Source organism: Streptomyces sp. CA-288835, from assembly GCF_050936385.1.
GTDB lineage: Bacteria > Actinomycetota > Actinomycetes > Streptomycetales > Streptomycetaceae > Streptomyces.
This window is the reverse complement of sequence record NZ_JBNJMW010000001.1, coordinates 679,460-794,802: the sequence shown is the minus strand read 5'-3', so window position 1 is coordinate 794,802 and position 115,343 is coordinate 679,460. Positions and strand designations below refer to the sequence as shown.

Here is a 115,343-nt window from a genome sequence, read left to right as displayed (position 1 = left end):
CCGGCTGCATGGCTCAAGTCATCGGAAACAAAGAACCTCGCTGAACTCGGTGAGATCTCCCACGAGGTCAGCGTCCTGCTGCACCATCAGCCAGACGAACGCGACGGCCTCAACGCCGACGGTTCGCAACGCCATTGGGTGCGCGCCGGAACAACCTGACCTCATGCCTGAGGCGCCGGCCCAGTCGGCGCCTCAGGCATACATGCCTCGGCCCGAAGGAGTATGCGATGGGATCTCGGATCCACATAAACGACAACTGCCTTGGCATCGGCGCATGCGAGGCGGTCGCACCACACCTCTTTGCTGTCCGCGACGGAACCGCGGAGCTACTCATCAATGATCCGGCTGCGATCGATATCGAACTGGCCCGGGATGCCATCGACGCGTGTCCCATGCTTGCCATCGAGGCCATCGAGGCCATCGAGGCCATCGAGGCCATCGAGGCCATCGAGACCGACGAGTGAGCTTCTTCGAGGTTCCTCACCAGTGTGAGGCAACTCCGAAGAAGCTCCCTGGTATGGGAGGGAATGTCCCCACGGGGTGCGGGTAGCGGGACATCGTTGTGTGCTGCACCAACGGCCAAGAGGAGCACCCCCACGGATGCGGGGAGCAGAGCAGCATTGGCGGCGACCATCAGGCGCACCGACCTGACACAGGCCTCACGGCGGACGACGAGTGGCCACAGTTCGGAGACTGCCTCGGCAGCGGCCGGATTGGCGGGCGACCTTCAGCGAGCCCGACGCTGGACTCACCGAAGTGCAGCATCGCCGGGTGGTCGGTATCGGCTCCGTCGGTGACACCCAGGATGTGGGGTGGCAGGCGCAGTTGGTCACAGACGCGACGTCGGTAAGGCTGCGTTTCCCGAGTTCGAGGGCGGAGACGTACGTCTTGTCGTAGCCGAGGAACTCGCCAAGTTCGGTCCGGTTGAGGCCGTGCACGCGACGATAGAAGCACGGGCAAGGGCAGTCTCGTCGACGTCAGCGAGCAACCGTCAGGCCGTCGGTGTCAAGGCGATCGGACCGAACACCCCTGCCTGGCCCCCTGGCACGCCCAGGTCCGCGATGGCCTCACCGCCGTCGGCGAGCATCACCGCCAGGTCGGTGGCGATCCGGCCGGCCCGACGAAACTCGCGTGCCGCGGCGGCTCGTGGTCGGCCGGGACGTCCCGGTATCCGACGCGGTTGGCTCCGGGCGGCAGGAAAAAGATCTCCGGCTGCGCGGGAAACGACCTCGGCGCAAGCCCGGAGCGCCGCAGGTCGACGAGTCCGTCGGCGCCTCCTGCCCCGGGCGGGCCGCCGAGTCGTGGACCGTTCCGGACGCGGCCCGGCGCGGCCTCTCGGTGATGCCGTACGCGACGTTCGTCATGTCGTTCCCGCAATATTTCCTGGGTGCCTCGGGGCCGGCCCCGAGGCCCGTGTGACCGGCCCCTGACGTCGGTTTTCTCAGCTCTCCGGGCGGATCAGCCGCTCGTCCGGGATCACCGCGACGCCGAGGATCTCGATCATCGCCTCCGGCTGCCAGAGGGCGGTCGTGCCGATGCCTGCCATCGCCGGGTAGACCGGGCCCGCGAGTTCGCGCCAGACCTTCCCGATCTCCTTGCCGTGGACCTGGTAGTCGGGGACGTCGGTGAGGAAGAGCGTGATGCTCACCAGGTCCTCGGGGATCCCGCCGGCGGCGCGCAGCGTGGTGAGGACGTTGTCGAAAGCCTGCCGGAACTGCTCGACGATGCCGCCGGGGACGATCCGCATGTCCTTGTCGAGCGCGGTCTGTCCGCCCAGATGGAGCGTGTTGCCGCTCAGCGTGCCGTGCGAGTAGCCACTCGGCACGGGGAGCGAGGGCGGGTTCACCGGGATCGGAGTCATGTGCGCGTACCTCCTGGGACGGATGGGTGCGGTCAGCGTAACTCATCTATTGACTGTTTTCGACGATCGTGAAAATCTCGCTATAAAGCTGCTCCGAAGCCCCAGGGAGAACTCCGATGAAGCTCGCCACCGTGGCCCACGGCGGCCGTCGTACAGCCGCCGTCCTCGACGGCGACCGCTGGCGGGCCCTGCCGGCCGACGACCTCTCCGCGCTGCTGGCCACCACGGCGCCCGACCGCGTCGCGGGCCTCGCCGGGGCCGGGCTGCCCGGCGCCGTACCGGTGCTGCCACTGCCGTCCCCGCGCAAGGTGGTGTGCTGTGGCCTCAACTACGCCGACCACATCACCGAGATGGGCCGTGAGCTGCCGGCCCACCCCACGCTCTTCGCCAAGTACGCCGACACGCTGACCGGCCCCGAGGACGACCTGGTCCTCCCCAAGGGCCTCGACGTGGACTGGGAGGCGGAGCTCGCGGTCGTCGTCGGCGCCGAACTCACCGGCGCGGACCGGGACCTGGCCGCACGCTCCATCGCGGGCTACACCGTCGCCAACGACGTCAGCGTGCGGGACTGGCAGCGGCGCACCCTGCAGTGGTTCCAGGGCAAGGCATGGGACCGGACCACCCCGCTCGGCCCGCTGGTCGTCACCCCCGACGAACTCGACCCGGTCGCGGGCGTCGAGGTGATCTGCCGCGTCAACGGAGCCGAACGCCAGCACGGCAACACCCGCACCCTCGTGTTCGACGCGGCCGATCTGCTCGCCTACGTCTCCGCCTTCACCACCCTGCGCCCCGGCGACGTCGTACTGACCGGCACCCCCGGCGGCGTGGGGATGGGCATGACTCCGCCGGTCTTTCTCGCCGACGGCGACCTTCTGGAGACCGAGATCCCCGGCATCGGCACCCTCCGCAACCGCCTCCGCCTCACCGACCCCAGGAGCTGACCATGGAACCCGATCTCTCCAAGTACGTACTGGAGGGTGACAACTCGATGTACGCCGGCCCGTCCGGCCTGGTCGTCCCGGTCGTGACCCGCGGCGGCCTCGAAGCCGGCGCCACCGGCCAGTCCGCCGGCGCGACCCGCGTCTCCGGTGTCTCCGTCCAGCACACACCGGCCACCAGGCTGTGGTTCGGAAAGGTGCGCAACGAGCCCGGCTACCGCTCGGTGACCCACCACCACGGCGAGGCGGAGACCGGCGGTTACGTCCTGTCGGGCCGGGCGCGCATCTACTTCGGCGAGAAGTTCGAGGACTACGTCGACATGGCGGAGGGCGACTGGGTCTTCGTACCGCCGTTCATGCCGCACATCGAGTGCAACCTCTCGCGTTCCAAGCCCCTGACCTGGATGACCACCCGGACACCGGAGAACATCGTCGTCAACCTGCCCGACGTCGCGGACGCCGACCTGCGCGACTGGCTGAACCGATGACGGCCGGGACGGAGCCGACGTCCGCGTTCTTCGCCGCGGCGGTCACGCTGAAGCCCGCCGAACCCGAGCGCTACGACCTGGCCTTCACCGCGACCACCCAGCCCTGCCCCTGGCCCAAGGCGTACGGCGGCGACATGGTCGCCCAGGCCGCGGCCGCCGCCATGAGGTCGGTCGAGGGCAAGACGCTGCACTCCACACACTCCTACTTCCTGCGGCCGGTCGACATCGGCGCCGAGGTCCGCTACGAGGTGGAGCTGCTGCGCGACGGCCGCGGCTACGCCACCCGGCAGGTCCGCGGCTTCCAGAACGGCAAGCCGGTCTACGTCTGCCTGGCCAACTTCGCGGCGGGCGAGCCGGGTGCGGCGACGTACAGTGCCGAACCGCCCGCGGGTGTCCCGGCGCCAGAGGAGCTGCCCAGCTCGGCGTCGTACCTCTCCGGCACAGCTCCCGATGCGCCTCGGGGCACGATGACGGACGCGTCGCGCGCGTACTGGAGCGGCGGCCGCAGCTTCGACATGCGGCACGTCCCCGGGCCCGTCTACCTCAGCGTTGAGGGCGAGCGAGCGCCCCAACAGGCCGTGTGGCTACGGCCGTTCGAGAAGCTGGGGTCCGTAGAGGGGCTGACCGACGCCCAGCGCGACCTCGCCGCGCTCGCCTACGTCTGCGACTACACGATCCTCGAACCCGTCCTGCGGGTGCTCGGCCTGGCTTGGGCCCGGCCGGGACTCGTCACCGCCAGCCTCGACCACGCGATGTGGTTCCACCGGCCCGGCCCGATGGACGGCTGGCTTCTGTACGCCCAGGAGGCCGTCGCCGCCGAGTCCGGCCGCGGTCTCGCCACCGGTCGGTTCTTCACCGCCGCCGGAGTCCACCTGGCCACCGTCGTCCAGGAAGGCCTGATCCGCACCACCTCCTGAAGTCCTTCCCTCTGCACGGCCCGCACCCGGTGCACAGGAACCAGGCAGACACCTCCTGAACCCCTTCCCTCTGCACGGCCCGCACCCGGTGCACAGGAACCAGGCAGACACCTCCTGAACCCCTTCCCTCTGCACGATCCGCACCCTGTGCACGGGACCCCGGCAGATAGGAACCCCGATGGACCTCGCGCCCTCCGCCTACCCGGACACATTCGCCCGGGACCACCTCCCGCCACGCCACCTGTGGCCGGTGCTGGAGTTCACCACGGACGAACTCCAGTACCCCGAGCGCCTCAACGCCGCCACCGAGATCATCGACATACCCACCGACACCTTCGGCCCCGACCGCGCCGCCCTGCGCACGCCGGAGGGCGAGGTGTGGACCTACGGCGAACTGAGCCGCCGCGCCAACCAGATCGCCCATGTGCTCACCGACGACCTCGGCCTGACACCCGGCAACCGGGTGCTGCTGCGCTCCCCGAACAACCCGTGGACCGTCGCGGCCTGGCTCGGCGTGCTCAAGGCCGGCGGCATCGTCGTGACGACCATGGCGGCACTGCGCGCCCGCGAACTCACCCCGATCGCGGAGAAGATCCGCCCGGCCGTCGCGCTGGTCGACCACCGGTTTACGCAGGACGTCGAGACCGTACGCGACACCGCTGTGCCGGACCTCACGATCGTGGCGTACGGGGGTGACGCACCCGACGACCTCACGCGCCGGGCGGCGGTGAAGCCGGCGGAGTTCGCCGCGGTCGACACGGCGGCCGACGACGTGGCCCTCTTCGGGCCCACCTCGGGCAGCACCGGCGTACCGAAGATCACCACCCACTTCCACCGCGACATCCTGTCCATCGACAACACCTTCGGCCGGCACACGCTCCGGCTGCGGCCCGACGACCTCGTGTCGTGCACCGCCCCGTTCGCGTTCACCTTCGGCCTCGGCATCCTCGTCGTCTGCGCCCTGCGCGCCGGTGCATGCGCACTGCTGACCGAGGCCGTCGCACCGGAGCCGCTCGCCGACCTCGTCGCCGGGACGGGGGTCACCGTCCTCGCCACCGCGCCGACCGCGTACAAGCAGATCCTCAAGGCGGGCAAGGCCGACCGGCTGCGCGGCCTGCGCGCCGCGGTCAGCGCCGGGGAGCACATACCGGACGAGGTGTGGAAGCAGTTGCACGCCGAGACCGGGATCAAGGTCGTCGACGGCATCGGCGCCACCGAGATGATCCACATCTTCATCTCCGCCGCCGGTGACGAGATCCGTCCCGGAGCGACAGGAAGACCGGTCCCCGGCTACCGAGCCGCCGTCCTCGGCCTCGACGGCGAGGAACTCGGTCCCGGTGTCGAAGGGCGGCTGGCCGTGATCGGCCCGGTCGGCTGCCGCTACCTCGACGACCGGCGCCAGGAGAACTACGTCGTGGGCGGCTGGAACGTCACGGGCGACACCTACGTCCGCGACGAGGACGGCTACTTCTACTACCGCACCCGCACGGACAACATGATCGTCTCCTCCGGCTACAACATCGGAGGCCCCGAGGTCGAAGCCGCGATCGACACCCACCCGGACGTCGTCGAGTGCGCGGTGGTCGCCAAGCCCGACCCCGAGCGCGGCTCGGTCGTGTGCGCCTTCGTCGTGCTGCGCGAGGGAGTCACCGGCGACGACGCCAAGGCCAGGGACATCCAGGACTACGTCAAGACCCAACTGGCGCCGTACAAGTACCCGCGGGCGGTCCGCTTCACCGACGCCCTGCCCCGCAACACCAGCGGGAAGCTGCAGCACTATCTGCTGCGCCAGTTGATCGAGAAGGCGAACGAGGAGAACAACGCATGAGGATCGCGATCGTCGGCGGCGGCCCGGGCGGGCTCTACTTCGCCGCCCTGATGAAGCAGCTGAACCCCGCCCACGAGATCAGCGTCTGGGAGCGCAACGCCCCCGACGACACCTTCGGCTTCGGTGTCGTCTTCTCCGACGAGACCCTCGGGGGCATCGAGAACGCCGACACCGTCGTCCACGACGCGATGGAGAACCGTTTCGCCCGATGGACCGACATCGACATCGAGTTCAACGGGCACCCATTCACCGTCGGAGGCCAGGGCTTCGCGGCCATGTCCCGCAAGGACCTGTTGCGCATCCTCCAGGAGCGGGCCGCAGAACTCGGCGTCACGGTGCACTACCGGACCACCGCACCGGACGTCGACGAGCTGCGCGAGTCCCACGACCTCGTGGTCGCGGCGGACGGGCTCAACTCGGCCGTGCGGACCAAGTACGCCGACGCGTTCGCCCCCGACCTGGACCGGCGGGCCAACAAGTACATGTGGCTGGGCACCGACCGGGTCTTCGAGGCCTTCCAGTTCTTCGTCAGGCAGACGGAGTTCGGGACCATGCAGATCCACGGCTACCCGTACTCCGACTCCGGCTCGACCTTCATCGTCGAGATGGCGGAGGACGTGTGGCGTCGCGTCGGCTTCGACGCGACCGAGGGCACGGAGTTCCCGCCCGGGGCCTCCGACGAGCAGGCCGTCGCGCGGATCCGGGAGATCTTCGCCGAGGAACTGGCCGGTCACGCCCTGCTGACCAACAACTCGAAGTGGCTCAGCTTCACCACGGTCCGCAACGAGCGCTGGCACCACCGCAACGTGGTCCTCCTCGGCGACGCCGCCCACACCGCGCACTTCTCGATCGGCTCCGGCACCAAACTGGCCATGGAGGACGCCCTGGCGCTCGCCGCGTGCCTGCACGAACACCCCACCGTGGCCGAGGCGTTGACGGCCTACGAGACCGAGCGCCGGCCCGTGGTGGAATCGACGCAGCGCGCCGCCCAGGCCTCGCTGGAGTGGTTCGAGAACATCGGCAGGTACGCCGGCCAGGACCCCGCACAGTTCTGCTTCAACCTGCTCACCCGCTCCCGCCGGATCACCTTCGACAACCTCAAGGACCGCGACCCCGGTTTCGCCGAGCGGATCGAGCGCGGCTTCGCCGAGGCACAGGGGCTGCCGGAGGCGACACCAGCCATGTTCCAGCCCTTCTCGATCGGCCCTCTGGAGCTCAAGAACCGGATCGTCCTCTCCCCGATGGACATGTACTCGGCGGTGGACGGCATACCGGACGACTTCCACCTGGTCCACCTGGGTTCCAAGGCGCTCGGCGGCGCGGGCCTGGTCATGACCGAGATGGTCTGCGTCTCACCCGAGGCACGGATCACCCCGGGCTGCACGGGCCTGTGGAACGACGCCCAGCGCGACGCGTGGGCCGAGGTCACCGCCTTCGTGCACGAGCGCAGCACGGCGAAGATCGGGCTCCAGCTGGGGCACGCCGGCCGTAAGGGCTCGACCAAGGTGATGTGGGAAGGCATCGACCAGCCGCTCGACGAGGGCAACTGGGAGGTCGTCGGCCCGTCCCCGCTGCCCTACGGCGCAGGCTGCCACGTGCCGCGCGAGATGACCCGTCAGGACATGGACGTGGTCGTGGCCGACTTCGCGGCGGCTGCGCGCAGGGCCGCGGAGGCCGGCTTCGACCTGCTCGAAGTGCACGCCGCCCACGGCTACCTGCTGTCCTCCTTCATCTCCCCCGTCGCGAACCACCGCACGGACGAGTACGGCGGCACATTGCCGAACCGTCTGCGCTTCCCCCTGGAGGTCTTCGACGCGGTCCGCTCCGCCTTCCCTGCCGACCGCCCGGTGACGGTCCGTATCTCGGCGACCGACTGGTCTCCGGACGGCAACACCGAGCACGACGCGGTCGAGATCGCCCGGGCGTTCGTCGCGCACGGGGCGGCGGCGATCGACGTCTCCTCCGGCCAGGTCACCAAGGACGAGAAGCCCGCCTTCGGCCGCTCCTACCAGACCCCGTTCGCCGACCGGATCCGGCACGAGGTCGCCGCCCCGGCCGACGTCGCCGTGATCGCGGTGGGCGCGATCTCGTCGTACGACGACGTCAACTCGATCCTGCTGGCCGGCCGCGCCGACCTGTGCGCGCTCGGCCGTACCCACCTCTACAACCCGCAGTGGATCCTGCAGGCGGCCGCCGAACAGGAGTACCGCGGCCCGGGCGCCGAGTGGCCGGCTCAGCTCGCGGCCGGCCGCCGCAAGCCGCCGACGTCACGCACGGACGCGGTCCGCCCGCGCCTGGCACTGCTGCGCGACACCCCCCGGGACGCCGTCCACCTGCGGTGGACGCCCAGCCGGACGACCGGATGAGCGACCCGGTCCCGCCGTCCGGTGTCCACCGCGCCCGCGTGGAGTGGGTGGACACCGACGCCGCGGGGATCTACCACAACACCACCGTCGTGCGGTACGCCGAGGCGGCGGAGGCCGCGCTGATGCGCGAGCACGGCATCCCCGGCTACTTCCCGGTGGCGCCCAGAGTGCGCTACGAGGTGGAGTTCGAGGCGTCTCTCCGGTTCGGCGAGGAGGTGGAGACCCGGATCGAGCTCGTCCGCCTCGGACGATCCTCGATGACCTTCGCCTTCGAGGTGTGGCGGGAGGCCTCCGACAGCGGGCCGCGCCGACGTGTCGCCCGGGGCAGCTACGTCACCGTGCACGTCCCCGACAAGGAGGCGGGCGGCAGCGCACCATGGCCGGCCGCCTGGCGTACGGCGCTGACAGCAGGGGCGTACGCGGAGGCAGCCGGGCGAACGCAGTAAAATCCTGCATTCGTGACTATGAGCGACCTCCTCGACGACGACCCGGCCCAGGCGGCACCACCGCGATCCCTGATCGTGACGGTCTACGGCCTCTACGCGCGTGAGGTCGGCGGCTGGATCGGTGTGAGCACCCTGATACGGCTGCTCGCCGAACTCGGCGTCGACGCCCAGGCGGTCCGCTCGTCGATCCACCGGCTCAAGCGCCGCGAGATCCTGGTGTCGGAGCGGCGGGACGGCAGGGCGGGCTATGCGCTCTCGCCGTATGCCCGCTCCGTCCTGGAAACCGGCGACCGCCGCATCTTCGAGCGCCACACCGCCCCCGACGACGGCTGGGTCATCGCCGTCTTCTCGGTGCCGGAGAGCGAGCGGCAGCACCGCCACCAGCTGCGATCACGGCTGGCATGGCTGGGCTTCGGCACGGTCTCGTCGGGGGTATGGATCGCTCCCGCCCACGCGCTCGACGACACCCGCGACCACCTGCTCCGACACGGCCTGGACCAGTACGTCAACCTCTTCCGCGGCGACTACGTGGCCTTCGGAAACCCCGCCGAACAGGTCAGCCGCTGGTGGGACCTGGAAGCGCTCCAGGGGCTCTACGACGAGTTCGTCGCCAAGTTCACGCCGATGGCCACACGCCTGGCCGAGGCCGAGAAGAACACGACGTCAGCCCGGGACGCGTTCGTCGACTACGTCCACGTTCTGACGGCCTGGCGACGCTTCCCCTACCTCGACCCGGGGCTGCCCGCCGCCCTCCTCCCCGCCACGTGGTCCGGCACGACGGCGGCGGACCTCTTCTTCGAGCTCCGGCGCGCTCTGGAGGAGCCGGCGCACGAGTTCGCGCGGGGTCTGCTGGCCGACTCCTAGCTCTTGGCACATGCCGCTCGGCCGACCACCGCGGACACCGCCTGCGGTAAGGCTCGCGGTACTGGTCTACAGACTCCGTGGGCCGGGTGGGCCTCCGAGGCGTCGGAATTCCGGCGCGCGTGGAGCCTGCGCCCTGTGCCAGGCGATGGGTGAGCCGAACCTGCTCCGCGGGCAGTCGTTCACTCCCCGGCAAGGTCCCGGCCGGGTGTGGTCCCGAACATGCGGCGATAGTCGGCCGCGAAACGCCCCAAATTGGTGAAGCCCCATCGGCCGGCGACCGCGCTCACCGTGGTCCCCCCGGGGTTCGCTGTACGCAACTCGGTGCGGGCGCGCCGTAGACGCGCTTCCTTGAGCTGCCGCATCGGGGAGCCGAGGCCGTGTCGTTGATAGGCGGCCTGCAGACCGCGCACGCTCAGTCGAGCCGCCTCGGCGACCTCGGCCAGTCCGATGTCCCGGTCGGCGTTCAGCTCGATGAAGGCGCCGAGCCTGAATTCTGGAGACCTCGATCCGCCGTCCCACCGCCATCCGATCACTCCCGTTCACCCAGGAGTCAAGGCTGATGTCCCGCTGGGGTTACGCTGTCGGGAACTTTCCAGAGCACGGACCATGGTCGTCGGCAGTGTGTGGCCGATCACAGAGATCAGGACATCGAACCGCCGATAGTGGTGATCATGCGCCAAAGCCTGGACGACACCGACCGGCGGATCGTCGCCGCCCTGGTGGCCTCGCCGCGTGCCTCCTGGCGCGCCATCGCCTCGGCACTGGGCCTGTCCGAACGCACGGTCGTGCGCCGGGCCGGGCCGCTGCTGCACGACGGCACGGTACGGGTCACCGCGGTGCGCAACCCTCGATGCTTCCCCCACCTGATACCGATGGCGCTGCGCATCCGCTGCCGCCCACCGCGCATCCGCGCGGTCGCCGCTGCACTCGCCCGCCGCCCCGACACCATCTGGGTCGACGTCCTGGGTGGCGGGGACGAGATCAGCACCGTGCTCTTCCTGGACGGCCCCGAGGCGTGCAACAACCTGCTGTTGCGCGACCTTCCCGCCACCGAAGCCATCGACTCCTGGACCTCCCACACCCTCCTGTGGGTCTTCCCCGTCGCCTTCGGCTGGACCGGCGGTCTGCTCACCCCGGCCGAGACCGACTCCCTGGGCTGCCGGGCACTGACGCAGCCGCCTGGCGTACCCTCCCTGGACGACACCGATCACGCCCTGATCCACGCGCTGGCCGTCGATGGTCGCGCGACGTACACCGACCTCGCCCGTCACGCCAACACCACCGCGCTCACTGCGCGCCGACGCGTCGAACGACTCACCGGCCACGCCGTCCGCCTGGCCACCGAAGTGGACCTCCCACTCCTCGGCATCCATACCGAAGCCCTGTTGTGGATCAGCGTCGCCCCCGGCGCCCTCGAGCGCACCGCACTCGCGCTCAGCAGCCACCCCCAGATCCGCTTCACCGCAGCCACCACCGGATCCGCCAACCTCCTGGCCGCCGTGGCCGCAACCAACCTAGACGCCCTCTACCACCTGCTCACCGTCTCCCTCGACGGCCTCCAGGACATCGCCGCCGTCGAGACCACTCCGATCCTCATGACCCTCAAACGCACCGGACTCCTCCGCCCCGGATGAAGCGGCCCGCCCTGCCTCGCCGCGAACGCGGCCTGCCGACAGGGTCAGGGAAGCATCCGGGAGGCCGGCGTCGATCGGAGCGAGTCTGCAACGATCGCTCACCGTGGTGAGCAACCGACCCTCGCAGCAGCGCGCCGGCTGGAGACTTCCCGAAGGCCACCGGGAAGCAGTGAGGGGGCATGCCGACACCTCGTCGGAGAGCGGTCGACAGCACCGGCGCACGCTGGGACCTGTCTGACGCCGAAGCGGTACCGAAGCTGCGTGCCCTGCCCAGCAGGCGACTTCGCCGCCTGCTGGGCAGGGCACCAGAAGCAGGAGTACGCACACGAGCATCGCACCCCTACCAGGACGAGCCGCACCGCCACAGCCTGATCAAGCAGCACCTGCGAAGGGAGCGCCCTTCGCGGACCGGCGGCAGGACAGCCACGCACTCACCGACGAGCGTGACCTGCCGTCAGACACCACGTCTCACGACGTCTCGGAGGCCGCAGAGGTCTCATCGGCATGCCGGCTGCTCCCGGAGTCGACCGTGGACGGTGTGGCCGGTGCCCCGTCCAGCTGGCGACCGGGCAGGATGAGCGCCAGGGCGGCTGAGATGATCATGGGCAGCCCGACGGCGGCGATGAAACTGCGGGGCGAAATCCCGCCTGCGAGCACGGCACCGCCGAGCAGCGGGCCCAGGATGGAGCCGATGCGCCCGACGGCGGCCGCCCAGCCGACGCCGGTGGTGCGCAGCTTCATGGGATAAGTGCCGAGCGCGAGCCCGGTCTGACCCGTCACCCCGGCGATGAGGCCGACTCCGGCCAGGCCGGCCAGCCCCAGCAGAAGTCCGCCGGCGAGGGGAAGGAGTCCGGCGACGCCGAGGGCGATCACTGCCACCACCGAGGTTACGAACAGCACGGGTGGGGCACCGAAGCGCGGCGCCAGCAGCACGACGGCCAGGCCGCCGACGATCCCGCCTAGCCCGATGAGTGCGCTGCCTGCGGGTGCCTCGGTCGGCGAGAAGCCCAGCTCGACCAGCACGGTGGGGAACCAGGCCGTCAGAGCGTAGGTGGACAGGAAGGTGAGGAACGCGAATCCCCACACCAAGATCGTGCCGGCACGTACCGGAGCGGCGAACAGGGCCCGCAGGGATGCTTCTTCGCGCTCGCCGGCCGGGTCAGTGCTCGCGGCCGGCGTGTTCTTCGCGCGATGGTCCGCTGGAAGAACCGCGAGCAGGACGGGGGTCAGCGCCAGGGCGACGAGACCGGGAATCCAGAACAGACCGTGCCATCCGAGGTTCTTCAACAGAGCTCCGCCTGTGGCGCCGGCGAGCGATGAACCCACACCCACAGCGAGGGCCAGTGCGACACCGGCGGAGCTGCGTCGCCGCTCAGAGACACATCCAGCGGCAATCGAGACGGCCGCAGGCAGGACCATTCCGAAGCCCAGCCCGGTGACGAAGCGCAGCGCGGTGAGACCGGGGGTGGAATCGGCGGCCACGGTCGCGATGGAGCCGACGGAGAACAGAGCCACGGACCCGGCCACCACCAGGCGCGAGCCCCACCGGCGCACCAGGCGTGCGGCGGCGACGTAGCCGATGACCGCTCCGGCGTTGGCCGCGGTCAGGGCCAGGGCGAGATCGGTCGGGGCGACGGACCATTCCTTGGCGATGGTCGGTACGACCAGGCTCAGTGCGACGGAGTCATAGCCGTCGGCGACCAACGCGAGGAACAGAACGAGGAGCACCAGGGCTCGGCGTCGAGGCGGAGGGGGAGCGGGGAACACGCTAGCGGACACAGTTGCCCTGCCTTTCGGGGAAGCGAGCGGTGTACGGGGAAGGGGAGTCGACGTGCAGATGTCGGCTCTGGGACAGCACGCCGAGTGGGCCTGGCTGCGATGCGTCCTCTGGGACGGGCCTTCTTGGCCCAAGGGCGGCTGACCACCTGGTTGCGCAGAACATGTGGCGCGCCGACTGCAGTCAGGTTCTCCACGGCATGGGTGGCGCCGTGGTCGTCAGGTGCTGTTTCCGGTTCGATGGTCCGCCGTTGATGGTGCGGATCCCGTCGAAAGCAGTTGGGGAGCGTGCGGACCGACAGGGGCGGAATGGCCCGGGTGTCCTCGGGCCACGGAACCGAGGCTCGTGGACCGCGTCGGAGACTGGACCACTCCCGCGGCGTTCGACCAGCACGGCAGCAAGGGCGACGTACATTCTCGCCGTTCGCCGTTCGCCGTTCGCCGTTCGCGGTCGGTCAGGCGGTGCGGTGGACGATCCGGCCGCCGACCGCGGTCAGGGTGGGGACGAGGGTGAGCAGCTGGTCCGCGGGGCAGGTGAGGGGGTCTGCCGGGTAGGCCACGAGGTCGGCCGGTGCCCCGGGCAGGAGGGCGCCGTTGAGCGGACTGCCCAGCAGCTGGGCGCCGGCGGTGGTGTACAGGCGGAGCGCTTCGGCGCGGGTGACGGCGTGCTCGGGGCCGAGTACTCCCGCAGGGGTAGAGCGGGTGGTCATGTCGTGCAGGCCCCGGAGGGGGTTGAGCGGTCCGATGGGGTGGTCGGTGCCCGCGCTGATCCAGGCCCCGGCGTTGACCAGTTCCCGCAGGGGGAACAGCTCGGCGGTCCGCTGTGGGCCCCAGGCGGCGATCAGGGGGTGGGCGAGTGAGCTGAGCAGGGCCTGCTGGACGGTGATGTGGACGCCCAGCGCGGTGGCATCGGCGATCCGGTCTGGAGTGATCAGGCCGCCGTGTTCCACGACCAGCATGCCCGGTGGTACGGGCCCTACCCGGTCCATCACCTCGCGGACTGCGTCCAGGAGCACGCCGACGGCGCGGTCGCCGAAGGCGTGGGTGCCCACGGGCCAGCCGCGTTGCACGCAGACGGTCAGGGCTTCGGCCAGTTCGGCTCGTTCCCAGAGCAGTTCGCCGTGGAAGCCGGGCCGGTCGGCGTACGGCTCGGACAGCGCGGCGGCTTCGGTACCACCGTCGAGGATGAACTTCAGCCCCCACAGCCGCAGCTGTCCCTGTCCGGCCCCTGGCTTGATGCCCTGGGCCTCGAGGGCATCGAGGTGGGCGGTGATCGATCCGGCGGCGGCGATGACGGACCGGGTCGAGATGATCATGGCGTGGCTACGCACGGACAGCTGCCCGGCCGCCTCGGCCTGGAGGTAGGTGTGCCACTCCTGCGGTGTGACGGCGGGGTCGCGCACGGTTGCGACCCCGTGGGCCGCGAAGGCGGAGGACGCCTGGGCCAGGCCATGGGTGAGGATCTCGGCAGGTATCGGCGGCAGGACCTTCAGGGCCATGTCCAGGGCGGCGTCCTGCAGCCAGCCGGTCGGGTGGCCTGTCGCGTCGCGGGAGATGAAGCCGCCCGGAATATTCGGCGTGTCGGGACTGATGCCGGCCAGGCGCAGCCCGGCGGAGTTGAGTACCCCGTTGTGCCCGCCGCGCAGGGCCAGGACCGGGTGATCGGTGGTCGCCCGGTCCAGTTCACGGGCGGTCGGCATCCGGCGCTCGGCCAGCTGCAGTTCGTGCCAGTCGGCGCCGGTGACGATCCACTGCCCGGCGGGAGTGTGTGCGGCTCGCTCACGGACCAGGTCCACGAAGCCGTGAATGTCCCTCGCCCGGGACACGGGCGCACCCAGCACGTTACGCCCTGCCAGCATCAGATGATTGTGGGTGTCGACGAAGGCCGGCGACACCACGAGCCCGGGGTCATCGACCACCACGGTGTCACGCCCCGTCCACTCCCGCAGCAGTCCCTTCTCCTGCCCGGGACCGGCCACGGCCACGATCTGTCCGTCGCGCGCTGCCAGTGCCGTCGTGGGGGCTGCCGCCGCGTCGAGGGTGTGCACGCTGCCCGCGCGCACCACCAGATCCGCTGTCCCACCGTTCATCAGATCACTCCCGTCCATCCAGGCATCACGGGCCGACATCCCGGCCGTGCACAGCGTTGGTAATCTTGCGAAGAGCAGACTGCGGGCGCCTGCAAGATGCGGCCACTCGCAGGGAATGCGACAGCGGAACCACCGATAATGGCGATCAGGCGCCACGGTCTCGATGACACCGATGGACAGACCGCCCTCGCTCCAGGGCCCGTCCGAGGGGTCATGGGACGGGTCCTCCACCGGGCCGTGGGGCTTGGTCCCGGATCTTCGAGGCCCTTCATCACCAAGCCTCTTCCAGGAGGCGACGCAGGCTTGCGGTGCTGTCGGTACCAAGTCGGGCGATTGCTTCGGGGTAGAGCTGCTGGACACGGAGAGCGATCGCGGGAACCTCGTTTCGGTCGATGCCGATCTCCCGCATCCTGGTCGGCAGGCCGACGCTCGTGACGAGGGAGGACAGCCGGACCGCGGCCTCGGCGGGTTCGTCGGTTGCCATCGCCGGCAGATCGAGTGGACCGCCGGTGTCGAGTGCGCGTGCCACCAGCTTCAGACGCAGGGGGGACGTTTGAGTCATCGCCCGGACGACTGCCGGCAGCGTGATCCCCGACGTCAGTGAGTGCGGGACCCCGTAGGTGCCGCCCAGCACGTGGCCGATGCGGTGGCTCAGCCCCAACGTGAGGCTGGCCGGGGCGAAGTAGCAGTACCAGGCTGCGAGCTGGCACGCCTGTCGTATTGTCGGCTCGCCCGGATCCATGGACTGTCGCAGGACTCCGGCGAGCTCTCGGATTCCCAACTGGGCCAGGTCGTCCAGCACCGGCCGGGGAGGGTTGCAGATCAGTCCTTCGACCGCGTGGTCCAGTGCCTTGGCGCCCGATCCTGCCCACAGGGGGCCCGGCGTGGCCGCGGTGAGCGCGCCGTCGAGGACGACCGCCACGGGCGTGACGTCCTCACGGGTATGCGTACGCTTCGTCGCCGCCCCGTCGTGGAATTCGGTAACGCCATAGTGATCGGCGAATTCCGCACCGGACAGCGTGGTCGGCACCGCGAAGTGCGGCAGTTGCCGGCCGTCGTCGTCCGCCAGGCGGGCGGCGACGGCCTTGGTGGCGTCGATGACCGAGCCGCCGCCGAAGCTGACGAGCGCGTCGGCGCCCAGCTCACGCGCGGTGGCCGCAGCGCGTTCGACCGCGTCGCTGGGAACGTGTGCCGGCAGGTGTTCCACCCGGCCTGCGCAGCGGCCGCCGCAGTTGTCCTCTACTGTTCGGAGCAGGGAGCCTTGCTCCGACAGCGATCTCGTGGTCATGAGAAGGACCCGGGAGACGGAGTACGAGTCCAGTAGATCGCCCAGACGGCCGATCGAACCGAGACCCCATTCAACGCGGCGGGTCGGCAGGAAGTCCAAGGCGCCCGCCGTCGGTGTGCGGAGAGATGAGGCGCTGTCCACAGGATGCTCCGGTCGAGAAGCAGGGCCACACCTGGCACGGTGGCGCAGACGCGGGCCTGGAACGTATGAGGGTAGGGCGACTGGCTGAGCCGTCCGCCCGGTCACCGGGCGGTGGCCCGGCATGGCGAGACCGGGATGAACTACTGCGCAGCACTCCGGCACGCTGAGGCACTCTCCAACGGCTATCGGCGGGAAGTGCTTCGGCTGCCACCGCTGGGCGGTTGCCACCGCCGGACGATCTCGTGACCGCGAGTAATAGGCCGACCCCGATCTGGGACTGTTCGCCGGTCCGGCCTGGAGCGTTCCCCGCGCCTGGGTCAGGTATGGATCTCGGCCGGTCTCGGCAGAAGCGCCACCGCGTTGTTCTGCTCCACGTCGACGAGATCGGAGCCGTCGAAGAAGACGCCGATCCCCGCGATCGTCTCAGCAGTCGTCGACTCCGGCATGAACGGGTGGTCGGTGCCGAACAGGATGCGGTGCGTGCCTCGTACAGGGAGGGCGGCAGCCCGAAGACCGGCTGGCCGGTGAGGACGGGCGCGGCCAGGTAACGTCGATGAGCGCGTCGTGCTATCCCACGCCGGGGCGGTGATGGACACCACCGCGGTCCGAATGCCGTGGCGATCCATCAGGTCGAGATCGGCCTCCACGTCCCAGCGCGGGTAATGCCACGCCGGGAATGGGATCACCTACGCCCGGCCCGGGCCATGGCGCTGAGGTAGGCGTCGGGATGACATGGTGGTGGATGTCGATGCGGTGGGGCGTCATGCCATGGCTCCCTGTCAGGGATCCGATCAGCCCCCGGCGGGCGGATCGCTGCGGGGGTCAGTCGAGCGGCTGGGTGCGCGCGAGTTCGGCAAGCAACTCGTCCTGCTTCTCCTCGAGCCAGCTCGGCAGCTGCAGGCAGCTGCCCAGACTGTCCAGGGTTTCGTCCTTGAGGAAACCCTGCGGGTGGCTGCGGGTGGCCTCGAACATGGCTCCTGCGGGGGTGCGGAAGTACACCGAGTAGAAGTAGTTGCGATCCCGCGGCTCAGTCACGTCGATGAAGCCCATGGTCTCAAGACGATCCTTGAACTGGAGCTGGGCGTCGGCCTCACGCACATCGAAGGCGACGTGATCGATGGTGTTCCGCATGTAGCCCCAGGTGCCCTGAGGAATGTCCGGCTGGTGGTCGACTTCCACCACCTGCCCGGCGCTCCCGCGAGCCATCGTGTAAGCCTTGACGGCACCATCCGCGTCACGTGAGCGCAGCCCCATGCCCTCGTGCAGGAACATGTCGAGCTCATCCACCTCGCGGGTGCAGACAGTCACACTGTGCACTCCGCGGATCGCGGCTGCGGCCGGTACATCCGCGCCGGTCCAAGGCAGCCGGTCGTCGACGTCCACCTCCACCAGTTGGTGCTCGATCCCGTCCGGGTGGGCGAACCGGATCCGCTGGTCTCCCAACAGCTCGAACCTGGTTGCCGGCAGACCGTGCGAGTTGAGACGGTCCAACCAGAAATTCAGGCTCCCGCGGGGAACCGAGAGGGAGATGGAACTCACCTGGCCCGACCCCCGCCGACCTTCGGGCCGGTCCGGGCCGAAGGCGAACGAGGTCAGTAGCGTGCCGGGTTCGCCGTACTCATTGCCGTAGTACAGGTGGTAGAAGGGGCGGTCACCGTCCAGCAGCACGGTGCGCTTCACGTTCCGCAGACCGAGCACGCCCGCGTGGAATCGCATGTCCTCGCGTGCACTCGTGACGATGGAAGTGATGTGGTGATAGCCGTGGAATGTCACTGTGAACCCTCCGAAACGAGAGCCTGACGGTCCTGCCGATGCCTCCGCCAGACCGGACTTCCGTATTCATATACTAGACGGTCTAGTATAGCAAGGGGTCTTGGCGCTCTTCACCGTTTCGCGGGGGCGCCCTCCCCCCGGGGCACGCCCCGCGCAGCGTTCACGATGCCCCAGCCTGCACCGATACGCAGGGCCGGTTCGGGTTGCGGGTACTGGATACCTGCTGGGAGGCCCTGCAGGAGCGGGCGCGGCAGCCGCCGACAGGGTTTCGCCGCCCCCTGCTTCATCCCGATTTATCCGATGTTGCGCCACCCGAGCCAGGGCCACCCATGAGCGGCGTCCGGTTCGGCACCCACTTTGCTATACTGGCAAGTATAATTTTTGTCCCCGTCACTGGTTCGATCACCCTCGATCCTCCGCAGTCCGGTCCCGACTCGCGGATGCCATAGTGAGCGCGCCAGTAGTCCGATGCGGCCTATGCAGGCCCACCACTATCAGCGAGGAATCTGATGTCCAGCCCGGTCGACAATGCCGTGAACAGGCCCCTTCGACCCAAAGCACAGGCACTGAGGCTGCGGATCGTGGACGCGGCCCGGGCCGCGTTCCTCGCCGAGGGGTTCGACGTCAGCATGGACGTCGTCGCAGCAGCCGCAGGCACCACCAAGGCCACCGTTTACAAGTACTTCGGGAACAAGCAAACGCTGTTCATTGCCGTGATCACTGAAGAACTCGACCGTGCTCACGAGGAACCGCTCCGCCTGGTCGCCTCCCGGCTTGCCCATTCCACTCATGTCCGGGAGGACCTCGTCGACGCCTGCAAGGCGTGGGGGATGGGACTTGCCGCACCGGACACGATCGCCTTGAGGAACCTGGTCGCCGGTGAACTCAGGAGGTTCCCCGAACTCGGCGAGGCATGGAAGCAACACGGTCCCGAGCGGTTCCATCCGGTGATCGCCAAGACGCTGCGGCACCTGGTGGAGCTGGGTCGGCTTAGCATCAAGGACATCGACCTGGCCGTGCTCCAACTCGCCGGAATGACGGTGTCTCCAGTTCTGGTGTACAGCGCCTTCGGAAAGCCCCTCGACAGAGAACTGACGGAACGGCTGATCGAATCGGGTGTGGACATGTTCCTCAACCAGTACCAGTACCGGATCAACGCCTAGGCGTATGGCCAGGCGTTTTGTCCATTGAAAGCGAAAAAACTGAGCAGCGTGGCTACGGATAGCGAACTTGCCTACATGTCAGCCGTCGGCCTGGCCGCGCGTTTCGGCCGGGGCGAGCTTTCGCCCGTCGAGGTCCTGCGCGCCCTGTCCGAACGAGCCGACGAGCATCAGGGTCTCAACGCCCTTGTGGCTGCCGACGCCAGGCGGAACCACCTTGAGGCGCAGGAGGCGGTGCGACGCTACCGCGAGGGCCGGGCGAGGCCGCTCGAAGGCATCCCCGTGATCGTCAAGGACCTCATCGACACCGAAGGACTGCGCACCTCCTACGGCTCAAGGATGTTCTCCGGGCACGTTCCGCCGCGCGACGCGGCTGTGGTGGAGCGTGTCCGCGCGGCCGGTGGCATCGTTGTGGCCAAGAGCGCGACGCACGAGTTCGCATGGGGTATCACCACCGACGGCAGCGCGGTGGGGCCCACCCGCAATCCGTGGGATCCGACGGTGGTACCAGGAGGCTCGAGCGGGGGTTCCGCCGCGGCACTCGCCGCCGGCCTGGCACCTTTGGCCATCGGCACGGACACCGCGGGGTCCATACGGATTCCGGCCGCCTTCTGCGGCGTCATGGGCCTCAAGCCCACGTTCGGTCTCATCGACACAGCGGGCGTCTTCCCCTTGGCTCCCTCGCTGGACCACGTCGGGCCGATGGCACGAACTGTCGAGGACCTGCGGCTGTTGCTCTCGGTCCTCGCACCGGACGGCGCGCAGGCTCCGGACCCGGCAGCCGACGCAGAGGTCGTCGTCGGGATCTGGTCCGAGCTCGAACAAGCCGAGTCGGCCCCCGACATCGCCCGTGTGTTCCACGAAACGGTCCGTGCGCTGGAGGATGCCGGAGTGCGGGTCGTACGCCTGTCAGCACCCGGACTGCCTCCTCTGTACCCGGCTCTGGGCACGACGGTCGCTGTCGAGGGGGCCGCCGGGCACCGCGGTGCGGGACTGTGGCCCGCACGGCGGTCCGAGTACGGCGGCCAGGTCCGCGCCAGGCTGGAGAAGGCATCCCGGGTCACCGTGGATCAGTACGCCCGGACGCAGCGGGACCGAGCGCTGATCACGGCGATGACCGCTCGGGTACTGCACGATGTGGACATCGTGCTCTCCCCTGTGTCCGGGGTCTCACCCGCGCGCATCGGCCATGACGAGGTCCCCGGCGCGCCACAGGCACTGAGCTTCCGGGAACGGGTGATGGCCTTCACCGCGCTGCAGAGTCTGACAGGGGTGCCGACCTGCGTGGTACGCGCCGGATTCGACTCCGAGGGTCTTCCCGTGGGAGTGCAACTCACCGCGTCATGGGGCCGGGAACACACCCTGCTCGCGACCGCTCAACGCCTGGTCGAGGCGACTTCCGAGCTGCAGCATTCCTGGCCCACTGCCTGACGTCCGCTCCCGCCTCGTCGCCCGTTCTCCGTTTCCGGCCCATGCCCACCGACAACCTCGCCGGGGGCGCCGCCCTCGGCGCACCCCCGGCTCGTCGCATGCTCATCGGCTGCTTCCGGGGCTCGTAGTCGTGATGGCCGCCTGGGGCGCACATACCCGCAGGCCAGGCCACCGCCCAGCACACCGCGGACGCATGGTTGGGTCCTCTGCTCAGAGTGCGGCCTCGTAGGCGTAGATCCAGCCGTTGGCCGTCAGGGGGTCGGAGTCGGCCAGCGAGATGTCGCGGGCCTGCTGTTCGGGGCCGTCCGGCAGGTGGTTGACATGAGCGCGACCATGACTGACCGTCTGCAGCCGGGTGGCGCGTTCGATCCGCGCCTCCTCGTAGCGTTGGAGGGCGCCTGCGATGTCGTCCGCACCGTCGGCGAGGGCCGCGGCGAGGACGGCGCCGTCCTCCATGGCCTGAGCGGCTCCCTGGCCGAAGAAGGGGAACATCGGGTGGGCCGCATCACCGAGGAGAGTGGTCCTCGGCGTACTCCACCGCCGCAGTGGCGCCCGGTCCAGCAGCGCCCACTTGCCGGGGGTTCCCCCTGACCTGATCAGGTCGGTCACACGCGGGTCCCAGCCCGTGAACTCGGCCAGGAACTCCTCCACCGAGGCGGTCGTGCTCCAGGACTCCTCCGTGAAGTCCCCTGCCGGGGCGAAGGCCACGACGTTGACGGCCCTCCCCCCGTTGACGGGGTAGTGCACCAGGTGCCGGCCGGGGCCGAGCCACAGCGTGTGCGCCCGGCGGAGGGCGAAGGCAGGCGCCCGCTCGGCGGGCACGAGGGTGCGGAAGGCGCAGATGCCGGAGTACTCCGGCGTGGACGGCTCGGCGACCGTCGCGCGCACCACCGAATGCACCCCGTCGGCACCGATCACGACATCGGCCTCGGCCTTGCTGCCGTCGGCGAAGTGCAGCAGCACACCATCCGCCTGTTCCTCCACCGCCGTACAGCGCGCGCCGAGACGTACCCATTCCTTGGGCACCGCGGCCTTCACCGTGTCAAGGAGATCCGCGCGATGGACGGTGTAGGTGCGCTCACCGTAGAGCCGCTCGCAGACTCCGTCGAGGCGCTCCACCGAGAGCACCCTCCCGTTCTCCCAGCGGCGGAACTCCCACGCCAGCTCCACCGGTACGGCGTCACGCAGGAACCGGTCCATCACACCCAGCTGCCGCAGCAACCGGACGGCATTGGGTGACACCAGGATTCCCGCGCCGATCTCCTTGAGCGCGGGGGCCTGCTCGTAGACCGTCGCCATGACCCCGGCACGACGCAGGAAAGCGGCGGCGGCGAGCCCACCGATACCACCACCGACGACGGCGATCCGGGGCCGATCAGGGGAATGAAGCGGTGCCTTCGCGTGCATCTGCAGACTCCGTTCTTCTGAGCAACGCGTACACGGACGCGTCATGAGGTTTGTGACGGCTTCAATGCTCGCCGTGTCCCTGCGGCAGCTGAAACGGCTATGTTCATTGGGCGAACATCAACGTGAGCGCCGTCGGCTGGAGCCGCCGCGGGTGACACCGCCTCGTCGTAGGTGGGGGCGGGGACCGAGGAGGACTGCATGGCCCGGACGAGCCAACCCGGTCGCACCGTGAGTTCACGCCTGCTCGAAGTGCTCTTCGCCTTCCGCTCCGGCCGGTCCCGGCTCTCCCTCGCCGACCTCACCCGTGCGACCGGGCTCCCTCACGCCACTGCCCGCAGGCTGGCCCTGGAACTCGTCGAGGCCGGAGCGCTCGACCGGGCGCCGGACGGCAGCTTCAGCATCGGCATCCGGATGTGGCAGTTGGGCACGCTGGCCCCGCTCAGCGTGCCCTTGCGCACCGTCGTCCTTCCCTTCATGGACGACCTGCACACCGCCCTGCGCCAGCACGTGCAACTCGCCGTGCTCGAAGGCACGGAGGCCGTCCTCGTGGAACGCATCTCAGCTCCGGGGGCGGTCGATGTGATCTCCCGCGTCGGTGGTCGGCTGCCGCTCCACAGTTCCGGTGTCGGCCAGGTACTGCTCGCGCATGCCGGCCCAGGCATCGAGGACCAAGTGATCGCGCAGGGCCTGACGGCACACACCCCGCGCACCATCACCGATCCGGCCCGGCTGCGGCATGCTCTCGACGAGTGCCGTCGCACCGGTGTGGTGATGGCACGTGAGGAAATGACGCCCGGCACGGACTCCGTGGCCACCCGCGTCATCGACGCCGACGGTCACGTGGTCGCGGCCCTGTCCGTGATCGTCAGCACGGGCTCCGTCGGCCTGCACACGGTGCGGCCCGCCGTCATCGCCGCCGGACTCGCGGGGTCCCGAAGACTCGGCTGGACCCCCGCAGTCGGCATCCAGCACACCAACGGTGCCCATGCATGAGGCCCGCGGCACATGATGCCGCGGGACATGCCGCTGGGCAGCGGCACGCGGGCGTCGTCTCCCGCTCCACCCGGCTTTGGCTGGGGGCATCACCCGCCGAGGGCCCGGGGCGGCCGGGTCGGCTGGTCTCGCCGAGGCCTACCGCGACCCTGGTCTGCTGCCCGCGCTGGAGTCGCTGATCGAGCCGCACACCCGAGGCGACCCCGTCTCCCCGTTGCGGTGGACCACGCTGTCGTTACGGGCCCTGGCCTCGACCCTCACCACACGGGGCCACCCGGTCAGCGCTTCAAACGGTCGGACACCTGCTGCACACCCTGGGCTACAGCTTGCAGGGAACCGCGAAGACGACGGAGGGCATCAGCCATCCGGACCGCGATGCCCAGTTCACCCACCTCAATGCCACCGCCGCCGCGTTCCTCAACGATGCCCAGCCGGTGATCAGCGTCGACACCAAGGCCAAGGAATGGCTCGGCAACCGTGACCGGCCCGGTCGCACCTGGCGGCTGGGCAAGAACGCGATCAAAGTGGACTGCCACACGTTCACCACCAACGACCAGCCCATGGCCATCCCCTACGGGATCTACGACATCGCCAACAACAGCGGGTGGATCAACGTCGGAATCGACCACGACACCGCCCAGTTCGCGGTGGAGTCCATCCGACGCTGGTGGCAGCACCGCGGACGGGCGGACCACCCGCATGCCGGCAGGCTCCTGATCACCGCCGACTCCGGCGGCTCCAACGACCCCCGCCGCTGGACCTGGAAAAGCAACCTTGCCGCCTTCGCACGAGAGAGCGGCCTGGAGATCACGGTCTGTCACCTACCGCCGGGCCGTCGCAGCAGCCTGGTGAAGCTGAGAAGCCGTCTCTCAACCAAACGTGATCCCTTGATTTCTGCTGGTCAGGCATGGTCTCGCTCGGGGTGAGGGAGGCATACGGCGTCTTGTGTCCGCTTCATGACCGAGGGGTGCGCGGCGGCGTCGGTGCTGGGAATGCTGGAGGAGCGGGAGGCGGCTGCCCGCCAGCGGGTGGAGGGTCTGCGGGAGGAAGCCGCGCGGTTGGCTGAGGCGTTGGAGGCCGCGGAGATCGAGCTGGACCGGCGGGTGATCGCGCGGGAGGAACTGGTCGAGGCGTTGGCCGCCTCCGCGGCCGTGACGACTGCCGTGACCGAGCCCTTGGCCGAGGCGGAGCAGGCAACAGCGCCCTTGCCCGCACCGGTGCTGGGCTCGACGGTGCCGCCGTGGCGGGACGGGCTGCCGGTGACGGTGCTGGCGCCGGACTACCAGCGGATTGTGGGTGTGGTGGAGGAGCGGGCCCCGGCGGGCCAAGGGCCGCTCAAGGCCAGGGAAATCGCGGTGGGGCTGGGTCTGGAGACGACGCCGGCGAAGGTCGAGGGGGTGCGCTCGAAGGCCAGGCGCCTGGCGGAGCGCGGGTGGCTTCTGCAGGAGACGTCGGGGGCATTCAGCGCCGCCCGGCGGCCTGGGGCCGCGCCAGACGCCGGCCCATCCGCGTGACCATCGACCACCGGATCATCGCCTCACTGGTAGCGGGCAGTGTTTCGTAATCCCTCGCCAGACGGCGGGAGTTCATCAGCCACGCGAACGTGCGCTCGGCCACCCAACGCCTGGGCAGCACCACGAATCCCTCCATGTCGTCGGTGCGTTTGACGATCTGCAGGGTCAGCGCGAGTTTCTGACGGCACCAGTCCACGAGGGAGCCGGTGTAGCCGCCGTCGGCCCAGACGAGGGTGATGTCGCGGTGCAAGCGCCGCAGCCGTATCAGCAGGCCCGCCGCGGCGTCCCGGTCGCCGATATTCGCGGCGGTGACCGCGACCACCAGGAGCAGGCCCAGGCAGTCGGTCACGATGTGCCGCTTTCGCCCGGGCACCTTCTTCCCGCCGTCGTAGCCGCGTGAGGCGGCCGGCACTGTCGCGGCGGCCCGCACCGACTGCGCGTCGATGATCCCCGCCGTGGGCTCGGCATCACGGCCCTCGCGCTCACGCACCCGTCCGCGCAGCCGGTCATGGAACTCGGCGATCAGCCCGTGCTCGCTCCAGCGGCGGAAGAAGGCGTAAACCCGGCCCCAGGCGGGAAAGTCCGCGGGTATCGCCCGCCACGAGATCCCGCCCGCAACCAGGTAGCGGATCGCGTCCAGCATCTGGCGGTGGCAATAGCCTTCCGGCTGCCCGCCTCTGCCCTGGAGCCAGGCCGGCACCGGCAGCAATTGCCGGACCTCCGCCCACTCCCTATCCGTCATGTCCGACGGATACCGGCGCACTCGATCAGGATGATCGGCCGCGTTGCCGTACACGTGCGCGAGGCAATCGCACGACACAGCGGGCGAGTTGAAGTCAACGGGCTCAGGCGCGTACAACAACGGCAACAGGGCCTCCGGGAACCGCTCGGAATGGGGTCGCACCCCCGAGCTACCAGGAGGCCCTGCCTTCATGCGCGCACGGCCGGAAGATCACCCGACCAGGAACCCTGTTCGACCCGCACGTTCCATGATCCGTTGAGCGGCTTCTCAGTAAAGGCGAGGACCAGGACCCCTCGTCGCAGGATCGATCAGTCCCCTCCAGCGGTACGTCAGTCCTGGATGAGGGCCAGTTGCTTCTGGATTTCGCGGGGGTTGGTGTCGCCTGCGACCTTCTGCAGAAGCGGGGTGTGGTCGAGGATGAAGTCCCGGACCGGCCGCAGTAGTGCCGGCGCGTGGTGGAAGACCTTGCCGAGAATCCATGCTTGCTGGACCTGCCGGGCGGTGTGGGGCTTGCGCGGGTCCTCGTAGCCTTGCAACGCACGCTGTACGGCGGTGAGGTCGGTGAGGTCGACGCCGCGCAGGGCCCTGCCGAGGAAGTAGCCGTCCTCGATGGACATGCCCGCGCCGTAGGCGGCGTAGGGCGAGGTCGGGTGTGCGGCGTCGCCCACGAGGGTGGCCCGTCCCTTGGACCACTGCTTCAGGCGGGGCCGGTCGCGCAGCACCCAGCGTTGCACGTTGTCCGGCTCTGTCTGGGCGATCAGCCCGGGCAGGGGCGCCGGGAACTCCGCGGCCAACGCGGTGGCCGAGGCCTTGAGATCGGACGGTGCCGGGGCGTCGGGGTCGGTGGCGCTGAGTACCCACCACTGGAAGCCGTCGCGGCCCTTGTGTCGGATCGATGTCCAGCTTCCCTGCACTGCCCTGCTGTGCGTCAGGACGGACATGTTCGGTTCGGTGCCGTCGACGTTGGTGAAGGTGAATCCGCCGAAGATGTGCAGTCGGTGCTCGCGCTTGGGCGTATCCCCCCACAGCGTGCGCCGTACCAGCGAGTCGATGCCGTCGGCGCCGACCAGTACGTCGTGCTCCGCCGTGGTGCCGTCGGCGAAGTGCAGAGTGACCGCCTGTTCGTTCTGCTCGATCCGGGTCACCTGCTGGTTGAACCGGAGGGTGCCCGGCGGGATGGCGGCGAGCATCCGCTCGTACAGTTCGGGCCGTAGCAGTCCGATGAACCCGCCGCCGTATGCGCGCCTGGTCTCCGGGTCCTGCTTGACGTGCACGCGCACGTGGCCACGGAGGTTGCGGAACTCGGAATCCGTGGGGGAGCCGAGGTCTTCGGTGTCCACTCCGAGTGCGCGGAGCGCCTTCAGGGGCGGCGGCCACAGGTTGAGGATGTTGCCAGCCGGCCGCGCCTCGCGGTAACGCTCGTAGACGGTGACCTCGTGACCGGCCTGGGCTATGGACAGGGCCGCGGCCATACCGGCCGGACCGGCGCCGAGGACGGCGACGCGGCCGCCGGGGTTGTTCGGAACAGGCATGGGGACACCTCGCGTCATCGGGAGGAAAACAGTAGCGAGCGCTACTGTTAGCCGCAGACTGTAGTGTGAACTACGGTTCAGTCAAGACCTGTGCATGCACCTGGGGAATGGGAGGCTGAGGTCATGGGCGAGGCCCAAGCGGCGCAGACGGCCGACCTGGAGATCCGGCCGCCCAAGCAGCGCCGCAGTCGCGAGGCGTGGAACCGGGTGCTCGATGCCGGGGTGTCCATCCTGGAGGACGGCGGGTACGAGGCGTTCACCATCGCCGCCGTATGCGAGCGGGCCGAAGTCGCGCCGCCGGCCATCTACGCCCGCACCACCAGCAAGGACGCTCTCTTCCTCGCCGTCTACGAGCACGGCATCCAGCGCCTGCGCGCGGAGCAGCAGGTCTTCTCCGACAACAGCCGATGGGCAGACCTGCCTCCGGCCGAACTCGTCCGCGCAGCAGTGGCCGAAACGGTCGGCATGTCCCTGCGCCACGAACGGTTCCTACGGGCCGTCGTCCTGACCTCCGCGTCGCATCCGGAAGTCCGGCGCCGAGGTTCCCACTACGGCCAGGAGCTCGGCAACGGATTCGCCAAGGTGGTCCTTCGGGCGGCGGACGCCATCACGCTCCCCGACGCCGAGACCGCGGTCCACTCCTGCTTCAGCACAGTCTTCGCCGCGTCGGTCATCCGCGTCGCCTACGGTCCGGGATTCGCCAGGCCGGCACCTGTCGAGGACGACACCTTCATCGCCGATCTAGCAGAGACGGCGGTGCGCTACCTGCTGTCCGCCTGACAGCTTTCGGCCCGAACCTCTGCCATCTACGGCACCGCTGTCCCCCAGCTTCACCACACAGTGGGGGGATCGCGCGCTCACACACCCGACCGAAGCACCCGGTTCAGAAACAGGCACTCATCTTGTTCTTTAACCTGAGCGCAGTCGGGCGCGCAGGACTGCCGCACCGTCCCCCTCAAGGTCCTCGCAGGCCGCTGCGCGGCCTGCCATCCCCATCACCAGCGAGAGGGTCGGCCCCCGGAGCAGATCCCCCGAGCCGGTACTGAACGGTCCGTCAGTGGCCTCGACCCGCAAGCCCGCGATTGCAGTGTTGCTCGCGACAGTGAAATCGCGGCTGGCGAAGAACCGGGCCACGGCGGTCGTCGTGGCCACCGGGGGTGTCCGCACAAGACCCAATGGCCGACGGATGTCCTCGCTGTGGACGACTATTTCGCCCAGCCAGGCCGCAGTATGTCCTGTCGGTCCGGCAGGCCCGGTGACAACATCGCGAAATCGCCGCAAGGTCTCTTCAGGCGTAGCACCACGGTGCTTTGCGAGTCGTCGGTCGTTGTGCAGATCGGAGTCGAACCGAGCGGCCAGCATGCTCAGCAGCCAGCGCCACATCCTCGTGCTGGCACCTGCCGTCAGATGGGCTACGACCTCCTCCACGGTCCAGCGTTCACACAGTGATGCTTTCGCCCACTGGGCCGCGCTGAGCCCGGTGAGGTCTTGAGCGAGCGCGGACCGCTCGACGTGAATCGCCCTTTCCAGAGCTTCCCGGGTTTCCAGAACGTGTGGTTCAGCCATAGGACAGCCTCCAGAGATCGGGTGTCCTCCATCAGACTCCTATCGCCGCCCAAACTCATCGACTGCACCCGCGTAGCGAGCCGAATTCGACCTTCCAGTGTCGAAATGAGCCTCGAACTAGGCCGCTCACCTGGGCGTTCGCCGGACACTGGAGCGGCCTTCGTCTGATCATGTGCTCCGACCAAGGTGCACCGATCGAGACGAAGGCCGTGAAGTGAGTCTGCTGCCTGACGCAGGTCCCGGGGAAGCGTTCGCGCAAGCGTCACGCTTCCGGGAGGACTTATTCGACTGCCTGACCGCACACGGGGACGAACTGTTCGAGCTCGTCGACGCGTTGCTGTGCGCGGACGGCCCGGTGACCTCGCCGGTGGACCTCACACTGGTAGCCGAGCACCGGCGCGGGCACGGCGCGATGTACGAGGCGTTGAACAGCGGGAACGTGGACGTGCCCCGGTTGCGGCAAGTGCTCGCCGGTCTGCCGATGCCGCGGGCCGCTGACGGGCGCCTGGTCCTGGCGGTCGACGTCAGCAACTGGCTCCGCCCCGACGCGCCGACCAGCGCGGACCGCCTGTTCTGCCACGTCTACGGCCGCAGCGGACGGTCCTCGGACCAGTTCATCCCCGGCTGGCCGTACTCCTTCGTCGCCGCCCTCGAATCGGGCCGGACGTCCTGGTGCCAGCTGCTGGACGCCGTCCGTCTCGGACCCGAGGACGACGTCGCCGAGGTCACCGCCACCCAGCTCCGCCGTGTGGTCACGGACCTGATCGAGATGGGCCGCTGGCACGTCGGCGACCGCGACATCCTCATCATCTTCGACGCTGGCTACGACGCCCCTCGCATGGCCCATCTCCTCGACGGCCTCCCGATCGAGGTGCTGGGACGGATGCGCTCCGACCGCGTCATGCGACGGCCCACGCCTTCGCTCAAGGAGTACGCCCTGTCCTACCCCCAGGGCGGGCGACCGCCGAAGCACGGCAAGGAGTTCCGCTTCGCCAAGACGGAGACCTGGGGCGAGCCGGACGCGGCCACGACGCAGGTCACCGACCGGTACGGCACCGCCCGCGCGATGGCCTGGGACCGCATCCACCCCCGGCTGACCACACGCTCCGCGTGGATCGACCACACCGGCGAACTCCCCATCATCGAAGGCACGCTGATCCGCCTCCAGGTCGAGAGCCTGCCCGGCGGCGGCGACCCACTGCCGCTCTGGCTCTGGTCGTCCGCCACCGGCCTGAACAGCGCGGACGTCGACGTGCGCTGGCAGGCGTTCCTACGGAGATTCGACATCGAGCACCTCTTCAGGCTGATAAAACAGACCCTCGGGTGGACCCGTCCGAAGCTGCGAACCCCCGAGGCCGGCGAGCGCTGGACCTGGCTGATCATCGCCGCACACACCCAGATCCGCCTTCTGCGCGAGGCCGCCGCCGACTTGCGGCGGCCGTGGGAGAAGCCCGCCGAGCCCGGCCGGCTTACCCCGGCCCGAGTCCGCCGGGTGTTTCGGAACCTCCGCCCGCTCCTGCATTGTCCGGCCCGTGCACCGAAACCCTCAACTCCCGGACCTGGAAGGCCACTTGGCTCGAAAAACCGGCGGTCTGCCACCCGCTACGACGTGGGCAAGACCGTGAAACGACCCGAGAGCATCATCGAACGAAACCGACTCAGACCATAAAGAACAAGATCAGATGTGCAAACCTGGCGGCGCGACGGTCGCCGCCATGGCTGAGCATCCGCCTGGACTGCAGAACCCTCGTCCAGCGCCTCGGCTGGCCGCTCGCGCTTGAACTGGTCAGGGCCTCGGTCGATCGCCGTCAACTGCCGGTGGGCCGCGACCGGGCGACCTTGCGCGGCGCGTGTCCAGTACCCGCGGAGAAGTCCTGTCTTCAGGCAGGTCGCTTCTTGCTGCCCGCCCGGAGAGTGTCCGTTCTCAGCCAAAGTGCCCCAAGTGAGGTTTTCGGGACAGCTGCACTGCCCAGGCTTCTGCCCGAGCTGGCAGGTGGATGCCATGCCTGACACCAAGGGGGGAAGGCCGATGGCGGTCGAGCCGACGGAGACTGCGTGGCGGATTCAGGCAGCTGTTGCGGATTTGACAGCCAAGGCTGATTCGAAGGCCTCGTTTGCACTGACCATGCAGTCCACAGCCTTGGCTGTCTTAGGCCTACTGGCGAGTTCCAAACGAGCGGCGGGTGACCTCGACTCCGGTGCATCACGGCTGTTGTTGTGGTGCGGCGTCCTGCTCATGGTGGGCGGAGCCAGCTGCGCGGCCTGGGCCATTTCGCCGAACCTCCGAAAGGAGCGGCGGGGGCCGGAACGTGACGACGACTTTCTGTATTTCGGGCATGTTCGGCACTTGGAACCGGCGGCGCTCGAAGAGGTCCTCCGGGACAAAGATCCGTTGCCGTCCCTGTCCCGGCAACTGGTGGTGATGAGCGAGATCGCCTGGACCAAGCACCGACGCGTGCAGTGGTCGCTCATGTTGGCAGTTGCAGGCTGCACCGCCTTCGGTCTCGCGACCGTGGTCGGATGACATACCAGGAAGGCAGGACGCTGATGAACTTCCGCTCCCTGGTATCCGCCGACGTATGGCGCGACCTTGTGGAACGTGGGCGTCGGCGGACGTTCACGCGTGGATCCGTGCTGCTGCGTCAAGGGGAGTCGCCGGACTGCGCCATCGCACTGGTCGACGGCCTGGTGAAGGTGACGCAGATCAATGAGTGCGGAGACGAACTGACGCTGATGCTGCGCGGGCCAGGTGAAGTGCTCGGGGAAATGGGCGCCTTGCTCGGACGGCCACGCTCGGCCACTGTCACCGCGGTCCGTCCGTGTACAGGGTTTGTTCTGCCGGCTCACGCCTTTCGTGGCTACGTAGAGCGCCATCGGCTGGAGACGGTGGTGTACCAGCTGACCGTAGAACGGTTGAACAGCCACGAACGCCTGCGAGCTGATCTCGCGCACCTGTCACGTGTGGCGCGCGTTGCCCGTGTCGTCAGCCATCTCGCGGACGAAATCGGCCACTCGCACGGCGACGACGGCTTGGTGGTCGAGTTGGGCATGGCCCGGACGGAGCTGGCGACCATGGCGTCCATGAGCCGCTCATCAGCACTTGACGCTCTCAGCCAGCTTCAGGCAGCCGGGGTCCTCACACTCGGCCGCCGGTACCTGGTCATCAACGACGTCGCCCACCTCAAGGCGGCCGCCCGGGACGAGAAGCAGCTTCCGGGCGGCATCGGCTGCCAGGGCGACTCGCCCGCCATGTGACTCAGCGCACGTCCGTACCGTCCAGTCCTGGACTATCTCGTCCGTGCTGCTCCACGAAGGTGGCGTTCGCCGCGATTTCGCGGCACGACACCCGACGAGAGGAGCGGCACATGTTGCCGTCATGGGAGCCGTTGTGGCCCTACCGGGCCGTACTGGCGGTGGACGCCCGCAACTTCAGTGCGCTGGATAGCAAGGGCATGCAGCAAGTGAACGCCGACATCCTGCCGTTGCTGTCCGAGGCGCTCAGCGCCAGCAACGTGAGCGCTCAGTGGCAGCGGCGGATGTTCGGCCAGCATGCCGGCGACAGCTACGTCGCCGGCATGGACCCAGAGGTGTTGCCCGCGCTGGTGGGCTGCTTCCCTGGTGCCCTTAGGCAGGCTCTGGGCCGCCGCCGCGCGGATACCCCCGCCAGTACGCCCCTGCAGCTCAGGGTCAGCATCCACGTCGGCCCTCTGCCGCACACCGGGCTGGGCGTACCGATGGTGCACACCCACCGGCTCCTGGACGACGACGCACTGCGCACCCTGCTGAACCGCGCGAACCCGGAGATCACCAACACCGCAGTGATCATTTCGCAACGCGTCTACGAGGACGTTTTCGAAAGCGGCTGCGTCAACGGCGACGTCCTGCCCGACCAGTTCATGCGGCACCTGGTGAAGGTGAAGAAGTTCCAGCAGCCAGCCTATGTCCACATCCCCGGCTTCGACTGGCGGCTCGCGGACCCCGACATCTTCGAACCCCTCGCCACCACGGACGCGCCCACGGAGCCGCCGGCCCCTGCGCCCGGAGCGTCACCGCAGCCAGCATCCCCAGCCCCAGGCACGGTGAGCTTCAGTCACACGGGTGAGCACGGCGTCCAGGCCTACAACCACTTCGGCGCCGGGCGGGGGCAGTGATGATCGACAACGAGCAGGGCCAGCGAGAAGGCACGGAGACCACGTCGCCATCGGCGGAGCCACCGTCGGTGGAGCCCGTCGAGCCGAACGAGCCCGCAGGCTCCCCTTCACCGCCAGAGGGCGGCGAGCCGAACGGCCAGCCGCAGTCCAGCTCAGTGAGCTTCAGTCACTCCGGTGAGCACGGCATCCAGGCCTACAACCTGCACCTGAACGGTGATCAGGCGATCCCCGTCCCCATCACCGAGAGCGACGCCGACTACAAGGCGAGCCACGACGGCCGGTTCGTCCCGCCGCGCAACACAGACCAGTGGGAGGCCGCGTCCAAACTGCTGGACGAATACGGAGTCATCGTGCTCTGCGCGGCCCAGGGCACCGGCCGGCGCACGGCTGCCATACGCCTGCTGCGTACCGTGACCAACCCTGTGCCGGCCCTCTTCGACCTCGACCCGGAATGGTCCAAGCCCTCGGTCCGCCCGCTGCCGAAAGAGGCGGGGATGGGATGCATCCTCGATCTCTCCGACCTCGCGGAGCAACCTGGCGAGCGGCTGGGCACCGACCTGGTCGGCCATGGGGCGGAACTGCGCAAGAGCAACTCCTTTCTCGTCATCCTGGCCACGCCCGCCGACTGGTACGGCCACTGGGCTGAACCTACGCTGCCCTTCACCGTCCGGCTGGAGTCGCCCGACGCACGCGCCCTCGTCACAGCGGAATTCCGGGCGAACTACCGCGGCGATCGTGTGACCTGGTTGGACAGGACGGAGTTCGCTGGCATCTGGAAGGCCAACCCGTCCGCGCGCGCCGCGTGGCGCCTGGCCGACCGTCTGCTCCGGGCGTCCGGGCCGGAGCAGATCCAGGCGATCGTCGATGAGTTCGGCGACTGGCACAGGGAAGTCGAGAAACTCCTCAGCAGGAATCGGGCTACGGGGGGCGACGCGCAGCTGCTGTCCACCCGGGTCACGGTCTGGGCCGGCGCCCTGCTGCACGGAGGACAGCGCAGGTCCGTCATCAAGGCAGCCGATGACCTCCTGACCCGACTCGGGCTCGAACGCCACCCTGTCAACGTTCTGGCCGACGCCACCACATCGAGCCGACTGGACGCCGCGGAGATCATTCGCGACGGAGACCGGGCCTTCCACGACACGCAGAAGGAAGGTCTGCCCGCCGCTATCCTGCGTCACCTGTGGGACGAGTTCCCCACCCAGCACGAACTCCTGCGCAGGTGGGCCATCGGCATCGCCGCAGACCGGACCGTCCCGGAAGAGGACGCCCGGCTGATCACCACCGCACTGTGGAAACTGGCGGCGCACCGCCACGACCGGGCCATCCTCGACGGGCTGGCGAGCGACCTCAAGGGTCCCCGGAGGGTCCTGGCCGTGGAAGCCCTCACCACAGCAGCCGGGGATGCCGAGTTCGGCCGCTACGTCAGGGACCGCCTGCGCCAGTGGATGGACGCCAAGAACCCTTCGGACGACAAAGTCGACCTCGTCATCGAGATCTGCGCAGGCACCTGGGGAATCCAACAGCCGGCCCTCGCACTGACACGGCTGGGCAAAGCCGCAGGCCACAAGACTTTCGGCTCCGCAACCGTCGTCAATGCTTTCCAGCAACTCGCGCTGCAACGACCGGACGATGTGCGCAAGGCCGTCGACCAATGGCTCACCGACGCCGAAAGCCGGCCCGCCGACGAGACCCTGCGCCGCCAGACTCTCGGATCCTTCCTCGCCCTCGTCTCCAGCGACGAGGGAACAGACCTCATCCTGAACAACACACGCGACACCGAAGCCCGGCTGCGCATCATCCACGCATGGCAGAAACTGCTGTCCACCGACGACGCCGTGGAAGCGGTCGTCACGCAACTGTCGCGATGGCATGAGCGATTCCAAGAGGGCCGCGACCGCCGGGAAGCCGTGGTGGACGTCCTCGCAGACATCTTCGCCCCACCCAGCCTCCGCCCCGGTCTCGACCGGCTCATGGTGACGGAAGAAGCGGCCATCCTCCCCTTCTGGCGCGAGGTCCTGGTGCTGGCCGCCAACCGCTACCAGGCGTCCAAGGAGGCATCGACCCCTTGACGACCGACGGACCCGGCCCGTGGTGGAGCCGCCGACGCAGTCGGATCCGGGCCCAGTGGCCCACACGCCTGCCCGGCATCCGCTTCTGCGCCCGCGGCACCCTCACCTACCGGGCACACGCCAACATCAAGGCCGGCGGCACAGCCTCCGCCCGAGCCGCCGCACGACTCGCCCTAGACGAACTCGGCCGCGGCATCACCCAGGACCACATGCCCGAACAGCTCACCACCGCACAAGAAAGCCTCACACTCGCCGCGGCGCACTGGCACACCCCCAAGCACACACCGGGCCTCTGGCTGAAGGCACACATCACCCTGCTGCTCACCGAGCAAGACGCGGACCGGGCCCAGAGATACCAAGACGCCTTACGCGAGGTGACACTCCAGCTCGCGCGGGAACACGAACGCCGAGAACGGTTCAGACAAGCGGTCTTCGACAGCCCGGACGCCACGCGTATCTGGTGGCTCGACCGCCACCTGGACGACCTGGAATCCCTCGACTGGGACCTCTTCAAGGAGAAGATCCTCCCGCTCGCCGGCGCGGCCAACGACATCCAGTCCAAGGCCGAACGCATGGCCCACACCCTCGCGTACGTCTGGGAAAAGCTGGGCAACGACCCAGGACAACACGCCCGCTTCACCACCACCGTCCGCACCGTCCTGGACCAGATGGGATGGGACGACGTCCCGTGGCCGTCCTTGGACGAGCCGACGGGGGACGACCCGCACAAGACGGCGGACGGCGAGGCAGGCCGCGATCCAGTGCGTGAACCGGGCGCAGCCCGATGAGGCTGCCGGCCTTGCGCTGGCTGCTCGACCCGGCGACCAGCCTCCTGGCCCTGCGGTTACGTGCTCAAGAACCACGCCGTATGTCGTATGACGCGGCCTGGCGGCTAGCACGTGTAACGCGCCACCCCGACGAAATGGTGTACCGCCACCATGGACACCTCGCCGAGGACTCCGGCGATGAAATGCAGTAAGCGATCAATTAGGGAGCGCTCGGTACGCAACGCCGAGGCTTTTGGAGAGCCATTGCCGGGCCTTCCCGGCGCTGGGTCATGTGGCGACCTGCGGAAGTCGCTTATGCAATCTCTCCGTAGTCGGGCTAGCGCGTGGTGCGCGACGTCATCGCCCTCGGGTGGGACGACCTCGCCTCGGTCAGCTGCCTGACCGCCTGGGAACCTCGCACGGCAGCGACCACGACCTAGCCACCTGCACCCGAAAGGGCCAGACCTCGTGAGCGACCCTCAAGGGCCGGCGATGGCGGCTGCCCCCGCCGGCCCTACGGGATCGATGAGCAGACGGATTGTGTGCGTCGTCCGCTCTTCGGTCCAGTTACGTCATCCTCAACCCATGCCTGCAGCCTTCAAGTTCACCTGTGCCGACAAGCACATGACCTTGGACGAGCTCGCCGAGTTCATCGATGCCGCCAGGAAGGCCGGCGTCCCCGGCAGAACCCCGATCCGTGGGGAGCTATGGACGAGCGGGTAGATCAAGGAAGTTGCAGCCGAGGTCGATGAGGGCGACGACTGACGGACCGGAAACACGTGCCTTGGGATGCGCGCCAGATGCCTGGTCACGTCTCCTGACGACTGTCCTCAGATCGCAGATTGCGTTGGCCTTCGATGAACTCAACCAGCCACTCGTAGTCCTCGTTTGCCTTACGAGTACCAGCCGCCCAGGTAAGTAGGACCACGACCACAGGCATGATGGTCACGAGCACGAAGCCCGCCACCACAGCGCATAGACAGACCCATGCCGCGTACTGCTCATTGATGCGGTCAGGGGTGGTGAGCCAGCCGAGGGACATGAACTCAGCCGACAACAGACCCATTGCTACGGCCAGATATGCTAAAGCCACATAGCGCCTGATGCGCCCGAAGATATCCTCCTTCCTGGGGAACGCCTCCTCCCCGCGACGCCTGGCTGACGCAATGGCTTCGAGTTGCTCATGAGTGGCGCGCCCTTCCACCGCCTCCGCTAGGCGACGAGCCTGGCCAAGCCCACCATCCAACTTTGCGAAACCCTCGAACTGCTTGATGTATTGGTGGCCCTCAACAGCCGCTACAAGCCAAATGACGGGTGCGACAGCAGCGATCGTCGCTGCGTAGGTCTCGGTCATCTTCACCAAAGCAGTCTGCACCGGTAGGGGCACATGCCGTGAAGTGAACCCGGAAGAGGAGTCCGGTCGCGGCCATGACCCTGTTTGCGTTCGGCGTGATGCTGCGGCATCCTCCTGGCCTCACGTCCGGCGTGCCCGGAGCCAGACGCTACGAAGGCCCGGCACTGTGCGGGCCTTTGTCGTACCCGGCACCCATTTCGTGTCACAGGAACGTCACTCAGCCTCCACATGAGGCGACTGTGGCGGGTCCTGACATCGGGCCGAGTGAAGCACCCGAGCCGCTCAGCACAGCTGAGAGGGCTGTGGCTCCGCTGCAAACGCGGAGTTACTGCCCTTCTGGTCAACTCGGCACCGTTTGGACAGGCGTGATGACGAGGGGCCTCCGGCTGGACTGTGGTGATCGGCATCGAGACCCCTTAGCCAAACGTGTTCAGCGGCGCCTGCCGCGGCCCTACCGCATAGGCGCCTCGTTCGCCACGACCGATGGTGCCGGGGGCACGCTTCACAGATGGACGGTGCCCGAAGCGAACCAGTCACGAGCTGTTGCCTCGGCTCCGTCTGGGAGGTCGTTGATGAAGACCACGGCCAGGCCGCGGCGGGCTCGTGAGCAGCAGACGTAGAAGAGGTTGCGTGAGCGCTCGGTTCGCTCAGGTTTGTCGGTGCCGACAAGCATCTTGCCGATGTTGTACATGGTCCAGACAGAGTCGTCGATCACTACGACGACGTTCTCGAACTCGTCTCCCTTGACGCCGTGTTGGGTTGAGAAGGGCGTGAGTTCATCGATGAACTGGGTGACGCTGATGACTTCCCGGTAGGAGACACCACGGATGTTGTTGGAGAAGTCTGCTTGCCGCTTGTGTCGCTCGTCGAGGTCGGCTGCGGTTCTGCGGCGCTCGCGGTCTTTCACCCTTCCGGGCACGGCCAGGAGGGGGCTGTCGGCCATGAGGTCCAGAACGTCGCCGATGGTCCCGGTCGCGCGCACCGTGTCGAGCTCGCGAATTGCTTCGCTGATGATCCTCTTGTCGGTGTGCCGGGTGATGCGTCTCTTTCCCTGGTCCAGCAGGTCTGTCAGTTCCACGAAGTCCCTGGCCTGGTAGGCCGCGCAAAGGGCTTCGATCTGCGTCAGGTACTGGATGTAGGGCTCGTTGCGCGCCATGAGGTCGTCGGGGCCGTGGCTGCCGAGCTGCCGGTACTGCTCCAGCAGGTTGGCGTATTCGAGGGTGCCCGCGATGCCGCGATGGGTCAGCAAGAGGTACTTCGAGTTCTCAAGTGACCAGTCCCTGCTCGCGAGGGTGGCTCTAGCGGCATCCAGCCGTCGCGGGCCGGACGGCACGTCGGTGTTGAGGAAGAGGTGTACCTCGCCCTCCTGCTGCTTCCCGGAGGCCTGCTGGCGGAGGTCGGGCCGCATCTTGTTGAGAACGTCGACTACAGGGCGCGAACACCGGTAGTTCTCGGTTTTGGTGATGGGTGTGAGCTTGTCGTGCCGGACTGCGCCGACGCCGGATCGGTAGATCTTCTGCATCGAGTCGCCGAAGAGGCCGATCACACAGGGTTCCTTGCCTATTCCTGCCAGGTGGTTCAGCAGTAGGTCGATCGTCTTGGGTGAGGTGTCCTGGTACTCGTCGACGAAGATGACGGGATATTTGCTGGTGATGATGCGTATGAGTTTGGGGTGGGTGGCGACGAGCCGCAGGGACAGAGCGATGACATCGTCGTGGGATATGCGGCCCTCGCTCAGCTTCCGCCCGCGGTCGGAGTACTCGATCACTGGGGGAGCGGCCACCTCAGTGAGGTCTTGAGGCTTTGACAGGGTCTCGTTGTAGTCGAGGATCTGCTGCCAGAGCTCGCGCGGGTAGGCCTGGATGACGCTCCAGAGGAACTCGTGGATGGTGCCGACGGCGACGAGCGGGTCCGCCGAGATGCGTTCGAGGATCTTCTTCTTGGCGACGTTCGTGTATGTGATGCAGGCGATCTGCCGACCGTTTGCCTCAAGCTCCGTACGTCGGTGGCTGAGGAGGTACTGAAGGGCGCCGACGAGATCGGTCGTCTTGCCTGCGCCTGCTCCTGCTTCCACGAGGAAGCTGCGCCGGGCGTCCAGCTCTTCGACCACGGCTTCGAGGGTGTTCAGGCGAGCCACTGGAGTCCTTCGGCGATGTAGCGGGGGACGGCCCAGTCCTCCAGGAGCATGACGTCGAACGCGAAGTCGGTCTTGTGTTTGGAGAGCCGTTTGGCGATGGCGAACGCATTGGCTTCGATGTCTTCAGGGGTGGGGTCGGCCCCGACTTCCTGAACGAAGGCTCTCTTCAGCTCCAGGTGCCGGAGGTCTCGGGCGAGGACTGGTGCGTTGGCGATGATGAAGGCGTCCTCGAAGCTGCGTGCACAGACTCCTGCCTGCTTTTCCGGGACCTGGTAGGCCACGCGCACGTGACCGTGCTCCTTCTCGTCCGTGCTGACGTCGAGGAGCTTCGCGATGCTGGATTGACCCGGAAGCCACTTCTTCAGTGTGGAGTTCGAGGTGACCGCCTGAGTGGTGCTCGGCGGGCAGGCCTTCTGATCTGTGGGGCTGACGGAGTCGATGTCGGTGATGACCAAGGTCTTCACGTTGAGGAAATCGAGCAGTTCACGGAACCGGACCGCGTAGGCGTCACCGACCTCGATGACCGACACGTATTGGTGCAGGAGACCTTCGGCGCACCGACGGACCATCTCGGGCAGCAGCAGTCGTTCCGCCGTGCCCTCGATAAGGATCACCTTGTCGGCGAAGAACATGTCGCAACGGTGCAGGACCATGTACTGGCGCAGGAACCGCAGCGTCTCGTCACCTTGAGGAGTGGCCTTGACCTTCGCCTGGAAGGTGGAGAGGTCCTTGACCTTGCCGTCCGGCTCGGAGCGGTCGAAGTACCGCACCGTGTGAAACCCGCCGCTCGCGACGATGTGCGAAGAGTGCGTGGTGATGACCACCTGCACCTTCCACGGGGCCTTGCGCTTGATGAAGTCCTGAATGTTCTTGATGAAGACCTCCTGCATCTGGGGATGCAGGTGGGCCTCCGGCTCCTCGATGAACAACACCTGGAGCGCCGGCTTCGGAGCAGCACGCTCGTACGCCTGGTGAAAACTAATGACCTGCAGGATCGTGAAGATCAGCTTGCTGTAGCCGAGCCCATTGTGGCCTTCCGGGAGGTGGAAGTCGCCGTCTCCAGACGGATACTGGAGCCGCGTGCTGCCCCTGAGAATGCCCGAGCCCTCCATGAGAGACACGATGCGGGGCTTTTCGACAGGTGTGATCGTCCCAACCCCGAAACTACGCAGGTCCTCGAAGACCGGGTCGAACAGCGATTTGTAGCTGGTGTCGAGCTCCAGTGACGCTGAGGCCAGGGCATCCTCGATCTGCTCGATGCTCTGATGACGCCCCTCAGGCCCGCTCTTGACCTTGTAATAGGTCTCGAACGTCTTGGACAGCGTGCGGGCCTTGTCTCCTGGGGTGTCGTCGACCTTGGTCTGCGCGTAGACGAACTTCACCGAGACGATCGCCTGCGCGGCACTGCGCTTGATCTCCTTCGTCACCTTCTCGTTGACCGGGCTCACTGCTCGAAAGACGGAGGCGAAGTAGTCCGTGAAGTTCTTGCGCAGCCACTTGATGGGCTCGAATTTCGGCCTCTGACTCGCGGTCCACAAGTCCTTGAGCAGGTCGTGCGGCCGTGCTGCCTCCAGCGCCGCTTCGATCTTGACCGTGAAGCAGGAGTCGTCGAGGTCCAGGATCACGTCTGTGAGCGGAGCGAGGTCGTCGTCCTCGGCGTACTCGATCGTGAGTGCCAGCCGGATGGACGGCACGAGTTCGTACGCCTTGGCCAGCAGTCCCTCCCGCGTCTCCTGATCGCCTTCGGCCGCATGTGTCTGTGCTTCACCGAAGATCTGAAGTGCCTGCTCGATGTCGGGAATCCGGCAGGTGGAGAAGTCCTCCAGCACGAAGCGTGTGTCGTCGTCACCGAAGAACTTCTCGAAGAGGTTGACGAACGATGTCTTGCCGCTGTTGTTGCGTCCCACGATGAGCGTGGTTTGGTGATCGATCCGCACGTCCGCCTTGTCCAGGGCGCGGAAATTGATCACGTTGGCATGGGTCAGCTGCATCGCACTCCCAACATTGTTCCAACCCCGCTCACGGGGAGACGCACGCCTGCGGCCACCGTGAGTCAGAGCAGTATCTGATACTGAAGGGACAGAGGTGTTTCCTTGGCTCAAAGTGGTCGATGGTGCCTCAGATCGTGTCTGTTTCGATCTGTTTCCGACGTCTGGGTGGGGCAACTGGTGCGCGCGCAGCAGCCCGAGGGGTATCCGTGCACACACCTGAGTCGCGCTCCTGGCGAGGTCGGGTGAACGAGTTCAGCCCCGGTGGTGACTTGCCGGGGACATCGGCTCCCCGGCCTTCCGGATGAAGTGAGTTTCTTCAGCAGGTAGTTGGCCGGGTTGCTCGGTCATGGTGCTTCCGCCTTGGACTGGGGGAAACTGGGCGGGTAGCCCTTGGCGCGGAGCCAGGTGTCCACAGCCATAGCCACGATGTCCCCGTGCGGTAGGCCAGTGTCGGCGTGGAAACGGCGGATCCGGCGCTGGAGTTCCAGTGCCTCGGGGACGGCGTAGTTGAGTTGTCCGCGCTTGGTGTGCCGGTTGCTGATGACCTCCAGAGTGTCCGGGTGCGGCGTAGCAGCGTTGACGGTTGGCTGGGGCTCAGCGTCGAGCGCGTCAGCGATTTCCCGCAGCCGGTGGGCGTAGAGGGAGTGATCAGGCACGAGAGCTGCTCCGGTCGGTCCGGCTAGGCGGATAGCTATCCGCCTAACGGGCTATTGGAATAGTCGGCAGGAGGGGCGGCCGGACCCCGGTGTGGGGGCGGCCGCCCCGTGCGTTTCGGCCGGGTCAGAAGCCGCGGGCGGTGAGCCAATCGTCCAGCGCGACCGAGACGATGTCGCCGATGGGCAGGTGGTCGAGTTCGTTGTCGAGTGCGAAGCGTTTGATCCGCTTCTTGAGCTTCAGGGCAGCGGGGACCGACGAGTCGAGGCTCTCGCGCGCGATGATGCGCTGGTTGAGAACGACGGAGACCTCGGGAACGTCCTTGGGACGGCCGGGACCGTGCGCATACGGTGTCCCCTCGCTGGGCGCCACCTGCGATCGAGTGTCTTGTTCCTGATGAGCCCCCGGACCCTCGGTCCTTACCGGGAACGCCGTACCGCCTGCCACCGGGAGAACGGCCGGGCGAATGGCCACCTCGGCGGCCGGAGCCGCACCAGCAGCCGCGGACGTGACAGGAGGCGGACCATGCTGCGCAACAGGTTCGGCCGGCTGCGTGCCCTGGACCGCAAGTGCCGCAGGCTCAGTCGCCGGGACCACAGGGGGCATGTGCCGCTCCACCGGCATCCCAGCGGATTCCATTCCCGCCTCGGGCACGTCGACGGCCGGGTGCGTCGGCTGACTGGCAGCCGGCTCCGGCACCGGGCTGCTCGGCGCCTCGGCAGTCGGCTGGGCGGAGGTCTGTGCCGCTTCGGGCACCGCCTCGGTCCGGCCCTGTGCCGATGCCTCGGCGGGAACGGAGGAAGGAGCGGACTGAACCTGCGCCTCGCCCGCAGGGGGACGGCCTTCGCCCTGGGCGGCGGCCTGTTCGGCGGCGTACTGTTCGGGGGTGAGCTCGGCGGCCGGGGGAGGGGGCGGCGGGGTCGCCTTCTTGGCCCCGCCCAGGGTGCGACCCGTGCGGCGGGCCGGGGGCTTCATACGCTCGCTCATGACGTGAGCTCCTTCATCAGTTCGGCGTACTCGCTCAGCTCGGTGGGGATCTCGCCGAAGGCCTCCATGTAGTGCACCCAGGAGTGGATGGTGGTCTCGGCGAGCGGGAACGGCTCGTCGCGGTCCGGGCCGATGCCCTCGCCCTGGGCGGGCTCCAGCAGCTTGTCCTTTGCGTTGCGGGGCAGGCTGGTGCGGTCGTCGGCCTTGACGAGGACTACGTGGGCGGTGACGTCGCGGGTGTTGCGGGCGGCGGCGCGCTCGGCCTCGTCGAAGGTGGCCACGAGCTTGCGGCGCTCGATCTTGGTGGGGGCGACCGGCACGAGCAGCAGGTTCGCCTCGGTAACAGCCTCGTGGAACAGCTTCGCGCTGCCGCCGCCGGCGTCGACCACGATCGCTCCGAACTCGGAACGCTTGGCGCGGATGTACTCGGCGATGTCGTCGAACGGGTACCGCTCGACCACCAGGTTCTCCGGGATCTCGAAACCCTCGGCCTTGGCGACCTTGAACCAGTCATAGGCGGACTGGCTGGTGGCGTCGGCGTCCAGCAGCAGCGTCGGCAGGTCGAGGACGACGGCGTAGTAGAGGGCGATGAACCAGGCGGAGGTGGTCTTGCCGGTGCCGCCCTTGAGCATGCCGACAACGATCACGAAGGCGTCCCAGGCGCCGGCTGTGGCCGCCGCCAGGGTCTTGATACGGGTGTTCTCGTTCACGTGTGCTTGTCTCCTGAAGTGGAAGGTGAGTTGTCCTATGCGCGTCGGCCAGAGGGCCGACATTCGGTGGCGGGTTGTTTGCCGATGACGGAGGGGCCCGTGCCGCAGCGCTACGCCCGGGATGGCGCACGGTCGACTTCCTGATCGGTCGGGCATGGCGGGGGACACCCGACAGGGCGGGGCCGCTCATGACCCCTTCCTCGGGTCGCGGACTGAGCCGTGGTCGTGCTGGGGACGCATCCGGGTGCTGGCCTGGTGCAGCAGCCGGTAGACGGCGGCGACCGAGTAGTTGCACTCCTTGGCGAGGTCCGGGACCGTGGCGCCGGCCTCGTACCGCGCCCGCAGGGACACCGCGAGCTTCTGCCGCTCGGCGGCCCGCGCTGCGGCGCGCATCCGCAGCGTCTGCGGCGTGGTGCGAACGGTGCCGCCGGCCTCGATCAGCAGGCGCCGGGCAGCACGCCTCGTCTCTCCCGCAGCCGCGGCGAGTTCAGTGAGCGTCGCGCCGTGCTCCTCGTACAGGGTGCGCAGATGTGCTGCGAGGCGTTGGCGTGCTTGGGGGTCCTGGCGCATTCGGCGGGTCTGCCACGAGGTGCGCATCTCGGTCCCGGCGTCGTGCAGCCGGTTGAGGACCGTGCCGTACGACAGGCCACTGGCAGCGACGAGTTCGTCGACCGTGGCACCGGACTCGTACTGCTTGCGCAGGGCCGCGGGCGTCACCGCCTTGCTCGCATCGGATGTGACTGGGGGCTCTGGGTTCACGCGGCGGAGTTCCATTCGCTGAGGGCTTCGGCATGGGCGGCGGCCAGCTCGTAGTAACTGCGCTGGTCCGATGGGGTGATGAGGATCAGCCGGCCGTCGGTGGCCACGCGCCATTCGGCGTCAGGGCGGCCCGTGACCGGGTCGAGGACGCGCCCGCCCGGGGCGTGCCACGCAGAGGGGATCTCGTCGGGGCGGAGTGCTGGGACCAGGACCTGGCGGCCGTCGCGGACGATCACCATGGCCTTGCTGCGGTGCTCCGCGAGCCGGTCCAGTGCCTCCCGGTATGCCGCGCGCTCAGCAGCGTGCAGCGTCTTGCGCCGGGCCGCGACGCCTGCGGTGCGGTACTGCCGGGCGACCGCGTCCCAGCCCTGTGCCGGGTGCGTGGTCGGGCGGGGAACCGCATTCGGCAGGCTGGTGCCGAAGCCCTCCAGCGCGCGAGGCGCCAGGCTCCAGGTCTCTCCGCTGTGGTGCACGAGACCGTGCTCGGCCAGGCGGCACAGGGTCCGGTAGGCGGTGGCCCGGGACACCGATGCCGAGCCGACAAGCTCACCGACCGTCTGCGCCGGGCGGGCATGCAGCGCGCCGATGATCATGAGGGCGGAGCTGCCGATGCCGTGGTGGGCGAAGGCGTCGTGGCCCAGCAGCCGGCCGATGACGGTGGAGTCGATGTCGGCCGCCGTGACCGTCTCAGGGGTGGGCTACTCCTCAAGTGCCGGGTCGGGGGGGTACTGAGTGGTCCGGAAACGAGACAACGCAGCATCTGGGGTGCCGTGATGGGCGGCGCTGCCATCGCCGAGGTACCAGGTGGAGCACTCCCGGCCATGGCCGACCCGCAGCCGGCGCAGCCAACCTTGCGGCTTGAGGACCGTCTCGTAGACGGCCCGAAGGGTCGTGCGGGAGACGCCTGCTTCCTCGGCGGTCTGCCGCTCACTGGCGTGATGCAGGGGGCCGCCCGCGATCTCCGCGACGGTCAGATGCGCCCGCAGCACGCGCAGTGCGGTCCGTCCCCGCTCCCCGCGCCAGGGCGTCGTCTCGATCCGGTCTCGCAGCGCCGCGAGAACCTCGTACGCCTCGTGCCGGGAGCCCAGCGCCTTGGTGCTGTCGACCGCGGCCGAGGCGCTGGCCCACACCCGGCGGATGTAGTCCAGGGCGCGCGCCTGCCCGGAGCGCAGTGCGATGTGCCGGGCGTGCCGGCCGCCTTCGTGGTCGGGGTGGAGAAGCAGCCGGGTCAGTTCGTCGACGGTTCCGCCGGCGCGGGCGACGTGGCAGGCGATGGCTGCCGTGATGCGGTGCCCGTGCTCGGCCGCGCCCTCCCGGTCTTCGCGCAGTACCACGGTTCGGCCGTCGGAGCCGAGCCTGCTGTAGCTGCCGGCCGCGTAGCGGCCGGTGAGGTCTCCGAGCAGGACAAGGTCAGCCGCGGCCGGAGGCAGCCGGTGAAGCCCCAGTCGCTCGCTCGGGTGAAATGTCCGTCGGGATGGGTCTGCCTGGTGGGTGTGGTGTGGCACTGTGGGGTCGTCTCGCAAGGACGTGGACGCCACCCAGGCCCGCTAAAACCACGGGTGGTGTCCGGAACCGACCTCCAATCGGTGCCAGGCGAAGCCTCCAGGATGGCCGTCCTGGAGGCCTTCGTATGCCTGGCCCCGTATCAGAGGCAGGCGTCCCCATCGCGGCTCGACCGAGATCGACTCGGACCGCCGCCAGAGGAGGACTGACCCGTCCGACACCGCCCCGACCTCGGCTGATGCGGAGTCAGACAGACGGCGATTGCCTCTGACTGGCTCCGAGCAGCTCGGGTCGAACCCGGGTCGAATCAGAGCGGTTTCCTCTGACTGCCTCCGATCGCCTCTGCAACCCGACCTAGCAGGTCACAACCGATCCGGCCCGCGAAAGCGCAGGTCAGAAAGGTGCTCCAGGAATACCCGGCGTACAGCCCGACTCGTCTGCCTTTAGGTCCCTTACCTGGGCTTATAGCCTGGTCGGGGCCCTCTTCCGTGTCGGGGCGAATCCCGCTTCTACCTGGGAGTTCCCGGAGTTCCCGCGGAAGTGTGCACGCGTTGTGCACTGGGGCGGGTGCCGGGCGGTGGCTTCGATGAGTGATGTCACGGGGCCGCCGGAGGGGGACGTCGGGAGCCGGGGCTTCGATCTCGACACATGGATCCGGCCGCTGTGCGCACTGGTCGTTGCCGGGGTCGCGGCCTACGCCTCGTATGTGCACCAGCGGGAGTTTGCTCTCCGGGGCGGAGCCGACACGGTCAGCGCTTCGTTGTGGCCGCTGTCCGTGGATGGCCTTTTGCTCCTGGCGACGGTCGGCCTGTTGAAGCCCTCCGGATCCCGCACACGCCGTGCGCGGGGCGCTGTGTGGTCGGCATTTCTGCTGGGGATCGCGGTCTCCCTAGCTGCCAACATCGCGGCGGCGCTGGCGTTGGAGTGGAAGCCGGTATTGGTCGCCGGATGGCCGCCGGTTGCGTTGCTGCTGTCGGCGGAACTCGTGGTGCATCGCCCGGTCGTTCGGCCGGGCGATGCCGTCACACATCTGCGGGAGCGAAGTGGCCGTGCGAAAAGTGACCGTCGGCGGGGAGGCGAAGATTCTCTGCTGGCGCGGGCTCAGGTGCTGGATGCCAGGCACCGGGAACTGCATCAGCGGCCCATTTCAGCTGAGACCTTGCGGAAGGAACTCCGTATCGGAGCGAGTCGATCGAGACAGTTGACCAGTCTCGTGAGGGCGAGCCGCAGTCCTGCTGGGGACGGCTGATGCGCCTCGCGATTGGTCCAATACTCGGAGCGGGCGGCATGCGCAGGTTTGAGCCCTCGGCAGGAGACCAGACAGATGGGAACGGGCGTGAGCGGCCGCGGCGACCTGCTGATCGTCAACCAGCACCTGAGCTGCCACGGCCGTCTGATCCGCTTCTTGCATCCAGATTCCGTCTGGTTTAGCAATGGGGTGGAAGCTCCCCCTCCGCTAGGGAGCTTCCAGGCATTTCAGGCCATGCGCATTGGCGACAGGTGCGGCAAAGCGTGCTGAAACAGCCAGCGTAAATCGACATCAAACACCCACTGAGAGCCGAGAGTCGGCGAAGTTCGACGAGTTGGGATAGACGGCGGCCGCTGCGTTGCTGGATGGCCGGTCTCTCGGTCCGCTGGAGTGACGGCGGACCCAAAGCAGCCCGATGCGGCAAACGCCGCTTGTCTCGTTGGCACATTGCAGTCCTCGGACGAGACCCTGTTGGGAACGGGTTCCTGGGACTCGGTGGCCCCTGTCGCGACGTCAGGGTCCCGGCGCGCGGAGTAACAGGTGGGCTCAATTTTGTCATCCCTAGGTTGACAAGTAATTGCTTGTCAACCTAGGGATGCCTCATGGGTGAACTGGTGCGAATCGACGATCTGGTCGACCATGTGATCGCGCTTCACTCGGATGGAGATGCGCTCGTGCACCTCTCCGATGCGGTGGCCACGTCCGAGCGGCTCAGCGCCGTAGCCGATCAACTCGTCGCACATTTTGTGGATGAGGCCCGTAAGACGAGTGCGACCTGGGCCGAGATCGGTAGGAGTTTGGGGGTGACCCGGCAAGCTGCCCAGAAGCGGTTTGGTCCCAAGTCGGCGGACACGGGCGGGCTCGACGCGGCGACCTAACGTGCGCAGCCGCTCATTGGCCAACAGCTTCGGTGTCGTCGGACGCCTCGCCATCAGTTCCGCCTTCCACTGCGCAACCGAGGCCCGGTAGCCGAGTCGGCCGCCATACGCGGCCGCGTCGCGCCGCGGCTCCGGGGAAGTGGTGGACGGTGATCTGCCCAGCTGGCGCGCGATTATCTGCCCGATAGCGGGCTGAGCTGGATCGACGGTATGCCGCCCTGTTTGCGGAACCACTGGTCAGCGAGCGGTGCAGCTGGTCGGGCAGCGTGGTGGTTGTGGCAGCGATCGCATCCTTCACCGCCTCGGCGCCGCGTCCGGCTGGCGCCGGGCCATTTATCCCCATGGCACGATGCCGCAGCCGTCCATCCGGGGTAAGTGCCGGAGCATGGTGAACGGTGTCGTGTGCTCCACGAGCGTGCCGATGGTGAGGTCGCCCTCCCAGCGACCCGGGAGCGCGCGGTCGTCGGCCTACCAGGCCGCTGACTGGTCATCACGTCAGGTCTGACGTGGCCGCTGGCACGCGGTCGGGAGCATGCTCGCGGACATGCAGCACACGTCCGGTACGCCGGCAGGCGGCCAGCTCACGCTCGAGCGCCCCGCGTCCCTGGATGTCGAGGGCCTGTGGTACATCGCCTTGTGCGAGATGGGCATGGAGTCATCATCGAGGAAGTTCGACCTTGAGTCGGTTGGAGATCTGCTCCGGACTCCACGACAGCGCCCACCGGCGGTCCTGGCGCCGGGGCTTGTTCCGCCCCTTCCACTGCGGTGCCCCGGCACTGGCGTCGCGTTCGGGTGCCGGATCTGTCCGGCCAGCCGGCCCTGGGCGTACCGTAAGTCGACCAATCCCGACACGTCGCACACGATCGCCGCATCCTCGCTGGTCAGCCGCCCTCGGCGGTCTTCACCCAGAACGCCCGCTTCACATCTCGACGGATCGGAGGCTGCTCCGGCGAAGGCATCGCGGAACGCCCCGTCAACGTCGTCATCCACCCCACTGGCCTACCCATTCAACATCTCCACGATTATGATGCTGCGACGACCCGGCAGCGGAGGCGCTCCGCGCTAGGGATACTGACCCCGCTTCCTGGCCCTCTCCGCGTCGAGGTCACGATCGACGTGACGGCGTCGGTCCCTCCCGGACGGTCGGTGAATTCCCAGCGGGAAATCCGGGGGAAAGATTTGAGCCAATCCGAGGCACCTGTGCGCACAGTGTCGGATTCTCATATTCCATATGAGTAGGGCGTTTTCCCGGGTCAGCGCGTCATGCGCAGATGTTGACACGTCGAAAGATAGCAAATCTTCAGCCCCGTTGGCGCGGTGGATGAGGTCGCAGGACATGTGCCAGGCACGGCTAGTGGTTCAGATTGCCCCGCTGAGTGCTGTCGCAGCCTGCTGAAGGTTTCCATCGACAGGATGGCTCATAAACAGTCATCGAGATCTTGGTCGTTATACGATGAAAAGTGAAAAGTGAATCCACAAAGCGACAGAGAGTAACGAGCACGATAGGTAATCAGAACGTGATACGGGGGTATCTTGAGCAGGACAGTAGGCAGCCTTTCGCGCGAAGAGCCGTACATACACGAGTCCGTCCCCAACAGTCCCGACGACCAGGTCAAAGCCGCTCTGACCCAGGCACAGACGCTCATTCAATCCGTGCTACGGGCCCATGACGGTACCCGGGGGCCCGGGCCGGGCCCGGTCGAGTCGCTGCGCACCGAGGACGCCTTCCGCGCCGCGATCGGCTACTGGCAGTCCCAGCCCCGGCGCACACCCCCGGAACTCTCCTGCGTCGACGTCAACGCCCACTACTCCTGTAGCTACGGCGGTGCATGGCCAACGCAGGAGTGGCTGCTGGAGCGGGGAGCTTCGGTGCGCGTGCTGACCGTGGCCTCCGGCGAGGGCTGCCGCGTCGGCTGCCTGGAGCGAGTACTGCACCGCGGCGCCCAGGTGCGGGTGTCCATGCATCCGCTGCCCGGCTTCGCCGTGCTGAACCGCACCGTGGTGATCCTGCCCGCCGTCCACCGGGACACCTCGCAGTCGGTGCTGGTCCGGGAACCGCACATGGTCAACTCCCTGCGAGTGCTGTTCGACGCGGTGTTCAGCAGAGCCGCCGACTGGTCCATCGCGATGCGGTTCACGTCCCGGGACGGCGACGAGGAGGGCGAGACGCTGCTGAAGGTCCTGCACCTCATGGGCACCGGCCGCACGGACGAGGTAGCCGCCCGCGAACTGGGCATGTCCGTGCGTACGTTCCGGCGCCATGTCTCGGAGGTCATGCAGCACCTCGGTGCCTCGTCCCGGTTCCAGGCCGGGCTGCGCGCCGCCGAACTGGGTCTGATGGCCCGAGCCGCGACGACGCCGGAGGAGTCGCCCGGACCCGGCCGGACGACGGCGGCCCTCGGCGCGCCCCGCCGGCCGCGGTGCTCCGCCTCAGCCGGTCCGCGGTCGTAGCCGTACCGGCAGGGACTCGAAGCCCCGGATGAGATTGGAGGCCGCCCGGACCGGCTCGCCCGCCGGTTCGGGCAGTTCCGTTCGGGACGTCAACTCTTCGAAGAAAATGGTGAGTTCGGCCAGGGCAAGCGCGGAGCCCAGGCAGTAGTGCTCGCCCGGGGCGAGTGCCACATGCCGGTTGGGGGTCCGCAGCGCGTCGAAGCGGTCGGGGTCGGGAAAGGCGGCGGGGTCGCGGTTGGCGGCTGGCAGCCACACCGCGACTCGGTCCCCCGCCCGCACAGGATGCCCTGCCAGTTCGGTGTCCCGGGCGGCGGTACGCAGGACGTGCATCGCCGGACTGGTGAACCGCAGGATCTCCTGGGCGGTGGTCTCCATCGGATGGTCCGCACGGCGGGCCACCTCCCACTGATCGGGGTGCCGCATCAGCGCGAGCAGTCCGCCGACCGTGGCGTGCCGGGTGGTCTCGTTGCCGCCGGAGACGAGTCCGTCGCAGTTGAGGTAGATCTCCTCGTCGGTCAGCGGCCGCCCGTCGACCGTGCCCTGGACGAGCGCGGTGACGACGTCGTCCGCCGGTTCCCGCCGTCGGCGTTCGGCGAGTTCGGCGTAGTACAGCAGAATGTCCGTGTGCGCCCGGGCCGCCGCGGCGCGGTCGGCCGAGCCGGGCCCGGCGTGGCCGAACGCCGTCATGGTGCGGTCCAGCATGAAGGGCCGGTCGGCGGGTGGCACTCCGAGCAGGTCGCAGATCACCGTCACCGGCAGCCGGGCCGCGATGTCCACGAAGTCGCAGTCACTGCGCTCCAGCGCCTCGTCGATGACCTCCGTGGCGGTGGCCCGCATCGTCTGGTGCAGCCGGGCCACCATGCGCGGGGTGAAGGCGGCGTTCATAACGCGCCGCAGCCGGGTGTGCCGGGGCGGGTCGGTGACGATGAGCATGCGCTGTGACGCCGCATCGGTGGCCCCTGGCGAGTCGTCAAGCCGCATGCCCCGGCCGGAGACGAAGACCTCTGGCTGGCGCAGCACCTCGAGGGCCTCGCGGTGACCGAGCACCGCCCAGAACGACTCCTTGTCCGTACGCTCGTTGCGGTACACCGATGACCGTGCGCGCAGTCGCGCCCACAGGGTCTCCGGGTCGCCGTCCCGGTACAGGGACGGGTCGGCCAGATCGGGGCCGTCGGCCGTCACCGGGCCGGTGCCCGTCGGTTCGGGAAGGGTCATGGCCGGTCCCGGTCAGCCGTCGCTGGCGCGGACCAGGCTCGCTGGGCGCATGTCGGTCCAGTGCTCCTCGACGTAGTCGAGGCACTCCTGCCGGTCCGCCTCCCCGTGTACTGTCGTCCAGCCGTCGGGGACCGCGGCGAACGCGGGCCACAGGGAGTGCTGGCCCTCGTCGTTGCGCAGGACCAGGTAGCGGGCGTCGTTGTCCTCGAAGGGGTTGCTCATGGTGCCGCTCCTCGGGTCGAAGGTGAGTCCTGGGTGATCGGGGGCCGCTGCCGTAACGGGGGTCACCGCGCGGCGTCCAGCCGGGCCCGGACAACCGGGCCGAGCCGGGCGAGTTCGTCGGGCCGGGTCATCCGGCCGTGGGTGGTGGCGATGTCGTGCGCCTCGATCCGCCCGGTGACATGGGGCCGCCAGGCCTCCGCGTCGGGCAGGCCCTCGGGCCGGCCCAGGGTGGCGCGGAAGTGCAGCAGGTCGCCGTCGTACGGGGTGGGCCGGTGGGCCCGGGCCGCTCGGGCGCTTGCGGGCAGGACGTCCGCGATGGCCGCCAGGTGGTCCTCGGTGAAGTCGGCGAGCCCGGCGGCGCGCAGCAGACAGGCGGCGCGGGCCGGGTCGAGCGTGCCATCGGCGGGTTCCGGCGGTTCGACGCCGAAGTACTCCGCGAACAGGAAGCGCAGCACCTCGGAGCGGTCCGTCGGCTCGTCGGCCGGCAGCGCCTCGGGCGGGTACGAATCCAGCAGGGCCAGCAGCCCCAGCCGGTGGCCGGCGGCCCGCAGCCGCGTCGCGACGGCCTGGGCGAGCTGCCCGCCGAAGGACCAGCCCAGCAGGTGGTACGGGCCCAAGGGCCGGACGTCGAGGATGCGGGCGCAGTAGTCGTCCGCCATCCGGTCGATGTCGTCGTGGACGTGGTCCGGTTCGGTCAGGCCGCGCGCCTGGATGCCGTAGACCGGCTGGTCGGGCGGGAGATGGCGGAGCAGGCCGGTGTAGCACCAGCTGAAGCCGCCGGCGGGGTGCAGGCAGAACAGCGGCGGCCGGGTGCCGGTGGGGCGCAGTGGCAGCAGCACGGACCAGGCGTCGCGTCCCTCGCCGCCGCCGAGGCGGGTGGCGAGACCGGCCGGAGTGGGCGCCTCGAACAGGGTGCGCAGCCCCAGCTCCACGCCGAGCACGGACCGGACCCGGGAGGCGAGCCGGGTGGCCAGCAGGGAGTGTCCGCCGAGCATGAAGAAATCGTCCTGGGCGCCGGCCTCGGGCAGGCCGAGCACCTCCGCGAACAGTTCGCACAGCACCTGCTCGTCGGGGCTCGACGGCGCCGTCCTGGCCGCCGCCGCGTCAGGTGCCGGCAGGGCGCGCCGGTTCACCTTGCCGTTGGGGGTGCGCGGCAGGGCGTCGACGACGACCACGGTGCCCGGCACCATGGCGGCGGGCAGCCGGTCGGCGGCGTGGCGGCGCAGCGCGACGGGGTCGAGCGCGTCGCCGTCGGCCGGGACCACGTAGCCGACCAGGGCGCGGGCGGTACCGGGCAGGTCCCGTACGGCGACTGCCGCTTCGGTCACGCCCGGGTGGCTGGAGAGGACGGCTTCGACCTCGCCGGGCTCGACGCGCACCCCACGGACCTTCACCTGGTCGTCGGCGCGCCCCAGGAAGGCGAGGCTGCCGTCGGGCCGCCACATCACCAGGTCGCCCGTGCGGTACATCCGGGTGCCGGGCGGGCCGTAGGGGTCGGCGACGAAGCGTTCGGCGGTGACGGTGGGCCGGCCCAGGTAGCCGCGCCCGACGCCGACGCCGCCGTAGTAGAGCTCGCCGGGGGTGCCCGGGGGTACCGGGCGCAGGGCGGAGTCGAGCACATGGGCGAGGGTGTTCCACAGCGGGCGGCCGATGGACTGGTCGTGCGCCGTGCACACGGCGTACAGGCTCTCGCTGCTGACCTCGGTGCAGCCGCAGAAGTTGATCAGGCGGGCGTCGGGGCAGCTGCGGGCGAGGCGGGCGGGCAGTTCGGGCGGCATGGGCTCGCCGCTGCTGAGCACCAGCCGCAGCGAGGCGAGCCGCCCGGCGCCGTCGGCGCTGGTCTCCTCCTCGTGCAACAGGGCCTGGAGCAGGCTCGGTACGGCGGTGAGCACACGGGTGCCGCTCTTGCTGACGAGGTCGGCGAGCGCGGCCGGGTCCTTGGCGGTGACGGCGTCGGCGAGGACGACCCGACCGCCGTGCACGAGCGTCTGGAGGATCTCCACCGTGCCGTCGATGAAGCTGATCGAACTCTTCGCGCACACCGGGTCGTTGGCGTCGAAGGAGTACAGCTCGGCGAACCAGGCCATACGGTTGACCAGGCCGCGCTGGGTGCCGATCACGCCCTTGGGGCGGCCGGTGGAGCCGGAGGTGTAGACGACGCTCACGGCGGTGTCGCCGGTCATCCGGGCGCGCAGTTCCGAGGCGGCCAGGGGCGCGGTGGAGCAGGCGGCGAGGCGGTCCTGGAGGGCCGGTTCGTCGAGGACGGTCCACTCCCCGGCGGGCAGTTGGGACACCGCCGTGCTGTCGGTGAGGAGCAGGGCGGGCCGGGCGTCGTCGAGCATGTACGCGATGCGGTCGGCGGGATAGTCGGTGTCCACGGGCAGGTAGGCGGCACCGGTGCGGACGACGGCGAGGAGGGCGACGACCAGCAGGACGGACCGGCCGGCCGCGAGTGCCACGACCTGCTCGGGGCCCGCGCCCCGCTCGATCAGGTACCGGGCCAGCCGCGAGGCCCGCGCGTCGAGTTCGGCATAGGTCAGCTCCTCGTCGCCGAAGACGAGGGCCACCTCGTCCGGACGGCTGCGGAAGGAGGCGTCGAGGAGGCCGGCGAGGGTGGTGTCGGGCACCGCGCGGCCGGTGTCGTTCCAGTCGGTCAGAACCTTCCCGAGGCGCGCCGGCGGCAGGGGCTCGACGCGGCCCGTGGCTTGGTCGGGGTCGGCGGTGAAGGCCGTGAGGACGTTGCACAGCGCGGTCAGGATCTCCTCGGCCCGCTCGTCGTCGATCAGGTCGGGGCGGTGGTCGAGCCGCAGGTGCAGGCGGGCGTCGGGAATGACGGCCAGCATCAGCGGGTAGTGGGTGGCGTCGTGCCCCGCGACGCCCGTGACGGTCAGCTGCCGTGCGGTGAAAGCGGCGGAGCCGGTGGGGTAGTTCTCGAAGACGACGATGGTGTCGAAGAGTTCGGTGGCTCCGGCTGCCTTCTGTATGTCGGCGAGCGGCAGATGGTGGTGTGCGCTCGTCGCCAGGTGCCGGTCGCGGGCCTGGGCCGCCACCGCCCCCAGAGGGTCGGCGGGGGACAGGCGGACACGAGTGGGCACGGTGTTGATGAACAGCCCCACCATGCCGTCCACACCGGGCAGTTCGGGCGGCCGCCCGGAGACCACGGTACCGAAGACGACGTCGTCGCGCCCGGTCAGCCGGGCCAGCAGCACCGCCCAGGCCGCCTGCACCAGATTGCTGAGGGTCAGCCGGCGGGAGCGGGCGAGGTCGGTGAGCGCCCTGGTCAGGTCCTCGTCGAGGTCGGCCGAGCGGCGCTGCGGGAGCTGTGGCGGCGCGGACTCGGCGCCGGGCGGGGTGAGCCGGGTCGGCTCGTCGACACCGGCGAGCTCGGCGCGCCAGGCCTCGCGGGCGGCGGTGCCGTCCTGCCGGGCCACCCAGGCAAGGTAGTCGCGGTAGGGCGGGGCGGGTGGCAGGGCGGAGAGCTCGCCGTCCGCGTCGTAGAGCGCGAAGAGTTCGCGTACCAGCACCGGCGTGGACCAGCCGTCCAGCAGGATGTGATGGACCGTCAGCATCAACCGGTGGTGGTCCGGGGCCAGCCGGAGCAGCGCGGTGCGCAGGAGCGGAGGCGTCGCCAGGTCGAAGCGGCGGGCGCGGTCAGCGGCGAGGAAGCCGTCGGCCCGCCCCCTGCGCTCCCGCTCCGGAAGGCCGCTCAGGTCGACCTCCTCCCAAGGCAGTTGGACCGTGCTCGGCACGACCTGGACAGGCTGGTCGAGGCCCTCCGTCCAGAACGCCGCGCCCAGGTGGGGGTGGCGCACCAGCAGTGCCTCGGCGGACCGGCGCAACGCAGCCACGTCCAGGGGGCCGGTGAGGTCGAGGACGAGCTGGGTGACGTACACGTCGGGCCCGTCCCGGTGGTAGAGGGTGTGAAAGAACAGGCCTTCCTGCAGCGGGGAGAGCGGCAGGACGTCGCTCAGTCCGGACCGGTGGTTCACCGCGGGGACCTCCAAGCTGCTTCGAGTCGGTCGAGTTGGTCCTGGCTGAGCCCGACCAGCGGTACGTCGGACGGGGTACGCCCGGCGTCGCCCGTGTCGTGCCGGGCGAGCGCGGCCAGCACCGCCAGCCAGGTGTCGGCGAGCGTCGCCACGTCATCCTCTCCGAGCAGCGCGCCCGGCCAGGTCCACCCGGCGCGCAGCACCGGTCCCTCGGGGCGATCCTCGGCGACGACGTTCAGGGCGAGGGTGTGCACCGCGGGCAGGTCCGGGTCGGCGCCGCCGCCGAAGGCACCCGCGGCCGGGTCCGCCATCCAGTCGGCGGCCGGGCCGCCCGAGGGCAGGCGGCCGAGGTAGTTGAAGCCGACGCGCGGCACGGCGAGCCCGTCGAACCGGGCCGCCGTACGCGTGTTGAGGTGGCGCAGCAGGCCGTGGCCGATGCGGTCGCCGGGGGCGGACCGCACCTGCTCCTTGATCCGCTTCACGGCGCCGGCGAGGGCCGGTCCGCCGGCGAGTGCCTCGTCCAGGTCGGTGATGGCCAGGTCGAGCCGGACGGGGTGGGCGCTGGTGAACCAGCCGACCGTGCGCGAGACGTCCGCCCCCGGCAGGTCCGCCCGCCCGTGCCCCTCCAGCTCGACGAGCAGCCCGCCGGCCGGTGTGCCCCGCTCGCGGCGCCACCGGGCCACGGCCAACGCCAGGGCGGTGAGCAGCAGTTCGTCGGGGCCGCAGTGGAACGCCGGGGCGACCGTGGTGAGCAGCGCCCGGCCGGTGTCCGCGTCGAGGCTGTCGGCGCGGCGCCGGATCGTGCGGGTGACGTCCCGGCCCGGCACCGGGTCGAGGCCGGGCGCGAGTGGCGCGGGCTCGGCCACCGTGGCGAGCCAGTGCGGCAGTTCGGCGGTGCGGTGGGTGCTGTCAGCCTCGGCAGCCAGCAGCTCCGACCAGCGCCGGAAGGAGGTGACGACGGGCTGCGGGTGCGGCCTGCGGCCTTCGGTGAGCGCCCGCCCCGCTTCGGCGATGTCCTCCAGCAGGATGCGCCACGAGACGCCGTCGACCGCGAGATGGTGCACGGCCAGGAACAGCCGGCCTGCCTCCTCGGGCCCGTGGTCGAACCAGACGGCGGCCACGGTACGGCCCGCACCGGGGGAGAGTGCACCGACCGTGCGTGCCGACTCCTCGGCGACCGCACGCCCGCGCTCCTCCTCGCCGCGCCCGGCGAGGTCGACGCGGCGCAGCAGCTCGGCGGCCCGTAAGGTGCCCGCGGGCGGGACCGTGATCCGCCAGCCGTCGGCACCGTCGTCGTACAGGCGCAGCCGCAGCATGTCGTGGTGGTCGAGCAGGGTCTGCAGCACGGCCGCGACGGTGTTCTGCCGTACGCCCGCGGGGGTCACCAGAAGCATCGACTGGTGGAAACCGTCGGTGGGTCCGCCGAGGCCGTGCAGCCACCGCATCACCGGCGTCGGCGTCACCTCTCCGCTGCCGTCGTCCGGCCGTACCGCCTCACCGGTCTCGGTGGTGACGCGGGCCAGGGCGGCGACCGTGCGGTGCCGGAAGACGTCCCGCGGTGACAGCGCGAGTCCGGCGGCCCTGGCCCGGCTGCTGACCTGGATGGCGGTGATGCTGTCGCCGCCCAGGTCGAAGAAGTCGTCGTCCGCTCCGGCGTCCGGCATCCCGAGCGACTCGCGCACGATGCCGCACAGTGTCTCCTCCACTGCCCCGTGCGGCGCCCGTCCGCCGACGGCGCCCACCGGTTCGGGAGCGGGCAGGGCGGCCCGGTCCAGCTTGCCGTTGGGCGACAGCGGCAGCCGGTCCATGGTGACGACGGCGGCCGGGACCATGTAGTCGGGCAGCGTCCGCGCGACGAAGGCCCGCAGCTCGGCGCCGTCGGGGCCGTCCGCGCGACGCGCGGGTACGGCATAGCCGACGAGGCGGCTGGTGCGCGGGCCCCTGTGCACGGCGACCGCTGCCTGGGCGACACCGGGATGCGCGGCCAGTACGGTCTCGATCTCGCCGAGTTCGATGCGATAGCCGCGGATCTTGACCTGCTCGTCCACCCGGCCGACGAACTCCAGCTGCCCGTCCGTACGGCGCCTGGCGAGGTCGCCCGTCCGGTACATCCGGCTGCCCGGGGCACCCCAGGGGTCGGCCACGAAGCGTTCCGCGGTGCCGGCGGGCCGGTTCCGGTAACCACGGGCCACGCCCGCGCCGCCGATGTACACCTCGGCCACCACGCCGGGCGGCACCGGCCGCAGCCGCTCGTCGAGCAGATGGACGCGTACGCCCCGGACCGGGGTGCCGATGGGCGGGGTGCCGCCCGCGGTGAGCGGCTCGGTGACGGTCGCGGAGACGGTGGTCTCGCTCGGGCCGTAGGAGTTGAGCATCCGGCAGCGCGGCGCCCAGTGCTCCACCAGCGCGGGCGGGCATGCCTCGCCGACGACGAACAGCGTGGTGTCCGGCAGCAGCGCGTCGTCCGGCAGGATGGCCAGCACGGACGGCGGGATGGCCAGATGGGTCACCTTCTGCGAGGTCACCAGCGGTACGAGGTCCTCCGCCGCGTTCCAGGCGCCCGTGGGGTGCATGACCACCATGCCGCCGGCCAGCAGGGTCGCGCCGATCTCCCAGAACGCCCCGTCGAAGCTCGGCGAGGCGAACTGCAGCACCCGACTGCCGGGCCCGACCCCACCCAGCTCCTCCTGCGAGGCGGCTACCAGGTTGGCGACAGCCCGGTGCGGCACCTCGACGCCCTTGGGTCGGCCCGTCGAGCCGGAGGTGTAGATCACGTAGGCGATATGGCCGGGGCGCAGGGGTGCCCGGCGCTCGGAGTCGCCCAGGTCGTGCCGGGGCGCCACGCGCAGGGCGTCGAGCGTGTCCGGGGCGTCGAGGTCGAGGACGGGAACATCCGCGCCCGGGGCCCGCCCCACGTACGCGCCCGCGCCGGCGTCAAGGGCCGCACCCGCGCCCGCCTCCGCATCCATGTCAGGGGCTGCAACCGTGTCCACGCCTGTACCCGCGTCGAGGGTCGCCCCCGCGCTCACCTCCGCACCCTTGTCCTCCGACGCCCCGACGAGCAGCACCGGCCGGGCGTCGGCGAGCATGTGTGCGATGCGCTCTGCCGGATAGTCCGGGTCGAGCGGCAGATAGGCGGCGCCCGCCTTGAGGACGGCCAGCAGCGCCTCGGCGAGCCTGGGTCCGCGCGGCAGCCGTACCGCGACCACGGCGTCCGGCCCGGCCCCGCGCGCTGTCAGCACCCGGGCCAGCCGGTTGGCGGCCTCGTTCAGCTCCCGGTAGGTGCGCTGCTCGCGTCCCGCGGTCACCGCGACGGCGTGCGGCGCCTCCCGGACCCGCTCCTCGAACAGCGCGGGCGCCGTGGCCTCGGGAGCGGCCCCCGGGCGGTCGGCCGGGACCAGCGCCGCGTACTCCTGCTCGGCGAGGATCTCCAGGTCACCGAAGGGCACGTCGGGCCGGGTGACCGCCTGATCCAGCAGCCGCAGCAGCCGGGCCGCAAGCGCGTCGACGCTCGCCGCGTCGAACAGGTCGGTGCTGTACTCGACGCTGCCCTGGACGCCCTCGGCCCCCAGATCGCCCACGACCCGCTCGCTCAGCCCGACCGTGAGGTCGAAGCGCGCGGCCCGGGTGCCGACCGGCCGCGGGCGCACTCGCAGCCCGGGCAGCTCGACGGCGGTGTCGGCATTGTTGTCCAGTGCCAGCATCACCTGGAACAGCGGGTTGTACGCCATGGACCGCTCGGCACCGACCGCGTCCACCAGTTGCTCGAAGGGCAGGTCCTGGTGGGCGTAGGCCTCCAGGTCGGCGGCCCGGACGCGGGCGAGCAGCTCGCGGAAGGTGGGGTCGCCGGAGGTGTCGATGCGCAGGACGAGCGTGTTGACGAAGAAGCCGACCAGCTCCTCCAGGCTGTCGTCCGTCCGCCCCGCGACCGGAGAGCCGAGCGGGATGTCGTCTCCCGCGCCCAGCCGGGACAGCAGCGCGGCCAGTCCGGCCTGCACCACCATGAACAGCGTCGTCCCCGTCTCCCGCGCGAGCCCCAACAGCGCCCGGTGCAGCTCGGGTTCGATGAAGAAGTTCCGTATGTCGCCCCGGTAGCTGGGCTCGGCGGGCCGCGGACGGTCGGTGGGCAGCGCCAGCTGTTCCGGGATTCCGGTCAAGGTGCGTCGCCAGTAGTCGAGTTGCTCACGGGCGAAGCTGTCCGGCTCGTCCTCGTCGCCGAGCAGGTCCCGCTGCCACAGGGCGTAGTCGGTGTACGTCACCGGTAGCGGCGCCCACTGAGGTGCCTGCCCGCGCTGCCGTGCCGCGTACGCCTCGGTCAGGTCCCGCAGCAAGGGCCGCAGCGACCAGCCGTCCCCGGCGATGTGATGCACCAGAAACAGCACCGTCCACCGCTCCGCCCCGGAACAGAACACCTCGACCCGCAGGGGCAGTTCACGGCCCAGGTCGAAGGGATACGTCACCGCGCCCGCGAGCACCGACGCAAGCTCCTCGGCCGGCACGTCCCGCCGTTGGACCCGGACAAGATCCGGTGCCGGGTCGTGCACGAGCTGCCGCGGCGAACCGTCGTCGTCGGTGATCAGGGTGCGCAGGGGTTCGTGGCGGGCGACGACGTCATTGACGGCCTGTTCCAGTACGCCCACGTCAAGGCGTCCCTCGACCTCCAGTGCGAGGGGGATGTTGTACGTCGCGCTCGGTCCCTCCAGCCGGTGCAGGAACCACAACCGGCGCTGCGCGAACGACAACGGCACCACCGAAGGCCGCTCCCGCCGCACCACACCCGGCCGTGACCGACCCACCACCCCCCGCAGCCGCCCCGCCAGCCCCGCAGGCGTCGGCGCGTCGAAGAGCGCCTGGATCGGCAACTCCACACCGAACAACGACCGCAGCCGGCCCACCACCCGCGTCGCGAGCAGCGAATGACCGCCCAGCTCGAAGAAGTGCGCATCCGCCCCCACCCGCGAAAGCCCCAGCACCTCCGCGAACACCCGGCAGACCATCTCCTCCTCCGGCGACCCCGCAACCCGGCCACCGCCATCACCGCGCACCACCGACTCCGGCACCGGCAACGCCCGCCGGTCCACCTTCCCGTTCGGCGTCAACGGCAACGCCTCCAACACCACGAACACCCCCGGCACCATGAACCCCGGCAGCCTGTCCGCCAGCCGGGCCCGGAGTTCGGCGGTCAGCGCGGCCGAAAGCGGAGCGGCGGACGGGGTGTTGGTGAGCGGGCCGGTGACCGGGGCGTCCATGCGGTGGACGCCGGTCAGCGGGCGGCCGGCCGCGGTCGAGGCGTCGACGAGGACGACGTCGAGTTCGCTCTCGTGCCGGTCGGCGGACCAGGTGACGGCCGTCTCGTAGCCGAGCCGTCGGCCGAGCTCGACCAGATCGTCGGGCTCAGGCGCCCCGGCGGCCGGTGCGCCCGCGAGGTCCGTCGTGGTACGGGCGTTGGGCACACCCGTCACCCGCAGCAGCTCCGGGCGCCCTGCCGTCAGCGCGGCGGCCAGCGCCTCGGCCGAGCCGCCGAGCTCCTCCCAGGTCGTGCGAGGAGCGTCGGCGACCATCATCAGTGTGTCGGCGGGCTTCTTGTGGAGCACCACCTCGTAGCGGTAGCGGGTGAGTTCGTTGTGCCGGCGCCCGCGCTTGAGGCGGATGTCGCACCCGCCGAGCCCGGGCCTCGCGGCGGCGAAGGAGGTGAACAGCTCGGGATCGACCAAGAGTTCCTTCTCTTCCGTCAGGGCGAGTTCGGCCGCACGGCGTACCTCCTCGGCGGGGGTCTCCGCGCCGAGACGTCCGGTCTGCGCGGCCAGGTGGAGCCGCCGTGCCGACCTCAGGTCCCGGATGTCGCCCAGGTAGAGGGCCCCGCCGGGAGCGAGCAGCCGTACTGCCTTGTCCAGGACGTCGAGGAGATAGCGCTCGCTCGGGAAGTACTGGGCGACGGAGTTGAGGACGATCGTGTCGAACTCGCCCTCGGGCAGGGTGTCCACGGCGTCCGCCGCCAAGGCGGTGAGGCGTACCCGGTCCACGGCGTCCGGGCGTGCGGCGGCCAGCCGTGCGCCGAGGGCGTCGACCGCCTCCGGTGACACGTCAGTACCCCAGTACGTCTCGCAGTGGTCGAGCAGCGGGGCGAGGAGCAGCCCGCTGCCGACGCCGATCTCCAGGATCCGCCGGGGCCTGAGCGCGCGGATGGCGTCGACGGCCGCCGCGCGCCATTCCCGCATGTCGTCGAGGGGGATGGGGCCGCCGTCGTAGGTGCTGTGCCAGCCGGAGAAGTCCTCGCCGAAGGCGGCGCCGGCCTCCTCGTCGCCGTACTGCCTGCTGAACACCGAGGCCCAGGCGTCGAGTTGCTCCTGGTCGGCGGCCTCGTCCAGGTCCGGGGTGTGCTCGGTGCGCGGCACGACGTACGCGGTGAGGCGGGCGTCACCGGTGTCGTCGCGGTGGACGGCTACGGCGGCGTCGGCCACCGCCGGGTGTTCGGCGAGCGCGGTCTCGATCTCGCCGAGTTCGATGCGATGGCCGCGGATCTTGACCTGCTCGTCGGCGCGGCCGACGAACACCAGCTGTCCGTCGCCGGTCCACCGCACGAGGTCGCCGGTGCGGTACATGCGCTCGCCCGGCGTCCCGAACGGGCAGGCCACGAACCGGCCCGCCGTCAGGTCCGGCCGGCCCAGGTATCCGCGGGCCAGTGCCGGACCGCTCACGTACAGCTCTCCGGGCACGCCGGGCGGCACCGGGCGCAGCCGCTCGTCGAGGACGTACACCCGGGTCCCGGTCAGCGGGCGGCCGATGGGCGGCGGGGCGTCCCCGGCGCCGAGCGGGGCGCTCGTGGTGGCGCAGACGGTGGTCTCGGTGGGGCCGTACGCGTTGATCATGGAGCGGCCCGGCGCCCACTGCCGCACCAGGTCGGCGTGGCACGCCTCCCCGGCGACGACGAGCGAGCGGACGGAGGGCAGCTCGCAGTCCTCCAGACCGCGCAGCGCGGACGGCGGCAGTGTGGCGTGGGTGACGCCGAACTCCCGGATCAGTCCGGCCAGCGGTTCGCCCGGCAGCAGCCGGTCGGTCGGCACCACCACGAGGGCGGCGCCGGTCAGCAGCGCCATCACGGTCTCCCAGAAGGCCGCGTCGAAGCTGGGCGAGGCGAACTGGAGGACGCGGCTGCCGGGGCCCGCTCCGAAACGTTCCCGCTGTGAGGCGACGAGGGCGGCGACACCGGTGTGGGTGACCACGACGCCCTTGGGACGGCCGGTGGAGCCCGAGGTGTAGATGACGTACGCGGCGCGGCCGGGCTCGTTCGCGCGGTCCGGCGGGGTGTCGGGGGCGGCGGCGAGCGCGGCGACGACCTCGGGGTCGTCGAGCAGCAGCACGGGCACCTCCGTCTCGCGGCGCGGGTCCGTGTCCCCCTGGGTGACCAGGAGGACGGGCCGCGAGTCGTCGAGCAGGTAGGCGATCCGGGCGTCCGGATAGGCCGGGTCCACGGGCACGTAGGCGGCGCCCGCCTTGAGGACGGCGAGCAGCGCCACGACGGTCTCCGGGCCGCGCGGCACGGCAAGCGCCACCCGATCCTCCCGCCCGATGCCGCGCCGGCGCAGCAGATGCGCCAACTTGTTGGCCTGGACGTCGAGTTGGCGGTAGGTGAGCCGTCTGCCCGGACACAGCAGCGCGAGGTCGTCGGGGGCGGCTGCCACCCGCTGCTCGAAGAGTGCGGGCACGTCCGCCTCGGCGGGCGCCGCCGCGGTCACGTTCCACGTCTGCAGCACCCGCAGACGGTCCTCGCCTGTCACCGTCTCGATCTCACCGACGGACCGGTCGCAGTCCTCGGCGAAGCCGCTCAGCATCCGGTCGAGCAAATCGACGGTACGGACGATCGTGGCCCGGTCGAAGAGATCCGTCGAGTACTCGACATACCCCTCCAGACCATCCGGCCGCCCGTCGGCGTCGTAGGTCTCGTGCAGGCTCAGCGAGTAGTCGAACTTCGACACCCCTGGCACGGTCGGCACCGGCCGGATGTCCAGACCGGGCAGCGAGTACGCCGCCGCGGGCGCGTTCTGCAGCACGACCAGGACCTGGAAGAGGGGCTGGCGGGACAGCGACCGCTCCGGGTTGAGGGCCTCCACCAGTTGCTCGAAGGGCAGGTCCTGATGAGCGTAGGCCTCCAGGTCGGCGGCCCGGACGCGGGCGAGCAGTTCACGGAAGGTGGGGTCGCCGGACACGTCCGTACGCAGCACCAGCGTGTTCACGAAGAAGCCGACCAGCTCCTCCAGACTCTCGTCCGTCCGCCCCGCCACCGGAGAGCCGAGCGGAATGTCGTCCCCCGCGCCCAGCCGGGACAGCAGGGCGGCCAGTCCGGCCTGCACCACCATGAACAGCGTCGTCCCCGTCTCCCGCGCCAGCACCAGCAGCGCCCGGTGCAGAGAGCCGGTGAAGCGCACCCAGTGCACCTCGCCCCGGAAGCTGGTCACGGCGGGCCGGGGACGGTCGGTGGGCAGCGCGAGTTGCTCCGGTGTCCCGGCCAAAGTCCGCCGCCAGTAGTCGAGTTGCTCGTGCGCGAGGCTGTCCGGCTCCTCCTGGTCGCCGAGCAGGTCCCGCTGCCACAGGGCGTAGTCGGTGTACGTCACCGGTAGCGGCGCCCACTGAGGTGCCTGCCCGCGCTGCCGTGCCGCGTACGCCTCGGTCAGGTCCCGCAGCAACGGCCGCAGCGACCAGCCGTCCCCGGCGATGTGATGCACCAGAAACAGCACCGTCCACCGCTCCCGACCAGTACGCAATACCTCCACCCGCAAGGGGAGTTCGCTGCCGAGGTCGAAGGGATACCTCACCCTCTCCGCGAGCACCTGCGACAACCGATCCGCTTCCACCTCGCGGGACTCCACCGCCACCAGATCCGGCGCAGGTTCGTGAATGACCTGATGGGGAACACCCTCGTGCTCTGCGATCACGGTGCGCAGGGGTTCGTGGCGGGCGACGACGTCATTGACGGCCTGTTCCAGTACGCCCACGTCAAGGCGTCCCTCGACCTCCAGTGCGAGGGGGATGTTGTACGTCGCGCTCGGTCCCTCCAGCCGGTGCAGGAACCACAACCGGCGCTGCGCGAACGACAACGGCACCACCGAAGGCCGCTCCCGCCGCACCACACCCGGCCGTGACCGACCCACCACCCCCCGCAGCCGCCCCGCCAGCCCCGCAGGCGTCGGCGCGTCGAAGAGCGCCTGGATCGGCAACTCCACACCGAACAACGACCGCAGCCGGCCCACCACCCGCGTCGCGAGCAGCGAATGACCGCCCAGCTCGAAGAAGTGCGCATCCGCCCCCACCCGCGAAAGCCCCAGCACCTCCGCGAACACCCGGCAGACCATCTCCTCCTCCGGCGACCCCGCAACCCGGCCACCGCCATCACCGCGCACCACCGACTCCGGCACCGGCAACGCCCGCCGGTCCACCTTCCCGTTCGGCGTCAACGGCAACGCCTCCAACACCACGAACACCCCCGGCACCATGAACCCCGGCAGCCTGTCCGCCAGCCGGGCGCGGAGCTGGTCCACGACGGGCGGGGCCGCGAGGTCGGCGGGGACGACGTGGGCGGCCAGGCGGCGGCCGACGGAGGCGTCGTCGAGGACGGTCACCACGGCGTGCGCCACGGTCGGGTCGTCGAGCAGGGCGGCCTGGATCTCGCCGAGTTCGATGCGGTGGCCGCGGACCTTCACCTGGTCGTCGGAGCGGCCCACGAAGACGAGCTGTCCGTCGGTGGTCCAGCGCACCAGGTCGCCGGTACGGTACATGCGCTCGCCCGGCGTCCCGAACGGGCAGGCCACGAACCGGCTCGCCGTCGGCCCGGGTTGGCCGACGTACCCCCGGGCCACGCCCTCGCCCGCGATGTACAGCTCGCCCACCACATGGGGCGGCACGGGCCGCAGCCGCTCGTCGAGCACGAAACAGCCGTCGCCGTCCAGGGCACGGCCGATCGGTACGGTCTCGCCCCGGACCGACTCCGGTCCCGCCAGCGGGTGGCAGACCGCGAACGTGGTGGTCTCTGTGGGGCCGTAGACGTGGACGACCGTGGTGTCGGGGCAGCGTTCGATCGCCCGGCGCACCGCGCCCGGGGAGACGAACTCGCCGCCGGTCCACACCTCCCGCACCCCGGACAGGCAGTCGGGGTGGTCCTCGACGAGATGGTTGAACAGGGCCGTGGTGAGGAACACCGCGGTGACGCCGTGCCGTTCGATGGTGTCGGCGAGGGCGGCGGAGTCGAGCCGGCCGGTGGGGGCCAGTACTGCCTCCCCGCCGCGCAGCAGGGGCACCCACATCTCGTACGTCGAGGCGTCGAAGGCGTACGGCGAGTGCAGCAGGACGCGGCCGTGCGCGCCGGAGCGCCAGTGTCGGTCATCGACCAGGGCCAGGATGTTCGCGTGGGTCACGGCGATGCCCTTGGGGGCGCCGGTCGAGCCCGAGGTGTACATGACGTAGGCGAGATCGTCGGCGTGGCCCGCGAAGAGCGCGTCGTCGAGGTCCGGCCGGTCGCCGTCCGCCGTGTCGACGCGCAGTACCGGCACGCCCACGTCCGGCAGCGCGTCGGCCGGGTCGCGGTCGGTGAGCAGGGCAGCGGCGCCGGTCTCGGCCAGGACGTGTCGCATCCGGGCGGCGGGGTCGGCCGGGTTCAGCGGGACATAGGCGGCTCCGGTGCGCAGCACGGCCAGTGTGGTGACGACCAGCGCCGCCGAGCGCTCCTGGAGGACGGCGACCCGGCTGCCCGGGCCGATGCCGAGGGCGCGCAGCCGTGCGGCGAGGCGGCGCTGGCGCGCGTCGAGTTCCCTGTAGGTGACGGTGCCGCCGTCGGCCTCGCGCAGCCCGACCGCCTCCGGTGTGCGGGCGGCCTGCTCGGCGAACCGTTCCTGGACCGTGCGGGGCGTGCGGTCCGCGGCGGCGGGCAGTACGGGCGCGTTCCACTCCCCGGTCAGTGTCACCGCCTCGCCCGGCCGCAGGACGTCCAGGTCGGCCACGGCGACGGACGGGTCGGCCACGGCCGCGCCGAGCAGTCCCACCAGGCGTGCCATGAGGGCGGCGGCGGTGTCCGCCTCGAACAGGTCGGTGGCGTACTCGAGGGAGCCTTCGATGCCGCCGCCGGCCTTCGCCTCGCTGAGGCTCAGAGTCAGGTCGACACGGGCGACCTCGGCCCGTACGACCCGGGTGCGCACGCCGAGGCCGGGCACGGTGACGGCGGCGGACGGGTTGTTGTCGAGCGACAGCATCACCTGGAAGAGGGGCTGGCGGGACAGCGACCGCTCCGGGTTGAGGGCCTCCACCAGTTGCTCGAAGGGCAGGTCCTGATGAGCGTAGGCCTCCAGGTCGGCGGCCCGCACGCGGGCGAGCAGTTCACGGAAGGTGGGGTCGCCGGAGGTGTCCGTACGCAGCACCAGCGTGTTGACGAAGAAGCCGACCAGCTCCTCCAGGCTGTCGTCCGTCCGCCCCGCCACCGGAGAGCCGAGCGGAATGTCGTCCCCCGCGCCCAGCCGGGACAGCAGGGCGGCCAGTCCGGCCTGCACCACCATGAACAGCGTCGTCCCCGTCTCCCGCGCCAGCTCCAGCAGCCCCTGGTGGAGCTCCGGTTCGACACGGAAGGTGTGGACGGCACCGCGGTGGCTGCTGACCGCCGGGCGGGGCCGGTCGGAGGGCAGCTCCAGCGCGTCGGGCAGACCGGCGAGGGCGGTGCGCCAGTACGTCAGGTCGGGGTGCTCCTCGCCTTCCCCGAACTGCTCGCGCTGCCACAGGGCGTAGTCGGTGTACGTCACCGGAAGCGGCGCCCACTGAGGTGCCTGCCCGCGCTGCCGTGCCGCGTACGCCTCGGTCAGGTCCCGCAGCAACGGCCGCAGGGAGGCGCCGTCCCCGGCGATGTGATGCATCAGGAGCAGCACCACGCACCGGTCGGCCCCGGTGCGGAACACGCCGACGCGCAGGGGGAGTTCACGGCCGAGGTCGAAGGGGTGGGCCACCGCCTCGGCGAGGGCCTCCGCCAGCCGGTCCGCCTCGACGTCGTGGGACCGCACGGTCACCAGATCCGGTGCCGGTTCACGGATGATCTGCTCCGGGTCGCCCTCGCGCTCCCCGATCAAGGTCCGCAGCGGCTCATGCCGGGCGGTGACGTCGTTGACGGCCTGCTCCAGCACCGCCACGTCCAGCGGCCCGTCCACCTCCAGAGCCAGCGGAATGTTGTACGTAGCGCTCGGCCCCTCCAGCCGGTGCAGGAACCACAACCGGCGCTGCGCGAAGGACAGCGGCACGACCTCCGGCCGCTCCCGGCGCGTCAGGCCCGACCGGCCGGGCGGGGCGAGGCGGACGGCGAGGCCCGCGGGGGTGGGCGCGTCGAAGAGGTCGGCGACCGAGAGGTCCGCGCCGACGGCCGTACGGATCTTCACCAGGAGGCGGGTGGCCAGCAGGGAGTGGCCGCCGAGGTCGAAGAAGTCGTCGTCAGGGCCTGCCTCGTCGAGCCCGAGGACCTCGGCGAACAGACGGCACAGCAGCGCCTCGTGCTCGGTGAGCGGCCGGCGGGCGTCCGTGGCGGGCATCGCACGGAAGTCCGGCGCCGGGAGTGCGGCGCGGTCCGTCTTGCCGTTGGGGGTGAGCGGCAGCGCGTCCAGGAACACGACGGCCCCGGGCACCATGTGGTCGGGCAGCCGCCCCGCGGCGTAGCCGCGCAGCGCCTCGGCATCGACGGTGGCGCCGGAACCGGCCACGACGTACGCGACGAGCAGCTCGCCGTGGACGGTCACCGCGTTCTGGGCGACGTCGGGATGGCGGCGCAGGACCGTCTCCACCTCGCCGAGTTCCACCCGGTGGCCGCGGACCTTGACCTGGTCGTCGGAGCGGCCGACGAAGACGAGATGTCCGTCGGCGGTGGTGCGCACCAGGTCGCCGGTGCGATACATGCGCTCGCCGGGCGCGCCGAACGGGCACGCCACGAAGCGGGCGGCGGTCAGGCCCGGCCGACGCAGATAGCCGCGGGCGAGGGAGCGCCCGGCGACGTACAGCTCTCCGGTCTCGCCGGGGGCGACCGGGCGCAGGGCGTCGTCGAGGACGTGGACCTGGGTGCCCTGGACGCCGGTGCCGAGCGGGGCGGGGCCGTCGGCGGCGAGGGGGCCGCTGGTGGTGGCGCACACGGTCGTCTCGGTCGGGCCGTAGGCGTTGACCATGGTCCGGCCGGGCGCCCAGTTGCCGACGAGTTGCTCGGTCACCGCTTCACCGGCGACGACGAGCGTGGTCACGGTGGGCAGGTCGAGGCCCGTCATCGCGGACAGGGCGGAGGGCGGCACCGTGAGGTGGGTGACCCGGTGCCGGGCGATGGTCGCGGTGAGCGCGGGTCCCGGCGTCAGACGGTCGGCCGGCTCCACCACCAGCGCGGCCCCGCTGAACAGGCCCATCGCCGTCTCCCAGAACGCCGCGTCGAAGCTGGGCGAGGCGAACTGCAGGACTCGGGCGCCGGGGCCGGCGTTCAGCCGGGTCCGCTGGGTGGCCACGAGGTCGGCGATGCCGGCGTGGGTGACGACGACACCCTTGGGCCGGCCGGTGGAACCGGAGGTGTAGATGACGTAGGCCGGGTGGGCGGGGTCGGCAGGCGAGGACGCGGCGGGAGCCGGCGCCGGCTCCGCGCTGTCATCGCTGCGAAGCGTCAGCCGGGGCAGTCCGGCCAGTTCCACCGCCGACAGGTCGACGGAAGGTTCCGTCAGCAGCAGCGCGGGACGGGCGTCGGCGAGCATGAACTCGACCCGGTCCGGCGGGTAGTCGGGGTCCACGGGCAGGAAGGCGGCCCCCGCCTTCCACACCGCGAGTACGGCCGTCATCAGCGCCCGCCCCCGGGGCAGCGCCAGCGCCACCAGGCTCTCCGGGCCGATCCCACGCGCCTTCAGACGCCGGGCGATCCGCTCGGCGCCGGCGTTCAACTCGCCGTAGGTCAGGGGTGGTTCGCCGTCGGTGAGCAAAGCGGGGGCGTCGGGGTCCGCGGCGACGCGGGCGGCGAAGAGGTCGGCCGCGGTACCGGCCGGAGGCTCGGTCGGCACGGCGGAGGGCCGCACCTCGGTGAGGTGTGCCAGCGGGGTGTCCGGGCCGGCGTCGGCGAGGCGGGTGAGCAGCGCGACGACGTGCTCGCCGTGGCGGGCCACGGTTTCCGGCGAGTAGACGGCCGCATTCGCCCACAGGTTGAGCTGGAGCTCACCGGTGGCCGACTCCTGGATCATGAACTCCAGGTCGTCCACGGGCCCGATGGCGATCCACTGCCGTACGGCGGGCAGCCCGCCGAACGTCGGCTCGGCGGAGAAGGCAAGCACATTGACGATCGGCCCGTACAGCTTGGGCGCGTCGGCCGGGGTACGCAGCTCGCGGCGGAGCCGTTCGTACGGGTACCGCTGGTGTGCCAGCGCCTCGTCGACCCGCTCGGCGACCTGGGCGGTGAAGGCGGCCAGACCAGCCGCGGGGTCGTGGTCGAGCAGCAGGGGCTGCATCGTGGCTAGCATGCCCGGCACCTCGCGGGCGGCCGGCGCGGTGCGCCCGGTGACGGGCAGCGTCAGCAGCAGGTCCCGACGGCCGGTGGCGGCGTACACGTGGGTGGCCACAGCCGCCACGGCGGTGCGCGTCCAGCGCTGCCCGAGCCGCCCGGCGAGGGCGTGCAGCCCCCGGGTGACGGAGGCGTCGGCGCCGGTGCGGTGCAGGATGTACTCCGGCCCCGCGGGCGCGCTGCGGCCGCCCAGGTGCACGGGGGCGGGCCGCTCGGCGAGCCGCCGGTGCCAGTGGGCGCCGTCGCGGGTGCAGGTGTCGGAGCCGAGGTAGGCGGTGTGCTCGTCGAGCAGGTCGCTGAGCGGCCGTAGCGGGGTGCCCGCGGTGTCGGCGCCGGAGAGCAGCGCGTCGTACAGCTCGGCCGTGCGCCGGGTGAGCAGCCAGACGCCGTAGCCGTCGAGCACGATGTGGTGGTAGCGCTGGTACCAGAGGTGCAGGTCGGGGCCGATGCGGAACAGCGCCTGGGCGTGCGTGGGTCCGGTGGCCAGGTCGACGGGGCGTGCCAGCTCGGCGCGCATCCACGCCTCGGCCTCGGCCCGCGGATCGTTCCGGTCCGTCAGATCGAGCACCGGGAACGGGAACGGCTCGGGAGTGTACGGGTACTGCACGGGCCCGGTGGCGTCGGCCGTGAACCGCATCCGCAGCGCGTCGGTCTCGTCGACCGCGCGCCTCAGCGCCCTCTCCAGCAGATCGGCCCGCAGAGGGCCGGTGATCTCCAGGTAGGAGGCCTGGTTGTACGTCGACTTCAGCCGGTCCAGTTCATGGCCGTAGTAGGCGCCGAGCTGCGGGCCGGTCAGCGGGTGGCGTGGTGCTGCGGACGGGGTCTCAGACATGATCGGTGCTCCGCTCACGGCTCGTTCGGGCGGACGGGTCGGCGGGTTCGGGGGCCGCGACGAGTAGGGCCTTCTGACCGGTCAGGCGGCTGACGGACGCCAGCCGCAGGCCGGCCGCGCCGAGCAGCGCCTCGAACTCGCGGGGAGTGCGCTCACGACCGGGCAGTACCGAGAGCATGTAGAGCGTCATCAAAGCGGTCATCCGGGCGTCGGCGTCGGTGCCGGGGTGGTCGTCGGCGGCCAGTTCGACGATGACGAGGCGGGCGTGCGCGGACATGGCCCTGCGGCAGGCGGCGAGGACGGCGACGCACTGCTCGTCGTCCCAGTCGTGCAGGATCTCACGGAGCAGATAGACGTCCCCGCCGCCGGGCACGGCGGTGAAGAAATCCCCGGAGCGGGCCTCGGCGCGCTCACCGAGCCCGGCGGCTGCGAACCGGGCGCGGGCCGCGGCGGCCGCGGCGGGCCTGTCCAGCAGCACCCCGCGCAGGCCGGGGTGGGCCTGAAGGATGTGCCCGAGGAGGGCGCCGTCGCCGCCGCCGACGTCGACGAGGGTGCCGGCGGACGAGAAGTCGTGGGCGCGCAGGATGGCCGTGCTCTCCAGTTCGACATCGCGGCTCTGGGTGGCATCGAACAGGTCGCGCAGGTCGGGGCGCTGGTCGAGAACGGTGAAGAAGTCGGCGCCGAACTCCTTGTCGAAGGCGGGCGTTCCGGTGCGCACGGTGTCCGGGATGCCTTGCCAGGCGCGGGCCGAGAGGGCCTGGGCCATCAGGGCGCTGGGCAGGGCGCTGGCGGGGGCGCCCGCAGTGAGGGCGGTGCCGAGGCGGGCGAGGGCGAACCGGCCGTCCGGCAGTACCCGGAAGACCTCGAAGGCGGTCAGCGCGGTCAGCACCTGGTGCAGGGCGCTCTCGTGGGCGCCGGTGTCCCGGGCGAGCTCGGCGGCGCTCAGCGGGCCGTCCGACAGTGCGTTGGGGATGCCCAGTTCGGCCACGCTGCACAGGGCACGCGAGGCCAGCGGGGCGTACAGCAGCGCGCGTACGGCGACGGCGGCGTCGGCTTCCTCGGGGCGCATCAGGATTCCTTCCGCCGGACGTGGCGGCGCTCGGCCGCGGCGTACATGCCGAGCATCAGGGGCTCGCGGATCCGTCCCTCGGCGAACTGGGTGCCGAAGCGGTCGCGGTAGGCGGCGAACCAGTGCGGGAGTTCGTGCAGGAAGAGGATGTCGTGCGAGGCCATGTGCCGGATCGCGAGCAGGGGCAGCGGGGAGCGGGAGACGCGGAACCCGTCGTTGCGCACCGAGCGTTCGTCGCAGGCGGCGTGGAACTGGCCGATCATGGCGCCGCCCGCCACGGCGGTGTCCTTCAGCCGTGCGTGCGCGTCGTCCAGGGCCGCGTACCCGTCTTCGGCGAGGTCGGGCAGGACCACGACGAGGCTGTCCAAGGAGTCCTCGGCGAGCCGGCGCATGAACGCCACGAGTTCCTCCTCCAGGAGGTCGTGCAGTTCGTCGGGGTCCTTGCCGGAGATCTCGTAGTGGAAGCTGGCGCGCAGCGCGTCGGCCTGCAGCGCGGCCGGCACGAACGGGCAGACCGCTCCCTTGCGGCGCAGCTGCGGATGCGGCCGGCTGATGTAGTCGCACAGCCAGGTGTCCAGGACGGCGACGTCCTCCCGCATCCGGTGTTCGTACCCGCGCGGCGGCGACACGGTGGTGTCGCCGCTGAACCCGGCGAGCGACGGCTGTGTGCCCTGTTCGGCACCCGTGGTCATGTGATTCCCTCCGGTGGGCACGGCGGCCGTCAGGCCGTCAGCTTCGTCAGGGCCTGCGCGAGGCGTTCCAACTCGCGGCGTATGTGCGGGAGTTCGGCGGGGTCGTCGGACTCCAGCGCGCTGCGGCGCTGGCGGTCGGTGACCCCGTACAGCAGGCTGGTCGCCGCGCGGAAGCGCAGCGCGTGCGGGTCGTCGCCGAAGTGGTGGCCGCCGAGCACGGCGATACCGGCCCGCTCCAGCAGGACCCGCTCCAGGGACGCCGAGTCGATGGCGCCGTGGGCGGCGAGCATGGCCCGGGCCGGCTCGAGGTCGGGGTAGACGTAGAAACCGCCGTCGGGAGCGCGGCACTCGGCGCCCGCGTCGGTCATCGTGCGGTGCACGGCCCGGGCGACGGCGGCGTGCAGCCGCGCGCCACGGGCGACGTGCTCGGTCAGTTCGCGGGGCTCGTCGTAGGCGTGGCGGGCGACGCTCTGCAGCGGGCCGGCCAGCGAGGACCACACCTCGCTCGCGGTGGCGAGGACCCGGGCGCGCAGCTCGGCGCCGCGGTCCCCCGCGGGGAAGCGGGCAGAGCCGATCCGCCAGCCACCGAGGGCGTGCGTCTTGCTGAGGCCGGTGGTGACCACTGTGCGCTCGGGCGCGACCTCGGCGGGGCTGAGGAATTCGGCCGTCGGATCGTGCAGCAGGTCCCGGTAGATCTCGTCGGAGACGACGGTGAGGTCCGCCTCCCGGGCGACCTGGCACACCGCGCGGATCAGTTCGGGCGGTGCCAGGGTGCCGGTCGGGTTGTCCGGCAGGGTCAGCACGAGCAGCCCGGGCCGACGGCCCTGCTCCCGTATCCGCCGCACCGTGTCGGCCAGCGCGGCCGGTTCGGGCAGGCCACCGCACCGCTCCGGGATGTCCACGCCCCAGGCTCTGCGGCCCATCAGCCGCGCCTGCGGCCCATACGTCACCCAGGCCGGCCGGGGCAGCAGCACATCCCCCTCGACGGCTGCGACCAGGGCCATCAGCAGCGGTTTGCTGCCGGGCGCCATGACCACCTGCTCGGCCTCGGTCGGCAGGCGCCGCCTGCTGTGGTACCCGGCCACGGCGGCCAGCACCTCGGGCCGCCCCGCGACCGGCCCGTACGCGGTGTGCCTCGCACCGTCGTCGAGCGCCCGGACCAGCCCGGCGGGCAGCGGCAGCCGCGCCTCCCCGAACCCGAGATGAACCACCCGCTCCCCGGCGGCACGCAGCCGGGCGATCTCCTGGTCGAGGGCGAGATTGGGCGATATCGCGGAACCGACGCTCATCACACAACCTCCTGATCGAGGACCAAGCCGGGCGGCATGACCGGCCCGGCACCCATCGCGCAACTCCCCGACCCAGAGCTCGAGTTGGACGACACGGCGGCGGCAGCCCTCATCGCACGACCTCCGCCCGAACCGGCTCGCCGCTCTCCAGACCGGCGTGCAGTGTCTCGTCGTCGCCCGTGTCGGGGCGCAGGTCGTCGAACCAGGCGGCGGTCGCCGACCACGGCGCCCGGAAGGGCCGTCCGACGAGGCACGGATCGCGGGCCTGGAGCAGCCGCAGCCGGAAGTACCGCCCCTCGGGGAGCTGTTCCACCCCGTCCACGACGACCTTGCCGACAGTCGTCGACATGACGGGTCCGCGCACGGTCCGGGCGAGCCCGGGCAGTTCGCGGTAGGCGTCCTGGAAGATGTCGACCGCGCGAGCGAGCGGTACCCGGTAGTAGGCGTGGGGCCCGGTGTCGCGGGCCACGAACATGTAGTACGGCACACAGCCGGCGGCGAGTTCGGCCCGCCACAGCGCGGACCAGGTGGCGGCGCTGTTGTTGACGTGACCGATGAGCGGAGCCTGGCAGTACACGACGGCGCCAGTCCCCCGGATCCGCTCCAGGGCGCGCTGCGCGAGCGGTGTGGCCAGCTCGCGCGGATGGCTGAAGTGGGCCATCACCGCGAGGATGCGTCCGGAGGCGATGATCCGCTCGAACAGGCGCAGCACGTCATCGGCGTCGGCGTCGCTGACGAACCGCTGCGGCCAGTAGGCGGGCGACTTGGTGCCGATCCGGACCGTCTGCACGGTCGGCACGTCGAGCAGCGGCTCCAGATGGGTGCGCAGCCGTTCGGAGGTCATCACCATCGGGTCGCCGCCGGTGACCAGCACGTCGGTGACATCGGGGTGGCCGCGCAGATGCCGGATCAGGCCCTCGGGGCCCCGGGCGGCGAACCGCAGGTCGGCGTCCCCGACGAACTGCGCCCAGCGGAAGCAGTAGGTGCAGTACGTGTGGCAGGTCTGCCCCTGGCCGGGGAAGTACAGGACGGTCTCCCGGTACTTGTGCTGCAGACCGGGGACCGGACCGGAGTCGTCACGCGGCACGTTCAGCTCCTGCTGCCCGCCGGGATGCGGGTTGAGCCGGTCCCGGACGGCGCGCACCGCGGCGACCACCTCGGCGTCGTCGTCACGCCGGCCGGCCAGCCGGCGCAGGACCGTCAAGTCGTCCTCGTCGAGCATGCCCTGCTGCGGGAAGACGAGCTGGTACATGGGGTCGTCGGGAACGCGTGTCCAGTCGACGAGTTCGGACAGCACGTACTCGTTCACACGGAACGGCAGCACCCGGGAGAGCAGCCGGACCGTCTCGCGCGCGGCGTCCGGGAGCGGATAGCGCCGGGCGATGTCGTCCAGCTGCCGCGGCCCGTACGCGCGGAAGCGGGTGGTGCCGTCGACCGTCAGGTGCACGCTGGGTCCCCCGTCCCTCGACGCCCGGCCCGTAGCGCGGACGTTCGACTGCGTCTCGAGGGGAACGCTAGGTCGGCCGTGCGGGCACACCGCTCGAATGGCACGTTCCTGCACCGAGGGCGTCAGCTTCCGGCACCGGCCCCGGTCGGCGGCCGTTTCGAGGGATAGCGTCCGGCCCCAGGCGCTAAGCGCCGGACCGGCACCGTGCCCGCTGCGCGCGCCGGTCGGCCGCACCCACCCGCGAGGAGTGAAGCTGCGATGACCCGACCGATGGAACCGACGGATGCCGCCGGGACGGCTGAGGTGCCGAGGCCCCCGACCGGGGTGGGCGACGGCCGTCAGTTGCTCGACTGGCTCAGGACGATGCGTGACCGCCACCCGGTGTGGCGCGACGAGATGACGGGCGCCGCCCATGTGTTCCGCTATGACGACCTGCTGAGGGTGCTGTCCTCCCCGGACGTGTTCAGCTCCGACTTCAGCGCGATCATGCCGCCGCCGGACCCGAACGCCCCCAACTTCACCGAGGGCGTGCTGACGATGACCGACCCGCCCCGGCACGGCAAGCTGCGCCGTCTGGTCAGCCAGGCGTTCACCCCGCGCATGGTCTCCCAGCTGGAGCCCAAGGTGGAGGCGCTGACCCGGGAGCTGTTCGACACGGTCGCCGGGGAGCGGGACTTCGACCTGGTGGCCGCGGTCGCCTACCCGCTGCCGGTGATCGTCATCGCGGAGATGTTGGGCATCCCGCCGGCCGACCGCGAGCTGTTCCGCAGCTGGGGCGAGGCCCTGCTGTCGACCAACTACGAGCTGCCGGTGGGCGCGGTGCCCGACGGCGCGATGCCCGAGCACATCGTCGGCCAGCTCAAGGACATGCACGCCTATCTGCTCGGCCACGTCCAGGACCGCCGGGTCACCCCCCGCGACGACCTCATCAGCCGGCTGGTGACGGCCGAGGTGGACGGCGACGCGCTGACCGACGCCGAGACCGTCAGCTTCCTGAACTTCCTGCTGCTGGCGGGCCATCTGACGACGTCGCTGCTGATGGGCAACACGCTGCTGAGCTTCGCGGAGGAGCCCGGGCAGGCGAAGGCGGTGCGCGAGGACCGCGAGCTGGTGCCGGCCGCGCTGGAGGAGGTGCTGCGGCACCGCCCGCCTGTGGTCTTCCAGGCCCGCGTCACTCGCCAGGAGACCGAGCTCGCCGGGATCACGCTGCCGGCGAACGTGCCGGTGATGTGCTGGCAGATGTCCGGCAACCGCGACGAGCGGCACTTCCCGGACCCGGACCGCTTCGATATCTCCCGCCGCCCGAACACTCATCTGACGTTCGGCCACGGCATCCACTTCTGCATCGGCACGCCGCTGGCCCGCATGGAGTCCCGGATCGTCCTCAACGAACTCCTCGACCGCTACCGCTCCGTGGACGTCGGTACGCCCGTCTACTACGAGCGCAGCCCGGAGATCTTCGGGGTGAAGAGCCTGCCGATCACCGTCCAGACCACCTGAGGAGACGATCCGATGACGTCAGCGACACCCGAGGCCGCGCCGTTCGAAGGGCCGCCGGCCGTGGTGGGCGACGGCAGGGAGCTGTACGCGTGGCTGAAGCGGATGCGGCGCGACGCACCCGTGTGGATCGACCCGGCCAGCGGCTCCTGCCACGTCCTCACCCACGCCGACGCCCTGCGGGTGCTGTCCGAACCCTCGGTGTTCTCCTCCGACTTCAGCTCCCTCGCCCCGCCCCCGGAGCCGGGTCTGCCGAACTTCGCGGAGGCGTCCCTGAGCGTGACCGACCCGCCCCGGCACGGCCAGCTGCGCAAGCTGATCAGCCAGGCCTTCACCCCGCGTACGGTGGCGGGGCTCGAACCCCGGATCCAGGCGGTCACCGCGGAACTGCTCGACTCGGTCGCCGGGCGGACGGAGTTCGACCTGGTGGAGGAGTTGTCGGGGCCGCTGCCGGTGGTGGTGATCGCCGAGCTGCTGGGTATCCCGACCTCGGACCGGGAGATGTTCCGCCGCTGGGCGGAGTATCTGCTGCCGCCCAGCGACGAGGTGACGGCCGGTGAGTTCCTGGAGGGCGGCTACGCCAAGACCCGCGCCGCCGAGCTCAACGAGATGGCGGACTACCTCCTCGGCCATGTCCGCGACCGCCGTGCCACACCCCGGGACGACCTGTTGTCCCGGCTGGTAGCGGCGGAGGCGGACGGCGAGCGCCTCAGCGACAAGCAGATGGTCAACTTCTCCGCGTTCCTGCTGCTCGCCGGGCATCTGACCACGACGCTGTTCATGAGCAACGCCCTGCTCAGCTTCGACGAGACGCCGGGCACCCTGGCCCTTCTGCGCCAGGACCCGTCGCTGATCCCTGGGGCCCTGGAGGAGGTGCTGCGCTACCGCCCGCCGGTGTCCTTCCTTTACCGGCTCACCCGCGAGGACACCCGGATCGGGGAGGTGGACGTCCCGGCCGGCCGTATCGTGGTCACCTGGCTGCTGTCCGCCAACCGCGACGAGCGGCAGTTCACCGACCCGGACCGCTTCGACCCGCGCCGCACCCCGGGCGGCCATCTGACCTTCTCCCACGGCATCCACTTCTGCCTGGGCGCACCGCTGGCACGGATGGAGTCGGCGATCGTGCTGCGCGCCCTGTTGGACCGGTACGCCGACACCACCGTCGGCACCCCGGTCTACCACCAGCGTCCCGACATCTTCGGCGTGACCAGCCTGCCGGTGTCGGTACGGACGGCCTGAGGCCTTCGCTGGGGCCGCCGCCGCGGCGGCCCCGCGCACGGCGCACACCCCGCCCCGCGCACACCATGTACGGGCGCCGCACCGGCTCACCCGGCCGGGGCGACCCCCCAGGTCCCGGTGGCGGTGAAGCGCTCCATGTCGAAGAGCGGTCCCTGCAGTTGCCACCCCTTGGCCTCGGTCCAGGCGTCGTCGTAGTACGTGTCCCGGTAGGTCTCGCCACCGTCCCCGACGACCATCACGACCGGCCCCCGTGTGCCCTCCCGCCGCATGCCGTCCAGCAGCTGGAACGCGCCCCACAGACAGCTCCCGGAGGACGGGCCCGCCATCAGCCCGGTGATGGCGTGCAGATGGCGCATCGCCGCCACGCTGGCCACGTCCGGCACGGGGATCACCAGGTCGACCACGGACGGGTCGAAGGCGGGCTCCATCCGCGGCCGTCCGATCCCCTCGATCCGGGAGGGCATGCCGGTGGTGTAGCCGGGGAAGTCGGCGGCCCAGCCGGGGAAGTACGCCGAGTTCTCCGGATCGACCACGGCGAGCCGGGTCGCCATACCCCGCATGCGCAGGTACCGGCCGACGGCAGCCGAGGTGGCACCGCTGCCGACGCCCACGACGATCCAGGCCGGCGTCGGTTCCCCCGCCTTTTCCAGGTCGCCGAGGATCTGGGCGCCGAGGCTGTCCGACCCGCTCCAGTCGATCGCGTCCCCCACCCGCTCAAGGTGATCCAGACAGTGGCCGCCGGACTCCTCCGCGAGGTCGCGAGCCTTGCCGTAGACGGCGAGCGGCGGGTCGAAGGGATGGCAGCGCCCGCCCTGCTCCTCGATCCGGCGCCGCTTGGCCGGACCGGTCTTGCCCGGAACGACGGCGGTGTAGTCCAGCCCCAGGAGCCGCGCGAAGTAGGCCTGCGCCACGGCCATGTTGCCGCTGGTGGCCTCGAACAGTGGGGTGTCGGGGCCGATCTCGCCACTGCGCAGGGCATTGAGGAAGAGGTCACGGGCAGCCCCATGTTTCAGGCTGCCCGACGGCCGCAGCGACTCGTCCTTCAGGTACAGCGCCGCGCCCGGCGGTCCGGCGAGCGGGAACGCACGCAGGGGCGTGGGCGGTTCGGCGGCCCGGTCGGCCAGCAGCAGGTCGATCGCCCGGCTCGCCCAGGCGCGGGCTTTCTCGTCACCGATTCCCCGTGCCACGCGATGCGTCTCCGTTCTCGTAGCGCTCGGTCCTACGGACGGTCTTCCCAGGTTGGCCGGAATCCGCACCCTAGACCGTCTCGTCCAGTGTACGACTCAATCGTATGGTGTACGAGACCGGAAGGAGCACGCACATGGCGGCATCCGAACGTGATCGCAAGTGGTGGGTCCTGGGGGTCCTCTGCCTGACCCTGCTGACGACGGTGCTGGACAACACCGTCCTCAACGTCGCCGTCCCCACCCTCATGGAGGACCTCGACGCCAGTACGGCCGACGTGCAGTGGGTGATCAACGCCTATTCGCTCGCCCTGGCAGGCTTCCTCATCGCCTCTGGCGGCATGGCCGACCACTTCGGCCGCAAGCGGGCCCTGTTCGCGGGGCTCACCCTGTTCGGCGTGGGCTCGCTGATCGGCGCCCTGGCCTCCTCGGTCGGCACGCTGGTCGCGGCCCGGGTCACCATGGGCCTCGGCGCCTCGCTGCTCATGCCGGCCACGCTCGCGGTCCTCATGCACGTCTTCGGCGACGAGGAGCGCATGAAGGCCATCGGCATCTGGATGGCCGTGTCCGCCGCCGGCATGGCGGGCGGTCCCGTCATCGGCGGGTTCCTGCTGGCCCACTTCTGGTGGGGCTCCGTCTTCCTGATCAACGTGCCGATCGCGGTCATCGGCCTGGTCGCCATCGCCTGGCTGGTCCCCGAGTCCCGCAACCCGCACAGCGAACGGCCCGACTTCGTCGGCCTGCCGCTGTCCGTGCTGGGCATGGTGTCCCTGGTCTGGGCCGTCATCGCCGTACCGGAGCGCGGCTGGACGAACGCGCTGGTGCTCGGCCCGCTCGCGGTCGCCGTGGCGGCCATGGCCCTGTTCGCGCTGTGGGAGCGCCGGACACCCCATCCGATGCTGGACATGGGACTGTTCACCGAACGGCGGTTCACGGGCGCGGCGCTCGGCGGCCTGCTCGCCGCCTTCGGCATGGGCGGCTCGCTGTTCCTGCTCACCCAGCAGCTCCAGTTCGTCCTCGGCTACACCCCGCTCCAGACTGGCCTGCGGATCGTGCCGTTCGCCGTGGCGCTGCTCATCGGCAGCGGGGCCGCCAGTGCACCCCTGGGCAAGAAGATCGGCCTCGCACGGACCGTCGCGCTGAGCATGGTGGTGGCCGCGCTCGGCCTGTGCGCCATCGCCGCGACGAGCGACAGCGGCTACGGCTGGACCCTGCCCGGCCTGATCGTCGTCGGGTTCGCGATGGGCACCGCGGGCCCCGCCGCCGGCGCCGCCCTGATGAGCGCGATCCCGCCGGCCCGGGCCGGCACCGCCTCGGGCGTCAACGGCACGCTCCAGGAACTGGGCACCGGTCTGGGCGTGGCCGCGCTCGGCGCCGCACTGGTTGCCCGATTCGACGCGGGCCTTCCGGACAGCCTTCCGGACGGCGCGGAGGAGTCGCTGCCCACCGCACTCGCCACCGCGGGCGGCCGGGTGGAGGAGGCCCGCGACGCCTTCGTCTCGGCCTTGGAGACCAGCCAGTTCCTCGGCGCCCTCGCGGTGGGGGTCGGCGGTGTCGCGGCCGGCGCGCTCCTCGGCTGGGCCGGACGGGAGCCGACCACCCCTCCGACACCGGTCGGCGCGGTAGCCTCCAGCGACCCGGAGGACCCGGACCGGCACAGTTCGGTGTGACCCGGGCGTGCGGCGCACGGTCGTACGATGACAGGCCTGCGAAAAGATGCCGGGTCGACGCCGAGGAGGGGCCGGACGTGGGTGAGCGCAAGCGGGGTGCGGCCAAGACGGCGAGTGTGTGGCTGGCACCCAGCGCGCGGCAGCCCGGTCCGCCGGGACTGAGCCGGGACCGCATCGTGCGGACCGCGGTCGAACTCCTCGACGCCGAAGGCCTGCAGGCCCTGTCGATGCGCCGGGTAGCCGCACAGCTCGGCGCGGGGCACATGTCCCTGTACTGGCACGTAACCACCAAGAGTGCGCTGCTGGAGCTGGCCCTGGACGAGGTGTTCGGCGAGGTCGCGGAACCCCCGCATGACCTCGCCTGGGAAGAGCAGCTGCGTGCCCTCGCGGGCAGCCTGCGCGCGGTGTTCGCCCGACACCGGTGGGCCGCCCGGCTGATCGGCGAGTACCTCAACATCGGCCCGAACGCCCTGCGCATGACGGACACTGCGCTGCGCGTGGTGAGCGGCTCGGGGCTCGCCCCCGACCAGACCGACAGCGCCGCCGCCCTCGTCCTGGAGTACGTCTGTGGGTTCGCCACCGCGGAAACCCGCATGATTGAGAACGCGGCGACGGCGGAGCGGAACGGCGAGCAGGCGGCGGACGAGGGTTTCGCGGAGGTCTCGAACGCGGTGCGGTCCGGACTCACGGAGTTCGCGACCCTGCGGGAGCTCGCGAGCCGCGACATCGGCACGGCCACCGAGATCCGCGACCGCAATTTCACCTTCGGGCTACAATGCATCATTGTCGGCCTCAGGGCCCTGGCCGACTCCGGCGAGACACCGGCCTGAGGCGGTCCACCCCATTACCTTCCTCGTAGAGCCCGGTTCGGGCTCGTGGCCTCCGGGGCCGGCCTGGCCCTGGCCAGAGGTTTCCGACGCGGGGCAGAACATGTTCTGGTCGGTACAACCCCTTCACCGCGCGGAAGCGAGGAGAACCGTGGGCACAAGCCGAAACCAACACGAACCCCTCACCGTGACCTGGGAGATCGAGACCATCGGCGGCGAGGAAGGCGAGGTACTGGCACGACGGCGTCCGAGCAGAGCTGACGCCGTACGTTCCCGTTTGCCGCGGCGTACGCAGCCGTAGTGAGGAAGGGTTCGAACCTGCGACCGACGGGCAGCCCGATTCTGCGGCTGAACGAGCTGCGACGATTGGGCTATCGGGATGCCGCGCGGATCATCACCGATGCAAAGGTCCTGCTCGAGTTCCCCCGAGGGCGACGTGAGGCCCAGGGACATCATGCTAGAAGCGGTTCGCGAACTGGACGACCCCTGACATGACGTCATTGATGTGATTCGGCTGGCCTACACGTGATGTGCTCCGGGCTCGATGGAGGACCACTCCACCGATCAGCGGTTCAATACGCGGGGATCCGGCGCTGCCGCCGCACAGGGACCGGAGCAGCACCCCCTCGGCACTCACCCCCGGTCCCAGCCGCCGACGATTCCCAACGTGAAGCCGAGCTGCTTCCACTGCCCGGACTCGGCCCGGTCCAGCCAGAGCGGCCGCTGGCTCGGTCTGCCGTCGGCGTCGTAGCGGTACCGGTCGAGCAGGGTGTCGTGCTGGCCGCCGCGGAGTGCGGTGATCACGGAGGCCCGTACCTCTTCGATCTCCCTGCCGTCCGTGGCGATCGTCTTGAGCGCGGTGAGCAGGGAGCTCGCAGCCTCGTACTCCTCCAGGGCGCCGGGCCGGTCGGGCAGCGCGCGCACCCGCTTGCACCAGGTCTTGTCGATCCGCCAGCAGTCCTCGGGGCCCACCTGATGGGACATGGAACGGATCCGGTAGACGCCGTCGGGGATCTCCAGGGCACGGTCCGGCACTGTCGCGTAGCCGATGCAGCTGTTGGACGGAACCGTGGCCACGACGATCGGACCCTGGAAGCCCGCCTCCTTCATACGGACCGCCCACCTCTCGGCGTCGAAGTGGAAGTCGGTGGTGATGGTCATGGCGTCGGCGCGTGCGAAGACCTTCTTCAGTTCGGCGTTGCTCGTCTTCTTGGGGTCCTTGGTACTGATCGTCGCCGTGCCGCCGTCCGTCTCCTTCTCGAAGGCCGCGGCCAGTTGCCGGGCGCCCGAGGTGTCCGCGATGTGTTCCTGGGTCATCACGAGCAGGTTCTCCAGCTTGTCCTGGCTCGCGAGATTGCGGGCCAGTTGCCAGGTCCAGTCGTCGTTGTGCGGCAGGAGGGTGAAGCCGTTGCCGTTGTGTATGTACGTCGTCGAGTCATCGCAGACGGAGAGAGTCGGCAGGTTGGCCCTGGGGGGCGTATGGCCCAGCGCTCTCGTATCGCCGACGACTCCGAGCAGCCCCGGGTACTCGGCGAGGAGGCGGCTGTAGCCCTCCATGCTGCTGAAGTCGCTCTCGGCCGGGCTGATCCCCACCACGTCCACCGCGAGGCCGGATTCCTCGCCGAGTACGTCGCGCACCGCCTGCTTCACCGGTCCGGTGTTGTCGATGCGCTTCTCACTGGAGGCGCCGAGCGGCTCGTGCACCGCGGCGATCGTGTACGGGGTACCGCCCGCGGCCCGCGTTTCGCCGGAGAAGCCCCCGTCCGTCAGGCTGACCGTCAGCACGACGCCCAGGGCGGCGGCAAACGCCCCAATGACAGCGGCGCGGAGCCGACGGCGGCGCCTCGGAGCGGGTGCACGACTGGCCGACGAGATGGGCGGCTGCCGGACGAGGTGCGGCTGCTGAGCTGGGGCGGGCGGATCCGGCGGGTCCGGTGCCGATGACGACTCCGGTGGATCGGGTGGGTCCGGTGCCGATCCTGGCCCCGATGGATCGGGCGGGTCCGGTGCCGATGACGGCTCCGCTTCCGGACCCGGCTCCGACCCCGACGGCCCCGCCGCCGACGACGGGAGCCCCGCTTTCAGCCCCCTCCGAACCCGCTCCACCGCAAGCCGCGCCGTCTCCGCGTCCCGTGGCCGGTCCGCCGGTTCCTTGGCCATCAGGGACAGGATCAACCGGTCGACGGCCTCAGTGAGTTCGGCGCGGGCGCGGCTCGGCAGGAGGGGCTTGTCGTGCAGGTGGTTGTACATCACCCCGGCCGCAGGGCCGACGAACGGCGGTCTGCCGACGAGGAGTTCGTAGAGCACACATCCCAGGGCGTACAGGTCCACGCGCCCGTCGGTCGACTCCTGCCGGAACTGCTCGGGCGCCATGTACAGCACGCTGCCGATCGGCAGCTGTCCGGTGCGGGTCAGCCGGGACGCTGTCTCGGCGCACTCCAGGTAGGCGGCGACGCCGAAGTCGAGCACCTGGACCGTGCCATCCGGGCCGACCATGATGTTCGCCGGTTTGATGTCCCGGTGCACCACGCCCGCCGTATGGGCCACCTCGAGCGCCCGGCAGATCTGTTCCGCCCAGTCGAGCGCTGTGCCGAGGGGGATGCGGCCCTCCGCGCGCAGCGCCTGCTGGAGTGAGCGGCCGGTGAGCAACTGCATGACCAGGTACGGGACTCCGGTGACGCCGGGCTCCGAGTCGCCGGCCGGGGCCGTCCCATGGTCGAAGACCGTGACGATGTGCGGGCTGTCCAGCGCGGCGACGGCTCGCGCCTCCCGGCGGAACCGGGCCAGCAGTTCGGTGCGCTCGGCCTCGTCGATGTCCGCGGGCGGCGCGAATATCTTCACCGCGACCTCGCGGCCCAACTCCTCGTCCAGGGCGCGCCAGACCTCGCCCATGCCGCCGGCACCGATGGACTCCATCAGCCGGTAACGCCCATTCAGCAGTCGCCCCTGCACGGTCCCCCCGTCCCGCCCCGCAGCCCCGTCGTCAGGCTCCCCGTCCTTCGAGACTAGTTACGGAGGGCACGCCTCAGTAGGGGCGCGCCCATCCGCTTCCTGAGCGCAGCCCGCGACCACATGCCCGGCGACGGTGGGAAGCGTCAGACCTCGAACGTCAGCTTGCCGATGCCCATGCCGGGGTGGTCGCGACAACCGAGCCTCAACCGTCGGCGCTGTCCGGTGTGTCGGCGTCGGTGACTTCGATCGGGACCGGGCCGTTCTCGGCGTCGCGTCCGGCGGCGCGAAGCCCTTGACCCGTTCACCGAGCGGAAGCGAGGAGAACCGTGGGAACGAACCGAGGCCGACACGAACCCCTCACCGTGAGCTGGGAGCTCGAAACCATCGGCGGTGAGGAGGGCGCGGCGCTGGCGCGGCGCCAGGCGGACGTGATGCTTGAGGTGCTGGCGTGGATCGTCGAGCAGCGGCGCAAGCAGGCCGGTTGCACGGCACCCGAGCAGGGGTGACAGCGCACGTTCCCGCTGGTCGTCGTGGCCCACACAGGGTTCGCACCTGCGACCAACGAGCAGCCCCCACGTTGTGCCGCAGCGCTCCCCCTGAACTGGGCTTTCTCACGAACGCGCGGCAGAAACGCCCCTCGGGGCCGTAACCCACAGGCACCCCAGAAACACCAGAAAACACACTGTGGCGCGCTGACCTGTACCTTCAGCGCGCCACATAGAGTGCCCCGGGCGGGGGACACAGGACATGGGAAGGGGGGTCATCGATTTCGGGCGGGCAACTGGTGATCGAGACGGTTGTCCGGCTGCATCGGTAGGTCGTCGGCGATTGGCCGCAGGTTCGAGTCCCCGGCGGGGCGCGTGGCAGAAGGATGGCGGTCTGAGCTGGGGGTTTTGACGGGCCAGCTCGTCGTTGAGGGGAGCTTCTGTCCGACGGCGCGGGGGAGGGCGGGGCGGTGAGGCGGCCCGTCGTGCGGCTCGGGGCTGATCTGGAGGCGCGGGTTCGGCGTACGGGAGCCTTGGTGGTCGGGCGGTTGCGGCGTACGCCTCGTCTGTGCATCAGCGGGAGTTCGCTCTTCAGGGTGGGGCGGATCGTGCCAGCGCGACCCTGTGGCCGCTGTCGGTTGACGGCTTGCTCCTGTTGGCGACCGCCAGTGTCCTGAAACAGCCGACCGCACGGGACCGGCGTACGCGCTATGTGGTGCGGCTGGCTTTTCTGCTCGGCATCGCTGTGTCCCTCGCGGCCAACATGGCCGCGGCGCCCGCCCTGGAGTGGAAGCCGGTCTTGGTAGCGGGGTGGCCGCCCGTGGCACTTCTGCTCGCGGTGGAGCTTCTTGCTCACCGCTCCGGCGATCAGAGCGAGATTGCGACTGCAGATCTGCCCATGGACGAAGGCGCCGGATCTGGTGATCCCCTCCTCGCTCGTGCTCGGCAAGTAGACGCTCATCACCGGGAGTTGTATCAGCGGCCTGTGTCAGCTGAGTCGCTGCGCAAGGAATTGCGTATCGGCGCAGGACGGTCCAGGAAGTTGGTGGCGTTGGTGCGTACGAGCCGCAATGGCAACGTTCATGGTTGAGTACCCGGCGTACAGCCCGACTCGTCTGCCAGCAGGGCTCTGGCCTGGGGTTGTGGCCTGGTTGGGGCCCTTTGCCGTGTTCGGGCGCTTCCCGCTTCTACCTGTGAGTTCCCGGGAGTTCCCGCGCAAGTGTGCACGCGTTGTGCACTGGGGCCGGGTGCGTGCGGTGGGCTCGATGAGTGATGTCACCGAGCCGGCGGAGGGGGCTGGCGGGAGCCGGGGTTTCGACCTGGACGCCGAGGTCGGAGCCTGGAAGGCCGTGAAGCTGTATATAGGGAGCAAATCACTTCAAAGAGACCAAGCCGCAAGAGCGACGTAACACCGCAAGCCATACCTAAATGCCCACTAAAGCCTGAGGAATGCGATCCGGATGGAGGAAGCAACCTGACGGAGGTTGACGAAACGCCGCCGTGGTCCTTCTCCGCCTTCCCTGGACCGGCGAACATGCCGCGTCATGGACATCTTGCTCGTCGCCAGCGCGTTCAACAGCCTGTCCCAGCGTGTGTTCGCGGAACTGTCGGACCAAGGGCACCGGGTGGACGTCGTTCTCGCCTCACACGGCGCCGAAGCTGTCCGGGCCGCAGTACGCGAGGCTCGCCCGCAGCTGATCATCGCTCCGATGCTGAAGACTGCGCTGCCGGACGACGTGTGGCGGGAGCACACCTGCCTCATCGTGCACCCGGGGCCACCCGGCGACCGCGGCCCGTCCGCCTTGGACTGGGCGATCGCCGAGGAGGCATCCCACTGGGGAGCGACGGTGCTCCAGGCCGAGGCGGCGATGGACGCAGGCGACGTGTGGGCTGCCGAGTCCTTCCCGGTGCCGCCGGTCGGCAAGAGCGACCTGTACCGGGGCGAGGTCTCCGACGCCGCCGCGGCCGCCGTCCTGCTGGCCGTACAGCGGTACGCCGACGGATCGTTCAAACCGCAGCCGCAGAGCGATCCCGCGATCCGCGTGGTGTGGCGGGACTTCTTCCGCCAGGAGCGGCGAAGGATCGACTGGGAGAACGACAGCACCGAGACGGTGCTGCGTTCGCTCCGCGGGGCCGACTCGCAGCCGGGGGTCTTGGACGAACTCCTCGGCCGGGAGGTGTTCCTGCACGGCGGCGCTCCCGAGGACCGACTCCGTGGACGCCCCGGAGACCTGCTCGCGACGCGGTCCGGAGCGGTCTGCCGGGCCACTCGGGACGGCGCGGTGTGGATCCTGGAACTGCGCCCCCGCAAGAGTTCTGGCGACCCGGCGCCGTTCCGCCGCCCGGCGGCCTCCGTGCTCGCCTCCCTCCCGGCTCCGCCCGGCGCCACGACGGGCGCGGAGAGCGGGTATCCGCCTCGGTCCGGCGACCGTCCGGTGTGGCTGCCGGCGGTCACTGCCCCTCTCGAACTGCCCTCGGGCCGGAACACCTGGACTGACATCCGGTACCGCCAGCACGGCGACATCGGTTTTCTGGCCTTTTCGTTCCCCGGCGGGGCGATGAGTACCGACCACTGCCGCAGGCTGCTCGCCGCCTACCGGTACGCGCTCACCCGCCCCACCTCTGTGCTGGTGCTGGGCGGATCCCGCGACTTCTTCTCGAACGGCATCCATTTGAACGTCATCGAGGCGTCGACCGACCCCGCAGGCGAGTCCTGGACCAACCTCAACGCCATGGACGACCTGGTCGAGTCGGTGCTGCGCACGACCGACCGCCTGGTGGTCGCGGCGCTCGGCGGCAACGCCGCGGCCGGCGGCGTCATGCTCGCCCTGGCCGCCGACGAGGTCTGGTGCCGCAAGGGCGTCGTCCTCAACCCGCACTACCGGCGCATGGGCCTGTACGGATCGGAGTACTGGACGTACACGCTGCCGCGTCGCGTCGGATCCGAGACGGCGCAGCGGCTGACGACCGAGGCGTTGCCGGTGAGCGCCGCGACCGCCGCGCGGATCGGACTTGTGGACCGTCTGGTGCCGACGCCGGTGCAGGAGTTCGCCGCCGAGGTCGAGCGCATGGCAGCCGCACTCGCCGCGGCCCCGGACCTCGGGCGACGGATCGCCGTGAAGGCCGCGGCACGTCAGGCGGGCGAGGCGCGGCGACCGCTCGCCGAGTACCGGCGGGCCGAACTCGCCCGCATGCGCGCCATCTTCTTCGATCCGCACGCCTCGTACCACGCCCTGCGTTCGGCCTTCGTCCGGAAGCTGCCGAACGGCTCCGCACGGCCCCTGTCAACGGCCGTCGAGCAGGTCGCCGGGGGCGTCCGGTGACGCGGACCGGTACGCGTCTGCTGGTGGCGGGCGTCGGCAACATCTTTCTCGCGGACGACGCCTTCGGCCCCGAGGTGATCCGCGCCCTTGACCAGCGACCGCTGCCGTCCGGGGTGCGGGTACGGGACTTCGGCATCCGCGGTATGGATCTCGCGTACGAACTGCTCGACGGCTACGACACGGCCGTCCTGGTCGACGCGGCCGCGCGGGGTCACCGGCCGGGCACCCTGTCGTTGATCGAACCGGACCTCCCCGACCGCGCCACGGGCGCCGCCCCACCCGAGGCGCACGGCATGGACCCGGCGAAGGTCCTGGCCCTGGCCGCTCACCTCGGCGACGAGCCGCTCCCGCGCGTCCTCGTACTCGCCTGTGAGCCCGAGGTGGGGCCACGCGGCGACGAGGACATCGCCCCGGGCATCAGCGCACCGGTGCGCGATGCGGTCGAGCGGGCCGTCGCGGCCCTGCACACCATGGTCCCCGTGCTGCTCGCCGACCCCGCGGCCACGCCCCCGTTGAGCCGCCCGGACGAATCCGCCGACCCGCCCCCGGCCGGGCTCCCACTCCCCGTCGGCGACGGCACCGAGGATCGGTAGCGGACCGGCGCCCCGGTCCCTCCCTCTACCGAACGCGAGGAGCAGCGCCTGTGTGCGAGTCCGTGGATGAGGTCACTCAGGCCGTCCTGGCGAAGAACGACGGCCTGGCCGCGAGCCTGCGTGAAGAACTGGCCGGGCGTGGAGTGATGGTGGTCAACCTCCTGTCCAGCCCGGGCAGCGGTAAGACGGAACTGCTCGGACGGGTGCTGGCCCGGGCGGTGGAGCGGCGCATCCCGGTGGCCGCTCTCACCGCCGACCTGGCCACCGAGAACGACGCCCACCGGCTCGCCCGATCGGGGGCACCGGTGAAACAGCTGCTGACCGACGGGCTGTGCCATCTGGAGGCCCGCCAGCTCCGCGACCACGTGGAGAGTTGGCTGCCGGACGCCACCGCACTGCTGTTCGTCGAGAATGTCGGCAACCTCGTCTGCCCCGCGGCCTACGACCTCGGCGAGAGCCTGCGGATCGTGTGCATGGCGGTGACGGAGGGGGAGGACAAACCGCTGAAGTACCCCACCGCGTTCGGCTCCGCCCATCTGGTGGTGCTCACCAAGACCGATCTGGCCGAGCCCGCCGCTTTCGACGCGGCAGCCTTCGACGCCCATGTGCAGCGGGTCAACCCCGGAGTGGAAGTGGTGCGGTCCTGCGCCCGCGACGGCGACGGCATCGACACCCTCCTGGAGCGGGTGCTCGCCGCGCGGGACGGAGCCCCCGTCCACCGGCCTCCCCTGGCACCACACCCGCACGGCCACATCCATGAGCCTGCCGGAGAGTACGCCGAAGGCGCATCCGGCCTCGTGGCCGGCCGCCGCGTCTCGTGACGGCGCCCCCCACGCAGGCTGTGCGCCGCCGCGTCACCGTGCGCGGCACGGTGCAGGGCGTCGGATTCCGCCCGTACGTGCACCGTCTGGCCACCGACCTCGCGTTGGCGGGGTTCGTGAGCAACACGGCGAGCGGTGTGCTCATCGAGGTGGAGGGCCCGCCCGACGGTGTCGCTCGCTTCTGCGACCGGCTGTGCACCGAGCCTCCACCGCTGGCCGCCGTCACCGGCGTGGGCGTCGAGGACCTGCCCGCCACCGGTGCCGACGACGCCTTCCAGATCCGTTCCACCGAGCGGTCTGCGGGCCGCACACTGCTTCCACCCGACACGGCGACCTGCGTCGACTGCCTGCGGGAGCTGACCGATCCGGCCGACCGCCGCCACCGGCACCCGTTCGTCACCTGCACCCACTGCGGGCCCCGGTTCACCATCGCTACGGGGATGCCGTACGACCGGGCGGTCACGACGATGACCGGCTTCCCGATGTGTCCGGCCTGTGCCCGGGAGTACGGCGACGTCGGCGACCGCCGCTTCCACGCACAGCCCGTGGCCTGCCCCGACTGTGGTCCCCGGCTGTACCTGGTGCCCGGTCCCGGTAGCGGGATCCGCCCTGCGCGGGGCACGGACGCCCTGGCGGCGGCACGGGCTCTGTTGGCCGCCGGACGGATCGTCGCCGTCAAGGGCCTCGGCGGCTACCACCTGGCGTGCGACGCCACCGACGCTCGGGCCGTCGACACGCTGCGCACCCGCAAGGCGCGTGGCGGCAAACCGTTCGCGGTGATGTGCGCGGATCTCGACGCAGTGCGGCGGATCGCCATGCTCTCCGCCGCCGAGCAGGCCACTCTCACCAGCCCCCGGCGTCCCATCGTCCTGCTGCGCCGACGCGCGCAACAGGAGGTTCTCGCGCCCGGCGTCTGCCCCGGCAGCCCGCACCTCGGGGTCATGCTGCCCTACGCCCCCGTGCACACCCTGCTGTTCGGGCTGCCCGGCGATCCGCCAGGTCCGCGTGTGCTGGTCATGACGAGCGGCAACCGCTCGGGGGAACCGATCGTCACGGACGACGACGAGGCACTGACCCGGCTGTCCGGGCTGGCCGACTCCTGGCTCGCCCACGACCGGGCCATCGCCTCGCCGTGCGACGACTCCCTGCTGCGCGTGCGCCGCGACGGTAGCGAGCAGGTGCTGCGCCGGTCCCGAGGGTACGTACCCCGTCCGCTGCGCCTGCCGGTCACGGTGCGGCCGACGGTAGCCGTGGGCGGCGACCTGAAGAACGCGCTGTGCATCGGCGAGGACGACCAGGCCTGGTTCGGTCCGCACATCGGCGACATGGGTGACCTGACCACCCTGGAAGCGGCCCGGCGGGCGGAGTCACAGATGCGGCGTCTGACCGGGGTCAGCCCTGAGCTCGTCGCCGCCGACCGGCACCCGGGATACCACTCGGTCCAGTGGGCTCGTCGGCGAGCCGCCCACCTGCCCTGGCGCACCCCCGTTTTCGTCCAGCACCATCACGCGCACATCGCGTCGGCGATGGCCGAGCACGGCCTCGACGGCGCCACGCCCGTGATCGGCGTCGCGTTCGACGGCACCGGTTACGGCGACGACGGCACTGTGTGGGGCGGCGAGATCCTGCTCGCCGACTACGCGGGCTACCGACGCTTCGCCCATCTGACCTCCGCCCCGCTGCCCGGTGGAGACGCGGGAGTGGCCAACCCGTGCCGCCTGGCGCTGGCCCGGCTGTGGGCCGCCGGTGTGAGGTGGGACGCGGATCTGCCTTGCGTCGCCGCCTGCACGCGCGACGAACTGGCTGTCCTGGAGCGGCAGTTGACCCGGAGCGTGGCCTGCGTGGCGACCTCCAGCATGGGCCGGCTCTTCGACGCGGTGTCGTCCCTCGTGGGCCTGTGCCACCGCGCGGGATACGAGGCCCAGGCCGCCCTCGAACTGGAAGCCGCGGCCACATCGGCCTGGGACGCCGACACCTCGGCGTACGCCTTCGGCATCGCTGCCGGCGGATTCGACCCGGCACCCGTGCTCACGGCGCTGATCGCCGATCTGCGGCGGGGTACCCCGGCCCCCGTGCTCGCCGCGCGCTTCCACCGAGGCGTGGCGCGGGCCGTCGCGGAGCTGTGTCGGCGTGCACGCCAGGCCACCGGACTGACCACCGTCGCCCTCAGTGGCGGCGTCTTCGCCAACGCGCTGCTGGAGGAAGAGTGCACGGCGCTGCTCACCGACAAGGGCTTCGCAGTCCTGCGCCACAGCGAAGTCCCCCCGAACGACGGCGGTTTGGCCCTGGGACAGCTGGTGGTCGCGGCGCACGAACGACAAGAGGAGTAACCCATGTGTCTGGCAGTGCCCGGCAAGGTCGTGGCCATCGACGACAGTACCGACCCGCTCACCGGGCTGGTCGACTTCGGCGGTGTGCAGAAACAGGCGTGTCTGGAGTACGTGCGCGACGTGCGGGTGGGTGAGTACGTCATCGTGCACGTCGGGTTCGCGCTCCAGCGCCTGGACGAGGAATCGGCTCTGGCCTCTCTGCAGCTCTTCGAGGAACTGGGCCTGCTGGAGGAGGAGTTCGGCGACGCCTGGGAGCAGGCGGCAAAGGAGGCGGGAACCCAGTGAAGTACCTCGACGAGTTCAACGACCCCCACCTGGCCCGGCGCCTGCTGGACGAGATCCGTGCCACTGCCACCCGGCCGTGGGCCCTGATGGAGGTGTGCGGAGGGCAGACCCACTCGATCATCCGGCACGGCATCGACCAACTGCTGCCTGAGCAGGTGGAGTTGATCCACGGACCCGGCTGCCCCGTGTGCGTCACACCGCTGGAGGTCATCGACAAGGCGCTGGAGATCGCCTCGCGCCCCGGCGTGATCTTCTGTTCCTTCGGGGACATGCTCCGGGTACCGGGCAGTGACCGCGACCTGTTCCGGGTCAAGGGCGAGGGCGGCGACGTACGCGTGGTCTACTCGCCGCTCGACGCCCTGGAACTGGCTCGCCGCAACCCGGACCGGGAGGTGGTCTTCTTCGCCATCGGCTTCGAGACCACGGCCCCCGCCAACGCGATGGCCGTGCACCAGGCACGCCGCCTGGGCCTGACCAACTTCAGCCTCCTGGTGTCGCACGTGCGGGTGCCCCCGGCCATCGAGGCCATCATGACGGCCCCCACCTGCCGGGTGCAGGGCTTCCTGGCCGCCGGGCACGTGTGCAGCGTGATGGGCACGGCCGAGTACCCGCATCTCGCCGAGCGGTTCGGCGTACCGCTGGTGGTGACCGGCTTCGAACCCCTGGACATCCTCGAGGGCATCCGCCTTGCCGTCCGCCAACTGGAGCGCGGTGAGCACCGGGTGGAGAACGCGTACGCGCGCGCCGTGCGTGAGGACGGCAATCCGGCCGCCGTCCGCATGATCGAGGAGGTGTTCGAGGTCACCGACCGGAACTGGCGGGGCATCGGGCCCATCCCCGCCAGTGGCTGGCGGCTGACCGACGCCTTCCGCGCGTACGACGCCGAGCACCGCTTCGACGTCACCGGAATCCGTACCGAGGAGCCCGCCGAGTGCCGCAGCGGCGAGGTGCTCCAGGGGCTGATCAAACCGACCGAGTGCGCCGCGTTCGGCACCACCTGCACCCCGCGCACGCCGCTCGGCGCCACCATGGTCTCCAGCGAGGGCGCCTGCGCGGCCTACTACCTGTACCGCCGGATGAACGCCCCGACACCGCCGGCCGACCGGGCCGCGCGGGAGGAGATGAACCCCGTTGCCTGAACAACTCGCCGACACGGTCGACCCGGCCAACTGGACCTGTCCCGCCCCCCTGCGCGACCAGCCGGTCGTGGTGATGGGGCACGGCGGCGGTGGAGCGCTGTCGGCGGAGCTGATGGAGCAGGTCTTCGCCCCCGCCTACGGCAACGCCATCCTCACCGCGCTCGCCGACTCCGCCGTCCTCGAACTGGGCGGCGCGCGGCTGGCCTTCTCCACCGACTCCTACGTGGTCAGACCGCTGTTCTTCCCCGGCGGCAGCCTGGGCGACCTGGCGGTCAACGGCACCGTGAACGACCTTGCGATGAGCGGTGCCAGGCCGGCGTACCTCTCCGCCGCCTTCGTCCTGGAAGAGGGCGTGGAACTGACGGTCGTCGAACGGATCGCGCACGCCATGGGTGCGGCGGCCGAGGCCGCCGGGGTCACCATCGCCACGGGTGACACCAAGGTGGTGGAGTCCGGGCACGGCGACGGTGTGTACGTCACCACCGCCGGTGTGGGGCTCGTCCCCGACGGGGTGGACATCCGACCCCAGCGGGCGCGGCCCGGTGACGCCGTCATCGTCAGCGGTCCGATCGGCCTCCACGGGGTGGCGATCATGAGCGTCCGGGAGGGGCTGGAGTTCGGCGTCGAGGTCGCCAGTGACACCGCGCCGCTGGCAGACCTGGTGGCGGCCGTGCTGGCCGTCACCCCGGACATCCACGTGCTGCGCGATCCCACCAGGGGCGGGCTCGCCGCGTCCCTCAACGAGATCGCCCGCGCCTCCGGAACCGGTGTCCGGCTGCGGGAGCGCGCCATCCCGGTGCCGGACGCGGTGGCGAACGCCTGCGGCTTCCTGGGGCTCGACCCCCTCTACGTCGCCAACGAGGGGCGGCTGGTCGCCTTCGTGCCCCCGTCGGCGGCGGAGGAGGTCCTCGCGGCGATGCGTGCCCACCCGCAGGGCGGCGGAGCCACCCTGATCGGCGAGTGCGTGGCCGAGCACCCCGGCATGGTCGTGGTCTGCACCGGCCTCGGCGGCACGCGGGTGGTGGACCTGCCGCTGGGCGAGCAGTTGCCGCGTATCTGCTGAGCCGGACGCGAGTGGGCCCCGCCGACGTGTCGGCGGGGCCCACTCGCGCTAGGTCGGGACCGATAACGGCTCGATCCCGGTGATCTGAAGTTCCCGGCCGCTGCGCAGCTCGGTGGAGGGCTGGTCACAGCGCGGGCACCAGAAGAACGGCGGCATGCCCACCGGAAACTCCTCGGCGCACGGACCGCACCATGCCTGCGCGGGGACCTGCTCGACCACGAGCCGTGCGTCGGCGAGGGCGGTGCCGTCGCGGGCCACCTCGAAGGCGAAATCCAGGGCGTCGGGGACGACGCCCGCCAGTTCGCCGACCCGGACGGTCACCGCCGAAACGGCGTTCGTCCCGTTCGCCCGGGCCAGCTCGTCGGCCCGCTCGATGATCGCGGTCGCGATCGACAGTTCGTGCACGGCCTGCTCACGGGTACCGGTGGCCGGCGCGAAAACCGCCGGCCATCCGCCAGATCCGCGCCTCCCGCCTCAGGCTGGGGAGCTCCCACACGAGCAGCGCCACCACGAGACCGCCCGCCACGACGGCCTCGGTCTTCAGCACCCGCTGTCCGGTCATCCTGGCTCGCCTGCCCGGGGCAGCCGGCCTTCGTGCTCGTTGGACTTTCATCTTCGGCGACTCCCTGCTGTTTCTCGTCCCGCTCATCCCGGCGAGATGTTCGGCATGGTGTCCGCGAGCGCGTCATGCCGCTTCCAGTGGATCCCGGTGGAGCGCCGCGCGTCGGCGGTGCCGTCCTCGTGGTGACCGGTCTGGTCCTCGTAGCGCCCCTTGTTGCCCTGGTGCATGCCGGCGACGTGCCGGGGCGTGTCGGGCTTCGCCTGGGGCCTGCCCACTCTGATGCTGCCCATGGGATGATCTCCTTCCTCGCCTCCGACCTGCGGAGTGCGTGCTCATGGCCGTTCGGTGAGGTCCTCGAAGAACCGCTCGACGGCCTGCCAGATCCGGCCGCCTCCGGACAGGCCCCGCCACTCCCGGCGTACGACCGCGACCATCCGGTAGCAGTCGTCGATCGGCACGATCCAGTGGTGGTCGAGGCCGTGGACGGTGTTCACCAGCAGTGCCTCCACCTCGGGTTCCACGCCGGCGAGCTGCGGACACGTCGCGGCCAGCTGCTGCCATGCCGCCGCGTCCACCTCCCACCGCATGGCTCCGGCCGGACTCGGGCCCTCGGCGGTGACCGTGCCGTCTGCCCGGGGCACGAAGAAGACGAGGCCGACGGGTACGCCCAGAACTTCCGTGTCGACCCGAGGAAGCCGTACTCGGCGCCGGGGCACGAGCCGGTAGTGGCCGTCACCCGCCCCGCCCTGTGCGAACAGCACCGAGCAGGGACGGCAGACGCAGCGCACTTCCTGCTGCCCGGTGTCGTACAGGTGGGCGTGTTCGTCGGGCACCGGCGCGGCGCACAGGTCGCACACCTCCGACTCGGCCGCCGCCGTGCGGTCGGCCGAGGCACGGACGAGGCGGGCCAGCGCTCCGTCCGTGATCACCGGGTGCCTCGGTGCGTCAGCGTGGCCAGCGGTACGAACGCCAAGGCCGCCTGCCCGTCGGAGGAGGTCGGCAGCGATTCCACCGCCGTCAGTTCCGGAGCGGCGGCGAGCACCGCCTCCTGGACCGCGTCGGTGACCTCGGTCGCCCCGCTGCCGCATCCGGAGCCGCACCCGCCGCCCGACTTCAGGCGCACCCGGCCCACCTGCCCCTCCACACCGGCCCACTCGACGTCGCCGCCGCGTTCGCGTACGGCGGGCCGCAGCCGCTCGACCGCGCGGGCCGCCCGGCGCTCGGCCGGCTCGGGGTGGATGTCGTGCAGCACCATCAGGTGCCCGAGCAACTCGTCGTCGGCCAGGCGCTCGGCCAGCTGCCCGTCCGTCTGGTCCAGGATCCGGGCCAGCGCCTCGCCGTAGACCTCGGTCAGGAGCACGACCGCCTCGGTGGCGGAGCGCGTGGTGGGACCGGGCGTGGACTGGAGCCCTTCCAGCAGGTCGTCGAGCCGGGCCAGCCGGGCCTCCACGTCCGGGTCCGCCAGCCGCGCGGTGCCGGCCTCAGCCATGGTTCGCCCCGTACGTCGGCGAGTGCAGGGTGGTCAGCGTCTTGCCCTTGCCGACGTACATGTGCACGCCGCACGGCAGGCAGGGGTCGAAACTGCGGACCGTGCGCATGATGTCGACGCCCTTGAAGTCGTCGGGCCCGTTCTCCTCGAAGATGGGCTGACCCTGGACGGCGTCCTCGTACGGGCCGGGGGTGCCGTACATGTCGCGGGGGCTGGCGTTCCACGGGGTGGGCGGGTACGGGTGGTAGTTGGCGATCTTCTTGTCCTTGATCACCAGGTGGTGGGAGAGGACACCGCGCACGGCCTCGTGGAAGCCGCAGCCGATCGCCTCGTCGGGCACCTCATAGTTCTCGAACACCTTGGTCTCGCCGGCCCGCACGAGCCCCATGGCCTCCTCCACGAACTGCAGGGCCATGGCGGCCGCGTAGGCGATGAAGTACGGCCGGGCGCGGTCGCGTTCGATGGTGTTGCTCCACTGCGGGATGCGCCACTCCAGAGTCGTCTCCGGCAGCGACTCGCCCTTGGGCAGGGAGATGCGCACGCTGTGGCCGGTGGCCTTGACGTACGGGGTGTCGACCAGGCCGTTCAGGGCGGTCGACCAGAGCCGGGCGAGCGGGCCGCCGCCGGTGTCGAGGGCCAGGTGCTGATCCGTCTTCTTGTCGTACCAGCGCGGACTCATCACCCAGCTGTACTTTTCGTCGAAGTTGCGCTTCTGCGGCACCGGGACGGTCGTCTGGTTCCACGGGTGGCGCATGTCGACGGGGTTGCCGAGCGGGTCGTGGGTGACGAAGGGCCGTTCGTTGACCCAGTCCTCGTAGTACGAGCTGCCGAGCAGGATCCGCAGGCCGAGGTTGATGTCGACGAGGTTGTTGGTGACCAGCTCGCCGTCGACGATGATGCCCGGGGTGACATACATGTCCTTGCCCCAGTTGTTCATCGTCTCGTAGCGGTAGTCGACGGACGTGGGGTCCTGGAAGGCTCCCCAGCAGCCCAGCAGGATGCGGCGGCGGCCGACCTCCTCGTAGCCGGGCAGCGCCTCGTAGAAGAAGTCGAAGACGTCGTCGTTCATGGCGACGGCCTTCTTGACGAAGTCGATGACCCGCATGAGCCGGCTGAGGTAGTCGGTGAAGGTGGTCGGCTGCGGCATCGTGCCGACGCCACCGGGATACAACGTCGACGGATGGACGTGCCGCCCCTCCATCAGGCAGAACATCTCGCGGGTGACCCGGCTGACCTTCAGGGCCTCCTTGTAGACCTCGCCCTCGAAGGGGTTGAACGCCCGCATGATGTCGGCGATCGTCCGGTAGCCGTGAATGTCCCCGTGGGGAGCTTCGGTGCGTTCGGCGCGGGCCAGTACACCGGGGTTGGTGGCCTTGACCATCGCCTCGCAGAAGTCCACGAACACCAGGTTGTCCTGGAAGATCGTGTGGTCGAACATGTACTCGGCTGCTTCGCCGAGGTTGACGATGTAGTCGGCCAGCGGGGGAGGCTTGACGCCGTAGGCCATCTGCTGGGCGTAGTCGGAACAGGTCGTGTGGTTGTCGCCGCAGATGCCGCAGATCCGGGACGTGATGAATCCCGCGTCACGCGGATCCTTGCCCTTCATGAACACCGAGTAGCCGCGGAACAGCGACGAGGTGCTGTGGCACTCCACGACTTCCCGGTTGGCGAAGTCGATCTTCGTGTAGATGCCCAGGTTCCCGATGATCCGGGTGATCGGATCCCAGGACATGTCCACGAGCTCTGGCGGCTTGCGCCCCGTGGGCCGGGCCTCGGTTGTGGTCATCTGCGGTACTGCCCCTCGCTGTCGGTTTTCCATGGGCGTGGTGTGGGGTGGATGGGGCGCGGCATCAGGGCCGCCAGCGCGGGTCGTAGCCGCTGGTCAGCTTCCGCTTGTTGTGGCGCCACTTGGGCTCGTGGTTGACCAGCTCGTTCGTCATGCCGCGAAGGCGGCGGACGACGGCCCCGTACGGCTTGATGGCCAGCGAGGAGAGCGTGCCGCCGGGAGGCTCGTCCATAAACGGCATGAACGCGTCAGGGAAGCCGGGCATCGTGCACCCGATGCAGATACCGCCGACGTTCGGGCAGCCGCCGATGCCGGCCATCCAGCCGCGCTTGGGCACGTTGCAGTTGACGACAGGACCCCAACAACCCGTCTTGACCAGGCACTTGGGCGAGTTGTAGTCCTTGGCGAAGCTGGCCTGCTCGTAGTACGAGCCGCGGTCGCAGCCCTCGTGCACCGTCTTCCCGAACAGCCACTGCGGGCGCAGCATGTGGTCCAGCGGTGGCGGAGGTGCGGAACCGGCCGCGTGATAGAGGACCCAGATCAGGGTCTCCATGAAGTTCTCGGGCTGGATCGGGCAGCCGGGCACGTTGACGACCGGCAACCCGCCCTGGGAGGTGTAGTCCCAGCCCAGGTAGTCGGCGAGGCCCATGCAGCCGGTCGGGTTCCCGGCCATGGCGTGGATGCCGCCGAAAGTGGCGCAGGTGCCGGCGGCCACCACCGCCCAGGCCTTGGGCGCCAGTTGGTCGATCCACCAGTTCAGGGTCTGCGGTTCACCGGTCTCCGGGTCATTGCCGAAGGACGTCCAGTAGCCGTCGCCCTCGATGATGTTCTGGTTGGGGATCGAGCCCTCGATGACGAGGATGAACGGGGTCGCCAGCTCGCCGCGCACCGCCGCCCGGTAGGGCGCGAGGAAGTCCTCGCCGCCCAGGCTCGGTGAGAGCACCTTGTTGACCAGGTTCACCTTCGGCAGGCCCGGGATCAGACCGAGCACCAGATCCTCGATGGAGGGCTGGCCGGCGGCGGTGAGAGAGACGGTGTCGCCGTCGCAGCTCATGCCCTCGGAGATCCAGAGGATGTGGATCTCGTCGATACCCTGCCGGTCCTCGGCGCGACTGGGTTCCTTGCTGACTTCTGCGGTACTGCTGTCGGTTGTCATGTCATCGGCCTCCGCTGCAGGGGGTCTCGGAGTCGGTCGTGTGCCGCGCCGGGGGTGCGGCGGGAGCCGGTGACGCCGGCTCGTCCGGGACTTCGGCGGGCTCGAGCGGTTCGAGCTCGTCGGGCCGGAAGTAGTGGAAGCGGCCGTACCAGGTGTGCAGTTCGGACGCAGGATCGTCGTCGAGGGTGACGGCGAGGTGCACGCTGCCGTCGACGTCGTGGAAAACTGCGGCCACCTCGGCGGTCCGTCCGGACAGGAACATGTCCTGGGCGTCGGCGCCCCGTCCCCGTGGTCGAAGCCGGACGCGGCTGCCACCGCCGAGGGGCACGCCGTCGACGAGGACCGTGTCGGTGGCCGGGGAGAAACCGTCGTCGGCGCCCTCCTGCCACCATGCGGGTCGCTCGGGAGCGGCAGCGGGAGCGGCTGTGGTGGGGATGACCGGTGCCAGGGAGCGGACGGCACCGTGCAGCCGTGCGAAGACCTCCGGGGGCATGGTCTCGACCCGGTCGAGGATCGCGGCGGCCCGCAGGTCGGTGGCGCGTGCCTCGCGCTTCTCCTCGTCGGTCAGCAGCATCGTGCGCAGAGTGAGGATCTCGTCGATCTCCGCTGCGTCGTGCAGATCCCCCGGGCTCTCCGGAGCCACCTGCGGGTGGTCGGGCAGAATGATCGGTGAGGACAGCAGAACGTGTCCGGTGCCGCCGCCCTGCGGGCTGCGGGAGCGGGCCGGGGCGGTGGGGGATCCACCGCCGAGGACGGGGAAGGTGAATTCGTTCCGGCACCTGCCGACATGTGCAGCCAGGTCCGTGGGCGGATCGATCAGCGAGACGAACTCCACGCCTTCACCGCCGACGAGGGTATGGGTGGCGATGAGCGCACGGCGCAGCGCCTCGTCGCGTGGGGCCCGCGGATCCGGCACAGATCCCGTGTTCGTGGTGCGTACCCGGAGTCGGCACAGGTCCGGCGAGAGCTGCTCGGCGGCGACAGTTGTGCTCGCCCGTAGCTCCTCCCGGCGCCGCACTACCCGACCGGCGTGACCCGGCAGTGGCTCGATGTCCACCCCGGCCTCCGCTCCCACCGAAACGGTGCGTTCACTCTGAAATAGGTCGTCCAGGCAGACCGCGACATCGACTTCGCGCGGCACTGCCTCGTCGAAGGTCAGATGAGCCGTGCCGTTGTCGGTCCGCAACGACTCGACGGCGCTGTGGCCACCGTCCCGGCCGGTTTCCTGCACCTGCTTGCGCTGCATCTGCAGGTACCGAAGTCGCACTCGTACGGACGCGCCGGGCCGGCGGATTCGCAGCAGGCACTCGGTCTGCTGGTACCAGGAGTCGGCGGAGCCGGACACACCCGGGACGACGGGGCCCTCCGACTCAACCCAATCCCGGGGGAAAAGCACCCCGAACTGCCACCGGACGCGGTTCTTGGCCGAAGACCGACGGTAGGGATAGAGGAGGTAGCCCTCATACAGGACGGCGTCGGCGACGGCGCTCAGCTGCTCGAAGTCGCATGGGGACCCGTCCGACGGCCCTTCCGCGCCACCCCCCTTGGCAGCGCACGGCATGCCGCTCTCGGCCAATCCCTCCGACATCGCGCCTCCTCGTCTCCGTGTGCACGCCATGCCTTCCACCACAGTCACATCGCTCATCCGCCCTCGCCTCCCATGGCGCAGCACCGCTGAGCCGTTCGAGGGGCACTCAGAGGGCATTTGATTTGAACGAGCGAGGAGGAAGAAATGGCAGCGGAAAGGAAGACGCCGCCGCCAACCTTCTGCGAAGCGCCCCCGGCGAGGCGCTTTCCGGGACGGTGGCGGTGCCGCGGCAGCGTCGTCGTAGAGGTGGTTCCCGGTGAGCGCCCAGAGCAGGGGAGCGGGCACAGGGTCTCCGGATGCATTGTCGGAGGCCGTCGGCAGCGGTGTCGGGTTTGAGCTGTGGGTGAGGCCTGGCCGCGCGTTGGTGGTGGCCTCGGTGGCCGGGTACGCCTCGTACGTGCATCAGCGGGAGTTCGCGTTGCAGGGGGCGGACGCCGTGAGCGCGACCTTGTGGCCCCTGTCGGTTGACGGGTTGTCGCTGCTGGCGACGGTCGGGTTGTTGTCTCCTGCTCGTGGAGTGGGGCGTCGGGCACGGGCCCCGTTGTGTGGCTGGCGTTTCTTCTCGGTATCGCGGTATCGCGGTGTCGCGGTGTCGTTGGCGGCGAACATCGCTGCGGCGCCTGCGCCGGCGTGGAAGCCGATGCCGGTGGCGGCTGGCCGCCGGTCGCCCTGTTGCTCTCGGTGGAACTGCTCGTACAGCGTCCCGGAGGCCGAGAGAGTACCGAGAGCGCCGGTGGTTCGGCGACGGCTGACGCCGAGACTCAGAACGATGGCAGCCGGATGCCCGACCGAGACGAGACGGCGGGAGGTTGCCGCGAGGAGGAAGTAGAGGAACGAGACGAGACAGAGGTGGAAGAGCGAGAGGCGACTGGGTACGGCCGAGAGCCGGCGGATGGCGGCGAGTTGGGAGCCGCGCCGACTTCGCCGTTTCAGGGCGAGCCGTCTCGGCTGGTCGGCGTGACGGCGGAGCAGTCGATGTGGGAGCACTTCAGCGGCAGCTGGCTGCAGGGCGTGTTCCCAGCGGTGCGGAGCTGGACCGAGTGGTGGGCACGAACAACTACGGCTGGGCTGTGCTTGCCCCCTGGCGACGCACAGGCCGGATCCCGGGCACGAAGAACGGCGCGAACTCAAACGGAAGCCAAGGGCACTCATGAGCACGCTCTCGGGTCCAGGGCGTGGCCGAGTTTCTTCGCGGTCCTGCAAGAGGATCGCCGGCCTCCGGGCCCGGCACGGCTGTTCCCCCTGTCGAAGCGATGACAATGCCGTGTCTACTTCGACGTGAGCCGCACTGGGCTCGCCTCCTTGGAGTTCTGCGAGGGAGCACTCCAAGAGGAGCACGTCGCGCTCACGCCGGGCAGGAACTTCGGCGTCCACACGGCGGAGACGCACGTACGGCTCTCCTGCGCGGCGTCGACCGACGAGCTCCGGGAGGGAATCGCCCGGCTCGGGAAGTTCCTGGCCACGTTTGAGTAGCGGGGGCGGTCAGCTGTCCTTCCGTACGCGGCGGAGAGGAGGGGCCCGAGTTCCCGGGCCACGGTCGTCAGGGCGCGGACGTTCCGCTCGGCCCGGGCGATGAGATCGTCTCCTCCGCCGGAGGGATGATCACCGCTGCCGTATGTGACGGGAGACAGGAACGGAAGTGACCCGCGCCGGAACCTGATGCCGAGCGATCGTCGTGCGAACGCCCGCCGTCCGTGCACGTCGTACGCCGTCAGCATCGCCCGCGGTCTTCGTACGCGCTGCGACCGCCGAGGGTCATGCCGATGGCGCGCCGTCGAGGCATGGCTCCGGCACCTCAGCGAGGGGTCGGAGCCACCGCGCCTTGTGCGCGCAGCACAGCGATGTCGTCCTCGGTGACGCCGAGTTCGGTGAGCAGGGCGTCGGTGTGCTGACCGAGTGCGGGGATCCCACCCATCGGTGGCTCGTAGCCGGCGATGACCGGAGGTGGAAGCAGAGCGGGTACCTGACCGTGAGGTGTGTCGATCCGGCGCCACCGGTCGCGGGCCATCAGATGCGGATGGGCTATGACCTCGCTCGGTGTGTTGAACCGGGCATTCCCGATCCCTGCGGCATCCGCGTCGCTCTGCACCTGCGTCAGGTCATGGCGTGCGCACCAGTCGGCGATCTCCGCGTCCAGGAACTCTCGGTGCGCGACCCGGCCGGAGGCGGTACGAAAGCGTTCGTCGTCGGCCAGGTCGGGCCGGCCGAGAAGGTCGCGCGCGAATCGCCGCCATTCGCGGTCGTTCGTCGTGCCCAGGACGACGGTCTGGCCGTCCGCTGTGCGGTAGGCGCCGTACGGCGCCACCGCGGGCGAGCCCATGCCGACCGGCTGCTGGTCCACACCCGTGTGCAGCGTGTAGGTGAGCTGATACCCCATCAACTCCGTCATCGTGTCGAACAGGCTCACCGCGACCGCGGCGGCGCCGCGACCATGGCCGCGCTCCTTGCCGCAGAGCAGCGCCAGAACCGACAACGCGGCATACAGGCCGGTGCACACGTCGGCCATCGGCGGACCGGGCTTGGCCGGCGCACCGGGAAAGCCTGTCATCGCGCATGCGCCCGACTCGGCCTGGGCCAGCAGATCGTAAGCGCGCTTGTGGGACAGCGGGCCTCCCGGCCCGTAGCCGTCGATCTCCACGGCGATGAGTTCCGGGTGGCTGACGGCCAGGTCGGTGGGCGCGATTCCGAGCCTCGCCGTGGCACCGGGAGCAAGATTGGAGACCATCACATCGGCGCGGTCGAGCAACCGGTGGAGTACCGCCATACCGGCCGGATCCTTCAGGTTCAGCGTGACCGACTCCTTGCCCCGGTTGACCCATACGAAGTGCGCCGCCATGCCGCCCACCACGTCGTCGTAGTGCCGGGCGAAGTCACCGCCTTCCGGGTTCTCCACCTTGATCACCCGAGCCCCGAAGTCACCGAGGGTGCGGGTGCAGATTGGGGCCGCCACCGCCTGCTCCAGGGACACCACCGTGATGCCCGCCAGTGGCCCGGCCGGCTTGGCCTCTCGCGCCTCGCTCATGGGGCCGCCCGCGCCGCCCGTCACGCGTGCTCCCGCAGCAACTGCCTGCCCACGATGAGCTTCTGGATCTCGCTCGTCCCCTCGTAGATGCGGAACAGTCGCACGTCCCGGTAGAAGCGCTCGACGGGAACGTGGCGCATGTAGCCCATGCCCCCGTGGATCTGGACGGCACGGTCGGCCACCCGGCCCACCATCTCGCTGCAGAACAGTTTCGTGGAGGACGGCGCCAGCCTGCGGTCCTCGCCCGAGTCGTACGCGCGGGCGGCCTCCAGCACCATGGCGCGGGCCGCGTACATCTCGGCGTGCGACTCGGCGAGCATGGCCTGGACGAGCTGGAACTCGCCGATGGGACGTCCGCCCTGCCGGGTGACCGAGGCGTGCGCGACGCTTTCGTCCAGGATGCGCCCGGCCAGCCCCACACACATCGCCGCGACGCTCAGACGTCCCCTCGCCAGCGACCGCATGGCGGTGCGGAACCCCTCTTCCTCGCGTTCTCCCACGAGGGCACTCGCCGGAAGGCGTACGTCGGCGAAGAAGACCTCCGCGCTCAAGGCCCCGGACTGGCCCATCTTGTGGTCCCTCGGTCCCACGGTGACGCCGGGGCTGTCCGCGTCGACGGCGAAGACGGAGATCCCCTCGGCTCCCGTGCTCTGCGGCCCGGTGCGGGCGAACACCATGAAGACACCGGCGAGCGGAGCATTGGTGATGAACCGCTTACTGCCGTTCAGGACGTAGCCGTCCCCGTCGCGTACGGCACGGGTCCTGATACCGCTGGGGTCCGAGCCCGCCTCCGCCTCCGTGAGCGTGAACGCCGCGATCAACTCCCCGGCGGCCATCCGCGGCAGATAGCGCCGCTTCTGCTCCTCGGTGCCGGAACTCGCCAGGAGCTGGCCGGCGACCCCGTTGTTGATGCTGAACATCGAGCGGAACGCGGGCGTGGTGTAGCCGATCTCCAGGGAGAGGCGTACGTCCTCCGTCATGGAGAAGCCAAGGCCGCCGTACTCCTGGGGCAGCGCGTAGCCGAACAGGCCCATGGCCGCGGCCTTCTCGCGGAGGTCCGCCGGGATCTCGTCCTTCTCCTCGATCTCGTTCTCGCGCGGGACGACCTTCTCGCGCACGAAGGCCCGCACCGCCGCCAGAACGGCGTCGAACTCGTCTGGTTCCATTGGCTTTTCGCACTCCTCGGTTGTGGGCGCCTTGTCGAGCGGGCCCCAGGGCTCGGGCTGCTTGGGCCGCTTGGCCACTCCGGCTGCTCGAGCTGCTCGGGCTGCTCGGGCTGCTCGGGCTGCTCGGGCTCAGCGGGGAAGGAGTTCCAGGACGGTGGCGTTCGCCATGCCGCCGCCCTCGCACATCGACTGCAGGCCGTAGCGGACGCCGGTGGCTCGCATGTGGTGGAGCAGCGTCGTGGTCAGCCGGGCGCCGGAGGCTCCCAGGGGATGGCCGAGGGCGATGGCGCCGCCGTCGGGATTGAGCCGGTCCGGATCGGCGCCGGTCTCGGCGAGCCAGGCGCAGGTCACGCTGGCGAACGCCTCGTTGATCTCGAAGGCGCCGATGTCCTCGATGCCCAGACCGGCGCGCTTCAGGACCTTCTCGGTGGCCGGGATGGGGCCGGTGAGCATCGTCACGGGGTCGACTCCGACGACGGCGAAGGAGTGGAAGCGGGCGATCGGGCGCAGACCGAGTTCACGCGCCTTCTCGCCGCTCATGACCAGCAGCGCCGAGGCACCGTCGGATATCTGCGAGGAGTTGCCGGCCGTGACCACGCCGTCCTCGGTGAACGCGGGCTTCAGACCCGCCATCGTGGCGGCCGTGCCGCCCCGCCGTACTCCCTCGTCCGTGTCGACGGTGCGTACGGAACCGTCCTCGTCCGTCACGTCCACCGGCACGATCTGGGACTTGAACCGCCCCTCGTCGATCGCGGCCGCCGCGTTGGCGTGCGACCGGAGGCTGTGCGCGTCGAGTTGCTCCCGGCTCAGCCCCCAGCGCCGCGCGATCTCCTCCGCGCCCAGCCCCTGGCTGAACCGTGAGACGCCGTACCGGGCCTGCACGGCCGGGCCGAAGGGTTCGCCGGGGCCCCGCTCGCGGCCGGAGCCCAGCGGTACGCGGCTCATCGACTCCACGCCGCCCGCGACCACGATGTCGTACTGGCCGCTCATCACTCCCGCGGCGGCGAACTGCGCCGCCTGCTGCGAGGATCCGCACTGCCGGTCGATGGTGACGCCGGGCACTTCCTCAGGCCATCCGGCGGCCAGGACGGCGAAACGGCCGACGCAGCCGCCCTGCTCACCGATCTGCGAGACGCAACCCCACAGCACGTCCTCGACCAACGCCGGGTCCAGGTCGTTGCGTTCGGCCAGGGCCCGCAGCACCACGGCGGACAGGTCGACCGGGTGCACACTGCTCAACGAGCCGTTCCGCTTACCCACGGGAGTACGGACGGCGTCCACGATGACCGCGTCACGCATGTCAGACCTGCCTTTCCGCCGTGTCCGGCGCGCTGGTTTCCTGTGTGCCCGAGGGGGGTTCGCCCGGGCCTCGAGTCGTCCGGGCCAGGCGGCGGAGCTCGGTTTTCAGCACCTTTCCGGCCGGGGACAGGGGAAGTTCGTCGACGAAACGGACCTCTCTGATCCGCTTGTACGGCGTCACGCGCTCCGCGACGTACTCCATCAGCTCCTCGGCCATCGCGCGCGGCTCGGTGGCCGGGACCACGAAGGCGACGGGGACCTCGCCGACGGCAGGCACCGCCCTCCCGACGACCGATGCCTGGAGCACTGCCGGGTGGCCGCCGAGGATGTCCTCCAGCTCGCGCGGGTACACGTTGTAGCCCTTGTAGATGAGCATGTCCTTCGACCTGCCGGAGACGTACAGGAAGCCGTCCGCGTCGAGGTGGCCGGTGTCGCCGGTGCGCAGCCAGCCGTCGACGAACTGCGCGGCGGTCTCGTCCGGGCGGTTGAGGTAGCCCGAGGCCACCTGAGGGCCCCGCATCCAGATCTCGCCGCGCTCGCCCCGCGGCACCTTCCGGCCGGGATCCAGCGGGTCCCGGATCTCCAGCTCGGTGTCGAACAGGGGAAGCCCCTGGCTGCCCGGCTTGCGCAGCCCGGCCTTCGCGATCGGGCCGCTGGACACGGTTGCTGTCGCCTCCGTCAGGCCGTAACCCTCGATGACGGCGGCGTCGGGGAAGACCTCTGTCAGCTGCTCCAACGAGTGCGTGTCTATGGGGGCGCCACCCGACACCACGGCCTTGACCGAGCTGAGGTCCCGCGTGCGGATGCCCGGTGTCGCCAGCAGGGCGTGATAGAGCGCCGGGGCGCCCGGGAGGTACGCGACCCGGTGCCGTTCCACCTGCTCCAGGTACGACTCCGCATCGAAGCGGCCGCTCAGGATGGTGGTGGCGCCGCACAGGAGGAAGAAGTTGAGGCTGATCAAGCCAAGGGCGTGGAACAGGGGCGAGACACACAGCGTGGCGTAGCTGCCCGGGGCCAGGGCGTAGTCGCCGGAGGTCTCCAAGGGGTGCAGCACCACACCGCCTTCGCTGTCGAGCCCGGGGAGTGCCCCGGAGCGCCAGCCAGCGACCTGGATGGTGTTGGCGACGATGTTGCGGTGCAGTATGCGCACTCCCTTGGGTGCTCCGGTGGTTCCGCCGGTGTACCCGTACTGGGCGACGGAGTCGGTGGGGACCAGCACCTCCGGCGGGCGGGTGCTCTGGCCCGCGACGAGGTCCGCCAGGGCGGTGCCCGCCTTCCCGAAGAGCTGTGCGCAGTCATCCGGCCTGTCGGCCGGGGCCGATGCGCTGGGCGGCACGATGACGACCAACCGGACCGTCAGCCCGTCGATCGCCTCGGCCAGCACCGGTGCCGGCTCCGGATGGGTCACCACGGCCGCCGCGGAGCAGTCGGCGAGCTGGGCGCGCAGAGCCCTGGCCGGCTGGGCGGGGTTGGCCGGGCAGGCTGTCGCGCCGGCGAGCGTGATGCCGTAGTAGGCGACGGCGAACCACAGGGTGTTCGGCAGGTGAAGGGCGACCACGTCACCCTGCCGTATGCCGCGCGCCCTGAGGCCGCGGGCGAACGCGGCAGCCTGTTCGTACAGGCCGGTGAAGGTGAGAACCTGGTCGCCGTCGCGCACGGCTGCCCGGTCGCGGTAGCGGCGGGCGGATCCGGCGAGCACCGCGCCGAGCGGGACATCGGGGTAGTCGAGGCGGCGAGGCAGTCCCGCGGGCCAGTAGTCGGTCATGTGCCGCTCCCTTCCCGCGCCGGCCTGCGGCCGGCCCTGCAGGGCTTTCGCGTCGTACGCCGGCTCATCGCACGACCTCCGCGTCGAAAAGCTTCTTGATCTGCTCGGGGCTGCGGCCCGTCTCGGCGAGGACCTGCGCTGTGTGCTCGCCCGGAAGGGGGGCCGGCCGGGTGTGCCGGCGAGGGGTGGAGGAGCCGAACCGGGGGGCCGGGGCGGGCTGGAGGACTCCCGTGCCGTCGGTGAGGAAGGTGCCGCGTGCGGCGTTGTGAGGATGGTGCGGTGCCTCCACCAGCGACAGCACGGGGGTGACGCACGCGTCGGCGTCGGCGAACATGGCGGCCCAGTCGTCGCGGGTGCGGGCGGCGAAGACCTCCGCGAGGCGCCGCCGCATGACCGGCCAGCGGGACCGGTCCCACTGTTGGGCGAAGTCGGCATCCGCGACCAGGTCGAGCCGTTCCAGGAGGGTGGCGAAGAAGGGCGCCTCGATCGCGCCGACCGCTACGTACTCGCCGTCGCGGCAGCGGTAGACGCCGTAGAACGGGGCTGTGCCGTCCAGGTAGTTGACGCCCCGATGGTCGGTCCACCGCCCCTGGTGCAGACGGCCGTAGATCATGGCCAGCAGCTGAGCCGACCCGTCCACCATCGCGGCGTCCACGACCTGGCCTTTCCCGGCGGCGCGTGCCTGCACGACCGCGCACAGCACACCGAAGGCGAGCAGTGCGCCACCGCCGCCGAAGTCGCCGAGCAGGTTGAGCGGCAGGACCGGCGGGCCGTCGGCCGGTCCGATGGCTCCCAGGGCCCCCGACAGGGCGATGTAGTTGATGTCGTGCCCGGCCCGCGGCGCGAGCGGCCCGTCCTGCCCGAATCCCGTCATCCGTCCGTAGACCAGGCGCGGGTTGCGGTCCAGGCACGGGCCGGGGCCCACGCCGAGCCGTTCGGCCACCCCCGGCCGGAAGCCCTCCAGGAGGACATCGGCATCCGCCACCAGGTCGAGGACGGCGCCGACGCCTTCCGGGTGCTTGAGGTCGATGGCGGCCGAGCGCCGCCCCCGGTGCAGGACGGGATCGGGCTTGCCGGCCACGTCCGACGGGCGCTCGACACGGATCACGTCCGCACCGGCGTCGGCGAGGAGCATCGCGCAGAACGGCCCAGGCCCGATGCCCCCGAGCTCGATGACCCGCAGCCCGGCGAGCGGCCCCGGGGCCGCATCGGGTACGGCGCCGTTCGCACGTTCCTGGTCTTGTTCTTCGTTCACCGGCCGCTCACCGGCCTCGCCAGACGGGAGCGCGCTTCTCGGTGAAGGCCGACGCGCCTTCCCGCGCGTCATCCGAGTTGAACACCAGCTCGGTGATCGGCTTCTGACGGTCGAACAGCTCGTCGCGTGGCCAGCCGGGAGACTCCACGAGGATACGTTTGGTGACCCGTACGGCGAGCGGACCGTTGGCGGCGATGGCGGAGGCCAGCAGCCTCGCCTCCTTCAGCGCGCCGCCGGGTGGAGTGAGCCGGTTGACCAGTCCGTAGTGGTAGGCCCGGTCCGCGGTGAGGACATCGCCGGTGAGAGCGAGTTCCATCGCGATCTGGTACGGGATCCGGCCCGGCAGTCGCAGCAGTCCTCCGGCCACCGCCACCAGACCGCGCTTGACCTCGGGCAGCCCGAACTTGGCGTCCTCCGCGGCGACGACCAGATCACTCGCGAGGGCGATCTCGCATCCGCCCGCCACGGCGTAGCCCTCGACGGCGGCGATCAGCGGCTTGCGCGGCGGGGTCTCGGTGAGGCCGGCGAAACCGCGCCCCTGCACGTGAGGGCGCTCGCCCCGCAGAAACGCCTTGAGGTCCATGCCCGCGCAGAAGGTGCCGCCCGCGCCGGTGATGATGCCGACCGCGAGGTCGTCACGCTCGTCCAACTCGTCCAGCGCGGACGCGATCGCCTCCGCGACGGCTCGGGTGACCGCGTTGCGGGATTCGGGCCGGTTGATGGTGATGACGGCGATGCCGTCGTCGCCGTACTCGACCAGTACTTCGTCTGCCACGGCAGCTCCTTTACGGTGGCCAAGCGGTGGTCGCGGTTGGGGAATAGCGGTTGAGCGCCGGCCTTCAGCGTGGGGCCAGGCGGATCGCGCCGTCGAGGCGGATGGTCTCTCCGTTGAGCATCGCGTTGTCGATGATGTGCAGGGCGAGTTGTGCGTACTCGTCCGCCGCGCCCAGGCGCGGCGGGTGCGGCACCGCGGCAGCGAGCGCGTCGAGCTTCTCCTTCGGCCTCCTGCCGAGCATCGGTGTGTCGAACAAGCCGGGCGCGATGGTGACGACCCGGATGCTCTTGCTCGCCAGATCCCGGGCCGCACACACAGTGAGGCCGGCCACGCCGGCCTTCGACGCCGCGTACGGGCTCTGTCCGATCTGCCCCTCGAACGCCGCGACCGACGCTGTCATGACCACCACTCCGCGGTCCCCGTCGAGTGGTTCGTTGCGGGCCATGCGGGCGGCGGCGAGCCGGAGCACGTTGAAGGTGCCGATCAGGTTGACGTCGACCACGGCGCGGAAATGGTCGAGATCACCGGCGGTGCCGTCCTTGTTGACCACGCGGAGCGGGCCGCCGCGGCCCGCGCAGTGGACGACCGCGCGCAGCGCTCCTGTCCGCTCGGCGGTGTCGAGGACGGCGGTCATGTCCTCGGTGCTCGTCACGTCGGCGGGGACGAAGACGGCCTCGGGGCCGAGGTCGCGGACGGCGCGGGCGCCGTCCGAGGAGGGCAGGTCCGCGATGGTGACGCGGGCGCCGGCCTTGAGCAGCCGCCGTGCCGTCGCCAGGCCGAGCCCCGACGCGCCGCCGGTCACCACTGCGGATATTCCGCTGGTCTGCATGGACGCTCCAGTCGGTCGAGTCGGTGTCGGATCTGCCGCCGCCGGCGCCGCGAAGGCTCGGCGACTGCCGTCGTACGCCGGGGCACGGGCCCCGGCCGTTGTGGTCGGGGCTGCAGCCGATGAAAAGAAGGTACTTGTCGAACGATCGTTAAGTTAGGTCGCCGTCTCACCCACTGTCAATGACCGCGACGAAAGTGCGGGCGACCTACCGGGCCGGCGCCTCGCCGTGCCCGAGCATTGCGAACGCCAGCCGCACGTACCGGTCGCACAGCTCCGTCGTCCCGAGGTCGCCGGACGGGTCGTACCACTGGGCGACGGCGTTACACATCGCCATGACCGCCCGGCGGGCGTCGTCCGGGTGCGGGGTCCGGAAGACTCCGCCGGCGATGCCGTCGTCTATGGCCTTCTGGAAGAGTCCCGATACAGCGTGTCGCCTTTCGATGATGGGGTTGCGGTACTCGGGTTCGAGGTAACGGAGTTCCTGGAGGGTCAGCAGACTCTCGACCCGCCGCCGGACCCGGTAGTCGACCGTCACTCTGACCAGGGCGGCCAGCCGCGCGGCAGGGTCGTCACCGGCCTGGGCCAGTTCCTTCTCGCAGTGACGGAAGTAGTCGTCGAGCGAGTCCTCGATCAGGGCGTGGAAGAGCTCTGCCTTGCCGGAGTAGTAGTAATAGAGGGCGGACAGACTCATGTCGGCCCGCTTGGCGATGTCACGAATGGAGGCGCCGAAGTAGCCGCGCTCCGCGAAGACATCTCGTGCGGCGTCCATGATGGCGTCCCGGCCGTTTCCCCGGGGGCTGGTGGGACCGTTGTCCGCCGCCTTGCCGCTCTTGCCCGCCGTCTTGCCGCTCTTGTCCGCCGCTTTGCCGCTCATCGCATCCATGGCCCCAGCCTCCCAGAACGAACGAACGATCGACAAAGCCGCTCCGCTCCCCTGCCATGCGGAGCCGAGGGCCGGCGCACCGCCGCCGCCGACCCGCCGGGCACAGTCCCCGGTGTCATCCGGCCGACGGAACCTTGTACTCCTTCGCCAGGTCCGAGGCGAAGAAGTCACCGAGTGCTTTGACTCCGGCGAAGACACCCTTGTCCACACCCAGCACCTGGGCCTCGCGCGAACTGGGCTCAGCGGGATCGGAGAAGTCCTGAGGCGGGAGCAGGCCCGGTAGCGTGAAGTCGGTGACAGCGCTGCGGGCCTTGAGCACGCCCGGGCGGGTGAGGTCCTCGCAGCTCTTGCCGAGTATCTCGGCGTAGAGCTTGGTCATGGCGTAGGCGTGGACGACTCCGCTGCTGGCCTCCGGTGCCTTACCGTTCTGGTCCTTCCAGGCAGCGGCCAGCTTGCGAGCGGCGGCATTGTCCTCACCGATGCCGCCAAGACCGGAGAGCCTGGTGTAGTGCTCGGTGAGCGCGGGCGCCGCAGACGTCCTGAGCAGGCTGGTGGCGAAGGTCGACACCCCGCCCATGATCGGCACCTCCATGTCGGCCGCCTGCGCCACTGCCGCCACCGAAGCCGCCTGCTTGGGCGTCGAGTCCACCAGGATCGCCTTGACCTTCGCCGACTTGAGCGCGTTGACCTGGCTGGTGAGGTCGGTTGCGGCGGGTTCGATCTGCTGGCCGACGATCTTCAACCCCAGCTTCCCCGCAGCGAACTTGCTGCCCCGCAGGCTGTTCTCGCCGATTTCTCCTTGGAGGTAGATATGCCCGACGGAATCGCCGCTGCGCAGTTCGCCCTTCCTCACGAGCCAGTCCAGGCCGTTGATCGTCTGGATGTCGTACGTGGCACCCAGGACGATCAGGTGCTCGTCCCCGAGCAGGGTCGACGCGAACGTGGTCAGGCCGGCGAGTTCGTCCTTCGCCTCGATCTTCTCCCGCAGCGCCGTGACGACCGGCGAGCCGAGAATGTTCAGATAGCCGAGGACCTGCGGATCCATCTCGTCGTACGCGGCGACGGCCTTCTGCGGGTCGTAGCCGTGGTCGCGGGTGACCAGTGCCAGCTTGCGGTCGCAGACACCGCCTGCCGCGTTGATCTCCTTCACGGCGACGTTGCTCGCGTCGAGGATCGTCTTGCCAGTGCCCGCGAACGGGCCCGACAGGTCCATCAGCACTCCGAGCTTGATGGTGGAGTCGCTGACCCCGGGCGCGGCGGCGGTCCCGGCCGTTTCGGCCTTGGTGGAGCAGCCGGCAACCGCCAGCGTGAAGGCCAGGGCCGCGGCCGTCAGGCCGACTGTGCGCGATTTGTGCATCGGTGTGTCTCCTCGCTGAGAAGCGGATGAGGTGGTTGACAGCACACGTCCGGCAAAGTGGGGGAGGCGGGTCTGGAGTGCCTGAGGCGACGGACGGCTGGGAAGCAGGGGTTCAGGGAGCGGCGGCCGCGGCCGGGCGGCGGCTTCGTAGAGGTCGAACGGCGCCGGCCAACGCCGCCAGACCGCCCGGCTGGACGATCACGGCCACGATGACGACCGCGCCGTACACGAACTGTGCCGCTGTCGACGCGTCCAGCCCCTGCCCGCCGGCCCCGGTGACGAACGGCAGGGAATCCGCGTAGCGGGAGAACAGCAGGGGCAGCGTCACGACGAAGACCGAACCGGCGATCGCGCCACCCACGGATCCGAGGCCGCCCAGGATGACCATCACCAGATAGTTGACCGACAGGTGGAGGCTGAAATAGTCGGGGACGGTGCGCTGAAAGGCCAGTGCCGTGAGCACACCGGCGGCGCCGGCATACATCGACGACAGTACGAAGACGGCTGCCTTGGTGCGTCGTATGTCGACGCCCATGGCGCTCGCGCCGATCTCGCTGTCCTTCATGAGCCTCAGCGCCCTGCCGGGCCGGCCGCGCAGGACGTTGCGGCCGAGCAGCGCCGCCCCGACGGTGACGACGAGGAACAGATACCACTGGCTCTCGGCGGCACCGAACGGAACGCCCAGGACCGTGACGTCCGCCTGGTCGGAGAAGGAGAACCCGCCGATCGACATCGGCACGACGGTCCGGCCCTCGAAGCCGCCGGTCACCGGCTTCATGTTCTGCAGCAGATGGTGGCCGAGGAACACCAGGCCCAGGGAGGCGATGCCCAGATAGATGCCGCGCAGGCGACTGGAGACCGGGCTGAACAGCAGGCCGCAGACACCCGCCAGCAGGACGGCCAGAACTGCGGCGAGTAGCGGGGGGAGGCCGAGACCGGACACCCCGCCGCTGCTTTCTCCGGCCAGAAAGGCATAGCCGTATGCGCCGACGGCGACGAAGAAGGCGTGTCCCAGGGACAACTGTCCCGCCGCGCCGAGCAGGATGGTGAGGCCGATCGCGCCGACCGCCGCCGCCATCGCGAACAGGCCCATGTTCAGCCAGAACGCGGAGACATACAGGGGCAGTGCCAGGAGGACCACCAGGGCTGCGGTCAGCGCGCACAGGGCCGGCAAACGCCCTGCCATGCGGAGCCGGGACGTCTCAGGCACGGCTGACCTCCTTCGCTCCGAACAGGCCGGAGGGCCGCCACAGCAGAATGCAGATCATGATCACGTAGGCCACGACGTCCCCAAGCC

At 70.2% G+C, this 115,343-nt stretch carries 89 protein-coding genes and 4 pseudogenes (1 of these 93 cut by a window edge); 41 read left to right on the top strand and 52 right to left on the bottom strand.

Going from position 1 to position 115,343, the window contains the following annotated elements; all coding sequences use genetic code 11:
• Positions 1 to 227 precede the first annotated feature (227 nt).
• Both ACQEVY_RS03680 and ACQEVY_RS03675 read left to right on the top strand, forming a co-directional pair.
• Positions 228 to 464: a ferredoxin gene (locus ACQEVY_RS03680; RefSeq protein ID WP_432944734.1), complete on the top strand. Its 237-nt coding sequence runs from the start codon at positions 228 to 230 to the stop codon at positions 462 to 464.
• A 667-nt stretch (positions 465 to 1,131) separates the two neighbouring features.
• Entirely contained in the window at positions 1,132 to 1,419 is a 288-nt protein-coding gene (locus ACQEVY_RS03675; RefSeq protein WP_432944732.1) for a hypothetical protein, read from the top strand.
• Between the two features lie 22 nt (positions 1,420 to 1,441).
• Here the strand turns inward: ACQEVY_RS03675 and ACQEVY_RS03670 are convergent, their stop codons facing one another.
• Positions 1,442 to 1,861: a RidA family protein gene (locus tag ACQEVY_RS03670; RefSeq protein ID WP_432944730.1), complete on the bottom strand. Its 420-nt coding sequence runs from the start codon at positions 1,859 to 1,861 to the stop codon at positions 1,442 to 1,444.
• Positions 1,862 to 1,977: 116 nt separating this feature from the next.
• On the opposite strand from ACQEVY_RS03670, the gene ACQEVY_RS03665 reads away from it, so the two are divergent.
• From ACQEVY_RS03665 to ACQEVY_RS03635, 7 genes are all read left to right on the top strand, one after another.
• Positions 1,978 to 2,802 carry a fumarylacetoacetate hydrolase family protein gene (locus ACQEVY_RS03665; protein ID WP_432944728.1) on the top strand — a complete coding sequence of 275 codons (825 nt, stop codon included), beginning with the start codon at positions 1,978 to 1,980 and terminating at the stop codon, positions 2,800 to 2,802.
• Between the two features lie 2 nt (positions 2,803 to 2,804).
• Positions 2,805 to 3,287 carry a cupin domain-containing protein gene (locus tag ACQEVY_RS03660; RefSeq protein ID WP_432944726.1) on the top strand — a complete coding sequence of 161 codons (483 nt, stop codon included), beginning with the start codon at positions 2,805 to 2,807 and terminating at the stop codon, positions 3,285 to 3,287.
• The gene (locus ACQEVY_RS03655) at positions 3,284 to 4,204 is read left to right on the top strand and encodes an acyl-CoA thioesterase (protein ID WP_432944724.1); all 921 of its coding nucleotides are present in this window, start codon (positions 3,284 to 3,286) and stop codon (positions 4,202 to 4,204) included. Before ACQEVY_RS03660 ends, ACQEVY_RS03655 begins: the two co-directional genes overlap by 4 nt.
• Before the next feature lie 178 nt (positions 4,205 to 4,382).
• Positions 4,383 to 6,032, top strand: coding sequence for an AMP-binding protein (locus ACQEVY_RS03650; RefSeq protein WP_432944722.1), 1,650 nt, complete (start codon positions 4,383 to 4,385; stop codon positions 6,030 to 6,032).
• On the top strand, positions 6,029 to 8,398 hold the full coding sequence (locus ACQEVY_RS03645) for a bifunctional salicylyl-CoA 5-hydroxylase/oxidoreductase (RefSeq protein WP_432944720.1): 2,370 nt from the start codon (positions 6,029 to 6,031) through the stop codon (positions 8,396 to 8,398). Before ACQEVY_RS03650 ends, ACQEVY_RS03645 begins: the two co-directional genes overlap by 4 nt.
• Positions 8,395 to 8,844 (top strand): acyl-CoA thioesterase, encoded by a 450-nt coding sequence (locus tag ACQEVY_RS03640; RefSeq protein WP_432944718.1) that lies wholly within the window; start codon positions 8,395 to 8,397, stop codon positions 8,842 to 8,844. The genes ACQEVY_RS03645 and ACQEVY_RS03640 overlap by 4 nt, the downstream gene beginning before the upstream one ends.
• A gap of 18 nt (positions 8,845 to 8,862) precedes the next feature.
• Entirely contained in the window at positions 8,863 to 9,708 is an 846-nt protein-coding gene (locus tag ACQEVY_RS03635; protein ID WP_432955048.1) for a PaaX family transcriptional regulator, read from the top strand.
• Positions 9,709 to 9,887: 179 nt separating this feature from the next.
• Here ACQEVY_RS03635 and ACQEVY_RS03630 read toward each other — a convergent pair whose 3' ends face one another.
• Positions 9,888 to 10,241 (bottom strand): helix-turn-helix transcriptional regulator, encoded by a 354-nt coding sequence (locus ACQEVY_RS03630; protein WP_432944716.1) that lies wholly within the window; start codon positions 10,239 to 10,241, stop codon positions 9,888 to 9,890.
• Between the two features lie 138 nt (positions 10,242 to 10,379).
• On the opposite strand from ACQEVY_RS03630, the gene ACQEVY_RS03625 reads away from it, so the two are divergent.
• Positions 10,380 to 11,342, top strand: coding sequence for an AsnC family transcriptional regulator (locus ACQEVY_RS03625; RefSeq protein WP_432944714.1), 963 nt, complete (start codon positions 10,380 to 10,382; stop codon positions 11,340 to 11,342).
• Between the two features lie 468 nt (positions 11,343 to 11,810).
• On the opposite strand, the gene ACQEVY_RS03620 is transcribed toward ACQEVY_RS03625, so the two are convergent.
• The 5 genes from ACQEVY_RS03620 to ACQEVY_RS03600 all read right to left on the bottom strand — a co-directional run bounded on the left by ACQEVY_RS03620 (position 11,811) and on the right by ACQEVY_RS03600 (position 18,410).
• Positions 11,811 to 13,070, bottom strand: a complete 1,260-nt coding sequence (locus ACQEVY_RS03620) for an MFS transporter (RefSeq protein ID WP_432944712.1) — start codon at positions 13,068 to 13,070, stop codon at positions 11,811 to 11,813.
• A gap of 503 nt (positions 13,071 to 13,573) precedes the next feature.
• The gene (locus tag ACQEVY_RS03615) at positions 13,574 to 15,208 is read right to left on the bottom strand and encodes an amidohydrolase (RefSeq protein WP_432944710.1); all 1,635 of its coding nucleotides are present in this window, start codon (positions 15,206 to 15,208) and stop codon (positions 13,574 to 13,576) included.
• Between the two features lie 271 nt (positions 15,209 to 15,479).
• Positions 15,480 to 16,760 (bottom strand): iron-containing alcohol dehydrogenase, encoded by a 1,281-nt coding sequence (locus ACQEVY_RS03610; RefSeq protein WP_432944708.1) that lies wholly within the window; start codon positions 16,758 to 16,760, stop codon positions 15,480 to 15,482.
• Positions 16,761 to 16,954: 194 nt separating this feature from the next.
• On the bottom strand, positions 16,955 to 17,284 hold the full coding sequence (locus ACQEVY_RS03605) for a hypothetical protein (protein WP_432944706.1): 330 nt from the start codon (positions 17,282 to 17,284) through the stop codon (positions 16,955 to 16,957).
• A gap of 175 nt (positions 17,285 to 17,459) precedes the next feature.
• Complete coding sequence (locus tag ACQEVY_RS03600; RefSeq protein WP_432944704.1) at positions 17,460 to 18,410, bottom strand: hypothetical protein; 951 nt, start codon at positions 18,408 to 18,410, stop codon at positions 17,460 to 17,462.
• A 581-nt stretch (positions 18,411 to 18,991) separates the two neighbouring features.
• Here ACQEVY_RS03600 and ACQEVY_RS03595 point away from each other — a divergent pair.
• Together ACQEVY_RS03595 and ACQEVY_RS03590 are read left to right on the top strand one after the other, a co-directional pair.
• Positions 18,992 to 19,573: a TetR/AcrR family transcriptional regulator gene (locus ACQEVY_RS03595; RefSeq protein WP_432944702.1), complete on the top strand. Its 582-nt coding sequence runs from the start codon at positions 18,992 to 18,994 to the stop codon at positions 19,571 to 19,573.
• Between the two features lie 75 nt (positions 19,574 to 19,648).
• Complete coding sequence (locus tag ACQEVY_RS03590) at positions 19,649 to 21,001, top strand: amidase (RefSeq protein ID WP_432944700.1); 1,353 nt, start codon at positions 19,649 to 19,651, stop codon at positions 20,999 to 21,001.
• A gap of 210 nt (positions 21,002 to 21,211) precedes the next feature.
• Here the strand turns inward: ACQEVY_RS03590 and ACQEVY_RS03585 are convergent, their stop codons facing one another.
• Positions 21,212 to 22,408 carry an FAD-dependent monooxygenase gene (locus ACQEVY_RS03585; protein WP_432944698.1) on the bottom strand — a complete coding sequence of 399 codons (1,197 nt, stop codon included), beginning with the start codon at positions 22,406 to 22,408 and terminating at the stop codon, positions 21,212 to 21,214.
• Positions 22,409 to 22,606: 198 nt separating this feature from the next.
• On the opposite strand from ACQEVY_RS03585, the gene ACQEVY_RS03580 reads away from it, so the two are divergent.
• The 3 genes and pseudogenes from ACQEVY_RS03580 to ACQEVY_RS03570 all read left to right on the top strand — a co-directional run bounded on the left by ACQEVY_RS03580 (position 22,607) and on the right by ACQEVY_RS03570 (position 24,915).
• Positions 22,607 to 23,401: an IclR family transcriptional regulator gene (locus tag ACQEVY_RS03580; protein ID WP_432944696.1), complete on the top strand. Its 795-nt coding sequence runs from the start codon at positions 22,607 to 22,609 to the stop codon at positions 23,399 to 23,401.
• A 97-nt stretch (positions 23,402 to 23,498) separates the two neighbouring features.
• A pseudogene (locus tag ACQEVY_RS03575) lies at positions 23,499 to 24,234 on the top strand (ISAzo13 family transposase); the annotation flags it as partial.
• Between the two features lie 123 nt (positions 24,235 to 24,357).
• Positions 24,358 to 24,915, top strand: a complete 558-nt coding sequence (locus tag ACQEVY_RS03570; protein ID WP_432944694.1) for a hypothetical protein — start codon at positions 24,358 to 24,360, stop codon at positions 24,913 to 24,915.
• Here ACQEVY_RS03570 and ACQEVY_RS03565 read toward each other — a convergent pair.
• Both ACQEVY_RS03565 and ACQEVY_RS03560 read right to left on the bottom strand, forming a co-directional pair.
• A complete protein-coding gene (locus ACQEVY_RS03565; RefSeq protein ID WP_432944692.1) occupies positions 24,863 to 25,711 on the bottom strand; it encodes an IS5 family transposase in 849 nt (282 codons plus the stop codon). The genes ACQEVY_RS03570 and ACQEVY_RS03565 overlap by 53 nt on opposite strands.
• A 275-nt stretch (positions 25,712 to 25,986) precedes the next feature.
• On the bottom strand, positions 25,987 to 27,189 hold the full coding sequence (locus tag ACQEVY_RS03560) for an FAD-dependent oxidoreductase (protein ID WP_432944690.1): 1,203 nt from the start codon (positions 27,187 to 27,189) through the stop codon (positions 25,987 to 25,989).
• A 123-nt stretch (positions 27,190 to 27,312) separates the two neighbouring features.
• Here ACQEVY_RS03560 and ACQEVY_RS03555 point away from each other — a divergent pair, with 123 nt between their 5' ends.
• On the top strand, positions 27,313 to 27,969 hold the full coding sequence (locus tag ACQEVY_RS03555; protein ID WP_432944688.1) for a TetR/AcrR family transcriptional regulator: 657 nt from the start codon (positions 27,313 to 27,315) through the stop codon (positions 27,967 to 27,969).
• A gap of 129 nt (positions 27,970 to 28,098) precedes the next feature.
• Here the strand turns inward: ACQEVY_RS03555 and ACQEVY_RS03550 are convergent, their stop codons facing one another.
• Positions 28,099 to 28,755 carry a maleylpyruvate isomerase family mycothiol-dependent enzyme gene (locus ACQEVY_RS03550; RefSeq protein WP_432944686.1) on the bottom strand — a complete coding sequence of 219 codons (657 nt, stop codon included), beginning with the start codon at positions 28,753 to 28,755 and terminating at the stop codon, positions 28,099 to 28,101.
• A gap of 214 nt (positions 28,756 to 28,969) precedes the next feature.
• On the opposite strand from ACQEVY_RS03550, the gene ACQEVY_RS03545 reads away from it, so the two are divergent.
• From ACQEVY_RS03545 to ACQEVY_RS03515, 7 genes are all read left to right on the top strand, one after another.
• Positions 28,970 to 30,424 carry an NF041680 family putative transposase gene (locus tag ACQEVY_RS03545; RefSeq protein ID WP_432944684.1) on the top strand — a complete coding sequence of 485 codons (1,455 nt, stop codon included), beginning with the start codon at positions 28,970 to 28,972 and terminating at the stop codon, positions 30,422 to 30,424.
• Between the two features lie 333 nt (positions 30,425 to 30,757).
• A complete protein-coding gene (locus tag ACQEVY_RS03540; protein WP_432944682.1) occupies positions 30,758 to 31,279 on the top strand; it encodes a Pycsar system effector family protein in 522 nt (173 codons plus the stop codon).
• Positions 31,276 to 32,010, top strand: coding sequence for a Crp/Fnr family transcriptional regulator (locus ACQEVY_RS03535; RefSeq protein WP_432944680.1), 735 nt, complete (start codon positions 31,276 to 31,278; stop codon positions 32,008 to 32,010). Before ACQEVY_RS03540 ends, ACQEVY_RS03535 begins: the two co-directional genes overlap by 4 nt.
• A 110-nt stretch (positions 32,011 to 32,120) precedes the next feature.
• Positions 32,121 to 32,906, top strand: a complete 786-nt coding sequence (locus tag ACQEVY_RS03530; protein WP_432944678.1) for a hypothetical protein — start codon at positions 32,121 to 32,123, stop codon at positions 32,904 to 32,906.
• The gene (locus ACQEVY_RS03525) at positions 32,906 to 34,975 is read left to right on the top strand and encodes a hypothetical protein (RefSeq protein ID WP_432944676.1); all 2,070 of its coding nucleotides are present in this window, start codon (positions 32,906 to 32,908) and stop codon (positions 34,973 to 34,975) included. The genes ACQEVY_RS03530 and ACQEVY_RS03525 overlap by 1 nt, the downstream gene beginning before the upstream one ends.
• On the top strand, positions 34,972 to 35,763 hold the full coding sequence (locus ACQEVY_RS03520) for a hypothetical protein (RefSeq protein WP_432944674.1): 792 nt from the start codon (positions 34,972 to 34,974) through the stop codon (positions 35,761 to 35,763). The genes ACQEVY_RS03525 and ACQEVY_RS03520 overlap by 4 nt, the downstream gene beginning before the upstream one ends.
• Positions 35,764 to 36,327: 564 nt before the next feature.
• A complete protein-coding gene (locus ACQEVY_RS03515) occupies positions 36,328 to 36,465 on the top strand; it encodes a hypothetical protein (protein ID WP_432944672.1) in 138 nt (45 codons plus the stop codon).
• Positions 36,466 to 36,550: 85 nt separating this feature from the next.
• Here the strand turns inward: ACQEVY_RS03515 and ACQEVY_RS03510 are convergent, their stop codons facing one another.
• The 9 genes from ACQEVY_RS03510 to ACQEVY_RS03470 form a co-directional block, all read right to left on the bottom strand.
• Complete coding sequence (locus ACQEVY_RS03510) at positions 36,551 to 37,102, bottom strand: hypothetical protein (RefSeq protein WP_432944670.1); 552 nt, start codon at positions 37,100 to 37,102, stop codon at positions 36,551 to 36,553.
• 496 nt (positions 37,103 to 37,598) lie between these two features.
• The gene (locus ACQEVY_RS03505; protein ID WP_432944668.1) at positions 37,599 to 39,233 is read right to left on the bottom strand and encodes a UvrD-helicase domain-containing protein; all 1,635 of its coding nucleotides are present in this window, start codon (positions 39,231 to 39,233) and stop codon (positions 37,599 to 37,601) included.
• Positions 39,221 to 41,224, bottom strand: coding sequence for an ATP-dependent nuclease (locus ACQEVY_RS03500; protein ID WP_432944666.1), 2,004 nt, complete (start codon positions 41,222 to 41,224; stop codon positions 39,221 to 39,223). Before ACQEVY_RS03500 ends, ACQEVY_RS03505 begins: the two co-directional genes overlap by 13 nt.
• Before the next feature lie 344 nt (positions 41,225 to 41,568).
• Positions 41,569 to 41,880 (bottom strand): hypothetical protein, encoded by a 312-nt coding sequence (locus ACQEVY_RS03495; RefSeq protein ID WP_432944664.1) that lies wholly within the window; start codon positions 41,878 to 41,880, stop codon positions 41,569 to 41,571.
• Between the two features lie 124 nt (positions 41,881 to 42,004).
• Positions 42,005 to 42,865, bottom strand: coding sequence for a hypothetical protein (locus ACQEVY_RS03490; RefSeq protein WP_432944662.1), 861 nt, complete (start codon positions 42,863 to 42,865; stop codon positions 42,005 to 42,007).
• Positions 42,862 to 43,575 carry a ParA family protein gene (locus ACQEVY_RS03485; RefSeq protein WP_432944660.1) on the bottom strand — a complete coding sequence of 238 codons (714 nt, stop codon included), beginning with the start codon at positions 43,573 to 43,575 and terminating at the stop codon, positions 42,862 to 42,864. Before ACQEVY_RS03485 ends, ACQEVY_RS03490 begins: the two co-directional genes overlap by 4 nt.
• A gap of 186 nt (positions 43,576 to 43,761) precedes the next feature.
• The gene (locus ACQEVY_RS03480; RefSeq protein ID WP_432944658.1) at positions 43,762 to 44,349 is read right to left on the bottom strand and encodes a helix-turn-helix domain-containing protein; all 588 of its coding nucleotides are present in this window, start codon (positions 44,347 to 44,349) and stop codon (positions 43,762 to 43,764) included.
• On the bottom strand, positions 44,331 to 44,927 hold the full coding sequence (locus ACQEVY_RS03475) for a hypothetical protein (RefSeq protein ID WP_432944656.1): 597 nt from the start codon (positions 44,925 to 44,927) through the stop codon (positions 44,331 to 44,333). Before ACQEVY_RS03475 ends, ACQEVY_RS03480 begins: the two co-directional genes overlap by 19 nt.
• 105 nt (positions 44,928 to 45,032) lie before the next feature.
• Positions 45,033 to 45,839, bottom strand: a complete 807-nt coding sequence (locus tag ACQEVY_RS03470) for a hypothetical protein (protein WP_432944654.1) — start codon at positions 45,837 to 45,839, stop codon at positions 45,033 to 45,035.
• A 584-nt stretch (positions 45,840 to 46,423) separates the two neighbouring features.
• On the opposite strand from ACQEVY_RS03470, the gene ACQEVY_RS03465 reads away from it, so the two are divergent.
• On the top strand, positions 46,424 to 47,086 hold the full coding sequence (locus ACQEVY_RS03465; protein WP_432944652.1) for a DUF2637 domain-containing protein: 663 nt from the start codon (positions 46,424 to 46,426) through the stop codon (positions 47,084 to 47,086).
• A 602-nt stretch (positions 47,087 to 47,688) separates the two neighbouring features.
• The gene (locus ACQEVY_RS03460) at positions 47,689 to 47,964 is read left to right on the top strand and encodes a hypothetical protein (RefSeq protein WP_432944650.1); all 276 of its coding nucleotides are present in this window, start codon (positions 47,689 to 47,691) and stop codon (positions 47,962 to 47,964) included.
• A 235-nt stretch (positions 47,965 to 48,199) separates the two neighbouring features.
• On the opposite strand, the pseudogene ACQEVY_RS03455 reads toward ACQEVY_RS03460, so the two are convergent.
• Positions 48,200 to 48,971, bottom strand: a pseudogene (locus ACQEVY_RS03455) (transposase); the annotation flags it as partial.
• A gap of 526 nt (positions 48,972 to 49,497) precedes the next feature.
• Here ACQEVY_RS03455 and ACQEVY_RS03450 point away from each other — a divergent pair.
• Entirely contained in the window at positions 49,498 to 50,415 is a 918-nt protein-coding gene (locus tag ACQEVY_RS03450) for a hypothetical protein (protein WP_432944648.1), read from the top strand.
• Here the strand turns inward: ACQEVY_RS03450 and ACQEVY_RS03445 are convergent.
• The 9 genes and pseudogenes from ACQEVY_RS03445 to ACQEVY_RS03405 all read right to left on the bottom strand — a co-directional run bounded on the left by ACQEVY_RS03445 (position 50,395) and on the right by ACQEVY_RS03405 (position 75,706).
• Positions 50,395 to 51,630, bottom strand: coding sequence for a cytochrome P450 (locus tag ACQEVY_RS03445; RefSeq protein WP_432944646.1), 1,236 nt, complete (start codon positions 51,628 to 51,630; stop codon positions 50,395 to 50,397). The two genes, ACQEVY_RS03450 and ACQEVY_RS03445, sit on opposite strands and share 21 nt — an antisense overlap.
• 12 nt (positions 51,631 to 51,642) lie before the next feature.
• The gene (locus tag ACQEVY_RS03440) at positions 51,643 to 51,852 is read right to left on the bottom strand and encodes an MbtH family protein (RefSeq protein WP_432944644.1); all 210 of its coding nucleotides are present in this window, start codon (positions 51,850 to 51,852) and stop codon (positions 51,643 to 51,645) included.
• A gap of 62 nt (positions 51,853 to 51,914) precedes the next feature.
• Positions 51,915 to 54,479: an amino acid adenylation domain-containing protein gene (locus tag ACQEVY_RS03435; protein ID WP_432955046.1), complete on the bottom strand. Its 2,565-nt coding sequence runs from the start codon at positions 54,477 to 54,479 to the stop codon at positions 51,915 to 51,917.
• A gap of 60 nt (positions 54,480 to 54,539) precedes the next feature.
• A pseudogene (locus ACQEVY_RS03430) lies at positions 54,540 to 55,841 on the bottom strand (condensation domain-containing protein); the annotation flags it as partial.
• The gene (locus ACQEVY_RS03425; RefSeq protein WP_432944642.1) at positions 55,838 to 71,209 is read right to left on the bottom strand and encodes an amino acid adenylation domain-containing protein; all 15,372 of its coding nucleotides are present in this window, start codon (positions 71,207 to 71,209) and stop codon (positions 55,838 to 55,840) included. The gene ACQEVY_RS03425 and the pseudogene ACQEVY_RS03430, both read right to left, overlap by 4 nt.
• Entirely contained in the window at positions 71,202 to 72,278 is a 1,077-nt protein-coding gene (locus tag ACQEVY_RS03420) for a methyltransferase (protein WP_432944640.1), read from the bottom strand. The genes ACQEVY_RS03425 and ACQEVY_RS03420 overlap by 8 nt, the downstream gene beginning before the upstream one ends.
• Positions 72,278 to 72,970 carry a DUF6875 domain-containing protein gene (locus ACQEVY_RS03415; RefSeq protein ID WP_432944638.1) on the bottom strand — a complete coding sequence of 231 codons (693 nt, stop codon included), beginning with the start codon at positions 72,968 to 72,970 and terminating at the stop codon, positions 72,278 to 72,280. Before ACQEVY_RS03415 ends, ACQEVY_RS03420 begins: the two co-directional genes overlap by 1 nt.
• Positions 72,971 to 72,999: 29 nt before the next feature.
• The gene (locus ACQEVY_RS03410) at positions 73,000 to 74,259 is read right to left on the bottom strand and encodes a pyridoxal phosphate-dependent aminotransferase (protein ID WP_432944636.1); all 1,260 of its coding nucleotides are present in this window, start codon (positions 74,257 to 74,259) and stop codon (positions 73,000 to 73,002) included.
• 109 nt (positions 74,260 to 74,368) lie between these two features.
• Entirely contained in the window at positions 74,369 to 75,706 is a 1,338-nt protein-coding gene (locus ACQEVY_RS03405; RefSeq protein ID WP_432944634.1) for a KamA family radical SAM protein, read from the bottom strand.
• A 258-nt stretch (positions 75,707 to 75,964) separates the two neighbouring features.
• On the opposite strand from ACQEVY_RS03405, the gene ACQEVY_RS03400 reads away from it, so the two are divergent.
• Both ACQEVY_RS03400 and ACQEVY_RS03395 read left to right on the top strand, forming a co-directional pair.
• Positions 75,965 to 77,206: a cytochrome P450 gene (locus ACQEVY_RS03400; RefSeq protein ID WP_432944632.1), complete on the top strand. Its 1,242-nt coding sequence runs from the start codon at positions 75,965 to 75,967 to the stop codon at positions 77,204 to 77,206.
• 12 nt (positions 77,207 to 77,218) lie between these two features.
• Positions 77,219 to 78,442 carry a cytochrome P450 gene (locus ACQEVY_RS03395; protein WP_432944630.1) on the top strand — a complete coding sequence of 408 codons (1,224 nt, stop codon included), beginning with the start codon at positions 77,219 to 77,221 and terminating at the stop codon, positions 78,440 to 78,442.
• Positions 78,443 to 78,528: 86 nt separating this feature from the next.
• Here ACQEVY_RS03395 and ACQEVY_RS03390 read toward each other — a convergent pair whose 3' ends face one another.
• A complete protein-coding gene (locus ACQEVY_RS03390) occupies positions 78,529 to 79,629 on the bottom strand; it encodes a PLP-dependent cysteine synthase family protein (RefSeq protein WP_432944628.1) in 1,101 nt (366 codons plus the stop codon).
• Between the two features lie 134 nt (positions 79,630 to 79,763).
• Here ACQEVY_RS03390 and ACQEVY_RS03385 point away from each other — a divergent pair, with 134 nt between their 5' ends.
• Both ACQEVY_RS03385 and ACQEVY_RS03380 read left to right on the top strand, forming a co-directional pair.
• Complete coding sequence (locus ACQEVY_RS03385; RefSeq protein WP_432944626.1) at positions 79,764 to 81,296, top strand: MFS transporter; 1,533 nt, start codon at positions 79,764 to 79,766, stop codon at positions 81,294 to 81,296.
• A gap of 77 nt (positions 81,297 to 81,373) precedes the next feature.
• A complete protein-coding gene (locus ACQEVY_RS03380) occupies positions 81,374 to 82,126 on the top strand; it encodes a TetR/AcrR family transcriptional regulator (protein WP_432944624.1) in 753 nt (250 codons plus the stop codon).
• A 630-nt stretch (positions 82,127 to 82,756) separates the two neighbouring features.
• Here ACQEVY_RS03380 and ACQEVY_RS03375 read toward each other — a convergent pair.
• A complete protein-coding gene (locus ACQEVY_RS03375) occupies positions 82,757 to 85,075 on the bottom strand; it encodes a serine/threonine-protein kinase (protein WP_432944622.1) in 2,319 nt (772 codons plus the stop codon).
• A 326-nt stretch (positions 85,076 to 85,401) separates the two neighbouring features.
• Between ACQEVY_RS03375 and ACQEVY_RS03370 the strand changes: the two genes are divergently transcribed.
• The 9 genes from ACQEVY_RS03370 to hypE all read left to right on the top strand — a co-directional run bounded on the left by ACQEVY_RS03370 (position 85,402) and on the right by hypE (position 95,114).
• Complete coding sequence (locus tag ACQEVY_RS03370; RefSeq protein ID WP_432944620.1) at positions 85,402 to 85,581, top strand: hypothetical protein; 180 nt, start codon at positions 85,402 to 85,404, stop codon at positions 85,579 to 85,581.
• A gap of 547 nt (positions 85,582 to 86,128) precedes the next feature.
• Complete coding sequence (locus ACQEVY_RS03365; protein WP_432944618.1) at positions 86,129 to 86,650, top strand: DUF2637 domain-containing protein; 522 nt, start codon at positions 86,129 to 86,131, stop codon at positions 86,648 to 86,650.
• 454 nt (positions 86,651 to 87,104) lie between these two features.
• A complete protein-coding gene (locus ACQEVY_RS03360; protein ID WP_432944616.1) occupies positions 87,105 to 88,883 on the top strand; it encodes an enoyl-CoA hydratase-related protein in 1,779 nt (592 codons plus the stop codon).
• A complete protein-coding gene (locus tag ACQEVY_RS03355) occupies positions 88,880 to 89,476 on the top strand; it encodes a hydrogenase maturation protease (RefSeq protein ID WP_432944614.1) in 597 nt (198 codons plus the stop codon). The genes ACQEVY_RS03360 and ACQEVY_RS03355 overlap by 4 nt, the downstream gene beginning before the upstream one ends.
• A 50-nt stretch (positions 89,477 to 89,526) precedes the next feature.
• A complete protein-coding gene (gene hypB / locus ACQEVY_RS03350; protein WP_432944612.1) occupies positions 89,527 to 90,297 on the top strand; it encodes a hydrogenase nickel incorporation protein HypB in 771 nt (256 codons plus the stop codon).
• Positions 90,294 to 92,627: a carbamoyltransferase HypF gene (gene hypF / locus ACQEVY_RS03345; protein WP_432944610.1), complete on the top strand. Its 2,334-nt coding sequence runs from the start codon at positions 90,294 to 90,296 to the stop codon at positions 92,625 to 92,627. The genes hypB and hypF overlap by 4 nt, the downstream gene beginning before the upstream one ends.
• A gap of 3 nt (positions 92,628 to 92,630) precedes the next feature.
• The gene (locus ACQEVY_RS03340) at positions 92,631 to 92,912 is read left to right on the top strand and encodes a HypC/HybG/HupF family hydrogenase formation chaperone (RefSeq protein WP_165345666.1); all 282 of its coding nucleotides are present in this window, start codon (positions 92,631 to 92,633) and stop codon (positions 92,910 to 92,912) included.
• The gene (hypD, locus tag ACQEVY_RS03335) at positions 92,909 to 94,051 is read left to right on the top strand and encodes a hydrogenase formation protein HypD (protein ID WP_432944607.1); all 1,143 of its coding nucleotides are present in this window, start codon (positions 92,909 to 92,911) and stop codon (positions 94,049 to 94,051) included. Before ACQEVY_RS03340 ends, hypD begins: the two co-directional genes overlap by 4 nt.
• A complete protein-coding gene (gene hypE, locus ACQEVY_RS03330; protein ID WP_432944605.1) occupies positions 94,044 to 95,114 on the top strand; it encodes a hydrogenase expression/formation protein HypE in 1,071 nt (356 codons plus the stop codon). Before hypD ends, hypE begins: the two co-directional genes overlap by 8 nt.
• 48 nt (positions 95,115 to 95,162) lie before the next feature.
• Here the strand turns inward: hypE and hypA are convergent, their stop codons facing one another.
• From hypA to ACQEVY_RS03290, 8 genes are all read right to left on the bottom strand, one after another.
• Complete coding sequence (hypA, locus tag ACQEVY_RS03325) at positions 95,163 to 95,519, bottom strand: hydrogenase maturation nickel metallochaperone HypA (RefSeq protein WP_432944603.1); 357 nt, start codon at positions 95,517 to 95,519, stop codon at positions 95,163 to 95,165.
• 7 nt (positions 95,520 to 95,526) lie between these two features.
• Positions 95,527 to 95,676: a hypothetical protein gene (locus ACQEVY_RS03320; protein WP_432944601.1), complete on the bottom strand. Its 150-nt coding sequence runs from the start codon at positions 95,674 to 95,676 to the stop codon at positions 95,527 to 95,529.
• A gap of 83 nt (positions 95,677 to 95,759) precedes the next feature.
• On the bottom strand, positions 95,760 to 95,966 hold the full coding sequence (locus ACQEVY_RS03315; protein WP_165345780.1) for a hypothetical protein: 207 nt from the start codon (positions 95,964 to 95,966) through the stop codon (positions 95,760 to 95,762).
• Between the two features lie 42 nt (positions 95,967 to 96,008).
• Complete coding sequence (locus tag ACQEVY_RS03310; RefSeq protein ID WP_432944598.1) at positions 96,009 to 96,605, bottom strand: DUF5947 family protein; 597 nt, start codon at positions 96,603 to 96,605, stop codon at positions 96,009 to 96,011.
• Positions 96,602 to 97,165: a NifU family protein gene (locus tag ACQEVY_RS03305; protein ID WP_432944596.1), complete on the bottom strand. Its 564-nt coding sequence runs from the start codon at positions 97,163 to 97,165 to the stop codon at positions 96,602 to 96,604. The genes ACQEVY_RS03310 and ACQEVY_RS03305 overlap by 4 nt, the downstream gene beginning before the upstream one ends.
• Positions 97,158 to 98,951, bottom strand: coding sequence for a nickel-dependent hydrogenase large subunit (locus tag ACQEVY_RS03300; protein WP_432944594.1), 1,794 nt, complete (start codon positions 98,949 to 98,951; stop codon positions 97,158 to 97,160). The genes ACQEVY_RS03305 and ACQEVY_RS03300 overlap by 8 nt, the downstream gene beginning before the upstream one ends.
• Positions 98,952 to 99,015: 64 nt before the next feature.
• Entirely contained in the window at positions 99,016 to 100,107 is a 1,092-nt protein-coding gene (locus ACQEVY_RS03295) for a hydrogenase expression protein HypE (RefSeq protein ID WP_432944592.1), read from the bottom strand.
• A 1-nt stretch (position 100,108) separates the two neighbouring features.
• Complete coding sequence (locus ACQEVY_RS03290) at positions 100,109 to 101,695, bottom strand: hypothetical protein (protein WP_432944590.1); 1,587 nt, start codon at positions 101,693 to 101,695, stop codon at positions 100,109 to 100,111.
• A gap of 256 nt (positions 101,696 to 101,951) precedes the next feature.
• Between ACQEVY_RS03290 and ACQEVY_RS03285 the strand changes: the two genes are divergently transcribed.
• Positions 101,952 to 102,524, top strand: a complete 573-nt coding sequence (locus ACQEVY_RS03285; RefSeq protein WP_432944588.1) for a DUF2637 domain-containing protein — start codon at positions 101,952 to 101,954, stop codon at positions 102,522 to 102,524.
• Between the two features lie 449 nt (positions 102,525 to 102,973).
• Positions 102,974 to 103,168, top strand: coding sequence for an aminotransferase class I/II-fold pyridoxal phosphate-dependent enzyme (locus tag ACQEVY_RS03280; RefSeq protein WP_432955660.1), 195 nt, complete (start codon positions 102,974 to 102,976; stop codon positions 103,166 to 103,168).
• 26 nt (positions 103,169 to 103,194) lie between these two features.
• Here ACQEVY_RS03280 and ACQEVY_RS03275 read toward each other — a convergent pair.
• The 12 genes and pseudogenes from ACQEVY_RS03275 to ACQEVY_RS03220 form a co-directional block, all read right to left on the bottom strand.
• Positions 103,195 to 103,281, bottom strand: a pseudogene (locus tag ACQEVY_RS03275) (TetR/AcrR family transcriptional regulator); the annotation flags it as partial.
• A gap of 209 nt (positions 103,282 to 103,490) precedes the next feature.
• Positions 103,491 to 104,717: a CaiB/BaiF CoA transferase family protein gene (locus tag ACQEVY_RS03270; RefSeq protein WP_432944586.1), complete on the bottom strand. Its 1,227-nt coding sequence runs from the start codon at positions 104,715 to 104,717 to the stop codon at positions 103,491 to 103,493.
• A gap of 20 nt (positions 104,718 to 104,737) precedes the next feature.
• The gene (locus ACQEVY_RS03265) at positions 104,738 to 105,883 is read right to left on the bottom strand and encodes an acyl-CoA dehydrogenase family protein (protein ID WP_432944584.1); all 1,146 of its coding nucleotides are present in this window, start codon (positions 105,881 to 105,883) and stop codon (positions 104,738 to 104,740) included.
• A gap of 129 nt (positions 105,884 to 106,012) precedes the next feature.
• Positions 106,013 to 107,182: a thiolase family protein gene (locus ACQEVY_RS03260; protein ID WP_432944581.1), complete on the bottom strand. Its 1,170-nt coding sequence runs from the start codon at positions 107,180 to 107,182 to the stop codon at positions 106,013 to 106,015.
• Position 107,183: 1 nt separating this feature from the next.
• The gene (locus tag ACQEVY_RS03255) at positions 107,184 to 108,947 is read right to left on the bottom strand and encodes a class I adenylate-forming enzyme family protein (RefSeq protein ID WP_432944579.1); all 1,764 of its coding nucleotides are present in this window, start codon (positions 108,945 to 108,947) and stop codon (positions 107,184 to 107,186) included.
• Positions 108,948 to 109,011: 64 nt separating this feature from the next.
• Positions 109,012 to 110,202, bottom strand: a complete 1,191-nt coding sequence (locus ACQEVY_RS03250) for a CaiB/BaiF CoA transferase family protein (RefSeq protein ID WP_432944577.1) — start codon at positions 110,200 to 110,202, stop codon at positions 109,012 to 109,014.
• A gap of 7 nt (positions 110,203 to 110,209) precedes the next feature.
• Positions 110,210 to 110,977: a crotonase/enoyl-CoA hydratase family protein gene (locus tag ACQEVY_RS03245; protein WP_432944575.1), complete on the bottom strand. Its 768-nt coding sequence runs from the start codon at positions 110,975 to 110,977 to the stop codon at positions 110,210 to 110,212.
• 64 nt (positions 110,978 to 111,041) lie between these two features.
• Positions 111,042 to 111,806, bottom strand: coding sequence for an SDR family NAD(P)-dependent oxidoreductase (locus ACQEVY_RS03240; RefSeq protein WP_432944573.1), 765 nt, complete (start codon positions 111,804 to 111,806; stop codon positions 111,042 to 111,044).
• A 205-nt stretch (positions 111,807 to 112,011) separates the two neighbouring features.
• Complete coding sequence (locus ACQEVY_RS03235) at positions 112,012 to 112,689, bottom strand: TetR/AcrR family transcriptional regulator (protein WP_432944571.1); 678 nt, start codon at positions 112,687 to 112,689, stop codon at positions 112,012 to 112,014.
• 115 nt (positions 112,690 to 112,804) lie between these two features.
• A complete protein-coding gene (locus tag ACQEVY_RS03230) occupies positions 112,805 to 114,046 on the bottom strand; it encodes an ABC transporter substrate-binding protein (protein ID WP_432944569.1) in 1,242 nt (413 codons plus the stop codon).
• A 112-nt stretch (positions 114,047 to 114,158) separates the two neighbouring features.
• Positions 114,159 to 115,256, bottom strand: coding sequence for a branched-chain amino acid ABC transporter permease (locus tag ACQEVY_RS03225; RefSeq protein ID WP_432944567.1), 1,098 nt, complete (start codon positions 115,254 to 115,256; stop codon positions 114,159 to 114,161).
• Positions 115,249 to 115,343 carry the end of a branched-chain amino acid ABC transporter permease gene (locus tag ACQEVY_RS03220; protein ID WP_432944565.1) on the bottom strand. 796 nt of this gene lie beyond the right edge of the window, so 95 of the gene's 891 nt are visible here — the last part of the coding sequence; its start codon lies beyond the right edge, outside the window; its stop codon occupies positions 115,249 to 115,251. Before ACQEVY_RS03220 ends, ACQEVY_RS03225 begins: the two co-directional genes overlap by 8 nt.

Excerpts from the sequence above, each read along its gene's own strand:
- ACQEVY_RS03680 (WP_432944734.1), top strand. The coding sequence starts at position 228 with ATGGGATCTCGGATCCACATAAACGACAACTGCCTTGGCATCGGCGCA.
- ACQEVY_RS03670 (WP_432944730.1), bottom strand. The coding sequence starts at position 1,861 with ATGACTCCGATCCCGGTGAACCCGCCCTCGCTCCCCGTGCCGAGTGGC.
- ACQEVY_RS03665 (WP_432944728.1), top strand. The coding sequence starts at position 1,978 with ATGAAGCTCGCCACCGTGGCCCACGGCGGCCGTCGTACAGCCGCCGTC.
- ACQEVY_RS03660 (WP_432944726.1), top strand. The coding sequence starts at position 2,805 with ATGGAACCCGATCTCTCCAAGTACGTACTGGAGGGTGACAACTCGATG.
- ACQEVY_RS03655 (WP_432944724.1), top strand. The coding sequence starts at position 3,284 with ATGACGGCCGGGACGGAGCCGACGTCCGCGTTCTTCGCCGCGGCGGTC.
- ACQEVY_RS03650 (WP_432944722.1), top strand. The coding sequence starts at position 4,383 with ATGGACCTCGCGCCCTCCGCCTACCCGGACACATTCGCCCGGGACCAC.
- ACQEVY_RS03645 (WP_432944720.1), top strand. The coding sequence starts at position 6,029 with ATGAGGATCGCGATCGTCGGCGGCGGCCCGGGCGGGCTCTACTTCGCC.
- ACQEVY_RS03640 (WP_432944718.1), top strand. The coding sequence starts at position 8,395 with ATGAGCGACCCGGTCCCGCCGTCCGGTGTCCACCGCGCCCGCGTGGAG.
- ACQEVY_RS03635 (WP_432955048.1), top strand. The coding sequence starts at position 8,863 with ATGAGCGACCTCCTCGACGACGACCCGGCCCAGGCGGCACCACCGCGA.
- ACQEVY_RS03625 (WP_432944714.1), top strand. The coding sequence starts at position 10,380 with ATGCGCCAAAGCCTGGACGACACCGACCGGCGGATCGTCGCCGCCCTG.
- ACQEVY_RS03615 (WP_432944710.1), bottom strand. The coding sequence starts at position 15,208 with ATGAACGGTGGGACAGCGGATCTGGTGGTGCGCGCGGGCAGCGTGCAC.
- ACQEVY_RS03610 (WP_432944708.1), bottom strand. The coding sequence starts at position 16,760 with ATGCCGGGCCACCGCCCGGTGACCGGGCGGACGGCTCAGCCAGTCGCC.
- ACQEVY_RS03590 (WP_432944700.1), top strand. The coding sequence starts at position 19,649 with ATGTCAGCCGTCGGCCTGGCCGCGCGTTTCGGCCGGGGCGAGCTTTCG.
- ACQEVY_RS03585 (WP_432944698.1), bottom strand. The coding sequence starts at position 22,408 with ATGCACGCGAAGGCACCGCTTCATTCCCCTGATCGGCCCCGGATCGCC.
- ACQEVY_RS03580 (WP_432944696.1), top strand. The coding sequence starts at position 22,607 with ATGGCCCGGACGAGCCAACCCGGTCGCACCGTGAGTTCACGCCTGCTC.
- ACQEVY_RS03570 (WP_432944694.1), top strand. The coding sequence starts at position 24,358 with ATGACCGAGGGGTGCGCGGCGGCGTCGGTGCTGGGAATGCTGGAGGAG.
- ACQEVY_RS03560 (WP_432944690.1), bottom strand. The coding sequence starts at position 27,189 with ATGCCTGTTCCGAACAACCCCGGCGGCCGCGTCGCCGTCCTCGGCGCC.
- ACQEVY_RS03555 (WP_432944688.1), top strand. The coding sequence starts at position 27,313 with ATGGGCGAGGCCCAAGCGGCGCAGACGGCCGACCTGGAGATCCGGCCG.
- ACQEVY_RS03550 (WP_432944686.1), bottom strand. The coding sequence starts at position 28,755 with ATGGCTGAACCACACGTTCTGGAAACCCGGGAAGCTCTGGAAAGGGCG.
- ACQEVY_RS03540 (WP_432944682.1), top strand. The coding sequence starts at position 30,758 with ATGCCTGACACCAAGGGGGGAAGGCCGATGGCGGTCGAGCCGACGGAG.
- ACQEVY_RS03535 (WP_432944680.1), top strand. The coding sequence starts at position 31,276 with ATGACATACCAGGAAGGCAGGACGCTGATGAACTTCCGCTCCCTGGTA.
- ACQEVY_RS03530 (WP_432944678.1), top strand. The coding sequence starts at position 32,121 with ATGTTGCCGTCATGGGAGCCGTTGTGGCCCTACCGGGCCGTACTGGCG.
- ACQEVY_RS03525 (WP_432944676.1), top strand. The coding sequence starts at position 32,906 with ATGATCGACAACGAGCAGGGCCAGCGAGAAGGCACGGAGACCACGTCG.
- ACQEVY_RS03515 (WP_432944672.1), top strand. The coding sequence starts at position 36,328 with ATGCCTGCAGCCTTCAAGTTCACCTGTGCCGACAAGCACATGACCTTG.
- ACQEVY_RS03500 (WP_432944666.1), bottom strand. The coding sequence starts at position 41,224 with ATGCAGCTGACCCATGCCAACGTGATCAATTTCCGCGCCCTGGACAAG.
- ACQEVY_RS03490 (WP_432944662.1), bottom strand. The coding sequence starts at position 42,865 with ATGAGCGAGCGTATGAAGCCCCCGGCCCGCCGCACGGGTCGCACCCTG.
- ACQEVY_RS03480 (WP_432944658.1), bottom strand. The coding sequence starts at position 44,349 with ATGGAACTCCGCCGCGTGAACCCAGAGCCCCCAGTCACATCCGATGCG.
- ACQEVY_RS03475 (WP_432944656.1), bottom strand. The coding sequence starts at position 44,927 with ATGATCATCGGCGCGCTGCATGCCCGCCCGGCGCAGACGGTCGGTGAG.
- ACQEVY_RS03465 (WP_432944652.1), top strand. The coding sequence starts at position 46,424 with ATGAGTGATGTCACGGGGCCGCCGGAGGGGGACGTCGGGAGCCGGGGC.
- ACQEVY_RS03460 (WP_432944650.1), top strand. The coding sequence starts at position 47,689 with ATGGGTGAACTGGTGCGAATCGACGATCTGGTCGACCATGTGATCGCG.
- ACQEVY_RS03445 (WP_432944646.1), bottom strand. The coding sequence starts at position 51,630 with ATGACCCTTCCCGAACCGACGGGCACCGGCCCGGTGACGGCCGACGGC.
- ACQEVY_RS03440 (WP_432944644.1), bottom strand. The coding sequence starts at position 51,852 with ATGAGCAACCCCTTCGAGGACAACGACGCCCGCTACCTGGTCCTGCGC.
- ACQEVY_RS03425 (WP_432944642.1), bottom strand. The coding sequence starts at position 71,209 with ATGTCTGAGACCCCGTCCGCAGCACCACGCCACCCGCTGACCGGCCCG.
- ACQEVY_RS03420 (WP_432944640.1), bottom strand. The coding sequence starts at position 72,278 with ATGCGCCCCGAGGAAGCCGACGCCGCCGTCGCCGTACGCGCGCTGCTG.
- ACQEVY_RS03415 (WP_432944638.1), bottom strand. The coding sequence starts at position 72,970 with ATGACCACGGGTGCCGAACAGGGCACACAGCCGTCGCTCGCCGGGTTC.
- ACQEVY_RS03410 (WP_432944636.1), bottom strand. The coding sequence starts at position 74,259 with ATGAGCGTCGGTTCCGCGATATCGCCCAATCTCGCCCTCGACCAGGAG.
- ACQEVY_RS03400 (WP_432944632.1), top strand. The coding sequence starts at position 75,965 with ATGACCCGACCGATGGAACCGACGGATGCCGCCGGGACGGCTGAGGTG.
- ACQEVY_RS03395 (WP_432944630.1), top strand. The coding sequence starts at position 77,219 with ATGACGTCAGCGACACCCGAGGCCGCGCCGTTCGAAGGGCCGCCGGCC.
- ACQEVY_RS03385 (WP_432944626.1), top strand. The coding sequence starts at position 79,764 with ATGGCGGCATCCGAACGTGATCGCAAGTGGTGGGTCCTGGGGGTCCTC.
- ACQEVY_RS03360 (WP_432944616.1), top strand. The coding sequence starts at position 87,105 with ATGGACATCTTGCTCGTCGCCAGCGCGTTCAACAGCCTGTCCCAGCGT.
- ACQEVY_RS03340 (WP_165345666.1), top strand. The coding sequence starts at position 92,631 with ATGTGTCTGGCAGTGCCCGGCAAGGTCGTGGCCATCGACGACAGTACC.
- ACQEVY_RS03320 (WP_432944601.1), bottom strand. The coding sequence starts at position 95,676 with ATGACCGGACAGCGGGTGCTGAAGACCGAGGCCGTCGTGGCGGGCGGT.
- ACQEVY_RS03315 (WP_165345780.1), bottom strand. The coding sequence starts at position 95,966 with ATGGGCAGCATCAGAGTGGGCAGGCCCCAGGCGAAGCCCGACACGCCC.
- ACQEVY_RS03305 (WP_432944596.1), bottom strand. The coding sequence starts at position 97,165 with ATGGCTGAGGCCGGCACCGCGCGGCTGGCGGACCCGGACGTGGAGGCC.
- ACQEVY_RS03300 (WP_432944594.1), bottom strand. The coding sequence starts at position 98,951 with ATGACCACAACCGAGGCCCGGCCCACGGGGCGCAAGCCGCCAGAGCTC.
- ACQEVY_RS03295 (WP_432944592.1), bottom strand. The coding sequence starts at position 100,107 with ATGACAACCGACAGCAGTACCGCAGAAGTCAGCAAGGAACCCAGTCGC.
- ACQEVY_RS03290 (WP_432944590.1), bottom strand. The coding sequence starts at position 101,695 with ATGTCGGAGGGATTGGCCGAGAGCGGCATGCCGTGCGCTGCCAAGGGG.
- ACQEVY_RS03270 (WP_432944586.1), bottom strand. The coding sequence starts at position 104,717 with ATGAGCGAGGCGCGAGAGGCCAAGCCGGCCGGGCCACTGGCGGGCATC.
- ACQEVY_RS03265 (WP_432944584.1), bottom strand. The coding sequence starts at position 105,883 with ATGGAACCAGACGAGTTCGACGCCGTTCTGGCGGCGGTGCGGGCCTTC.
- ACQEVY_RS03260 (WP_432944581.1), bottom strand. The coding sequence starts at position 107,182 with ATGCGTGACGCGGTCATCGTGGACGCCGTCCGTACTCCCGTGGGTAAG.
- ACQEVY_RS03255 (WP_432944579.1), bottom strand. The coding sequence starts at position 108,947 with ATGACCGACTACTGGCCCGCGGGACTGCCTCGCCGCCTCGACTACCCC.
- ACQEVY_RS03240 (WP_432944573.1), bottom strand. The coding sequence starts at position 111,806 with ATGCAGACCAGCGGAATATCCGCAGTGGTGACCGGCGGCGCGTCGGGG.
- ACQEVY_RS03235 (WP_432944571.1), bottom strand. The coding sequence starts at position 112,689 with ATGGATGCGATGAGCGGCAAAGCGGCGGACAAGAGCGGCAAGACGGCG.
- ACQEVY_RS03230 (WP_432944569.1), bottom strand. The coding sequence starts at position 114,046 with ATGCACAAATCGCGCACAGTCGGCCTGACGGCCGCGGCCCTGGCCTTC.